We start from the raw sequence: 115,343 nt of genomic DNA on the forward strand, positions 1-115,343 counted from the left end.
GTTAATTGCCACTACAGTGATTGAAGTCGGGGTCGATGTCCCTAATGCGTCGATTATGGTGATTGAAAATGCAGAACGCTTAGGCCTTTCCCAACTGCATCAACTTCGTGGTCGCGTGGGGCGTGGTGCAACCGCCAGTTTCTGTGCCCTACTGTATAAAACCCCATTATCGCAGAATGGGCAGGAACGGCTTTCGATTTTACGCGAGAGCAATGATGGCTTTGTGATCGCAGAAAAGGATTTGGAAATTCGAGGTCCGGGAGAATTACTTGGCACCAAACAAACCGGAGATATGGGCTTTCGAGTGGCACGTTTAGAACGGGATGATCATTTGCTTACTCAAGCACATTATGTGGCAGAGCAAATCCTGAAAGATTATCCCCAGCATGCAGATGGTCTACTCAAGCGCTGGCTGCCTGAGGCCCCAAGATATGCCTATGTTTAAACGACTTGGCACATCAGCACAGCAGCTTTTTGATTATTTTACGCCTTGCAGTCTCTGCGACATCGGCATGAAACGTCAGTTTGGTGTATGCCACAGTTGCTGGCAACAACTGCCTTGGTTGAAGCAAAGCATTGAACGTAACCAGCAACAAGTCTTGGTTGCTTGCCATTATCAATATCCAATTGATCGCTTGATTCAACAATTCAAATACGAGCAGAAACTGCATCATCAAAGAATATTAGAAGGCCTGCTATTACAACTCAGACTTCCTAAAGTACATGCGATTGTACCAATGCCTATTTCGATTGATCGCCTAACAGAACGTGGTTTTAATCAGGCCCTGCTATTGGCCAAAACACTAAGCGCTCACCTAAATGTTCCTGTGTGGCAACCAGTACAACGCTTGGCTCAACACTCACAAAAAGGCTTATCGCGCTTAGAACGTATGGAAGATATTGAGCAACAATTTGTGGCAGCACCACCTAACTCAATTCGTTATCGCAAAGTCCTTATTCTCGATGATGTCCTGACCACAGGCAGTTCAATTCGTGCTTTATCTAAGGTACTGACCCAACTCGGCTGCCAACAAATCTATAGTGCCTGCATAGCAGCCGCACAAGTACAACAAACTAATTCATTTGATTTTGCTGACACCACGGAATCACAATTTCTTTCGTTAAGGGCGCAAGTAAAGTAAATTGATCATCTAAATCAATCCATTTCATTTCTGCGATTTCAGCTGCAATTTGCGGTGGCTGTTTTAATTCAACGGCATACACATAACTTACCAAAACATGATCGGGTTCATTGGCTGCAGCTGTTTCAAAACGACCAATGAATTGTTTCAGCTCACATTCACAACCAATTTCCTCCAAAATCTCACGTTGCATCGTGATTTCAGGTGCTTCATCCATTTCCAATTTGCCGCCCACTTGCATAAATGCATGCGTGTTTTGCTTGCGTACTAATAACAATTGATTGTGTTCATTCAAAATCACGGCAGCCGCGACGGTGATAATTTTCACTCATTGATCCTCAAGCCTGAATTTCAGCAGTCGACATCCATTTCGGTGTCGCTGGCTGATAATTTGAAAATGCCATAAGAATATCCTCAATTTGTTCCGCCACAATCAACTTATCGACAAAACGTTCCTGACTAAAGCCGCGCTCAACCGAGCCCTGAATCATCTGGATCAAGCCATCATAGAAGCCATCCACATTTAAAAATGCGCATGGTTTCTGATGAATCCCCAATTGGCTCCATGTCCATTGTTCAAAGATTTCTTCCAGCGTGCCCGCTCCACCCGGTAAAGCCACAAAGGCATCGGATAGCTCAGCCATTTTAGTTTTACGCTCATGCATATTCTTAACGATATACAATTCAGTTAAACCCGTATGTGCTAGTTCTCGATCGACCAAAGCATCAGGAATCACCCCGATGACTCGCCCACCCGCCTGTAATGCACTATTGGCGACCACTCCCATTAGACCAGAACGACCACCGCCGTAAACCAAGGTTTTTCCCTGTGCAGCAATTGCCTGACCAGTCGCCTCAGCCATTTGCTGATAAATGGGATCATTACCGAGAGAAGAACCACAGAAAACACATATAGAATTCATACAATTAAAACCGTTTTATATAACTGTCATGCTGATAAAGTAGGCTATGTAACAAGATTTTTGAGAAAATAACGTTTAGGCAAGTGTTTTTCGTTTCATCCTTGTCTAAAATACACCCTGCTTTTCGGTAAACGACCGAAAACATTACACCGACTGCGCGAGGAAAAAAGACATGCTTGAAGCCTTTTATGCCACAGAGCGCGGTAGTCTAGAAGATGCAACCATCAACGGAGGTTTCGACCTCCACCCCGAACTGGTCTGGATTGATCTCATCGCCCCCTCCCAAGAAGAACAACAATGGGTTCTGGATGCGTATGACCGAAACTTACCAACCCTAAAGTCGCTTGAAGATATTTCCTCATCTGCACGATTTTACCGTGATGATGATGGAATTTTGCATATCAGTACCTATTTTTTAACAAAGAATAAAAACTTTCAAGTCGATGGTGATACTGACGACTCCTTACCCATGTTAGCAATGGTACAAACGGTTGCATTTATTTTGCATAAAGATCGCCTATTTACCATGCGTGGTGAAAAATTGGTTGCCTTCCGTGCATTTCGTGCCCGCGCGCGTCGTAATGACTATGACATGGACTATAAAGATCCCACATGGATCTTGCTCGGCCTACTTGAAGCGAAACTAGATGAGCTTGCGGATATCTTGGAAGATATCCACAAGGACTTGGAACGATATTCCACAGAAGTCCTGAATAACCATCATCGCGAGAAAATTTTAGACCTTGATGACATGATTACCCGCTTAGCCCAGCAAGAAGATATGCTGGGAAAGGCACAACTCTGTTTAATTGATTTACGCCGTGTATTGACCTTTTTAGCACGCCCGCGTGCATTAGGCAGTCACATTTATGATGCCGACATTCGCGAGTTAAGTGAAGACGTTCGCTCTCTAGTCGAACATGATGCCTTCTTATTCCAAAAAGTGCGATTCTTACTGGATACCACTTCTGGATTCATTAATACTGAGCAGAACGACACGATTCGTCGATTCTCGATTTTACCCAGTATGCTTGCGCCCCCAATGCTGATCGCGAGTATTTATGGGATGAACACCGATGTGCTACCTTTTGCTCATGGCAGCCTCAGTTTTTGGATTGTGATTGGTATTCTGATGGCCTTCCTCGTCTTGCCAATGTTTTACTTCCGTTGGAAAAAATGGATCTAAACAGGAAAGGATTATTTCTATTTTTGAGTATAATCCTTTCAATTTCAACAGCTTTTGCATGCGCACCTCACTCCCCAAAAGATGTATTTATCGCACGTGTTCAATCTATACAAAAACAGTCTTCTGACACCCAAAATCAATTTGAATTTCAACATGTTCGCTTTATATTTCAGCATTTTCTCACTAGGTTATTTACACCTAAACCCACCCAGTGGCACAGTAATTTTCCAGCCAAAACAATAAAAGCAAATGATTTAGTGATTGGTCTTGCCTATCCCGCAGATTCTGCTGCTCCCAATCATTATCGGATCAGCACTATGGCATTATTAGGTTGTGAGAAAAATATCATATCGATCGATCATCCAATTGCGCCCTTTACGGTATGGGATAGACAAGTTAAAAGCTGCAGTAATACCCCATCCAGCATCAAATTATTGGATGGTTTTTTAGAATATGATCAGAATTATTATTTAGCAAAGTTACATCAAAAATATCCAAGCTGTGAGGCGCTATTTTCTGCCTTCCCCAAAAGCTAAGCATAAAAAAGAGAGCTAAAAATAGCTCTCTTTTTCCACTTTGCCAGATCAATCAAATCAATTTTAAATCATCTTGTAAATGGCAAGCTTGGATGATTTTCAACATCTTCTCAGACACATTTTTGAAGTGTAGACCTTTATTTTCAGGAGTTTGACGCAGCCATTGCACCAATACCGCCAAAGATAAAGTATTGCCTTGTTCAAGTTGGGCCAAATCAACAACCAAAGGAAAATTCTGATGTTGCTGAATATGCTTTAAACCAGCCTGATAGATCTGTTCTGCATTTTCAAAATTAATTGTCTTTGACACAATTAATTGCTGATCAATATATTGAATCACCCGTCACCTACTTATTTTTTGCTAACAGCAGCATCTGCATCTGGTTTAAATGTCGCAATCGCTTTATTGATGTCACCACCATTACGTTGAACCGTTGCCGCAAACTGATTACGGAATTGCAAACCAAGGTCAATACCAGACACATTGATATTACGTACCTTCCATTGATCGCCTTTGTCGGTTAACTGGAACGATACTGGAATTTTTTCACCATTGTGCAAGAAGTCTAAAGTAACCACAGGGTTTTTACTGTTGGTCGATTTAAACGGACGCATCGTGTAGCTTTCGTTGGTATATTTAGCGAAAGCACCACCATAGTTCTCAATAATGACCGCACGGAAGTTTTGTTCAAACTGAGCACGTTGAGCAGCATTGGTGTATTGGTTATTCGCATACGTCCCTAACACAATACGGGTAAATGCTTGTGAGTCCACATACGGGTCAAGATTCTGACGAATAATCGTTCTGACCAGAGCTGGATTATTCTGTAATTTTGCATTATCTGCTTTTAAACGAGTAATCAAGCCATCAGCTACGCGCTTAACAAAATCAGGTGGGGTCTCTGTTGGTGCCGCAAATGCTGCACTTGCAAGCATTGTTGATAATACGCTTGCTGTTAGAGTTTGTTTCAATAATGTGTTCACTTCAATCTCCTAACCTGAATTACTCAACAAAAGAGGGTTCTGCTTCAGTCGCCGCTGGCTTTGAAGCTGGACTTTCTGTCGCTGTTGAGCTCGATGTGGCTTTACCAGCACCACCAGTAATAAACTTACTGATTAAATCTTCTAAATCCATTGTACCTTGGGTATTTGAAACTACATCACCACGTTTTAAGTAGTTCACACCACCACCTGGGACAACTTTCAAATATTTCTCACCCAATAGACCATTGGTTGCAACCATAATATAAGCATCTTCATCAAGACTGGTGATGGAGGTCATGTTAGCAATAAGTTGCTGTTCCATTTCTTTTTGTTTCGCAGCATCAGCTTGTTGATAATCAGCGCTATAGCGCAATTCTTCAAGTGCATTCTTTTGCACTTCTTTCAGTTGCTCTGGGCTAAAACTGGTCAACTTACCATCTAGATCAAATTTTACAGTTGCCAAACGTGTCACTGGATCAAGTGTAATCGATTCAACACGGCCAATGGTTACGCCACTCATGGTGACTTTCGCGCGTGCTTTTAAACCGTTTACGTTATCAAACTGCGCTGTCATGCTGTAGCTATCACGTAAATTAGTACCGACTAAACCACTGACTTTCATCGCAAGAAAAAATAGAGCGATACCGAAGATAATGACAAAAATACCTACGGCCAGCTCACTAGTACGTGATTTCATTAAATCCCTCCGAACATGACCGCAGTCAACACGAAATCAAAACCTAATACACAAAGTGAAGAATATACGACCGTTCTGGTCATTGCAGTCGCGATACCTTCTGGCGTCGGATCACAAGCATAACCTTGATATACCGCTACCCATGTACAAATTAAAGCAAATACAATGCTTTTGATGATGGTGCCGTTAAAAACGTCATGCCAGAATTGTACGCTACTTTGCATACCGCCCCAGAATGAGCCTTCATCCGCACCCAAGAAATCAACACCCACCATCTTGCCACCAATAATACCAATGGTTGCAAAGATCACAGTCAGCATCGGAAGACTGACAATTCCCGCCCATAAACGTGGCGACACGATTTGTCTGAGCGGATCAACTCCGATCATTTCCATGCTGGCAAGTTGTTCACTTTGTTTCATGGAACCAATTTCAGCAGTTAATGCTGAACCGGCACGACCTGCGAAGAGCAATGCAGCAACCACGGAAGCCAATTCACGCAATAGTGTCAATGAAATCGCAGTACCTAGCATTGCCTCACTACCAAAGGTGACCAGAATGCTATACATCTGCAAACCAAGAACAGCACCAATAAACAAGCCAGAAACAGCGATAATCAGCAGGGACATCACCCCGACACGATACATTTGGTAAATAAAGCGCTGAAATCCACCTTTCGATGGCATGGAAAATAAAACTTGCAAAAGCATCAGTGCCGCAGCACCAATCCCCTTTATCCGCTCAATAACGAGTCTACCTAACCAGGCAATCGCATTCATGGACGAACCTCGTTATCTAAATATGCTTGGTGAGTAAATTGATATTCGACAGGTCCCTCAATCGAACCTGTTAAAAACTGGCGTACAAATGGCGATGCATGATTTTTTAATTGTTCAGGTGAACCTTCACCCTGAATTTTGCCTTCAGCAACCACATAAATATAATCAGCAATCGATAAGGTCTCTGCAACATCATGCGAGACGATAATCGTGGTTAAATCTAAAGCATCACGCAAAGAGCGGATTAAGCGGGTCAAAACACCCATCACGATCGGATCTTGGCCTGCAAATGGCTCATCGTACATAATCAATTCAGGGTCTAACGCAATCGCACGTGCCAAAGCAACACGACGGTTCATCCCGCCGGAAAGCTCTGATGGCATCAACTGCTCAGCTCCACGCAAGCCCACTGATTCAAGTTTTAACGCAACTAACTCTGCAATAATATGTTCGGGTAATTTGGTATGTGCGCGGATGGGAAAAGCGACATTTTCATAGGTCGACATATCGGTAAATAATGCACCACTCTGGAATAGCATTCCCATACGTGCACGTGCAGCGAATAATTCTTGACGCGACATTGTCGCAATATCTTTACCGTCGAGCAGCACTTCACCATGATCAGGAAGCAATTGGCCACCAATCAAACGTAATAAAGTCGTCTTACCCGTACCAGACGGTCCCATAATTGCAGTAATTTGACCACGTCGAATTTTAAGACTGATATCGTCATAAATGACGCGTTCTCCTCGATTAAAGCTCAAGTTTTTAACTTCAATTAAGGCTTCGGTATCGAGAGGAGATTTGTTATTCATAATGGCATTCATTCCTGCACTTTTTATGCACGCATACTATACACTGAAACATTAAACGCTTGTTTTTATTTTGATAACCGATGGTACGAAGATTATTTAATTTATGTAGTTATTCTTCGAATAAGTTTGGCTGGTGGTATGTTGAGAATTGACATTAAAAGCATCAGAGTGACTGGTATCAAAAAGTGCATAGGCAAAGAACAAGCCATTACAAAGCATCAGAATGACAAATAGACACGGCAGTCCTTCACTACACATGAAAGACCACATTTGACTCAAAAGACTTTTATTTTGCTTAACCCTATTCATTTCTTATATAAAATTTGAATTAGTACACATTTTTAAGATTTTACATGACTAACACAAAATAAAAAAGCCAGTTTTTCAACTGGCTTCTTGTTTTCATCGGTTTTTAACGATTAAAAATCGTTTTTGCGACGACGGTCACCACCGAAAGTTTCTTCACGTGTACCGCGTGCTGGGCTATCTTCACCAAACTTACGTTTTGGACGATCTTCACCGCCGAAGCTGCGTTTTGGACGATCTTCACCACCGAAGCTACGCTTTGGACGGTCATCACCACCGAAGCTACGCTTACGGTCGCCAAAACCACCTTCACGTTGAGCAGGACGATCACCAAAATCACGTTTTGGACGGTCGCCGAAGCTACCTTCACGACGTGGTTTGTAATCTACGCGGTTGCCACGGTTGTCATCATTCGAATCAAAACGCGGTTTATCATTGAAACCACCTTCACGACGTGGGCGGTCAGAGTTGAACTCGCGACGTGGACGGTCTTCACCACCAAAACTACGCTTTGGACGGTCTTCGAAACCACCTTCACGACGTGGACGATCAGAGTTGAACTCGCGACGTGGACGGTCTTCAAAACCACCTTCACGGCGTGGACGATCTGAATTAAATTCGCGACGTGGACGGTCTTCGAAACCACCTTCACGGCGTGGACGATCTGAATTGAATTCGCGACGTGGACGATCTTCACCACCAAATGATGGACGTTCGCCACGAGGCTTGTCATCGAAGCTACGACGTGGACGGTCATCACCACCTTCACGGCGTTTGAAATTGCTTTCGCCTTCAAAACGACGACCACCGCCGAAACCGCCACGACCGCCATCACGGCCGCCACGACCACGACCACCGCCATCACGGCCACGACCACCACCATCACGACCTGAACGCGCAGGAGGTGGAGATGGCTCAAGACCTTCAATTTCAGATACATTTAAACGTGCATCTAAGTAATCTTCTAACGCACGGATTTTACCACGCTCGCGGTAAGTCGCTAAAGTAACGGCTTGACCTGTACGACCCGCACGACCTGTACGACCGATACGGTGTACATAGTCTTCGTTTTTCATCGGTAAACCGAAGTTAATTACGTGTGAAATTGTTGGTACGTCTAAACCACGTGCTGCAACGTCAGTCGCAACTAAGATTTTTGCACGACCTTCACGAATGCTACGTAAACGACGGTTACGAACGGTTTGTGGCATTGCACCGTGCAACGCAACAACTGAGTGACCAGCTTCAGCTAATTCTTCAGCAAGCATATCTGTATCTTCTTGCGTGCTTGCGAATACAACAGCTTGATCTACTGATTCGTCAGATAACCAATGCGTAAGTAATTTTTTCTTGTGTTCGAAACCATCAGTCCAATGCAATGTTTGCGTTACATCAGTATTGGTACTGTGACCAGTTTCAATTGCAATACGTTGTGGATCATTCATCATGCGTTCAGCAAGACGGATAATACGATCCGCAAATGTTGCAGAGAACATTAATGTTTGTTTACGGTTTGCTGCTAATTCACCAATTGCTTCTAGATCTTCAGAGAAACCTAGATCAAGCATACGGTCTGCTTCATCAACAATTAATGATTCAACTTTATCAAGTTTAATTTGACGACGGTTTACAAGATCAAGTAAACGACCTGGAGTCGCAACAACAACTTGTGCACCTTTAAGCTGTTGAATTTGCTTACCAAAAGGCATACCACCCATAATTGCAGCAATACGAACACCTTTCATGTGACGTACAAATGCAATTGCGTCTTGGCTCACTTGTTGAGCCAATTCACGTGTAGGAGAAATAACTAAAATTGTAGGCTGAGTGACTGCTTTCATACGGTCTTTAAAAGAAACAAATGCTTCTTCACCCGCTAACGCATTTAACGTAGGTAATAAAAATGCGGCAGTTTTACCTGAACCAGTTTGGCTCGAAACTAATAAATCTTTCCCTTCTAATGCAGCGGGAATCGCTTGTTCTTGCACAGGAGTTGGTGTAGTAAAACCTAAACCTTCAAGCGCTTGTTGTAAGGTTTCGTGTAAAGAAAATTCGGCAAAAGTTTTGCTCATAGAGAGTTTCACCCTAATGGGTGCTCCATTTTAATAAATGCTAAAAAATAGACATCGGCAACAAGCGGCAAAGCGACTCAAGCTGAAAAATAGATGAAGTTCAGCGGCGATCCGAATAACGACGATGTGGACTTAACGCACGCTTGATTACTGCTTCAACCTGAAGAATCGCTAAGCGATTTGGGCGCAAGATGTGGTCCTCTCTACGGACAGCGTGCGCTAATGATGAATAGAACTGAATGTTCAGGTAATGAACTGGAATTTAAGTGCGTGGGCGGATTATAGCAGAATAATTTTAAAAGTCACCCTTTTTAATAGGTTTTTTCAATTTCATCACACTTTATATTTGTATCCAAGCCATAGTAAAAACAAAAGATTAAGAATAATTAGGTACTTGAGTAAAAATTCTTCCTATATCTAAAGATTCATCATTTAATATATTTTCAATCGTGCTTACTAAACACTCTATAGTCATTTCTTTAAGAACCAGCATATCAGCACTCCAAAAATAGGGACCGAAAGCAGACTCACCAGCTCTATTATCTTTAATCATTAAATATTGAATATTTGCTAGCGTAAAAGCACTTCCAGAAAATGTCTTACCATTAACAGTTAATAACCAAAAATCAATATTTTGCTCTTCAATATTATCTATCTGTATTTCATGATGTGTCTCTATATAAAATCGCTCGTCCTCATAAATAATCTTCATAACTGCCCCACTAAGCTGAAAATAAAAAGCCCTCAAACATTGAGGGCTTTTTTAGAATTCGGCAAATTATTTTGCAGCATCGCCCCAAGCAGGAACTACGGTTTGCATCAATGGTTTTAACATCTTGAGTGAACAAGCAATCACTTGACCATTATCCAATGAATCATTGCCACCACGAGCATCAACAATAACGCCGCCCGCTTCTTTCACAATCAACTCACCTGCAGCGATATCCCATGGTTTTAAGCCAAGCTCAAAGAAACCATCAAAACGGCCTGCAGCAACATAAGCCAAATCAAGTGCAGCTGAACCACCACGACGGATTTGCGCACCAGATTTAGTCACTGCCAATAATGAAGCAAAATGCTGTTCTGCATAAGAAACGATTTCGCCATTACGTTTTGCACGGTATGGATGACCAACAGCAAGGAAAGTGTTTTCTAAGCTTTCTTTTACATTGACACGGATACGGCGTTGGTTCATCACTGCACCACGACCGCGGCTTGCAGAGAATAATTCATCACGCACAGGATCATAAATCACGCCGTGTTGAGTAACACCTTTATGTTGTACAGCAATAGAAATACAGAAATGTGGGAAACCATTAATAAAGTTTTGTGTGCCATCTAAAGGATCAATCACCCAGCACCAATCTGCATCATGACCTTTACCTTCTTGCATACCAAACTCTTCGCCAAGGAAGCTGTGGTTTTTATAGCTTTTACGGAGGGTATCAATTGTAAGTTGTTCCAAGTAACGATCGACACGCGTTACTGGACCATCGATGCCTTTTTCTTCAACTTGCAAATCGAGTTTATGACGATTTTGATGTGCCTTTAAAAGCTCTTGACCAACTGTTTGAGCCGCACGCGCAGCCATAACCACCATAGGTTCCATTGAACACCCACTACAAATTTGAAGATTTTGACAAAGAATAATGCATAAAAGCGCGTATATTCTAGCAAATATAAGCGCTTTTAGGGGAAAAATGTTGCGAAAAATTATTTTCGCTTTTACATGAGTTTATAGATTAAAACCAAGCCTGCTCAATTGAAGTTAAAATTCCCTGACTGTCTAAACCACAATCTTGCAACATTTGCTGATGCGTTGCCTGATGTAAGAAGCTATCTGGCAAACCAATATTCAAAATTGGCTTAAGAATCTTCGCATGTGCTAAGAACTCATTCACAGCACTCCCCGCACCAGCCATCACGGCATGTTCTTCTACTGTTACAAAGAGTTGGGTCCGTGGAGCCAAATCACGAAGTATTTGCTCATCTAAAGGCTTCACAAAGCGCATATTCACCACACGCACACCCATCGAGTGTTTGTTTGCAAACTGCTGAGCGGCTTCTACCGCTGCTGCAACACGACTACCAAAAGCAAGAATACTGATCTGCTGTTCAGCATCCACATTAAATTCAGCAACGATTTCAGCTTTACCAATTTCCATCGCTGTCATCTGCTGTTGAATCTCAACACCCGTACCCACCCCACGTGGATAGCGTACTGCAGTTGGCCCTTTGTAGAGATAAGCGGTATGCAGCATTTGGCGGCATTCGTTTTCGTCTTTCGGCGCCATGATCACAATGTTAGGTACGGTACGCATATAGGCGTAATCATAAGCACCGGCATGGGTTGGGCCATCTTCACCCACTAAACCAGCACGATCAATGCCAAAGGTGACGTCCAGATTTTGTAATGCAACATCATGAATCAATTGATCATAACCACGTTGCAAGAAGGTTGAATAAATCGCAACAACGGGTTTAAGACCTTCACATGCCATACCTGCAGCTAAAGTCACTGCATGCTGTTCTGCAATGGCAACATCAAAGAAACGCTCAGGATATTGCTGCGCAAATTGAACCATGCCAGAGCCTTCACACATCGCTGGGGTAATTGCGAGTAAACGATCATCTTGCGCTGCTTCATCACATAACCATTGCCCAAATACATCTGAATATTTTGGAGGTGATTTTTTTGCAGGTGTAGTTGCTGCTGGTGCAATCTTGGTAATGGCATGATAGGTAATCGGATCGGCTTCCGCTGGTGCGAATCCTTTCCCTTTTTTCGTATAAATATGAACCAGACGTGGACCTTTACGCTTTTTAAGCGCATGGAAAACTTGCGCCAACTGATCCACATCATGACCATCAAATGGCCCAAAATAATCAAAACCAATTGCTTTAAATAAATTATCGGCTGCATCTGTCGCAGATTGGTGTAAACGAGAGTTATATGTCCACTTCGGGTGCGGTTGAACATAGGCTTCGCCTTGTTCATTTACATTGACCAGTTGGCCTGTTTCCCAAATCGCAGCCAAATGTTTTGCAAAACCACCGGTACTGCACGAAATCGACATATCATTGTCATTTAAGACGACGATCAAGTCTGCATCATGCGCAACCGCATCATTCATGGCTTCAAAAGCCATGCCCGCTGTCATTGCACCATCGCCCACAATTGCCACAACGTCGCATGGATCGTTCTGATAACGACGCGCCAAGGCCATACCTAAACCAGCAGAAATCGCAGTAGATGAATGTCCAACACCAAAGGTATCGAACTCAGATTCATCACGCGCTGGAAATGCAGCTAAACCATCTTTACTACGAATCGTGGTAATTCGATCACGACGACCTGTCAGCACTTTATGAGGATAAGCTTGATGACCCACATCCCACACTAAACGGTCATTAGGTGTGTTAAAACAATAATGCAGCGCAACAGTCAGTTCGACTACACCTAAATTTGCACCAAAGTGACCGCCACTTTGCCCTGCTGCATACAAAATATATTGACGTAACTCATCTGCAACTTGTACAAGTTGGCTTTGCTCGAGCTGACGTAATTGTTGCGGATGATCAATTCCATCTAACAATGGCGTAACAGGGCGTTGAGTTGGAATTTCGGTATACAACATAATGTGGCAAAGCCTTTTTAAGCCTGGCAAGTCCGAAGCTGGGTTTTAAATGGGGGCAATCATACAATTAAATACGATCTACCTTCAATCAGCCACACGTGCGAATGATGTAGTGCTGAACATTCTCATGCAAATTTTAAAGAATGACCCTTAGATTATCCTGAATTATGTCACTGTTTATCAACCATTATTGTGTGCTTTGTATGAAAAAGAAAAAGTTATGTGAAAAATCAGAAATTCCAGTTCACGCAATCTTCAAACATTAGGCTATACTCGAACTGTTTTTATTATCATAGTGAGCTCTCTGTGCCAATTGAATTTATTGCAACATCAAAGCTTCCCACCGCTTTTGGTGACTTCAATATTTCCGTGTTTCAAGACCCTGCAACTGGCGAAGAACATGTGGCGCTATCTAAAGGTTTAGAAACGGCTCCAGATCAGCCTGTACTCGTGCGCATCCATTCAGAATGCTTAACAGGCGATGCTTTCGCTTCACTCAAGTGTGATTGTGGACCGCAACTACAAGCCACACAAAGCTTGATCAATGAAGCTGGTCAAGGCGTGATTCTTTATCTCCGTCAAGAAGGCCGTGGTATCGGTTTAACCAATAAGATTCGTGCTTATGCCTTGCAAGATCAAGGACATGATACGGTTGATGCGAACCTGTTATTGAACTTGCCTGCTGATGCGCGTCGATATGATATGTGCAGCATTATGTTGGATCACCTTCAGATTAAAGAAGTGAAACTACTGACCAATAACCCGCTTAAATTAAAAGCCTTGACTGATCTCGGCATCAATGTGGTTGAGCGTGTTCCATTAACGGTAGGTCGCAATCCTTTCAATGAACAATATTTAAAAACCAAACGTGAGCGTATGGATCATCTCTATAAAAAAGATGACTTTTAATTCATTTTTCAAAACGTTTAAAAATAAATCAGTTAAAGGGTTTTTATTGTAAAAAATAAAAAACCCTTACTTTTTTTATGGGTTTTATGTTTTGATATAAGCAATCCCTAGATCACTTTCAGAGGATCATCATGCAGCATCCAACTTCAGTTGATATTCAACGTGTTCGCGAATTTTTACTCGATCTACAGGCACGGATTTGTGCAGGACTAGAGCAACAGGAACGTGCAGGCGGTGGTACCGCGGAATTTATCATTGATGATTGGCAACGAACCGAAGGTGGCGGTGGCCGCTCTCGTGTTTTGCAAAATGGTGAAGTGATTGAAAAAGGTGGGGTCATGTTCTCCCACATCAATATTAGTAAACTCCCCGCTTCTGCAACTGAACGGCATCCACAAATTGCTGGGGCGAAAGCACAGGCACTGGGCGTATCCTTAGTGATTCACCCGAAAAACCCAAATATTCCAACCTCTCATGCCAATGTTCGCCTATTTGTGGCTGAGCCTGAAGGTCAAGATCCAGTGTGGTGGTTTGGTGGTGGTTTCGACTTAACCCCATTTTATCCAGATGATCAAGATGTTCAAAACTGGCATCAAACTGCGTATGACTTATGTCAGCCTTTTGGCGAAAATGTCTATGCTGAACACAAACAATGGTGTGATGATTATTTCTACCTAAAGCATCGTGATGAACAACGTGGTGTCGGTGGTTTATTCTTTGATGATTTAAATCAATGGGATTTTGAAACCTGCTTTAAATATATCCAAGCTGTAGGCAACGGTTATTTAGCCGCGATCTTGCCGATTTTTGAAAAGCACCGTGAACAACCATATACTGAAGCACAGCGTGAGTTCCAACTGTATCGTCGTGGTCGTTATGTCGAATATAACTTGGTCTATGACCGCGGTACTCTGTTTGGCCTACAAACTGGTGGTCGTATTGAATCAATCTTGGTGAGTTTGCCGAATCTTGCAGGTTGGTCGTATCGCCCTGAGTGGGATGAGGACTCAGCAGAGAAACGTCTCACTGATTATTATCTAAAACCTAGAGATTGGTTAGGTTTGAATGCCTAACTATCTAAAAGCCAAAGCAACCATCTGCTTTGGCTTTTTTCTTAATCTAAATGCATCCGATACTCAATAATCCCTGGCCTTTCTGCAATCCAGTCATAGAGTTTCTGTGCCGTATGATTCGTTTCCTGTGTATGCCAGTATAAGCGATCACACTGATGTTCCCTCGCTTGTTGCTGCACATATTCGATTAATTGCTTTCCGATCAACTGCCCCCTTTGTGCTGGTGAAACAAATAAATCTTCTAAATAACAATAGTTATTTTTCGCCCAAGTTGAACGATGAATAACGTAATGTACAAAACCTAAAAGCTGATCTCCTTGTTTTGCAACTGCACAATAGACAGGCTCAGTTTGGTCAAAAAAACGTTGCCATGTGGTTTGTGTGACGGCACTAGATAGTTCCACCTTGTAAAAATTCTTATAGGCCAGCCAAAAGGGTATCCACTGTTGATAGTCATCTTGTTGCACAGGAATCACTTGGATGTCTCGATGCTGCATGAAGTTTTCCTCAAATTTTATAGTCTTGGAAATGAGAGTTCGTAGTGTAGTTTTGATTGTGGATGGTTTATAAGATACAGTTTTGATCTATTTGACAGTACCAGTTTACTCGAAATGAAAAGTTCATCTGTTGCTCATTTTCCCCATCTCGTCTTAGCACAAGGCAACATTAAAGACGCCTTATATACGGCCTTACATACGGCCATTCTAGATGGCAGGCTGCATGCTGGAGCAAAGCTTCCTTCAAGTCGTGCTTTAGCAGAAATGATGTCCATCTCTCGTAATTCCGTTTTAGCAGCATTAGAGCGCTTATTAGATGAAGGTTATCTCATCACCAAACCGAGTTCTGGAACCTATGTCAGTGCAGTCATCCCCGACCAATTGATTCATGCGCAAACCCAAACACCAATTGATCACCTTGTGACGACTCAGTATTTGGATGTTAATCCAAACCTTGTGCAACATCTTAAAACTTGGCAATTACAACAAGCATCACAAGAAAAAAGAGTGTTTCATGTAGGAGTCGGATGTGTTGATCTTTTCCCACACCGACTTTGGGGGAAACTCCTAGGCCGAGCTTGGCGGCAGTCATACCATCAATTGGGGCAAACGCATGACCCTCGTGGTTACTTGGCTCTACGACAGGCAATTTGCAACTATGTTCGTTCAACACGCGGCTTGAATTGCACAACACAACAAATTTTGATTGTGAACGGCACCCAACAAGCGATCCATTTAACCGCTTTCGCCTTATTGCAGAAGCAGGATCAGGTCTGCATGGATGAACCTGGTTATGATGCAGCTTTAGCAGTTTTTCAGAGTTTTGGGGCAAAAACACAACCTATTTTAAGTGATGATGAAGGGATGAATATTCCAGACATCATTCAAAATCATGCACAAAGTAAATTGATTTATACAACACCCTCACACCATTTTCCATTAGGCGGTACATTAAGTTTAAAGCGCCGTTTAATGCTGTTGGAGTGGGCTGCGCAACAGCAAAAATGGATTTTTGAAGATGACTATAATAGTGAGTTTCGTTACGGCTCTCGTGCTATTCAAGCCCTACAAGGATTAGATCATCAGCAACGTGTGATTTACTCAGGAACATTTTCCAAAATGATGTTCCCCGAGTTTCGCTTAGGCTTTATGGTGATACCAGAGGCATTAATCGAACTATTTAGTCTTGCAAAGAAGCAAATCGACAGCCAATGTTCTTATTTAGAACAAGTTGCTTTAAGCCTTTTTATCCAAGAAGGCCATTACGCACGGCATGTTCGCAAAATTCGTAAAGCATGTTATGAACGTCAACAGGTCTTGATTCACGCGATCCAGACCTATCTTGCAGATATTTTAACAATTCAAGTGACAGATTCAGGAATACATTTACTCTGTTGGTTAAATCCAAATTGGACGGAACAAGAATTTATTGCTTACTGCTTAAAGGTTGATTTGGCGGTTCAACCCCTTTCTCGATATTGCCAAACCGACAATTCCCAAAGCGCAGTCTTATTTGGTTATGCAGCGCATCAACCTGATGAAATTTGGCGCAATATCCAAAAGCTGGCTGAAGCCATCAAAGTATCCATGATCTGATTGCGATCAGATCAATAACTTTATACACTTCAGCTATTTTCTTCAGTTAATCGTCGCACAATGACCAAACAATTTGCTGTAATTGGAAATCCGATTGAACAATCTCGCTCACCTGAACTTCACCATGCATTCGCAGCAAAAACTGGGGTCGATCTACACTATAAAAAAATCCTTGCACCCTTAGATGGCTTTGAAAATACAACTAGAGATTTCTTTGCAAAAAAAGGCGTGGGAATGAATGTCACCGTACCCTTTAAAGAACAAGCCTTTGCTCTTTGCGACCAATTGACTGAACGTGCCAAGATCGCCAAAGCCGTTAATACGTTGTGGATGCAGGACGGCAAACTGTATGGCGATAATACCGATGGTCAGGGCTTAGTTGCAGCAATTCAGGCATTGGGCTGGGAACTAAAAGAGAGTCGTATTTTAATTTTAGGGGCTGGCGGTGCAACCCGCGGTGTCATCTACCCTTTGGTACAGGCAGGTGCAAAACAGATTGTGATCGCTAATCGTACCCTCGCCCGTGCTGAGCAACTCGTTGACGATTTAAAAGATGCTGTGCCACACGCAGAACTTAAAGCAACAGGCTTAGACCAACTCGCTGGTGAGTTTGATGTTGTGATTAATGCGACATCTGCAAGCTTAACAGGTGATGTCCTACAATTGCCTGAAAGCTTAGTGTTCCATCACGCTTATGAAATGGCTTATGGCAAACCATCTAGCTTTCTAGATCAGGCCAAACAACGCCAGATCCCGTCTACTGATGGTTTCGGTATGTTGGTCGGTCAAGCGATAGAAGCATTTTCGATCTGGAACGGAGTAAAACCAGAACTAAAAGACTTTTTATAATCTTCAAAGCACAAAATAAAAAACCTGCACTTTGCAGGTTTTTTATTGGGATAAAGAAATTATTTAACTGTCAGCATCTTCTGATACACCTCTTTGAAAATCTCATAATCAATAAATTCGTTATGCTCGATTTTTAAAGACTGAATTGATTTTTCAGACAATTTATTCTTACGGGCATCCACAAACACTTGCCCTAAGATATTTGCGGTTTGTCCAAGTAAGATTTTTTCCTCACTTGAAGCGCCATTCTCTTGTTCGAACTGGATTTGATATTGCTTGGCAAATAATTGCTGTGGCTGCTTATACTGCGCTTGTAGCTTTTTCCACGCTTGGCGATCTGTATCGCCACGCATCGCATCAAGTACAATACGATTCACTGCTTGCCCCAATTTGTCATCAAACTGATCTTCATTTTCAAGATGATGTTTCTTCTGTAAAGCTTCAATGCTTTGCAGGGCTTTCCCTTTTGGATTATAAACCTCTTCATTGGCATACCAGTATGCATATACCGTGGCAATTTCTTGCAGCTCTTGACTCGAGTAACGCTGTACAACCTGTGGTGTGCTTTCCGTTAGTTTGGCAATAAATACCGCTTTATAGGTTTGATCATAGGCATGCGTAGCATCATAGCGTTGTTCCGCAATGACTTTGAGTTGATCTTCCAAAGTCATGGTATATGGTTCTGCTGAACGTTCTTGAACCCCTGCTTGACCTAATTTCTCAGAGAAGCTATTCACTGCTTGTTCCAACATCGAGCCTTTGCTTGCTTCTGACCAACTCTTCGCGCGTTTCAATTGTGCCTGATCAATTGGGGTGGCTTTGCCATAATTTGAAATCAACATATCGGCTTTGACACTAAAACGTGACTTCAATTCAGATAAGCCATAGTTCAAATCATAATCGAGTTTAACCGCACGACCTTGGGCATCCAAGCCGACATCCATAACAAATGGATTGCGTTTTTCAACTAGTGGCAAAGCTTTTGCAATATCCGCTTGGTGCTTGATCCAAAGTGCCTTAAATGCCTGATCATCAATAAATTGATTTTGATCATATGCAGCAAACTGTTTTTCGACCGCTTGTAATTTAGTGATATAACTCAAGAAACCAGATTCTGCTTTCTGCTCACCAAAGACATCAATGTCATACATACTTTGGCAATACTGCGCATCGCCATATGTGGTTTTTGGCGTATTTTGCAGGGCTGTACATTGCTCCTCGGTTAAAACTGCCTGCTCGTCTTCAGCGACTGTGGCATCGATCGTACTATCCGCAGCAGCCTCGGCATAGGCCTTCTGCGCTGCTTGTGTTACATCTTCTGCCGCATCTACGCTCTCATCAGCATAATCTTCTTCGGCATCTTCAACGCCAAAATGTTTATTCACCAACCGGTACAGTTCTTGGCTAACCACACTGGCATCATCAGCCGAATCTTTTTTATCCAACAATGAAGCAGTTTTTCGTGATTTAGATGAACTTGCAGCATCAACTTCATTGGCAATCAGTTTCTCAAGATTCTCTTCTTTAATATTGAGAACACTTTGCATGAAGTATTTCTCATTGACTTTGCTATACAAATTGGCTTGTAAAATCAGCTCTTCAATCGAGCTTTTTAACCGAATCTTCTCGACCACACCGGCAGCTTGATCAGCAGAAGAAACCGGTAAGGCTTGAAGGTTATTTTGATCGGCTAGACGATAATAGACGGCGCCAGAAGCTTTCACATATTCAGCAAATTTCTTGTAATCGACTTGCTTGAACATGTCCTGATACTTGGAAAAATCTAAATACGCCAGATTATTTTGACTATCTTTATTGACCAAATACGGCATCAAAGCAAAGTAATTGATATAAAACTTATAGTTATTTAAATCTAATACCATCGGCACTTTAGCTTGAACCAATAAAGTTGGTTTTTCATAACGGGCGGTTAAATTAAACGAACCCATTTTCTGACGATAATGCACTGAACCATCATATTCAAACTGCATGTCATTCAGAACATTGGCCGCGATTTGGGTAAACTTATCCACCTTGGTCTGACCATAGCTTTTTTGTTCTTGTGCAAGCGCAACATACAACGCCTGTTTCTGTTTACTGTTTAAATTGACCTTTTGATCTCGTAAATATTGATCAACCTTTTGCTTGAGCGCTGCATCTAAAGGTGCATTGTCTGCTTTGGTATTTGTGTTATTTTGCTGTGGTTCAACATGAATATTAAATTTGCCACGGTAATCATAGCTTGGATATTCATACATCGCATTAATACTATTGATTGCCTTCTGTTCCAGATTGGTCGAAGCTGTATTGGTTTTAATGACATGTTGTGAACATGCAGAAAGACTTAGACCCATTAAGCATAAAGTTAAATATTTTATACGCATAGCTTTACCAAACACCTTTATATCATTATATTTTCAAGTATAAAATTGAGTACTTTTCACGTTTAAAATTAGTTTTTAGACCAATAGAAAAGTGATTTTTTTACAAATCTCCCTTTTAGGAAATTCGCTTTTCTGACATTCTTTTCCCTAGTGGTTATCAATGTATTTTTATCACCATTGTGAATAATCAAAGTATCGAAACAGATAATCCAAAATGATTCAAATACAGGATTAAGATTATGCCAGCTTATAAAGCCCCGCTCCGTGACATTCGTTTCTTAATGAACGAAATGTTAGATTATCCAGCACATTACCAAACTTTGACAAGTGGTCAAAATGCGGATGCTGAAACGGTTGATATGATTCTTGAAGGTGCAGCAGATTATTGCGAAAACGTACTTTCTCCGCTCAATCAATCAGGTGATGAAGAAGGTTGTACCTTTAACAACGGCGAAGTGACAACACCAAAAGGTTTTAAAGAAGCTTATGACCAATTCGTCATGGGTGGTTGGCAAGGTCTTTCTTATCCAGAAGAGTTTGGTGGTCAAGGCTTACCAATGTCTTTAAACCTGATCAAATCTGAAATGATGGGGACGGCAAACTGGTCATTCACCATGTATCCAGGTTTAAGTACAGGCTGTATGAACACGATCATGCAGTTTGGTACAGATGAACAAAAAAATACCTATATGCCTAAACTGGTTGAAGGGACTTGGTCAGGCACGATGTGCTTAACTGAACCGCAATGTGGTACAGACTTAGGTCAAGTTAAAACTAAAGCAGAACCTGCTGCTGATGGTACATACAAAATTTCTGGTACTAAAATCTTCATCTCTGCAGGTGAGCACGATTTAACAGATAACATTATTCACATCGTACTTGCGCGTCTTCCAGATGCACCAGCAGGTACTCGTGGTATCTCTTTATTCATCGTACCTAAATTCATTCCAACTGCGGATGGTGGTGTAGGTGAACGTAATACTGTTTCTTGTGGTTCAATCGAACACAAGATGGGGATCAAAGCTTCTGCAACTGCAGTGCTTAACTTTGACAATGCAACAGGTTATCTGATCGGTGAAATCAACAAGGGTTTACATGCAATGTTTACCTTTATGAACACTGCGCGTATCGGTACAGCAGTTCAAGGTATTGCGCATGCTGAACTTTCTTTCCAAGGTGCTTTACCTTATGCGAAAGATCGTATGTCTATGCGTGCCCTTTCTGGTAAAAAAGAACCTGAGCGTGTCGGTGATGCGATTATTCACCACGCTGACGTTCGTCGTATGTTGTTAACGCAAAAAGCAATTGCTGAAGGCGGTCGTTCAATGATCTATCATGCTGCAAAACTTGCAGACAAAATGACAGATGCATTGGTAAGTGGCGATCAAGCAGCGTATGAAGCTTATGATGACAAACTTGGTTTCTATACACCGATTCTTAAAGGCTTCTTAACTGAACTTGGCTTAGAAGCTGCAAACCACGGTATGCAAGTATACGGCGGTCATGGCTATATCCGTGAATGGGGTATGGAACAAATCGCACGTGATGCGCGTATCTCAACCTTGTACGAAGGTACCACAGGTATTCAAGCACTTGACTTGATTGGCCGTAAAGTACTTTTAAGCTCAAAAGGTAAAGTCGTTCGTGACTATACTGCTGAAATCTTGAAGTTCTGTGCTGCACATGCACGTAACAAGTACCTTCGTCGTTTTGCTTGGGACTTAACTAAGCTTTGCGCACAATGGAATACCCTAACTGTCCGTATCATGCTTGCTGCACGTAAAGACCGTGACATCGTTTCTTCAGCGTCGGTTGATTTCTTGATGTTCTCTGGCTATGTGATGATGGCTTATTTCTGGGCGCAACAAGCAGTGGTTGCTTCTGAGAAATTAGAAGCGGGTGACGGAATCGAAACACCTGAATTCTATAAAGCAAAAATCAAAGTTGCAGATTTCTACTTCGACCGTCTATTGCCACGTGCACAAGGTCATGCAGAATCTATGGTATCAACCTCTCGCACTTTGACTTCACTTGCACCTGAACACTTCAGCTTCGACTACTAATCGGAACTGCAATAAAAAAGAGCGCTAAATGCGCTCTTTTTTATTTTGAATACAGATTATTTAATCAACTTTCTTAAATACATAGGCTTGTTCTGGGAATGGATACTCTTTAAAGAACTTACGATTCCGCCCATTATCGCCATTCCAGATCTTATCCAGATCCATCACCAAGTCTTGATTCGGACTCACTTGATAATACAAATTCACATCCGCAGCATCACAGCGAATCATAATTTCATTTAGTTCTTTATGCACATGCCACTGTACTTGCTTACAGGTCTGCTCAATCTTGGCAATATTACGTGACGGATCTGAGCCAAGGCGGCTAAAACTGGTATTGGTCCAGAACACAGAACCATCATCCATTAAATTCAGAATATATTCTGCTTCTTTCTCATTATTGACACAGCCTGCAAATGCATCACTACAAGGGATACGTGCATGATAACGACCCGCATACACCAAATCGGCTTCTGAAGGTTTACTCAAATTATTTTTACGATCCGCAGAATACGGCAATGTTGCTTGGCCTGCCACTTGAGTCAGCGATAGCCCTTGCGCGTCAGATGCAAGCTGTTCTTCTTGTTCATCTGCAAGCACTTCACTCGTTTCACCACTCGGTTGCGTCTGGGGTTGTTGCTTTACTGGTTCTGGATGATGGCTATCACAAGCACTCAAACCCAAAATCAATAGAAGTCCTACACTAACATGCTGTAAGAATAACCTGAACTGCATATCCTAAATCTCTAACATCAACATCATTATCGCGTGCTTTTCATGAACTCGTCCTAAACTTCGGAAAATATAGGGATCATTTAAATGTTCGTCTATTCCCCAAAAGGGTAATAGCCAATGCGATAGGACTGAAATAGTAAATTGACAAAGCAGGATGCTTTAATTCGGTGCATTTTAGGCGATGCTGTCGGTTTTTCCATCAATGATTTACACAACTTAACTAATCTCCCATCTGTTTAAACTTTAAAAAGAGCAGTTCGCCCCTATTTCTTAATTAACAGCAGCTCAAACTAACACTATGTATTATTTTCACTGTTGTTTCATGAATTTAAGGAGAAAAACTCGATGGCCAACTCTGGTTTATATCGCTCAAACCAACAAAGCATGATCGCTGGTGTAATGGGCGGTATTGCGGAACGATTTGGTTGGAACGCAAATTTATTACGTCTGATCTTTGTTGTGATCTCACTCATGAGTGCAGCCTTCCCGGGTATTTTGGTGTATCTGATTTTATGGCTGGTCATTCCGAAACAGCAGCAAGCGCGTATTGATCACGTACAAGGCTATTCACAACCTGTAAAAACAGTGTATGAAGACCAAGGCATAAAACGTTAATTTTCGGTTACCTTTTTGGTCGCTACGGTTGAAATTACCCCTAATCCAACCGTAGCTTTTTTTTATCTAAATTCAGACCTGTCGATTCAACTGCTGTTGCAAAGCTGCAATCATATCTGCACGGCTGATCATTCCAATCAAGCACTGTTCTTCAACCACAGGAATATAGTTAAACGACTTTTCCACAAAGTAAGGCACCAAATCCTGAATCGGTTGCAAGGGGCTGACTGTCACAACTTTATGACTCATGATTTGTCGCACATAATGCTGCCACGAATTACGCGGATCTGTTGCTCCCTTGAACCACTCTACCACTTCGTATAAGGCCAATGTCCCAACCAAATGCTCTTCCGCATTGACGACTGGCAAACTCATTAAATTCACTGCTTTAAACTTATCTAAAGCCTGATGAATATCATCATGCTCATGCAGTTTAATCACATCTCGGCTCATAATATCTTGGCAAACGAATGAGTTAATCAAGCGCTCGTTGGCATGCGATTGTGCTTCTAAAATGATTTTTTCTAAATCGTACTGACTAATATCCAATAGCTCAGTGTGATGCTCTAAAGCATATTCAATATCTTTTGGTTGAATTGAGACTTTCTGGGTGGGTGTCGGGTCTTTAGATCGCTCATTTACATGTGCCGTGATCGGATAATGACGGCCAATCAAACGATTAAAAAACACTGCAAACACAAGCAATAAAATCGAATTAAGCAGAACTGGATACAAGATAAAATGAAAACCTAAGCGGTGTACAGCTTCACCTCCTAAAACAGCCGTAATCGCAACTGCGCCACTTGGTGGATGCAAGGAGTCTGTGGTCATCATCACAAAAATTGCCAATCCAACAGCAACACTAAAAGCACTGGTCAGATCAGGCAGATATTGCGTACAGGCAACACCAATGAATCCTGCCAGCGTATTCCCCACAATGACATTCCAAGGCTGCGCCAACGGACTGTTAGGGACTGCAAATAGCAGCACAGAAGATGCACCCATCGGAGCGATATACCACGCATTCATGCCACCTAGGACATACCAGCTAATCAAGGAGGAAATCGCCAAACCACATAAAGCCCCGAAACCAGAAAGTATCCTCTCTTTTATAGGCAGGACTTTATAATTCGGTTTTAGAAAATTTAGCCAGTCTGATTGGGTCAAGCTCACAATGCACCTTGCTGGATTCGCGTGGTTTTACTCGATGCAGAAGTATACGCCTACTCAAGCTTAAGGTGTATTTAAATTACAGTTTTAAATCATGATAAAAGCTGTTCAAGCTCAATTTAAATATTCTTTTAGCTGCTCCAATCGCTCTGCATATTTTTGCATCGGGCAGAACTCATACATCGGTGAGCCGATATAGGCCCCAGCATTACGGCACTCTTGATCCACAAAATTTTTCCAGAGCTGCTGCGATTTCATAATGTCGTTATATCGTTCAGGCTGCTTATATTGCTTGCTCTGAATTTTAATTTGATCCAGTAATTGTACGATCTGTTTGGTATAGCGTGTTTTAGCCCTTGTACTACAGATTTCCACCACGGCATTATTGATGTTACCCAACTTTAATTCTTGAATGGTTTCGTCAACACATTGGCTATAGGGATCAGTGGTTTTATCCTGTGCTTTAGCAAAAGCATGAGCGCTCAAACACGTCATTGCAAACACTACAACGGTGAACATTAATTTAGTCATGGATCTGCTCTTTTGTTGTTCTCATATTTTTTAATCATAATCAAAAAATCACGCCCATACTGATTTTTATTCTCCTATCTTCTACGAATATTGGTCACCATGACATCCATTTTTCAAACAACAGACATCACCTCAAATGAATTTTTCATTCAGATAACGCCAATAACGTTTCGGCAAATATTGCACATGTAATTTGATATTTTGACGGGCTTTAATATTGATACTATTAAAATAATCTTTCCAAAGCTGATCGTATAAAACTTCCTGCTCATCAAGCTGCAACTGGAAGTTTTGGCTACCGCCATTTTGAATATTGCGATCGATCTCATTTGCATCCATATAGACTTCATGAACATCGTTCAAATCATAATAAAGTCCATATTTGCGCTGTTCATCATAAATCAACCAACGCTGATCCTGATAACGGCGTCTAAAATGCGGTTGTATCAAAGGCAATACATTAAAATCGGGACGAACTAAACTTAAAAATAGCCCATCCTTGGTTTTCTTAAACCGTACAAAAGCCTCCATCCGATGCTTTTCACGTCCTACTTTTTTGGTCCATTGAGAAATGGCCAACACACTCGGATGTAAATAATCTTTTTCTATAGAATGCTGCTGTTGAAAGACATAAATACAGTAATTAAATACATGCTGGTAGGCATCAAGTGACTCAGATAGAGAAGCAAAATAAATCTGCTTCAATGCTGCTTTAGACAGTTTTTGTTGTAAAGCAGACCAAACCCGCTGTGCATGTTGCTCATGACTAGGAACCTCAATGACTTCAGAAAACAAGCCATGTTGTGCTCCATCCAATAAACTGAGCTGAACCTGAAACTCTTTAAACTGAAAGGCACGAAATACGCAGCTCAATAAGCCTGCCATTGAACCATCAAAATAATAGCTCAGTTGCTCATTCGACATTGTCAAAACCCTAAACTCAACTGAGGTGAAAGCGGCTTGATATATTTAGATGAGCCTTGGGTCAAAATCTGCTGACGAATAAAACCAGCTGAAAATTCTTTCTGAAAGCGAGCACTGTCTTCACAACGAATGAAATACTGTGCACGTGAATAGGCCACACCTAACTGCTTTAATAAATCGACATGAATTTTGCCAAAACGACGCGCCTGTACAATTTTCTTGGCTGATTTCACCCCAATGCCAGGCACACGTAAAATCATAAGGTAATCAGCTCGATTTAAATCCACAGGAAAATGCTCTGGATGCCGCAATGCCCAACTGAGTTTCGGGTCAACATCCAGATCCAAATGTGGGAATCGGTCATTCACAATTTCATTGACCTGAAAACCATAAAAACGCATCAACCAATCACTTTGATAAAGCCGATTTTCTCGTAGCAACGGTGGTGCAGAGCCAACCGCAGGCAAATAATTATTCTCGGTATTAATCGGAATATAGCCTGAGAAATAGACCCGTTTTAATTTAAATTCTTTGTAATGTCGATCTGCCATAAACAGCACATCTTGATCCGTTTCCTGATGCGCTCCCACCACCATCTGCGTAGTCTGCCCTGCGGGGACATATTTCGGCACATGCTTGATAATCTGACGTTCATCTTTAAGCTGAATCAAGCGATCTCGAACCAGCCCCAAATCTTTTTGTACTTCTTGATGCGACTTTTCAGGCGCAAAGGCTTTTAAACCGACCTCGGTTGGCATTTCCAGATTGATGCTCATTCGGTCGGCATACAGACCCGCTTCATGAATCAATTCAGGTGAAGCTCCCGGAATGGTTTTAAGATGGATATAGCCATTAAAATTTTCTTCTAAGCGTAGTTTCTTCACCACCTGCAGCATGCGCTCCATGGTGTGGTCGGCTGACTTGAAAATACCTGAGCTGAGAAACAGCCCTTCAATATAATTACGTCGATAGAAATTAATGGTCAGGTCAACCACTTCCTGTACCGTAAATGCAGCTCTTTTCACATCATTGGAACGGCGTGACACACAATAGGCGCAATCAAAAATACAGACATTACTGAACAGGATTTTCAGCAGAGAAACACAGCGTCCATCTTCGGTATAGCTATGGCAAATCCCTGCCCGACTCGCGTCGCCTAGACCTTTGTCTTTATTTTTACGGTCACTACCACTGGAGGAACAGGACACATCATATTTGGCAGCGTCCGCTAAAATTTGCAGCTTTTCACGAATGCGATCAGACATTTCAAACGACCTGAGGAGAACAGAGAATATCGTTTTAAAATTAGCATTTCAAAGTTGTGAAATTAAGAGCATGTGAGATGCAATACGTCATGAGCTGACGTGAGGATTGTTCACTTTAAATCCAGACGGTTCATTTCAACGTTATTTAATCGATCTATACATATAATTAAGAAGAGCCGCTCTATTTTTTATTTCTGATCAGAACTTGCTGGCGAAGTGCTAGAAGCCTTTGCCACTCCTCTACAAAATCCTTATACTTAACCACAATTTTTGTTTGATTCCAGTGGATGCACCATGAGTCGTGCTATATCGCATATTGATACATTTCAGGGCTTAATTCTTGCCCTACAAAACTATTGGGCGGAGCAAGGCTGCGTCGTATTACAACCATATGATATGGAAATGGGCGCAGGTACTTTCCACACTGCAACCTTCTTACGTGCATTGGGGCCAGAAACTTGGAACGCGGCTTATGTTCAACCATCACGTCGTCCGAAAGACGGTCGTTATGGTGAAAACCCGAACCGTTTACAACACTACTATCAGTTCCAAGTGGTACTTAAGCCAAACCCAGACAATATCCAGCAGCTTTATCTCGATTCGTTAAAAGCGATCGGCATTGATACCCTAACTCACGACATTCGTTTCGTAGAAGACAACTGGGAATCTCCAACCCTTGGGGCTTGGGGCTTAGGTTGGGAAGTTTGGTTAAATGGTATGGAAGTGACTCAGTTCACTTACTTCCAGCAAGTTGGTGGTATTGAATGTTACCCAGTAACAGGTGAAATCACTTACGGCTTAGAACGTCTTGCGATGTACCTTCAAGGTGTAGACTCAGTTTACGATCTGGTTTGGACCAAAGGTCAATTCGGTACCGTAACCTATGGTGATGTATTCCATCAAAACGAAGTTGAGCAATCGACCTATAACTTTGAATACGCGCCAGTCGACAAAATGTTTGAATTGTTTGACTTCTATGAAGCAGAAGCGTCTCGTTTAATCGAAGCTGAATTGCCACTTCCTGCTTACGAGCAAGTGATCAAAGCATCACATTGCTTTAACTTGTTGGATGCACGTGGTGCAATTTCGGTAACTGAACGTCAACGTTATATTTTACGTGTCCGTACTTTGGCGCGTTCAATTGCACAAAGTTATGTGGCTGCCCGCGCGAAACTTGGTTTCCCAATGGCAGAACCACATTTGCGTGATGAAGTATTGGCTCAACTTAAAGCACAAGTTGAAGCAGAAGCAGCCCAAGCTGAAAAAGCGAAGGAGAATAAATAATGACTAAGCATACAGTTTTATTCGAACTTGGCTGTGAAGAACTTCCACCAAAAAGCTTAAAAACTTTGCGTGATGCACTTAAAGCAGAAACGGAAAAAGGCCTAAAAGATGCGGGCTTAAACTTCGCTGCTATCGAAGCCTATGCTGCTCCACGTCGTTTAGCATTGAAAATTGTTGATATCGATGCTGCTCAAGCGGACACGCAAAAACGTTTTGATGGCCCTGCTGTACAAGCGGCTTATGATGCTGAAGGTAAAGCAACTAAAGCACTTGAAGGCTTTATGCGTGGTCAAGGCATCACGGTTGACCAACTTTCGACGTTCCAAGCAGGTAAAGTTGAAAAAGTTTGCTTCTTGAAAGATGTCAAAGGCCAAAGCCTTGATGCTTTACTGCCACAAATTTTACAAACTGCATTGGATAACTTGCCAATCGCAAAACGTATGCGTTCAGCAGCAAGCCGTACTGAATTCGTGCGTCCAGTAAAATGGGTGGTATTGCTGAAAGATGATCAAGTGGTTGAAGCAACCATTCAAGATCATAAAGCAGGTAATGTGACTTATGGTCATCGTTTCCATGCACCTGAAGCCGTGACTTTGACGCATGCAAATGACTACTTGGCAACTTTAGAAAAAGCGTACGTGGTTGCGAATTTCGAAAAGCGTCAAGCGACCATTCAAGCACAAGTCAAAACATTGGCAGATGAAGTCAATGCGACTGCAATTGTGCCAGCAGACTTGCTTGATGAAGTGACAAGTCTGGTTGAATGGCCTGTTGCTTTACGTGCAACTTTTGAAGAGCGTTATTTAGCTGTTCCTCAAGAAGCTTTGATTACCACCATGCAGGATAACCAGAAGTATTTCTGTTTAATCAATGCAGAAGGTAAATTACAGCCTTACTTCATTACCATTTCAAATATTGAGTCGAAAGATCCGATTCAAATTATTGAAGGGAATGAGAAAGTTGTACGTCCACGTTTGTCTGATGCGGAATTCTTCTTCTTACAAGACCAAAAGCAACCACTTGCGTCTCGTAAAGAAAAATTAGCTAACATGGTATTCCAAGCGCAATTGGGCACACTTTGGGATAAATCAGAACGTATTGCTAAATTAGCGGTGGCATTGTCTCCAATTACGGGGGCAAATGTTGCTGATGCTGAGAAAGCTGCGTTACTTGCGAAATGTGACTTAACCTCTGAACTTGTGGGTGAATTCCCAGAACTTCAAGGGATTGCAGGCACGTACTATGCGCGCCTTGAAGGTGAAAATAACGAAGTTGCCAAAGCTTTAGGTGAACAGTATTTACCTAAATTTGCTGGTGATGTATTGCCGCAAACCAAGACGGGTACAACCATTGCCCTTGCGGATCGTTTAGATACGCTAGTAGGTATTTTCGGTATTGGTCAAGCACCAACAGGTTCTAAAGATCCATTTGCATTACGTCGTTCTGCAATCGGTATCTTGCGTTTAATCATCGAAAATGAACTTGATGTGACCATCGAAGAGCTGGTGAATTTTGCCTTGCAAGGTTATGGCGACGTTGTTAAAGATCACGATAAAACCCGTGCGGATGCTGTTGCATTCCTTGAAGGTCGCTACCGTGCCAAGTATGAAGACCAAGGCGTTGCGGTTGATGTGATTCAAGCGGTTCAAGCACTTGCACCAAAATCTCCTCTTGATTTTGACAAGCGTGTGACTGCGGTCAATCATTTCCGTACCTTACCAGAAGCAGCTGCATTGGCTGCGGCAAATAAACGTGTTGCCAATATTCTTGCTAAAGAAGCGACACCGGAAGGTGCTGTGGTTGAAGCAAATCTGGTTGAAGCTGCTGAAAAAGCACTTTATGCAGAATTGTCTACCCTCACGCCTGTGGTTCAGCCTTTACTTGCTGCGCGTAACTACACAGAAGCGTTGTCTAAGCTTGCTGCGCTTCGTGCACCAATTGATGCCTTCTTTGAAGGTGTAATGGTCATGGCAGATGATGCTGAATTAAAAGCCAACCGTTTACGTTTACTCGCTCAGTTGCGTGATTTGTTCACGGCAATTGCAGATGTAAGTGTGTTGCAGGGTTAACTATTTATAATACTTGATCTTTTAAATAAACCCCGCTATAAAATAGTGGGGTTTATTTCACAAGCTATTCATGATTTCAAATAAAGATATTCAAAACTGTTTAGAAAATAATTTTACGTTCGATGTCTTGAATGGTAATCTTAAGAATGCCAAGAATAATTATTCTTGTACAGGGAGAATTACCCAAAAAAATGGGAAAATCAATTTTTACGGTATTTGTAATCAACAGACTAATTTTGAAAATATTTTCAATCAGAATAACGGGTTATCTGGAGAGTTAGTTGATGATGATGAATACTATAATCTACAAGTGAGCAATATAACTGGTTCATTTCACAGTTCTCATATATCCCCCTCGTTCGTTTACTATGGTACTTCTGGTTGCAGCATAGATGCTGAGCTATCAGCTCTAGAATATTCCGGTATATCTAAATCCTCAATAAATACTTTCAATTTCTACTATAAAAACCCAATTAATTTAGAAGTAAATCATGGATATCCATTAAAAATAAATTTAATAAACTTTATTTCTATAGAAATAAAAAATATAGATAGTAAACATGGACTTATATCCATCAACTCATCTAAAAATTTTTCCTATGAAGATGCCAAGAATATACTTAAAGGTCTAACCATCTTATTTAGCGAAAATTTATTTTCTTTTGTTGTAAGAACCTCAATAGAAAATGATAGAAAAGTTATTCAAATAAAATCTACTAGTAACAAAGAAAGCACTTTTTTCCCTGCCCCAATCCCTCTAAAGACAAAAAAAGACTTACCTAATCTAATACGTTTTCTAAATAATCAAATAATTTTAAGCCATAAAGAACAGAATTTCTTCTTCAACTTATACTCAAGTATATATAAACTTAGGGATGCATATCTTGACATCCAAGCTTTAAATGTTTGTGTCTGTATCGAAAGTATCTTAAAAAAATATTATGCAAAAAGTATTAAAGTTCCTGAGAAGCTTCTAAATAGAATTACAAAAGCTAAGGCTGAATTAAATCGTGTAAAATCTCATTTTGATGAAACAACTTTATCCGACCTAAATTACTCTCTAGATTTAAAACTCAAACCTTCGCCCAAACAAATATTAAAGTCAGTAGAATATTTAGATAGTAAATTTGAGATATCTTGGACAAAAGTTAGAAACTCAACAGCACATGGAGTAAGTCTAAGTGCAGAAAATCAAGTAAAACTACAAATTTCTCTTGATCACTTTTACACTTGTATAGAATTGTTTTATAAATTATGGCTTATACATATTGGTTATTCAGGAGATTTTTATCAATATTCAATAAAAGATTGGCCGAGAAAAAATCACAGAAATTTATTTGAAATGATCCATAAGTAAGCTTAAAAGATAACAGCAATTACATTTTTATACGTACTTATACTTTGAGTTAGATCACAGTCTGCGATATAAAATCTCGATTGCGACAATATCGCGGAAAGGACAAAAAGATGATGAATAAAGTACAACTATTATGTGTTACGACGGCACTGATTGCATCGTCTTCGCTTTGGGCAGCAGACACAACTAGCACCACAAGCAATGCTTCTAATGCTGTGCCTGAAAAAGCCATGCCCTATGGTGACAATCCAAGCCTAGGTCGTATCTTGTTATATAAAACAGGTAAAGGCATGCAGAATTTGGGCGACTCAATCCAAGGCGCATCTGATAACACCTCACAAAAGATCAGTGAAAGATGGCAAGACACCAAGAAATATACGGAAGAACAATCTGAAGTTGTTCAAGCACAAACTGAAAAAGCCAAACAATACACAGCCAAGAAATGGCAAGACACCAAAGATGCGGTGGTGGGCACCAATGAAGGCAATGTCCCGATCGAGCGTGCTGAACTGAGTCAGTCTTCAAAAAATTAAACCCAAAAACCTCTACACCGTAGAGGTTTTTTATTTCTTCAAATACATCTAGCCTGATCATCTGAAATATCATTTTCTAAAGACTGCGCTGTTATAGTGATTTGAAAAATAGGCTTTAAATTTACAGTGTACGTTCAAAACATTCATTGAACTTCACGGGATTTGCCGACACACTAAACCGCATAAATTCATCGGACTGGAATTTTGCACATGACGCAACGCACTTTCAAAATAATTCTTCTTTCCTGCATCAGTGCAATCAGTTTTACTGCTTGCTCAGCACTTTCGACACAGAACAATGGCGCACAAACATTACAGCAAGTGAAGAATATTGGTGCCACACCATCCACTGAAGGTAATATTGCAAAATTGATCAAACAAGAGCAACACTGCAACATCGAATTCATGGGATATTTTGATGGCGGTCAGGCGGTTGAACATTGGCGCTTTAACCAAAATGGTTTAATTTCAGCAAGCTCTACCACTCAACACTATCAAGATAAAACGCTTGCTCAACCAACAACCGCAACCGCCTTTGATGTGCAAGATGCCACTGTTCAAGCCAATTTTCAAAAACTACAAAGTAACTTTAGTGCGGATAAGCTAGCACAATGTCATTAAGCCTATAAAAAACTCGTTGCATCTATCTCTAGCTGCAACGAGTCATGGCTTTTTAAACTATTTTTGGATCGATCTTTAAACTATAAAATCATCTTAATTCGAACTGAGTCCGCTGGTTGCAGACAGTAAATCAATACGTGGGAACACCAAACCAGTTCGCGTATCGGTAATTGGCTTACCTGTTACTTTCAAACGATTTACGGTTTGATCGATGGTCTCTGATGGTGTCACGCCATTGGCACGTAATAATGCGATTGCCCCTGCAACATGAGGCGCAGCCTGTGAAGTTCCACCTTGAGTTTCCCCACCTGCAGTAATCATTGCACCTGGTGCCAATAAAGTCACCAATGAGCCACCATTACTAAAGCATGTGATTTTATCGGCTGCTGTGGTTGGATCAGAGCATTTCAAAGGATTGCCCCAAGACACGCCACCAATATTACTGTCATACACCGCGCCTACTCGTACTGCACCTTTCACACAGGCTGGTGAAGAAATCCCATCGGCGAAGGCATCATTACCCGAAGCCACTACAGGTACAACACCTGCTGCACGCGCATTGGCAAAAGCCGTACTATAGCTGCTATTGCTACATTCAGAGGTGTATTTCACCCCAGGTACACCCAAACTTAAATTAATCGCTTTAATGTTATAGGTTTGCGCATTATTTACGGCCCAGTTAATGCCTGCCAGAATATCACTGTCATAAGCGGTACTTGCCCATTGCCCTTGTGATCGAACTTTTCTAAACACATCTATCCCAATTATTTTGGTTTTAGATGCAACTTTGGCAACAATCCCAGAAACGTTACTGCCATGCCCGTCATCATCCAAGCTATTGTCATCAGGTGCGCTATCAAAGGCATAGACCACACGACATGTTGAAGCTGGGGTATTGACTGCGGTACAGCCAAAGTCAGCATGTTTATAATTCACCCCAGTATCAATCACCACCACACTCGAACCCTCCCCAGTAAAGCCATTTGTGACCGCTTGAGGTTGATTAATAAGAGGTAGACTTTCCATTGTGGTCGGGACATTTTTACGGTTTGGATAAACACCCTTTACCGTCGGATCATTTAACACCTGCGCTAAGGTTTCACGATTTTGAATACGATATAAGCCCAAAGGCAAACCATTAAACTCACGCAAGGTCTGAAAACCTGCTGCGTTGCTAAATTTATTTTTAAACTGACTTTTACCATCCGCAATCAGGCTACGTTTTTCTCGCCCTAAAGTAGTGCTCGTTGCACTGCTATCGTATTCAATCAGTAGATCATTTGAGTCATTGTCGACTAAGGCATCAATATTAATTTTGCCATTCGACACTTTATTTAATGCTGCGGTGCTGAGTCGTTGTTTGAGTTGGACAGCATCGAGTGCTGCGGCAGAGGCTGTAGTGGTATAAAAAGCACACAAGCTTAAAAGTAGTAAGGTTTTATTGTTCACTATTGATCTCCATCGTTCTTGGATAAAGAACGGTTCTTAATATCTGTTTTTCTTGGATAAAAGAAGCCCAGACGATTTAAAGTTTTTTAATTTCATTGGCTGGATCAGTGTCAGGATCAATCGGTTGTATCGAAGGATCGCTTTTCGTATCGTAAAATTGGGTATCTTTTTGAGTTGTCTCCAATTTTTTCAACATATGTGATGTGGTATGTTCGGTTGTGTTCACCTCCTGTTTGCTTAAAACGGTTGAAATATTCCCTGAATGATCAGGGCTGATCTGATAAATTGCGGTATCATCCGTTGAACTGGTTGGTTCGGCAGGTTCAAAGTAGAAAACCACCACACCCAGTGCAATCAATACAATTAAAAATGCTGCAATCTGTTTCATTCATATTCTCCAGCGCTTTATTTACTGGCCATTACTTGGTTTTCAATTCTTTTTCTATAAATAATGCGAATACAATTTAAGATTCACTTTATATTTCACATATATCTTTAAATAAAATACGATCTGAATCGTGGGTTTATCAAAAAATATAGCGGCATCATGGTATTTAATCTTGTGCTTCCTGGTGCAAAATTTCTACGCACTGCAAACACGATGAAAAAAATGAAATGACTAAAAAAGTGCAATCACAATTTCACATAGTTATACCAAGCAATAAAAATGCCATTTTTTTGATCTTTTTTGAATCGGTTTAAAGCTATTTATTTATTCATAATTTTCATATTCATTTTGTTAAAACATAACCAGAAGAGTAGCTATATTATTGCCATTACTTTTCTCAAAATTGATTTACTACAATAATTTATATTAATTAAAAAACTATACTTTTCACGTGCTTATCAGTATAAATAATCTCCACAATTTCTCTCCAGATTGTTTTTAAGCTGTAATCTGGTTGTAACGTTTGATGAAAATCACACATTTCTGTTTTTTTGCTCGCTATGATGCAGTTGCGTTAATGAAGTACCCCAATACGGTACATCGCTTAAGGAAATCGCAATGAAAAAAATGATCAAAACAGCTATCGTGACAACCTCTATCCTTGCTTCTGCTTCAGTTTTTGCACAGAACGTAGGCGCAAATGCCAGTGGCTCAGCTCAAGTCAATGTACAATCAGGTGGCCTACTTAAAGGTGTCACAGGTGCAGTGAAAGGCACAGCACAAGGCGTCGGTCAAGTGGCTCAAGATGTTGGTCATACTGCACATAATGTCGGTCATGCTGCTGTAAATACAGGTGTTGCAGCTACGCATCAAACAGTTAATGCAGCAACAAATGTTGGCTCTAAAGTCGCGAATAAAACAGGCGAAGTCGTAAAGAATACCAAAGACTATGCTGTAGACAAGGCAGTTGATGGTAAGGAATTGGCTGCAGATACGACTGCAAATGTAAAACAGCGTATTGCCGATAAACAGGCAACTTCAAAATCTAAATCATTGAATTTGGAAGCACAAACCAATGCCAAAGCACAATTGAATGGCAAAACAGCTGGTGTAAATGCTCAAACAGGTTTGAATGCTGATAAAAAGAACCTGCAAACAGGTGCAAATGTGGGTGTTAAAGTGTTAGGCGTAAATGCCAACGTCAATACCAATGCAAAAATTGGTGCGAATTAATATTCAGTAAGATATAAAAAAGCCCTTTGAACATTCAAAGGGCTTTTTTATTGTCATTGCAACGTTCAGCAAAGTTGCAGCTTGGTTTGCTCGTCCGCATTATTCTCAATGAATTGAGTAAAGCCAGATGCATCACAACTTAAAGTCAGTTGTTTATAACTCAGACTATAAAAATCTGCATAGTGTTTAAATACCAATGGAGATTGATCAAGTGCAAAGGGCTCCCCCTCTTTGACCAATTTATGAATTCCACGATCATTCATACTCAATAAATAATATTCATCATTCAATCTGAGCTTCACCAAACTATTGGCAGTCAGGTTTAATGGCAAGAGATAGGCGGAATTGGCCGCAATAATATCAGCGCTATAGCACTCTAATTTCAAGCTTGCCAAATTAAAGACCAGAAACTGATTCTGCAGATTCACCACATTGGCAGCTTGGGTCTCGGTATGTTGCGCAAAATGCAGATGTACGCCGAGCTTATGTAAATTCTGTTCCGTGCCTTGTTTTAGATTAAACAACTGCTGTACCAACTTTTGTTTAAGTACCGCATCAAAATAACGCTCATCTAAGGCAATGTCGTTCTGTTGCAGTATTTTTAATAAAGCTTGATGATGGTGCGGCAACAAAGCATCCAACACATGACGATAATAGAATTTGCTTTGCTTCTTAACTTCTCGAACCCGCTGATAGAAATAAGTGATTTCAAATGGTTTAACCACAAAATCATTCAGCAACTGGGAACTTGCTAAAACAGAAAGTGCTTCATGGCCTGTAAATGGCAAATGAATCACATGCATTTTAGGTAATAAAGGTTGGATCTTTAAGAAATGCTCTTTATCTTCTGCATAGTATGGATCGTAGACAATGATGTACTCACGCGATGAATCGACTTCATCTGCCTGAATTTGCATGTCTTGATGGATAGACGCATCAAAAAACTCAGCATAACGGCGATCCTGTACCACATCAGGGTCAATGGAATACTGTGGCACAAAAGCCACAATCTTTTGCATATTCAATAAATTTGAATACTTGATTGCAGCATAGCCACCCATTGAGCCGCCATAGCCGACAATGCCTTTAAATTGCTGCAAAATCGGTTGAATCTGCTGCTGCATCTGAAGCATGCTACTTTTCGGAAACCATGATTTCTGCTTCGGCATAATGCCGATCACATTGTATTGATATTTTATTAAGGATTTTTCAGCATTAATTGACATGCCTTTAGCACGACTAATCAAGTCGCCAAACGAAATCACTAAAGTGTCACTTGAACCTTTTAAAAAAATAACGCGAATGTGCTCATCTTCAAATATTATTTGCTTATCCATGCTCACACTGAAAAGTTGATCCTAGGTCTGTAGCAAAAAGTCACCAAATGATGGCTTTGCCAAACCATAATTGCGGAGTATCTTATTTTATAGAGATAAGACAGATTAAAAAGCGCAAAAAATGACACAATCCTTACATCCTGCTGCTCAAAAAGGCTTTAGTTTAGGGGCTGAACTGTACCAGCAGGTTCGCCCCAGTTACCCACAAGAAATAGCGGTTTGGCTGCAAGATCGGCTCCAAATAGATGAAAGTTCCACTGTTGTTGACCTCGGTGCAGGGACTGGCAAATTCTTACCCTACTTGATTCAGACCCAGGCAAAAGTGATCGCGGTCGAGCCTGTCACTGAAATGTTACAGCAGCTTCAACAAGCCTATCCGACAGTCGATTGTCTGCAAGCATTCAGTAGCGAACTACCATTCGCCGATGCGTCAATTGATGCCATTCTCTGTGCGCAATCGTTCCATTGGTTTGCCAATATCGAAACGCTCAGTGAAATGCATCGGGTACTTAAGCCAGCAGGCCATCTAGGGCTGATCTGGAATCAACGTAATACCGCTGTCGATTGGGTCAAAGCCTTGGCTGATGAAATTGCCCCTTTAGAAGGTGATACCCCGCGTTATCATAGTGAATTATGGAAACAGGCCTTCGAAGGACAATCCTTATTTAAACTGGATGGATTAACCACCTTTCAACAGGCGCATCAGGGCACTGTCGAACAAGTGGTGAGTAAACGCTTGCTGTCCACCAGTTTTATCGCCGCGATGCCCTCCACAGAGCAACAACAGTTAAAAGCAAAGTTTGAACAAATTGTATTTGATTTTACAGGCTTAACTGCGCAAGATCAGATTAGTTTCCCCTATACCACTTTTGCCTACCATTTTCAGAAAATACCCAACTAATTCTTGAACGAGCTCTGCTATGCCTAACCTAAAAACCACATTTGCCATCACCTGTGTACTCAGTTCAGTACTGATGCTCAGTGCTTGTAATAAGGACAAAGAGCCAACTGCAAAGCAACAACAGCAAAGCAGCGCAAGTAATGATGCAATTGGTCAACTGAATCAAACCCCGATCAAGCAATTCCCTGCCACAGCAGATGATGGGCATGATATTGCGGTATTGGATGACTATGATCATCGCTTTACCGACATGAGCGATAGCATGGAAATGGAATTGGCCAAGATGAAAGAAGCCAATAGCCTCACCCCTGAATTCGAGCAGCAACGTCAAAAAGATAATGTGAACTCAGCCTTGAAAATGCTCAAAGAACTGGAGCTCAAAACTGAGCAGGGTCGCTATATTCAAGGCTTGCTTTATGATTATTGGGAACATCAAGCCCAAGTCTTGGAACACGCCAATGCTGCTCAAACGACAGATGCGAATCAGCAAGTCAATCAGCTAAATGAATATCTACATGCACAAAGCCAGTTGCATCATTGGAGAAATGCGCAAACAGCGGAAAGCAAAATGCAAGCTGAGTAGCTGAAATAAATAAAAAGGGGCTGATGCCCCTTTTTCATTGCAAATTTATTGTTAAATATTTTGTTTCTCAATCCAGTGAATGGAACTCACACGAAATAACTCACATGCGCCATCACCCACTCCACCTGGGGTTAAAGACGATTTCCATACCAAGTCCTTATCCCGGACCTCGACCAACTCACCTTTGAGTTGAACCAAGTCACCACGTTTCACTTGCTTGATTTGTTTGGCAATCTCTGGATTGGCAGGAATAATATGCATATTGGACACCAGTTTGATCGCTTGATCGGGTGGCACAGGCAGTGTATTCATTTTCCAATTCAAATAACGGTCATATTGACGTACATCAATCGTCCGTGCGATCGCAGGATCAGTAAACAGCCCCAAACTCACCGCATAATCGATCGGAGAAAATTTGGCTTGCTCATCGTCATGATAGACTTTTGAACCGAGAATACGGAAATTACCATCAAAAGGTTTTAATACCGAAATCGATTGATATTCCACAACAGGCGCTAAGCCATTGGCAATGTTATATTCTGCCTGACCGGTTGATGCATGTGTTTGCCCAATTGCAGCCACCATGCATAAACTCATCCATAGACGTTTTTTCATGGCTCGATTATCCTCGAAAATATTAGAAAAGCCTTTCTCTTGATAGTATGCTGAGATGGTGAAAAAAAGTGCTTTTTTTGGTAACAGTCAAATTCATTTTAGTCATATTTTTGTGCTGTTAGTGAAGTATCCTCTTTATTAAAACCAACGAATGGATTTCTATGATTTACCAATTTTACCAACGTCATATCTTTCCTCATTTGCTCAATCAGGTCATGCAAACCGCTAGCTTGATGGATCGACGTCGTGAATTACTGCTCCCACTCGAAGGTGAAGTACTCGAAATTGGTTTTGGTACAGGGCTCAATATTCCGTTTTATGGCAATGTCGATTCACTCTATGCCTTAGAGCCCAATCCTGATATTTATCAATTGGCCGTTGAAAGGGTACAGCATGCACCTTTCTTTATTAAGCATGTGCAATCCAGTGCAGAGAAATTGCCTTTCGCTGATGCATCTTTAGATCATATTGTGTCGACGTGGACACTGTGTAGCATTGCTGATCTTGAACAGGCCTTAGCCGAAATACATCGGGTACTCAAACCAACAGGAACCTTTCATCTGGTTGAGCATGTCAAACATCCAAACTCGACAAAAATCCAATCTTTGCAAACGCTGCTGACTCCAATTCAAAAACGTATTGCCGATGGTTGTCATCTAAACCGAGACATTGAACGCCAGCTCTTGCAAGCCAAATTTAAATTGATCGAAAAAGAATATTTTGATGCAGAAGGTATTCCTGCTGTGGCACAAACAATGCTGTTGGCGCGTGTACAAAAATTAGAAACGCCTCATTGATCTTCGAAATCAATTCGCAAGGTTTCAAAACGAATGCGACCTTCTGTGACCGCCTGAGCAATCGCCTGCTGTCCTTTGCTCAAGCGTGCACCACCACTTTTAATATCCAATAGAATCACCTCAATATCGTCGGCTGTACCATCGCCATCGCGAAAGTCGGTATAACCATCAAAAACCACATAATCGACAGGATCACCTAAAAACTTGGCATCACTGGGTAAATAACGAAACTCTGGTAAGATCGGTGCAAACTGCTCCGCCATTTTGCCTTTCAATACCGCACGGCTGGTATTGACACTGCGCTTCTGCGCATCAAGCAAAGCCTGTTTATGTTCTAACTCTAGTTCGGTGATATATTTTTCATACTCAGCCTGAATCCGACCATTACGGGTGCTGGATAAAATAATCGTGGTGATCACGACACCAATACAACCACCAATCAGCATCGCCAACCAAACCGACATAGCAACTTTCCTTCTCTTGAATGCAGCTATTTAACTGCAACATTAAACTTTTGTCATGTGTAACACACTTGACCGAAAAAGATGCTAAGGTATAAACGAATACGAGAGCCTAGTTAATAAATCTAATTTCATGAAAACCATATTAATCGCAAATCAAAAAGGTGGCTGTGGCAAGACTATGACAGCTATTACATTGGCTGCAGCACTATCTCAAAAAGGATATAAGGTTGCGCTGGCTGACGCTGACAACCAAAAATCGTCTTTGCAATGGCTCAAGCAACGGCCTGAAACCGTCACAGGCATTCAGAGTCTGGATTGGCGACATGAAAAATCCATTGGTGAAGCGCCAAAGAATTTAGATTATTTAATTATTGATGCACCTGGTGCACTTTCAGGTGAACATGCAGAGCAATTGGTCAGCGAAGCGCATGCGATTGTAACGCCATTACAGCCATCGTTCTTTGATATTGACAGTACTCGTCGCTTCTTAAAACATTTACAAGACATTAAACGTATTCGTAAAGGTAAAGTGCAAATCCTGTTGATTGCCAATCGCGTCAAACCGAACAGTGCCAGTTCCAAAGATATTCAGGACTTCTTTAGCAAGATTGAGCAAGATCCTGTGGCATGGATTTCTGAGCGTAGTGCCTACGGTACATTGGCAATGCAAGGGCTGAGTGTGTTTGATAAAACCCAGAAAAATTTTGTCAGTATCCAAAGCCAATGGCAGCCTGTTTTAAACCAGTTGGTCGATGATCCAAGCGAGTGGTTCTAAGGCTTTGCAAAGAAACGTAATCTTTTGATATCAAATCTTAAAACAGGGAAATGAAAATTTCCCTCGCTTACATTTTCAGTTAAGATGGTTTTATTCAATTTATAGCACTTGAGAAATACTATCGTGCAACAATACGCTCCCATATTACAACGCGTTTTGCTGTTTGGACTGTTCTTTGTCCTGCTCTTTTTGGGATTCAGTATTCTCAAATACTTTATTGTCCCTGTCCTTTGGGCCGCAATTATTGCCTATATGACTTGGCCCTTATATCTATGGGTACAGCGTCGTTTCTTTGGTGAAAACCGACCTACACTGAATGCCACCCTAATGATTAGCTTGGTCATTATCGTGATTGGTGTGCCATTTATCTGTGCAATCTTTATGTTGCAACTTGAAGGTCGTAATTTATATTTTAATTTACAGCGACAATTATTTTCAGGCCATGTTCAAGTTCCTGAATTTATCAAAAATCTACCGATTATTGGCAAAGACATCAGTCGTACTGTCAATGAACTGAGTAGTGATCCGAACAGTATTACCAAGAATATTGCTGAATGGATTCAGAGCCATCTCAGCTATGGGCGTTTTGTGTTGAGCGAGATTAGCCGTAATTTGGTCAAACTCACATTTGCACTGATGACTTTGTTCTTCTTCTACCGTGATGGACAAATGATTTTGGCACAAGTGAGTCGTGCCTTGGAAATGGTGATTGGTCCACGTGTGCATCATTATTTAGATACCATTTCGGAAACGACTCGTGCTGTCGTATACGGCGTTGGTTTAACTGCAGTTGCACAAGCCCTATTAGCTGGCCTCAGCTATTTTGTTGCAGGCGTTCCAAATCCAATGCTGTTGACCATGGTCACCTTTATCTTGGCGCTGATTCCTTTTGGAACACCTGTTTCATATCTTGGGGTAGGCCTGTGGTTATTTGCTCAAGGGCAAACGATGGAAGCCATTGGTGTTGTGGTTTGGGGTGTGGTGATTGTGAGTAGCTCAGACAATGTGATTCGTCCACTGGTGATTTCAGGCGCAACCCAGATTCCATTTATCTTGATCATGTTTGGAGTATTAGGCGGTATTGCCAGCTTTGGTCTGGTCGGCCTATTCATTGGCCCAGTGATTTTAGCCATTCTGTTGGCGATCTGGCGTGAATGGCTGCATGAAAACGTCGATGAGCCTGTTGCGGCTTTGGAAGCTCCTCCCGAAACTAAATAGGTTTGTTTTGTTTAATTTTTTGTCATGAATTGATTAATGTTGCTTGCGAGATATCGCTTACTTTGTTTGAATCGTCAAATAAAGATAATTTATAAGGATATCTTCGCAATGACTTCAATGCTTCAAAAAATTTCTCTGCTCGGCTGTCTGAGTTTCAGTCTCGCAGCCTGCTCTTCGGTTTCTCTCGATAACAATGCATCTAAAATCCAAACCAAGACCAGCACAACGGATCAAAAGCAGTTGATCCAAGTCTATCAAGTCGATGCCAATGGCGTGGGTACTTCAATCGGAACGGTTGCTTTTCAACAAACACCTAAAGGTTTATTAATCACCCCTGCGCTTTGGAAACTTTCTCCTGGCGAACATGGTTTCCACATCCATGAGAACCCATCCTGTGAAGCGGCATTAAAAGATGGAAAAATGGGGGCAGCCTTGGCAGCAGGCAGTCACTTAAATCCTGAAAAGGTCGCGCATCATGGTACGCCCGAAACAGGCCACTTAGGTGATTTACCGGTATTGGTGGTGAATGACAAAGGTTTTGCAACTACTCCTGTGATTGCACCACGTTTAAAACTGGCTGATATTCAAAATCGTGCGATCATGATCCATGTCGGTGGAGACAATTATTCGGATACACCTAAGCCATTAGGCGGTGGTGGTGACCGTATTGCCTGTGGTGTGATTAAGTAATTTAAATACTGTGGGTATCTTACGAGTTATCCACAGCTGCTTTGCTTTTAGTCTTTTTTTATGTGTTCTTTAATCTCATCATAACAAAATACAACTGAGCATGAATTTTGCATCTTATCTATTATTTGAAAAATCATGCAAATATTGATGCTAAAAAATAGTGCTACTTGTTGGTTAACAATGCTTTCCTTTGGGAAATTTATTTGTATGATGAATCCAGAACATATTAAAGAATAAGAATCGTGAAAAATTTATCCCGCCTGTTCAATCGCTTTCGCTCCAACTCAATTGTTCTTTATTGCCTACAAATCCTGATCGTACTGTGCGGTACAACATTAGGCTTATATCAGCTTGGATTCGGGCAACTGATTGTTCCTGTCACCTTAGGCGCAATTGCGACCGCACTGACCGACTTTGATGATCGTCTCAGTATCCGTTTACGCAATCTGATCTATGTCTGCGTGCTGTTCTTTACGGTCAGTACTATTTTAGAGTTTCTCGCCCCCTATAAATTTTGGTTCATTGTCTATCTCAGCCTCTCCAGTGCAGCGTTGGTCCTGATGGGTGCGCTTGGGCAACGCTATGCCACCATTTCCTTTGGCACAATTTTACTGTCGATCTATACCATGTTCGGTCTAGGTGAATATCCAGCTTGGTATCAGCAACCGAGTTATTTTGTATTGGGTGCCTTGTGGTATGGACTGACTTCAATCTTATTTTTTGTTATTCGCCCAACCTTACCTTTACAAGAAAAGATCTCTACTATTTTTCAGGATATTGCTGAATTACTTCAAACCAAATCACGTTTATTCGACCCAGATAATATTGATAATGTCGAAACACTGCTATTCGAACTTTCTCAAAAAAATAGCCAAGTGGTCAGTAGCCTGAATCAAGCCAAAAACTCCTTACTGACCCGCTTAAAAGCGTCTCGGGTTAACAACACCAGTATTTATTGGCTGAACTTATATTATTTTGCCCAAGACATGCATGAACAGGTGACCTCCAGCTATCTGCATTATGAAAAAATTCATCAGAATTTTAGCCGCAGTGATTTAATTTTCCGTATTCAAAAAAATATGCAGCTTCAAGCCATGGCGTGTCATGATTTAAGCCAAGCAATCTTAGATCATCAAAGCTATCAGCCCCGTGAATCTGCCAGTAAAGCACTAGAAAATCTAGAATTGTCGATGCGTGATTGGATGCAACAACATCCCCATAATCTTGAAGTTAAAAATCTGGAATTGATCCTCAATAATTTAAAAAGTGTGCATGAGCAGTTTGCTCAACTGCAGCTCAATCAAAATATTGAACAGCTTTCACCGCAGCAACATCAAGATCATTTGAACTTACTCGATGATGATATTCAGGGTGTGCAGGATCTAATTTTAAAAATCAAACAACAACTCAGCCCACAATCGGCGCTGTTCCGTCATGCCGTGCGTTTGGCTGTGATCTTTGCGGTTGGCTATGCCATTTCATTATTGCCCTTTGCTCAAAATGGCTACTGGATTTTACTCACCAGTTTATTTGTTTGCCAAATTACTTATTTTGCCACCAAGAGCCGACTTAAACTGAGAACCATTGGCACTTTACTCGGGGTGCTATTAGGTATCCCCATTCTTTATTTTGTGCCAAGTATTGAAGGCCAATTGCTATTAACCGTCATCTGTGGGGTCTCATTCTTCTATTTAAGACAAAAGAAATATGCACTTGCCACGGTTATGGCTACTTTGATGGTGTTATTGATTTTTAATTTAAAAGGTGCAGGTTTTAGTATTATTCTGCCACGCATTATTGACACTTTTATTGGCTGTGCGATTGCATGGCTGGCGGTCAATTTCATTTGGCCCGATTGGAATTTTCGCAATATCTCCAGCAACATCAAGAAAAATAATCAAACCACCTTCGATTATTTTCATGTGGTGGTACAACAATATCATCAAGGGCGTGAACTCGATCTGGAATACCGAACCACTCGACGTGCAGCACATAATGCCCAGATCGAGCTGTCGAATATGATCTCAAGTCTAAGTACCGAACCTCAGCCTAATCAAGAACTCATTCAGCATGCCTTTCGCTATTTGGTCTATAGCCATAGCCAACTCAGCTATGTCTCGGCCTTAGGACATCAACGGGAAAAAATTGAAGATCAGGCGTTGTTAGAACTACTGGATAAAATTGAGAATGTGCTCAAGCAAAGTCTGATCGAACAAGCCGCTATTCCGCAACAGCAAGTAGAACGCTTGCTTGAAGAGATTAAGATCCTCAATCAACAGCATCAGGTCTCTGCAAAGCACCCGTTGCTGTTAAAACAAATGAGTCTGTTACTCGAGACCTTACCTGAGTTAGTCCTATTAAAAAATAAACTGCTCGCCTTAGAAATCAAGTGAGCAGTCGATGGGGATAATTAATTCAACCCGTCTTGCTGACGTGCCAGCATATGCTGTTTCAAGGCATGGCGTGGTGAACTAAACCAGAATAAAATCAAGACCAAACTGGCTAAAGCAAAGGCCCAAATATGGAAATGCGTATACAGCACACGAACCAATTCAATCACGACAAAATAACTGATCATCATCAACATCGAGACCGCGGCTGCGACTGTTCCTTTTGAGACTTCCGAAGACATCAGTGCAAAACGGTACATCACCGAGAAGCTAATCCCCTCGCCCAAACTGATTAAGGTCATACCAATCAATAAACAAGGCACCAAATAGCTTTGCCAAATGACACCGAGCAGCAAGAATGCAGTACCCAATAACATGATCGGCAAACCAAATAGAATGGTTTTACCTAGCGGGAAACGATCAATAATCTTGATCAGGATGATATTGCCTGCAATTAAGCCAAAGAACACAGGAAACTGCGCCAAGCCATATTGCACACTGCTCAATTTCAGCTCATCCACCAAAATAATCGGCGATAAAGCAATCCATAGCATCAACGGCATCCCCACCATCGGTAAGGCGATGCTTAAACCCAAGAAGCGACGGTTACTCAATACCTTTTTAAAGTCATCAAAGATATAACTAAAAGGCTGCTTCGGTTGTTTACGACTTTCTTGGGTCGCAGGCATAAATTTCTTTAAGCCAAACCAGCTGATAAAAGACACCGCAGCAATGGCGACGAAACCCCAATGCCATGACACATAATCAATCAGGAATGCCCCCAATACAGGGCCTAGTAAAGGCGCCAATAAAGAAATATTTGCCATCAGTGCCATAACTTTGATCGCATCACGCTCTTCAAAGGTTTCTTGAATGGCTGCATAACCGACCGCAGAAATGACGCTCAGCCCCATACCCTGCAAGAAACGCAACGTTAGGAATTGTTCAATATTGTGGGTCAATAAAATCAGCAAACAACACAGCGTAAAAAATGCCACACCAGCCAAGAGCACTTTTTTACGCCCGAGGCGATCCGAAAGCGGTCCCAACAGCCATGCGACACTGGCACCACCCAACAAATAAAATGACATTGACGACGGTGCCCACGTTGCACTGACTGCAAATTGTTCTGTAATCGACAACATCGCAGGTTGAATCAAGTCATTACCGATATAAACTGAAAATTCGAATAGCACTAAAGCTAAAGGAAACATGAGCGTTATACGGTTTAACGTCATGTTCTGATTATTCGTCATCATGTTTTATTCACAAAAATAACCAACTCGTGTACGTCCCATTTTTCAAAACGAAAAAGGGATCATCACCACAAGATTTTATGGCTTAGATTTAAATTAAATTTTGATTTCATGCTGTGAGAAAGCATGTGATAAATGTGAAAACACCGTATTCACTAGGTGTATATAAGAAAAACAATTTATTTACGTGAGATTGGTAAATGTTTTACCGTTTGGCTAAATTGCCACGCGCAACTGTAGCACTTTTTCAAAATGACCGCAATTTAAACAACTCATAACGAGGATTCAGCAATGTGCATAACCAAAAAGTTATCCACAGTTTTGCTGATCTTTTATTCACTGTTTGATGGTGCATCGAATTATGGGCATAACTCGAATTGGAAAGTTTCGGTATTCTCTCCTCGGGCACATTGGTAGCTTTGCTTTTTATTTACGACTTTCCAAACATCTTGATTTCGTTTTAATTGATATTCTGTCCGTACCGCAATCACCGAATCATCTAATTGTGCTTGCTCAACCGTGACCTGTGCATCGGTTGGGTTTTCAGCACTGTTAAATTGCTGATCTATTTTTAAATTGCTGTCTGCATGAAATAGATCGGGCTGATCCGATAAGATCGCATGCATCACCGTACTCTTTTGCACGGCTGCTTGTTGCTGCGATGGTGCTGTTGGTTGATTACACGCCGTGAGGAATAAAGCAGATCCCAAGATCATCGCAATTTTATACATTTTGTACCCATCCAATCCATTTAGCTCATTTATGCTACTATGCAAAACTGAATGGCCGCGCAACAAAATGTATGTGGCGTGCATAATATTTGTTGTCATCATTCAAGATGATGATCATAACAAATGATTAAAAAAACACAGTTTATAACATCAAAATCACCTTACTTTGGACATGCCGATATGTCAGATTTAGCGAAAAATTTAAGCATTATTTTAATCTTGGGCAGTACGTTGGCTGCTTGTTCCAAACATCCAGAAGGTGCAGCAAGCGATGCAGCTGTGGCAACTGAAAGTGCTGCAATGGACAGCACTGCTGTTCAAGAAAATGCCGTTCAAAATCCAGAACAACTGGTTAGCAATCAACAGAGTGCTTTGGAACAAAATCGTCAATTGGTCAAAAGCGCACAATTGCAATTTGAAGTGAAAGATGTGTTAAAAACCACATCAGCACTAGAACAGCAGTTATTGCAATACAATGGTTATATCGAAGAAAAACAGATTAATTATCAAGTCAGTGACCGATCTGAGCGTGATCGTATTGATGGCAGTGTCGATATTTATGAAAAGATCACCCCCACCGTGCAACTCACAGTCCGTATTCCCAATGCGCAGGTGACTAGCTTCTTAAATAATTTATTGCCACTCATGCTGAACTTTAATACCCAGAGTTATGAAGCCAAGCGTTATGAATTAAAGCTACTCGAAGAAAAACTGAATACCGCCAATCAAAGTAACAGCGGATCCAATGCCGTTAACAATCAGCTACAGCAACTGACCAATTTAGAAGTTAAAGACCGCTTGGCTTATAGCACCATTCGACTGGAATTCTTCCAGCAGTCACAAGTGCGTAAAAGCCATGATTTGAATATCAACCGTATTGCGACTCTGGACAGTGATCCGTTATTCAGTCGGATTTGGGAAGCGATTAAAGTGGGCTTGTACGGCTTTAGAGAAACCATCATTTGGCTCGTGATGCTGTGGCCGCTGTATGTAGCGATTGCGATTTTATGGGGCATTCGTCGTTGGTATAAGACTAAAAAATCTAAAGCTGAATAGTTTAATTATTGATTTTTGATCAATAGTATTTTGCTCATTTATGCATTTTTACTCATGAATAGATTTTCTAAAATGCTTTCCAGTTTTTAGAGATTTATTTTTGAGTAATCGCATGAGCAATATTTTAATTATTAATGGCGCCAAACAATTTGAACATTCGAATGGTGAGTTGAACGACACCCTGACCGAGTTTTCTCAAGCACATCTAAGCACCTTAGGGCATCAGGTACAAGTTACGCGTACTGACAGTGACTATGACATTCAAGCCGAAATTGCCAAATACCTATGGGCAGATGTGGTGATTTACCAAATGCCAGGTTGGTGGATGGGTGCACCATGGACCATGAAAAAATACATCGATGATATCTTCACGATTGGACATGGTTCACTTTATGCCAGTGATGGCCGTAGTCGTTCAGATGCCTCTAAAAAATATGGTTCAGGTGGTTTAATCCAAGGTAAAAAATACATGTTGTCTTTGACATGGAACGCACCGATGGAAGCCTTTACCGATCCAGATCAGTTCTTCCACGGCGTTGGTGTCGATGGTGTTTATTTACCTTTCCATAAAGCCAATCAATTCTTGGGCATGGATTCATTACCGACCTTTATCGTGAATGATGTCATCAAGGCACCAAATGTGCCAAGTTATATCGAAGCCTATAAAACCCATTTAAACCAACTTTTTGCAGCAAGCCATTAAGTGAGAAAATAATATGCTAACCATTATTGCTGAAATTTATACACATGCAGGCGCTGAACATCGCCAAGCGGTATTAGATGCATTTGAAAAAATCATTCCAACAGTACTGGCAGAAGATGGTTGTCATGGCTATGAGCCATTGATTGATCATCTTCCTGCGATTGAGATGCAGGCAACGAATGAGAATACGATTGTCATGTTAGAGAAATGGCAGAGTACCGCTCATTTAGAAGCTCATATGCAAACTTCGCATATGCAGCAACATTTTGAAGCAACCAAAGACCATGTTGCCGATGTAAAAATCCGTATTCTAAACATCGGGATTTAACAGATAACACCCTAAATCTGAGTCCGACAAAATATGAAATCATTGAATATTTAAGTCGAACTCAGCTGATGAGTAAATGCATGGTTTTACTGATAGTAATGCTGTTTTAAATGACGGCTATAATCTGTTAAATAGGATTCCAAACTGGCACGACGATCCGCCTTCGGCATCGACTTTGCTGCCAGTTGCTCTATCTTGCTTTGCAACAGTTGAAGAATCGCAGCTTGTTCCGCTTGGGGTAGCTGTGCTTTTTCTTGTTGCTGCTTTTTAATCTCCAGATAATCTTCCGCCCAATGCCGTAATGGATCGTTTGCATCCACTTGCGCAAACAGATCGGTAATCAATAATTCAGGCATCTGTTCTTGGGTCGCCAATTCAGCCGACATCAAGCCACGAATCGAATAAAACACTTTTTTATAAGTAAAGTTATCTGCGGTTTGCATCACTTTCATGCCACCATTCGCCAATGATAAATAGTGGTGATACAGCGCGCTATAGTCGATTCGCTCAAGTAATCCATCACGGAAGAGCTGCCATTCTGGAAAGGCATTAAAATAGACAATATGTGCTCTGACCCACTCTAAAACAGTAGGGTTGCTTTTTGCCAACAGCCCAAACATTTTATTCAGGTCATAAGAGACAAAGTCAAAGTCCCCATCCATAATCTCGATCAAGTCACGATGCTTTTTATAATCAAAATATTGGTCTTTACTCGGTAGATGAAAACCGCGTACATCATAGTCACTATCAGGACTGGCCATGCCCCATAAACGGCTACCACTTTCAATATAAAATAATGGGATATCTTGGCGTTGTTGAAATAGTTTTTCGATTTCGTGATGGATATTCATTGCGATGACTTCATTATTTAAAAATTTATACTTGTGAGAAACAATACTATTTTTTACCGTACTCATTCATTTGATTTTAAAAAAATTATCGTTTGATAAAATCAATCTCTATTCAATATAACAAAGAGGATCATGCATGCAACTGACTTATGCGGGACAGGTTTTCTTGGTGGTGGTTGCGATCTTATGTGTCTGGTCTTTTGTGCTGACAAAGTTTTGGCTAAAACGTTTAGCCAAGAATCGTGACAGCAGTAAGTTTGAATTTGCTTATTTATTTGTGGTGGTGTTTAGCATCAGCTCCCTATTTTTCCCTTTTACTTATTGGGTATCGCAAGCTGTATATGGCTTAGCAACCAAACCGAGCTACGATGCAACTATCGTGAGCTATACCTCTGAATGGGTCGATACCGAACGTACGGATTCCAACGGGCGTAAATATAAAACCCAAACTTTAATGCATACGGCTCAGGTGCGATTCAAAGATAATCAAAACAGAACATTGGTCTTGGACAATTCAGTCCGTTCAGGTGACGTGCCTGTAGTCGGAGATCATATTCAAGTTGTTTATGAAGCAGGAGATCATTCCGCACAAGAAAAGAGCTGGCGCACAGGTCTGCTGTTTGCCGCTACCCTATTTATGTTGTTTATTATGGGCTATATCTTGGTCATGATTATTGCCTATGCTTTGAATCGAAACATGGATCCTTACAAAGCCTTTGCTAACTTTTTAATTTTTAGAATTACCCTTCCACTCGGCACAATGGCGATGTTTGGGATGCTGTCTTATTCGGTTTTTGCTTATTTCTTTTTGGGCAATCCACAGAATATACCTGTCTGGGCCGTTGCGATTTGCAGCTTCTTTTCGCTCTGTCTTTTACCGCTGATTTATCATATTTTGACAGGTTGGAAAGCGTACAAGAAATAATTTTTTATTGCCGTTTATTCTTTGATTGTTGTTATATACGCTGTTCCTACACTTTTACCTTGAAAATCCAATACTGAATAATTTTTCATCAAAATAATTTCATCTAGGATTTGCCCAAATAGGATTTCACAGACCAAAAACTCATTCAGAATTTTCTTTTCTTCATCTTTCAAATATAAGCGTATCATATGAGTTGAATCTTCTATTTTCATAAATAAGATCATACTGATATATAAATCATTATTCTTGTTATTAAAATCAACGTAGTCAGCAGCAATGTCTTTACGATGTAAGCAAATATATCCCCGACAAACCATTTGTTTTTCTATCATTTATTCTTTCCTAATAACAAAAAAGCGCATCTTTCGATACGCTTTTAACAGAGCTTCTTTTATTTAATCAAGCATTAAAGATCAAATAATTTACCTGGGTTCATAATCCCGTTCGGATCAAACGCCAACTTCAATGCTTTCATATATTCAATTTCTTCAGGCGAACGCGAATACTCTAAATATGGCTTCTTAGTCATACCCACACCATGCTCGGCAGAGATCGAACCATCATATTTTTTCACGGTATCAAACACATATTTATTCACCACCTGACACTTGGCAAAGAATTCATCTTTAGTCAGGTTTTCAGGTTTTAAAATATTGAGGTGTAAGTTACCGTCACCAATATGACCAAACCAGCAAATTTCAAAGTCTGGATAATTGTCCGCAACAATCGCATCAATTTCCGCAATAAATGCAGGTACATGAGTAATTAACACAGAGATGTCGTTTTTGTATGGAATAAACGGCGCAATCGACTCTGAGATATCTTCACGCAAACGCCATAAGCTTTGCGCCTGTTCAAGACTTTGGCTCATCACCCCATCAACAACCCAACCTTGTTCCATACAATGCTCAAAAATCTGCATTGCCTTGTCCATGATTGGTTCATATGGTGCTTCAAATTCCAATAACACATAGAACGGACATTGCGTTTCAAATGGACGTTGTACATGACCGCGATCCAACACTTTCTGCATTGCCAATTCACCAAAGAATTCAAAAGCAGTCAGATCAATTGCATTTTGGAAAGCATGTAATACAGGCATCACGGCTTCAAAGTCAGGCGCACCCAAGACCATCACTTGTAAGTTTTGTGGCTGACGCTCAAGCTTGATTTCAGCTTCTGTCACTAAACCAAGCGTACCTTCACCGCCAATAAACAAGTGTTGCAGCGAATAGCCTGTCGCATTCTTAATCATGCCTTTGTTTAAACGCAGCACATCACCCTTACCTGTCACCACCGTCAAGCCAAGTACCCAGTTACGGGTCATACCGTACTTGATCACTTTAATGCCACCCGCATTGGTGCCGATGTTTCCGCCAATCTGGCTTGAGCCTGCTGAAGCAAAATCGACTGGATAATACATACCCTGTTCTTCGGCATAATTCTGTAATTGCTCAGTCACCACGCCTGCTTGAACACGGACCATACGATCTGCTGGGAAGAACTCAAGAATCTGGTTCATCTTGTCAAAGCTAATTACGATCTCGCCATTGGTTGCCACCGCACCCGCAGAAAGGCCAGTACGACCACCCGATGGTGTAATCGCGACATTAAATTGATTGGCAAGTTTAACAATGGCCTGAACTTGTTCAGTGCTTGAAGGGAAAACGATGACTGATGGGTTCGGATCAAAATGTTTGGTATGATCTCGTCCCCAATTTTCTAAACTGTCGGCATCGGTTTTAATTCGGTTTTCACCCACAATTGCCGTTAATTGGGTCAATAACTCAGGTGTTAAAGCGACTGAAGCATTCATCGTTTACAGGCCTAGCAAGAAGTAAAGATAGAGCATTTGAATAACAACACAATATTTTTCAATATCTTAAAATGCAGTATTCAACATATAGAAACTCGGCAGAACAGCGCAAACCTGATGTTTTCAGATTTGACTATCAGATCTCTGCATTTTACATAGAAGCAGGCACAGGATAAAGCTTAGGATAAAGATACTGTAATAACAAAATGTGTATAACCAATAAAATTCAGCTTCAACTGAAAAATTATCAATAATTCTGCTGCGCTAATTTTAAACCAAATATTTATATCTCAAAGCTCTATGCTATAGTACTGCAACTAAATTTTGGCCTTTGTAGCGGAGCCGTAATGAGCCAACATCTATCACTACCTAAAGACAAAATCCGTTTCCTTCTGTTAGAAGGTGTGCATCAAAATGCCATCGATACTTTAAATGCAGCGGGTTATACCAACATCGATTATCACAAAACTGCGCTTGAAGGCGATGCTTTAAAAGAAGCAGTTAAAGATGCTCACTTCATTGGTATTCGTTCCCGTACGCAATTAACTGAAGAAATCTTTGAAGCTGCGAACAAACTGATCGCAGTTGGTTGCTTCTGTATTGGTACCAACCAAGTCGATTTAAAAGCGGCGATGTCTCGTGGTATCCCTGTATTCAACGCACCGTATTCAAATACACGTTCGGTTGCAGAATTAGTTCTTGCTGAAACAATTCTGTTGCTTCGTCGTGTACCTGAAAAATCGAAAGATACACATGCGGGCGGTTGGAATAAAGCTGCGGTGGGTTCGTTTGAAACTCGTGGTAAGACTCTAGGTATTGTCGGTTACGGCTCGATTGGTTCACAACTTTCTGTTTTGGCAGAAAGCTTAGGTATGAAAGTCATCTATTTTGATGCTGTGACTAAATTACCATTAGGTAATGCACGTCAAGTTGGCTCTTTAGATGAACTTTTGGAAACTGCGGATGTGGTAACGCTACACGTTCCAGATGTTCCGTCAACGCGTAACTTCTTCAAAAAAGAACAATTCGCGAAAATGAAAAAAGGCTCAATCTTCTTGAACGCAGCACGCGGTACATGTGTGGTGATCGAAGATTTAGCAGATGCAATTCAATCAGGTCACATTGCTGGTGCAGCAGTTGACGTATTCCCGAAAGAACCAAAAGCTAATGGTGAAGAGTTCCTATCTCCACTTCGCGGTTTAGATAACGTGATCTTAACTCCGCACGTGGGTGGTTCGACCATGGAAGCGCAAGCAAACATCGGTTTAGAAGTGGCTGAAAAATTCGTTGCTTATTCAGACAAAGGTATGACCCTTTCTGCGGTGAACTTCCCAGAAATCGCATTACCACTTTCTGATGGTCAGCACCGTTTGCTGCACATCCACAAAAACGTTCCGGGTGTGTTATCGAAAATCAATACATTGTTCGCTGAACAAGGCATCAACATCTCTGGTCAGTCGTTAATGACTAAAGGTGATATCGGTTACTTGGTGATGGATGTTGACGCATCTGCGTCTCAAGAAGCGCTTGATACTTTGAACCACGTTGAAGGCACGATCCGCGTTCGCGTATTGTTCTAAGCAATATTTAGAATAATGTCGAAAAGCCACAGTTGATGCTGTGGCTTTTTTATGGGCGTTTGACTTATTATGTGAATATTATACCAACTGTTAAATAATAAAATGTCGACCCCAATGCTGAAAACACCACTACATGCTTTATTGCTGTTGATGATTGCCATGTTGTGTGTGCAAGGCAGTGGTTCTTTGGCCAAAATTCTGTTTCAAAGCTTTCCTGTACTGACCGTTTCCGCTATGCGCCTATTTTTTGGTGCGATCATATTGGCGGTGATTTTTAAAATCTGGACCATCAATTTTAAAGTAGTGCGCTGGAAAGCCATTCTCACTTATGGAGTGGCACTTGCAGGCATGAATGCGCTGTTCTATTTATCACTAGAACGCTTACCGCTCGGTCTTGCCGTTGCCTTTGAATTTATTGGGCCTTTAAGTGTCGCGCTGTATCATGCTCGGCAGAAATATGACTTCATCTGGGTTGGCTGTGCCATTCTAGGTTTAATGTTGCTCTTTCCTTTGCAACAGGCACAACAAGGTCTCGACATGCTTGGCGTATTCTTTGCTGTCAGTGCGGGTGCGTGTTGGGCCCTGTATATTATTGCAGGACAAAAACCGTCAGGCATCTCTGGTAATCACACCGTCTGTTTAGGCATGTCGATTGGTATGCTCTGCTTATTGCCCTTTGCACTCTTTTCAGGCGCCATCGATCGAGTCTTTGAACTGCCAAACTTATACTATTTTATTGGTCTTGCGATCTTAGCCAGTGCCTTGCCCTTTACCTTAGAAATGATTGCCTTGCGTAGTTTAACCCCGCTTAGCTTTGGTACCTTGATGAGCTTAGAACCTGCGGTTGCCGCCCTCTCAGGCTTTATATTCTTAGGTGAAATGTTACTTTGGAATCAATGGTTAGCATTGGGCACCATTATTATTGCCTCGATTGGCTGTACCTTTACCACGCAACAGGCTCGACAGCAGAAAGAGGCCAAATAAATGATCTTGCCTCAACATCAGAAAAACGCTCTCACTTCTCTTGGAGATCTTAGATGAGAAATCTCCAACTGGTCGCCGTGCTGTACATGGTGTTGTCCATGTTGTCCTATCAAATCAGCGCATCCTTTGCCAAGCAATTGATTGCCACACTTGATCCACTCACGGTGACCATTTTAAGACTGTGTTTTGCGACCATTCTGGTCTCGATCATGTTCCGTTCATGGAAAATCATTTCCAAATTGAAAGAACTGAAATGGCGAGATTTACTCTGTTATAGCGCAGCCTTAGGGTGTATGAATATTCTGTTCTACACCTCTTTGGGTAAGTTACCTCAAGGCATTGCGGTGGGCTTAGAGTTTATTGGCCCTTTGGGTTTGGCGTTACTCTCGATTAAACAGCGTAGTGATTATATTTGGGTGGCATTTGCAATTTTAGGCATTGCTTTGATGGTACCGTGGCACGATGCTCAAGCACAGCATTTCTCCTATATCGGTGCAGCCTGTGCGTTGGGTGCAGGGTTCTTTTGGGCCTTGTATATTTATTATGGGCATCGCGTGGTGCAGCAGAATATTGGCATGCATGCGCTAACGATTGCTATTGGTTTATCCGCACTGACCTTACTGCCTTTTGGCCTATGGAATAACGCGCCGGTGCTACTAGATACTCAATATTGGGGTAAAGCACTGGTGATTGCCCTAATGGCAACTGCGATTCCTTATGCTCTGGATTTAATGGCGCTCAAACGCCTGACTAAGCTCAGTTATGGGACGCTTTCCAGCCTTGCGCCTGCATTGGCAGCCTTAGCAGGTCTGGTACTGCTACATGAGCGAATTAGCTTAATTCAGTGGGTGGCTTTGGCTTGCATTATGGTGGCTTCGATTGGTGTTACCTTACGTGGAGGGAAAGCTTAGGTAGATCTAAGCATCTAGCCCGTAATGATCTGATAGCCCAAGCGGCAGATTAAAATACTCACAAGTATCAAGAATAAAATACGGATAAAGCCACTGCCGTATTTTAGAGCCAAACGTACACCCAATAACGAGCCAGCAATATTGGCAACTGCCATCATCATTCCCAAGGCAAAAAGCACATGACCTGTCGGAATAAAGAAACTGAGTGCTGCCAGATTGGTCATTAAATTGCCAATCTTTGCCAATGCCGAAGCATGTAAAAAATCGACCTGTAGAAAACGAATAAAAAAGAAAATAAAGAAACTGCCCGTACCCGGGCCAAAAATACCATCATAGAAACCGATGGCTAGACTACCAATTGCAGCCAGTACCAATAACTTTGGCGTGATCTGTTGATCGACATGGACTTGCCCAAACTGCTTTTTGGCGAAGGTATAAATCGCGATCACAATCAGCATGACCAAGACAATCGGTCTTAAGATATGCGTCGGAATCAATGATACACATGCTGCACCAATAAAGGAGCTAATAAAGGCAAACAGCGCAATCACGCCCAACAGCGACCACTGCAATTTCACCCGACGTACAAATGAAAATGCAGCAGAGCCTGTCCCAAAAATGGATGCCAGCTTATTGGTTCCAAATAAGGTGGCTGGCGCTGTCTGCGGTAAAGCACCCATCAATGCGGGAATCTGAATCAGCCCACCTCCGCCTACGGCGGCATCAATTGTTCCTGCACAAAAAGCAAAGAACACTAAGGTTAGAATCAGTTCCCATTCCATTAACGATACTCTTATAAATTTAACAAGCGTTTTGGTACTAGACGTTTTTTATCGGTGATTTCAGCCAAACCTAGGCAACGTTCACCATCAAAAACCAACACTTCAGCTGCAGCTTCATGATCAATATTGCTTTCCTGACCGTTACCAAAATACTTTCCACGGCCTTCAGGCAATTGCACACGAGGAAAATGCTCAACAGGTGCATAGACTGGCAGCAATAAGGCATCGCGTTGTTCTTGGGTAAGGCTTTCGAGATATTCAATGGTATAACTTGGATTAATCTCAAAATGGCCTGTCTGGGTACGATGCAATTTAGTTAAATGGCCGCCACAGCCCAAAGCCTCGCCAATATCTTCGCCTAATACACGGATATAAGTGCCTTTTGAACAAGTCACATCCAATGTCAAACTATCTTCAGTAAAGCCAAGCAAGCTTAAGTTATAAATGGTGACTGGACGTGCTTCACGCTCAATTTCGATCCCTTGACGTGCCAATTCATAGAGTGGACGACCATCACGTTTCAAGGCCGAATACATCGGTGGCACTTGCTGAATATCACCACGGAATTGCTCAAGTATTTGTTCAATTCGTTCTTTGCTCAATGTCGGCACTTGTCTCTGCTGGAGGATTTCGCCTTCAACATCACCTGTCGCTGTGGTTTGCCCTAATTTGACCGTGGTTTGATAACGTTTGGTTGAGTCCAGTAAGTAATGTGAAAACTTGGTCGCTTCACCCAAACAGATCGGCAATAAACCTGTCGCCAATGGATCGAGCGCACCTGTATGTCCCGCTTTTTGCGCATTAAAAAGTCGACGCACTTTTTGCAGCGCAGTATTAGAACTTAAACCTAAAGGCTTATTTAATAGGAAAACACCGCTCAAATGACGATAAGAACTTTTTTTCATAAAAGAAAAATCAAAGCATAAAGACCTATTTTAGCAAAACTCGGTCTAGGATTTAAAAAAGGATTGGCTTTTAGCCATCAACTGACATAAAAAAAATGCGCCAAAGGCGCATTTTCTTGCTTTAAAACAAAGTTAAAATTAACCTTGTTTACGAGCTGGTAACTTTTCACGAATACGTGCAGCTTTACCAGACAACTCGCGTAGGTAGTAAAGTTTAGCACGACGAACGTCACCACGACGTTTCACTTCGATTTTAGCAACGATTGGAGAGTGAGTTTGGAAAACACGCTCAACACCAACACCGCTAGAGATTTTACGAACTGTGAAAGCAGAGTTTAAACCACGGTTTTTCTTCGCGATTACAACACCTTCAAATGCTTGAAGACGCTCACGGTCACCCTCTTTTACTTTAACTTGAACGATAACTGTATCGCCCGGTGCAAAAGCAGGGATGTCTGATTTTAACTGTGCATTTTCAACAGCTTGAACTAAAGGATGTTTACCACTCATTGTGGAATCTCCAATATGTGCGGGAGAGAAGAGGTCTCTGACACCGCTGGGAATAGAGGCTAAAGCGCATATCTCCCGTTTAACTTTCCCCTTAAGACCAACGTCTTAAAGAGCCTATTTTTAACTTAAACTAGGTTTAAGTAGAACTCGAAGCAAAGCTTCTCGTTGGGTACAAAGACAAACTGATACCAGTTTAACCTTTGGAATTTTTTAACCATTTAATTTGCTGCTTAGTCAACTCTACTTTTTCTACCAATTCTGGTCGACGATCTAAAGTTCGTTGATAACGCTGCAAAAAACGCCATTTCTCAATATTGGCATGATGTCCTGATTTAAGTACCTCAGGCACATCCAACCCTTCGAAACAGTCAGGCTTGGTATATTGTGGACAATCCAGTAAACCATCCACAAAAGAATCTTGTATCGCAGATTGCTCGTCAGACATGACATTTGGCAATCGACGAATAATACTATCGAGCAATACCATCGCAGGAAGTTCACCACCCGATAAGACGTAATCCCCAATTGACCATTCTTGATCAACATAATGCTGGATTAAACGCTCATCGACCCCTTCATAACGCCCACACAATACAATCAAACCATCATAATCAACGAATTGTTGTACTGCCTGTTCATTTAAGGTTTTGCCTTGCGGTGACATATACACCACTGGCGCATGGACACAGCCTGCTTGCATTGCAAGTTGTTTAGCATGGGTAATTGCTTGTGCCAAAGGCTCAGCCATCATCACCATACCCGGACCACCACCGAACGGACGTTCATCCACTCGTTTATAGTTGCCCTCAGCAAAATCTCGTGGGTTAATGCAAGTCACTTGCACGATGTCACGCTTTGCTGCACGCCCGCTAATCCCGTGCGCTGTAATCGCTTCAAACATTTCAGGAAACAATGTGATGACTGCAAAAAACACCGCAGACTCCTCTATTTTCCTGCTGCGCTACCTTCCCCGAAAGGATTAGTAGTCTACGCCCCAATTGACGTAAATACGACCAGCTTCAAGATCAACGCGTTGTACCACATCTTTATGCCAAGGAATCATTCGCTCTTCAGCATCAATGCTATCAGGCGTCGCTTTGACAACCATGACATCATTGGCACCAGTTTCAAACAGTTCGTAGATTTGACCGAGATTGACTTCTTGTTCTTCATCATCAAGACCTAACACCGTTAGACCTTTAAGATCAGACCAGTAGTACTCGTCTACATCTGCTTTTGGAAGCTGAGATTTGGCAATCCAGATATTTGCGCCAACTAAGTTTTCTGCACCCGTGCGATCATTTACGCCTTTTAATGCAACAACCAAGCCTTTGCCATGTGGTTTCCAACGTTTTACATCAATAGTTTGCCAACCTGCCTTGGTTTCAATGTACCAAGGAAGGTAGTCAAACATATTGCTCATAGGTTCTGTATTAGAGTAAACCCAGAGCCACCCATTCAATCCATAAGCTGAACGTAACTGTCCAATCTGAATACGATCTTCTGGCACATTCTGTGTCGATGTCATGGGCTACCTACTACAATTATGCAGTAGTTGCAGCTTTTTTAGCTTGAGCAGCTAAAGAAGCAACGCGATCTGAAGGTTGAGCACCTTGAGCAACCCAGTGAGCAAAACGGTCAGCATCTAAACGAACTTTTTCAGCTTTACCTTGTGCAGTTGGGTTAAAGAAACCAATACGCTCGATGAAACGACCATCACGTGCATTGCGGCTATCAGTTACAATGATTTGATAGAATGGACGTTTTTTTGCACCACCGCGCGCTAAACGAATAACAACCATGAGAACAACCTTATAATTTTTACGGATTATCCCTGCGCCGACCATCGGCAACACTTCAAACCCCTTTCATAGAGGGCGATATTCTACGTTATATTTGCTTTGAAAGAAAGATTAAATTTTGGGTTATCCACAGCTCTGAATTTAATTTATAAAATCTGCTGAGTTACCAGTCTTCAGTCTCATTGCCACAGCTTGATGTCGTGATATTTGCAGCCGTTTTGGTCTTACACTTAAGACCTGTGCTGGTTAATAACAAGGAATAATTCCTCGGACTTTGACTCACGGCTTTTAATGACCACGCCTGAGTATTGACCGTTAAGCTTAATGTGAATTTTTGGTTAGCACTCGTTGCTGTCAAAGGTAGAAGCAAGGTGGTGTTGGTCGCGCTAGGTACGGAATAGTAAGCACCTTGATTCGTCGCAGTTCCTTTCAGCACAAAACCATCATAACTAAAATTGCGTGCCCGATGTTTTTCCAAAAGCTCAGCAACTTTGAGCATTTCTTGCTGTGCTGTAGATAAATCTGCACGGCGGATATAGGTGTCATAGCTCGGAATCGCGATCGCAGCAATAATTGCCACGATTGCAACCGTAATCATTAGTTCAATCAAAGTAAAGCCTGTGCAAGGTTTCGTTGCACAACAACGAGCGCTAGGTCGGAAATGGTAAGAAACACGAGGTCTTATCACTTCCGAAGCCACACATCGACATAACTGCATTTTATTCATTACGTTCATACCAAGTGAGTGGCACTAATTGACGACGCATGGTATTCATTGGAAGTTTACTATTCCCAATTTTATCTTTTGCATTTGGATTCAGTAACTGACGTGTCAGACCATTTTTGTCACTTAAACCAATTCCAGCACCCACCATTGAATCCACAATCCCATGCCCTGCGCCAAAGCTCATAGTGATGTCTTTGACGTCTTGTTCACAGACACCAAACGGTAAGCAGAAACGTTGAACTGTAGTTGCGCCATTGGCCTGAATTTTACAACCATTGCCTATAGTTGTATTAGGATTATAAACACTGGCATAAAGGCTCTTATTCATCACCACCATTTCGCTTAAGACCTTACTCCCCGTTTGATTGGTAAGACTCACTTCATTACCTTGTGCATCAAGCTCTTTTCCAACCACGGTATTGGCCTGTGCATACCAACCATTTGGCAGCATCGCTTTGACTTGTACTAGATTCTTCCCTTTCAAATCACTCCCAGTCAGCATTGCTTTAAGATCAGTTGGTAAAAGTTTAGGTGTGCTATTCCCCGTAGCGATGAAATTTTTGCGCACGACATCCTGATCAAAGAGATTATAAATCGTACTACTTGAAGTCTTATCACTATAAGGTAGGCTACGATTTCCTGATGCAATACTCACCACGGCAAGCGGTTGTTCATAGCCATAAACACTAAAGTTTGGTGCTTCATAGAAGCGGCTTGTACCATCTTTAAACAGCACACTATAAGCACCACAACTACCAGCTTTTGTACCAAAGTCCTTACTTAAATCAACCCGCCAGACTTGGCCACCAAGGTCACCAAAGTAAAGGTGATCTGTAAGGCCATCCCCATCGCGATCAACCGCATTGATACGGCTGACAACGCTGTATAGATCTTTCATCTTCAATCCATAGCTTGCATCATCTGGATTGCATGAAGTACTTTGACTATCTCCACCCGCATACCAAATTAAATCGCCATTATCGGCATCAAACATATACACCATACGGCCTTTGGTTGCCGTGGTAATCGTTGGAACGACTTTTTCATATTCCATATCATAACCACCACCCACCAGCATCACACGTTTTGCTGCACCTTTATACATAATGGTAGTGATCGTCGGTTTAGACCAACTTTGTCCCATGGATGCCAAGGCAGTATTAATAGTGGTTTTATAACTTCCATTCGTTTGTAGACTGATAATACGGTTATTATCTGGATCGATATGGAATTTGAGTTTTGGCTGGGTGATATCACTTAGATCCAAGGCATAATAACTACGCCCTCCCATACGTAAACCGCCATAGGCCATTTGCTTACCTTTCGCGAGAACCTTACTGTCTTTTTTAATTTCACCAACCGTTGCAATGACCTCACTACTGGTACTACCGCTACTCACTGCTTTCATGCCATAGACATATTCGCTATACATCGTCCATGCACCATCAATTCCATAGGCCATATTGGCTTTTACACCCGATGGTTTTTCCAAAAATGCTTTACTTTGTTGCGTATTTTCCAACATCTCATTCGGTACAAAGGCAAACATTTCCTCACCAGTTTTGGCATCAACCACATGTAAAAGACCTTGAGTGGTGCCAAACAACATATAGTCTTTGCGTTCTTTCACACTATTGTCTGTATTAAAAACGGCTTCCTGAGTCAATTTAATCGGAGTTGAATGTAGATTCATGCCCACTTGCCAATTAGTACGGTTTGTCTCAGTCAAATCAGCAGTTGTTGCGGCATTGCCTACGTTATAGCCCAACAAATTCATCAACAAATAGCCTTTCGTATCTGTCTGTGCTGTTGTTCCAGAACCACATTGAATATCTAGATATTTCTTATCAATCGTTTTCAGACCTCCCACTTCAGTGAATTGATACGTTGTCGTATTTTCGATTTGCTGGCAATCACGATTAATTAGTATTTTACGTTCTGTAATAATGGGTTTAGTTGGATCTGAATTATCCGTCTTATTTTTTAAATTTTTAAGTTTGGCCAGTACCCCTCCCTTATTCCAGTCTTGTACATCGTAGCTTGTTGAGCTGGTATCCCATGCGTCTTTGAGCTTATTAATCGAATTATCAGTTTCTACATAATACTTTTTAAAGTTCCCAAACCAACTGGCTTTTTCCGTTGGCTCAAACATACTTTTATAGACTTCATTACTCATCCGATACGGTGTAAGCGGATCTTCAGGTAGTGTTTGTAAACCAATTGGGTCGCCATCTGTTACCCCTAAATCATCATGAAAATCCTTGATACTTTGCGCGATATTTTGGCTATTCGCAGCGTTATACCAACCACCACCGCCGATCACGCCCCAACGTGCCATATTTTTAATATCTTCTGGATTTCTTGGTAATAAACGGTCTAACAGACTGGTAATCCCTGTGGTTAAACCACTGCCGATCAAACTATTCGGCAATAAACCATCTAAAAGTGCTCCCGTGGCGCCCAGTAAATCACGCACTGCTTTCGGTACAATACCTGTTAACAGTTGATCCTGTGCCACATTGGTACTTGAGATTTGGGTTAAGCCTTTGGTATCCGTGCTATTTTCCTGTCCTGCAATATAACTTGGCAATTGTAAAAATGAGCGATCCAAACCAATCACGGCGGTTTTAATTGGATTAGTTTTTAATGCCCGAATATCCCGAGCATAGGCACCAATACACTGCCATGTTGCAAAATCAGTATTATCATTTGAGTTTTTATTATTTCCTAAAGTCGTGGCTTTTAGCTCTGTTGAATTACATCTAAATCCCCAATTATCATTCAAACGTCCATCTTTATATTGCACACTTAAAGCCTGACTATTATCCAAGGAACGCGCCATCAAGCGCTCCATCGCAACTTTAGTCGCATCAGATTGACTACCTTGAGGTTGCAATAAAGAGTCTGTTAAAGTCGGGGCAATGGTTGGTACTCCACCTGCAATCACCATTAATCCATTGGCATCACATTGCGGCGCGGTTGATGGTGCTTGATAAAAATTACCATTACTTTTAATCAGTGGATTAATACTACTATTATTATTTTGGCTGTCACTAAAACCACTATATTTGGCATCTACATCAGCACGATATTCATAGAAAATTTCTTGCTTACCCACTTGCAAAACACCTAACAAGTTTAATAAATTCCCATCAACTTTTTTATAGCCATTGGTATTTAGCAGACCAGCATATTTCCAATCAGCACAAGTCATACCATCGGCTTTCCAAGTCTTACATTCATAATCAGTCCATAATAATGGTGCGCCAAATAACCCTAATAAAGCATTACGTTTAGCATATTGTCTTGCACCTGTCCCCTTGGTGGTATTCCCCAACAAGTAGGCGCCTGTTTCAGCATAGGTACTTGCCATTGGATTATTACCACCAAGTCCCAACATGGTCAGTACATCATTTAAGGCATTATTGGTATTTTCCAAATTCAATAATTCACTCACCGCATCAAGTGGGTTACTTAAAATTTTCCCTAGGGTGGCAACCACATCATTCAACAAACCAGTGACTAGCTTCGGTGCAATCGAGAGTAAGCTTTGCAAATTGAACTCACCTTTTGAATCCATATTTGAGCTAGCGATATAGTCAATCATATGCTGGCGATGCGTTTTCGTTTTCCCGTTATACAAATAAGTATCACTAAGTAATTTGGGTTCAAATACAATTGCACCAGCACGATCATTCACGGTTTGGTTATAAGGTGAAATAGATAACCCGACCATGGTGCTATCAGGAATTTGATCAATATCAGGCAGACCAGCCTCCCCCTTTTTACCTTTCAAGACATCGGTGAGCGCCATACGGACACGTGAATTTTTATCATAGCAGCGATAAATTCCTACCGTAGATGAATTGGTAATCGATTTAAGCAAACTAATATCAATCAGCGGATCACAAGTTTCACGGATATATTGTTCAGCAGATAACCCAGTTTTCACCCCCAATAAACCATTGAGTAAGTTATCCAGTAACTTAACCGTTGCATCCGTAGTAACTACCGTACACGACTGACGTGGGAATGGATAAGCCGTACTCGGCTGCTCTGTTTTAATCTCTGCAATGGAATCTAGTATTCCTTGGCCTTGTCCATTACCAAGTAACCCTTTCAAGATCAACTGATTCACTAAATCAGTTGCCTCTTTAGTTACATTGATCAGATCGGTTTGACCTGCGACTTTAATCCCCAAATTCAAACCATTTTTGCCTAGTACATCGGTAACCCCTTGATCGATACATAAGGGATAATCTTTCACCAAGTCCAAAAGACCTGCACCGCCCATACTGCGAGACTGATCAACCATCAACATGAGACGTTTTTTATTGCCTGCTGCTGGTTGGTAAATCTCAATATCACTGGCAGTTGCGACAGATGAAAAAATCAAAAAGCTAGATGCGATCGTACAACTCAACAATAATGCTTTGGTTCTGTGTTCTTGTGGATGCTCATGTTTAAACTGTTTTTTTATCTTATTATTATTCATGACCTTTCTCCCTTATGAACTCGAAGGTTCAAAGTCAGACAAGAAACGATATTCTGCGACTTGTATGTTATATATCGGTTTTTCTGTATTTTGTTTTAAGCAGGTCGCAACATCATTTGCGCCGTTGTTATCGATACTTTTGGTTAAACAGCCCTTTTTAATATCGTTATCTGCTGTAAACAGAGCATCGGAGGTGAGTAAGCCCTGCATGACAGATACAACATAGACACGTAAGCGAATATTATTTTCAGTTTTTGCACCCAACACCTCTGTCCCACGCGACAAATCTGCAAAAGGGACTGTAGATCCGATTTCTCTTTTAATATAAACCTGTGTAACCACTTGCTTACGACCACTCGACTGAGATGCTGTATCATTCGTGGCATTGTTAGGATCAACTTTACAAGCACCGCTATTGCTTGACATCGGCTCAAAAGTTGTACTATTCAATCGGTAAGCCGCTTTACTTAATGCAAATGGTTCTGAACCTGAAAAACAAAACACCAGTTCCGCATTTTTGTTATTTTCATTTTTAAAGAACCCAACAACACCATTGGCCGAAGCCAAATTCTGCTGCGTATTTGGATCTTGAAAATACATCAGTGCAGCATCTGCATTTTGCGCCAATAGCGTTTGTATTTGATGATTACTCACCAACTTGAGTGAACTGATACTTTGACGGATTGCCAATGTCCCCACAATCGTGATCATGAGTACGATCATCAATACAACGATCAATGTTGAACCGCGTTGAGCATATCTCATGTGCCAGCCCCCCCATTTGTGCAACTTGTGCTTTTAGTACTGTCACAGCCTTCTGAAACCCACCCCATCGCATTTCTTAAAGCAATCGTTTGATCAACGACCTGTCGTAAATAATTATCCTGAGAAGCTGGCGTGAGATTGACTTTTGTTCCAAGAATCTGAAATGGCTCTTTATTTCTTTGTTTAATGACTGACTGATTGCCGGTTTTATCATCAGAGCGAACTAAAACGCCAATTTGAATCGCATGGACATAAGGACGAACCGTCTGTGTTACTCCATCTACATTCTTTTTGGCGGCCGTCAAGGCCATATAGTTTTTAACATCCGTATAGGCCAACATGCTGTTCGCACTGTTGAGATCTCCATCCATATATCCCAAACGAATTTGGAAAAGATCCACATTCGGCAAAATCACCTGACTTGTACTCCAAGCGAGCTTCAAACGGTCTGTTGCGGTTTTGCTATCAAGTACTGCTTGCGTATATTGTGCAGCCTGACAACGTAAAGATTGACGTGCATCCGTTGAAGTCGAACCCACATAGTAGCGCTGTACCACAAAAGTTCCGCTTGCAACATCCTGTCCCGAGCAATCAATCCCACCTTGAGGTGCCTGATAGCGAATCAGCAATTGGTCATTGGTTAGTCCAGTAACATTGGCATTGCCAAAACTAGCAATCTGATTATTCGAGAAACAATCCGTACAATTCAGGTCAATTTTTTCACCCACATTATTCGAGCTGAGTAAAATACCCGCATAAGCTGTTTGGTCATTAATCGCGGGAACTGGAGAGCTTAAGTTTGCTTTGCGAATATCATCAACAATAAAGTTCAACCCCAAACTCGCATTATCTTGGATATGTGCCATCGCTTTTTGTAGCTTATAACTGGTGATCCCTGTAATAAAAAGTTGAATCGCAGCAGCGACAATCAACAAACCCAATGTCAGTGAAATCATCAGCTCGATCAGGGTAAATCCTGCCTGACCCTTACTATGTTTTAGATTTAAGAGGCCTATTTCCATTTCAATATGCCTCCAAGAATAGACAATGTGATCCAGAAACATAAGCACCATCTTTAATACATGCTGCGATGCCTTGATCACCTGCTAAATTAGTCTGATCCCACGCGACATAAATACATTGTCGATTATTTCCTGTTGGGCACTGATCGACGGCAAGGTTCATCCCATTATTTTTTGCTTCCAGTGCTGCATTCTGTAAATCTTGTAGGGCAATTTTTTCAGGTTTATCTGCTACAGTTGAAACATCAGTTTTAGGAACTTCCACCGCTTTAACCTTATATTTTCCAGCACGAGTGGCTTGTGGATTCGCTCTCATACGTTCTGCAAGATCCCGTGCGATGGTGGTTGCCAAGACCTGCTTATTCGCCTCAAAACTGGAATCAATTGCTCTTAACTGCAAAGCAGCAAAACCCAATACACTGATTGCCAATAAAACCAGAGCAACCAATACTTCCACCAGCCCGACACCTTTCTGTTTTTGAATATTCATGTGCAAGCTCCCTCTTTGATTGTGGTATCGCCAATCACCCCGACCTGAATACAGTAAGCAAGATTTTTCCGTTCTAAAATAAAATTCTTTTGTGCAGCAAGGCTGCCATTTCGTCTAAAGCTAAGATTGGTCGAGGAGCTATTAGCACTGGTCACACCATGATCTAAACGTGCAATAAAGATTCGTTGTGTTTCTGCTTTTGGAATGGCGATGGCTGTAGCACAATCGTCGTCGGATAAAGAGGCTAAACAGACTCCTGTACTTTGTCGTAACAAAACAGCTTGACTACGAGCTTCTGAAATTTTCATCACCAGTTCACGTGCTGAAGACTCAAGCTTTTGTCGGCTATACATGGTTGCAAATGAAGGAGCTGCCATTAAAACAATGATGGCTAAAACAGCGATCGTGATAATGAGCTCAACCAACGTAAATCCTGAGATAGGAAACTGTCGAGTATTACTCGATCCTATCGCAAGACGAGAAGCTAGGCTTCGAGTACGAAGATGAACAAAGCTATGCTTTGTCTGAGCGCAAGATGGAGAGCTACGCTCGAAGTTGAACGGCTGAAGTTGGACAACACTCGACCCTATCATAAGACGAGAAGCTGTAGCGCGAGACTGTAAGTCATTATGTGCTTGTTGCATACAGTCCTCCATATGCACAAATCTTTTTTTGTTTTAACGAGCATTTTGATTAATTTTTTATTAAGCATTGATTTTACAAATTATTTTTATAAAACCCTTACAGGTCTTTAATTTTAAATCAGTAAAATCAAATCGTTATATTAATAAAATGAACGTTATTTTCGTGATTGTTTTCATGTTTAATACCAATTTCCGTCTAAAATGCACTTAAATCCACCTTTAAGAGATAAAAGGTAGGTAAGGACAGATAAATGATAAATGAGTCACATTCATTAATTATTGTTGTTAAAAATATTAAATAGTTCACAAAATCAACTGCCATAAAAAAAAGCAAACACTGAGGTTTGCTTTTTTTATAATAATCAGGAAAAGAAATCAGCGACCATCCCAGTTAGTTGTTGCTGATGGAGTACATGCAGAGCCACCGTTCTTATCACTACCTTTGGTCCAGCATCGATGTCCTTGATTGTTTAAAACCACATGGCCATCTCCAGTTTGCCCATTTGCAGGCGTAGCTGTAAGCGTCCAACTTCCAGCTGTAACATTTGACAATGCTAAATTGTATAGAGTTGGTCCCGATTGCGGGCTTAAACCATTGTGATGTATGGTACTCAGTGTAATTGCCGCATTAGTTGGCGTCATAAAAGTAGAGTTTATTGCTTTATATCGCTGCAAACTAGCAGCGATCTCTAACATTTCACTTTCTACTGCTACGCGTTTCGTTTTAGAGATATATTGTTGATATGATGGATAAGCAATCGCAACTAAAATGCCAATTACAACAACCACAATCATCATTTCAGCAAGTGTAAATCCAATTTCTTTACCATGTTTCACTGTTTACTCCACAAGGATTTGCTGACGCCAATTTTGTACTGGTGAGAACTTCTGCCTCAATTAATTTATCTTTTGTCTTACAGCGAATACCTCCGCTTGTTAACAGATAATTATAATTTTGATCCTGCAAACCATTACATGTTGTACAACCTGATCCATAATTTATTGCAGAATTAGCCTCTGCTAACATTACCCATCCCTGCCCTAAAGCACTTGTGTCATTTAATGCAACACTAGGTACAATCGAGTCTCTTACATAAATCGTATAGTTCTTACGTGGCCCTGTAGTGTTGACAGGCACTGCAATTGACGTTGTTGCAAAACCTCTATAATTTAAATTCCGTGCTTTGTGCTGCTCTAACAACGTTGCTAAACGCTGTATCTCATGTTCTGCTTGAGATGCAGCACCACGTCTAGCAAATTGCTGATAGCCAGGTATGACCATAGCAGCAAATATAGCAATAATGACCAATACCACTAACAATTCAATCAAGGTAAAACCCTTATTTTTCATAAAAGCCACCTTTATTAACGCTCGTACCAGCGCTGAGAAACAAATTTTGTCTTCCCTGTATACTTTCTTGGAGTTTTGTCTGGTGTTAAGTTAAGAACCATCGAACGATCCCGATTTATTCCCCCAAAACTAATACCAACATTCCCTTTACCCAAGAAATTCTCATCAGCACCACCACCAGGGCCTGAACCTGAACCGTTATCAGCCGGTTTACAATCACCATCACCATAAGGCAAACAGAATTGTTTAGAATTACTTTCACCCCGTACCCCACCTTTACAATCTGTTGCTGTAAGATCTACTGCAGAGTCAAAAATACTGACATATAAATCACCATCAATTGCAACTGATTCATTTAAAATACGCTTTTTAGTTCCAACGGGATAATACCAACCACCATTGCTCGACTCTGTTTTTGTAGTTCCATTTGTATTTTTAACCAAATTATTTCCAGTAGTTGCTCCTGGTTTAACATTTTGAGTATATAGTTCAGTGGTTTGCAATACAGATAGATTACGGCGAGTTACATCCTTATCAAATATTGTATAAACACCATCATCATTATTTGTATCAGCAGACATTGGGAAGCTTAAATTTCCTGATGAGATGCTCACCGCAGCAAACAAACCATTAACAGAGCGATGAATCGTAAATGTTGGTGCATTATAAAAACGAGGTACTTTTGTTGCTCCTGACATATCTAATATGCGGACAGCGCGAGTTGCAAAATTTTCACCACTATCACCAGTAGCCACACCAGCTTTCGCAGATGCATTTAAATCAATACGCCAGACTTGCCCACCTAAATCACCAAAATACAAATGATCAACAAGACCATCGCTGTTACGATCAACTGTTTTAATATTACTTACCACGCTACGCTTCATATCTGCCGCATAGGTTTTTTTAGTATCTGTATTTGTTGAACCTGCATTGGCACTTGCCCACCATAACAAGCTACCATCATTCGCATCAAACATATAAACCCCAGCGCCTTGATCGATATAGCTTGATGAAGGTGTATAGTCAGCTGAGCTCTCATAAATTGAGTCATAACCACCACCAACAAACATCACTAATTTACGCTTACCTTGCCAATTTACCCATGCAATACTTGGTTTAGACCAGCTTTGTCCCATACAACCTAGGCCATTGGTGACACCACATGTGCCAGTAGGATTTATACGAAATTTAAGCTTAGGAGTTCCACTCGTTGATGTTACATCTGAAAGATCTAAAGAATAATAACTCTTACCTCCCATACGCAAACCACCATACAGCCATTGTTTACCACCATTCGCACTGGCAACACTGACAACTGGCTGATTGGTTTTTTCACCAGATTTTGTGGCATATTCTGTATAGGCGGTCCATTGCCCATCTATTCCATAATGTAGCGTTGCACTTGGGTCATCTTGTTGACCAATAAAACTCTCTGCTTGTCTATCTATCATTTCACTTGGTACAAAGCTGAAAACTTCTTTACCAGCATCACTATCTGTTGCACTTTTGCCAGCACGAACAACATGCAACACACCTTGAGTTGTACCAAACGCAATTAAATCATCACGATCATCATAGCTAATCGTATCTGTATCCTCATCGTATTTGGTTGTTCCTTTTTGTGTAATGAGGATCGGTTTAGAGTGCATCACAGCACCCATTTGACGAAGTGTCGCATTAGTATTATTTAGAAAATCGTTAAATGCTGTATTTACTTGATCCGTAATCGATGCGGCAACATCGCTACTTACATCATAACCAAATAACGCAGCAACATAACCACGCTTACTGTCCACATTAAAGTTATTATCAGGATTATTGGTTTTTAGATCTACAGTTTTGATCTGTATTAGATCACCATCCGTGATTGGTTGGGCAACATATGTTGTATTGTCGACCGCCAAACTCAGCTTCCGATCAGTAAAAATTTTTCTTTCAGTCGTTACCGGATCTGTACCTGTTGTTGTAGTTGAACCTAATAATAACCGGCTTAATGCTCCACCCACTCGAACACGTATTGTTTCTTCTTCGTCGATTCCGTTGACTTGCCTAACTTTAGTAATTTCTCGCATGATGTTTTGATCTGCCCAATAATCATTTGGGTTATCCACGCTCTGGCCCTTATCTGTACCAGAAGTGATCATGACATCTGCACCATCTTGATCTTTTAAAGTATTACTTACAACTTGATATTTCTTTAAGTTTCCAACCCAAGTAGTAACTTTTATGTCTGGACGTGGATCAAATTGTGGGAAATAGCCCCATGGTTGAATATTTTGAGTATCCAAGTTATCTACTGGAATAGTCACTGAGCCAGTGGTGACTGGTGGAATATATTTTTGCAACTTTCTCAAAAATCTTTTTACACTGTCAACAACATCTTGTGCACTTTGTCCTGGATACCATCCACCTTGTCCCACTTCCCCCCATTTTTTTGCATTTTCAACATCAGAGTTACTTGACGTAGTTCCACTAAAATCAGAACCGAAACCGACAACAGCTGTTTTAATTGAAACACCAGCAGGATTATTGGCAGGATTTAGAAGTGCCTTTGCGTAATTACCAATGCACCCCCAAGAATTGCCCGTTGAAACCAACTGATTTGTACTACAGCTAAAACTATTTGGAGACAAAGTACTCGACATGAAGTTTGTGTAATTACCAGGGTTATTATAATAATTTGGTTCACCATCCGTTAAGAAATAAATTCCTTGGGTATTACATTGTTTGCTGCGCGTTACGCGACTCGGCGCCAAATATGTATTCCCATCTTGGATAGCAGTTAATCCGTTTGAACTACTAAAACCACTACTGGTTAAATTTTTAGTTGTTTTCCCCATCATATAAGCAGCAGCTTCAGCATATGCATAAGCTGTTGGCGTATTCCCCCCTGCTGTTAGTGCATTTACGGCATCAATCATTCGATAACGATGAGTACTTGTTGCTGTTCCAGTATAAATGGTAGTTCTTGTATCTGCCCGTGTCCCAGAAGTAGTATCTGTACGTATTTGACGCGCTGTCACTGTTTGAGCAGTCTGAGTTCGTGTTTGGGTTTCACTATAGCTTTGTGTCTCTGTTCTTGTATTTGTATTAGTTCGGGTATGTGTTTCAGTTCTTGTTTGTGTTTGTGTCTTGCCATTTGTTACAGGTGTAGGATTACTATTTGAAACTGTCGAAGGATTATAGGTAGATGATGAGGCACTACCATTAGTAATTACTTCATTGAATGTAGAGTTTGTATCGGTATCTAATACTGATGTAGGATTACTAGGTGTCCATGTTGCTGATGGTGGGGTTGCATTTTGGGATCCACCAGATTGAGTGGCTATCCCAGTAATCGCTCCATTAACTAAAGTGACCGACGAATTATCATAAGTAATTTGTGACAAAGTTTTATTGGTCGCGACCCATGTCGCACAATTTATATTGTTTGTTTGCCATTCAGTACACATTTCTATTACAGAGGAAAGTACTAAAGCACCTCCATTATTAATAAAGTTACTGCAGGCTCCACCTCCAGTCCAGCTTCCTGTGGTACTTGCACCAGTATTTATAGGCGTACCATAGCCAGACCAACTTGACCAGGCATTATTCCATGCAGTTCCTGTTAAAGACCAACCAGACCAATTACTTGGAGTTGTCCAATTAGACCAAGATCCACTATCTACCCAACCAGACCAATTACCAAGCGCCCAAGTAGTGGGGAAATTCGGCCAAGTTCCATTTGTATTTTGAGTACGAGTTCTCGTGTTAATACGACTTTCAGATTGTGTAATAGTTTGTGTAGATGTTCTTGTCTGCGTCCTACCTCGGTTTCGCGTTTCAGACCGTTGTTGTGGAGTAACCGTGTCTTGCGTCGCTGTGGTAGAACAACTTACAGGTTGAGCCAAACGTTCAACTTGTCTATAGGTTTGTCTAGTCCCACCTAAAGTCACAGGAGTATTCAGAGGTAAAGCTTCTAATTTAATACGACCACTTACACTACTAAACTCAGAAAGTCCTGTTGCCAAATTATCAGGTAAGCGTGTTGTTGTTGCATCACCTTTGAGAAGCTTTAACATCCCGTCCTTTAAACGATCAATACGCTTTTGTGATGTTCCATCATAAGAACCACTATCCCCCATACTTCCTGAGACATCCAACATAAACATCAGTGTTGTTTCAGATGTTTGTGGTGCCTTGTATAATTCGACATCACTGGCCTGAGTAGATACAGCAATACTGGTTGCCATGGTCATTGCAGCTGCTTGACAAGCAACGACTAATTTTTTTAGTTTCATAATTTTCATTGCGTTATCCCCAATTAACTGCTTTTGGTGGCATAGCTCACCACCGCATAATCCATCACTTGTTGACTATAAGGCACACCAATTTTTTCAAAACAATCTGTGACTGTTTCTGAACCAGAATATTCAATCGACTTTTCATTGGTGTAATCTTTAAAACATTTATTAATTTCTGTTGTATTCGAAGACCATGAACTTCCACCCGTTGCCATACCTGGAATAATTGTTGTCACGACTACTCTTACAGGTTGAATATTATCGAGCTGTACTGTTGAAGAATCTGTACCAATTGGATAAAACTTAAATGGAACATCACTGTTGATGCTACTTTTCTTAACTGCAATCTGTGAAATCATGACATCACGACCACTACTAAAATCATTGGTGGTGTACTGACAAAAACCTGTTACACCCAATTCATCATTCTTAATTTGCGTAATTTTTTTTGTATTATCACTCGGATCAGTCACTTCTTCCCATGACACAATACTGGCATTTTTTAAATCAAAGACATTTTTTTGTGTTTTCGGACGATAACAAAAAACTAATTCTTTGGTTAGAAAATTATCAGACTTCACCATCCCCAACATTCCCAAAGAACTTAAGTTTTTTTGCAAAATACTATTATTTTTATTGTCTTGCTCTATCGCAAAAAATACCGCATCAGCTGTTTGCTGCATGAGATTTCTGGCTTGACTATTTGTCGCAATGTTCAGACCGACAATACTTTGTTTAACAGCAAACGTGCCTATAATTGTCATCAGTAATAAGATGAAGAGTACCGTTATAAGCGTTGCGCCTCGTTGGTCAAAAATACGCATTACAGACTCTCCATTAACCCATAACCATTACGTAATGCTACCGTTTGAGTAATCACCTCTCGGATATACCTTTTTGCTTTAGCATCATCTTTTAATGTGACTTTTTGATCTAAAATTTGAAATTTATCGGGAATTTCCTGATTACTAGGCACCGTCTCTACTCCACGCATCAATATACCTAGCTGTACAGACATGATTCTTGGACGAGAAGTTCCATCTTTCACCAAAGTATTACTATCTCCCATATAGTCTTTCACTGACATATATTTGAACGTATCAGTCGTATTATCTTTGACTCCCAATAAAATATGGAAATGATCTACTCGACGCATAATCACCTCACCAGTGCCGCCATAACTGCTTATGGCTGTTGGAAGCTCAGCGGTTTCCAATAAAGTTTTATAGTGACCCGCATCACAGACCAACGCTAAATCATCTCCATCTTGTCTTAAAAAATAGCGTTGGATAATAAAGATACCTTTTTCAATCTCTTCTTGAGAAACTTTACGCCCCTCACAATCCATTGAACCAGGCACAATGGCTTTATATTGAATAACTAACTGATCACTTTTGTATTCTTGAATATTACTTGCACCAGACCAACTTGCTTGACCATCGCCCTGAGTGAGTAACGCAATTTTTGTGGTATTTTCATCAGTTAGGTGAAAAGGTAAATTTGCAGATTGTGTTTTCTGATCATCAGCAGATAATGATGTATAACTTTTTAAACTTGTCAGTACAATTCCACTATATAAGTTACGATCATTAAGAATAGCTAGATTCGCATCTAAATTCGCCATCCGAACGTCTTTAGTAATATAATTTAGTCCGAAGTTGCCATTATCTTGAAGTTCAGATAGCGTTTTCTGCAAATTATAATTAATGGAACCCGAAACAAATAATTGAAATCCCGCTGCAACAATAATTAGCCCAAGAGCCAATGCGACGATCAGTTCGATCAAAGTCATACCTAATTGTTTATTCATTTTAGTAGGCCTCCAATACGATGCATTTTGTATTCGAGCCATAATTACCATTCGTCGTACAATCATTACTACCTGTACCATCTTTTGGATTAGTTTCATCCCAAGCTACATAAATACAGTAACGATTCCTTTGTATCCCAGTACCCGCACATTGATTCACACCAATCTTCATCCCTTTTTGATAAGCGTTATAAAGGGCTTGTTTTGCATCTTCAGCTGCAAATTTTTCACTATCACAAGCAGTAGCATTGGAAAAACATGCTGAATAGCTATAAGAGCTCAAATTTTCTTTACCGCTAAATGCTCTCACATACGCCTTATAAACTTCTTTCTCACCTTGCTCGTCCGTACCTTCAATTTCTTTCGTCAAACCATCTTGGTTCGCCCGAATACGCTCAGCAATATCTTTTGCTAAACTCATCGCCTGAATACGCTTAGATGCTTCGATTGAGGAATCCAATGCTTTGACTTGTAATAAAGCAAAACCTAAAATACCAATAGCCAGCAATAAAAGTGCTACAAGCACCTCAACCAACCCCATTCCTTGTTGATGATGTTCTACTTGCATTTATGAACACTCCTGGCCTTGCTTAGATCCACTTTTTGCAGTCACTTTTCCTAAAGGGGTTATTTCTACATAATTCGTTGTAACCCCATTGGAAACTACAATCTGAATAGCTGAGAGCGTTAAATCTTCTCGTTGATTATGACCATCGTCATCCGTAAAATTACGAGAAAGTTGAGCACTTCCATCTGTTAAAAATACTAATCTATCAATCCCCTCGATTGCCTCTCCATCCCATGCATTACTTTCACAGCTAAACTGTAAGTACGATATTTGCTGATCACCAGGAACGGACCAGTACAAAGTTTGTGGAGTCGAATTTCCAGCTTCACCAAGATTTACAGTTACTCTATGCCGATGTAAAACTGCATCATAACGAGCTTGGATTAATGTTTTTTCAAGGTCTTTTGTTGAATACTCAATTTTTTGTTTTGCTCTTACTTTTTGAAAATTAGGCATAGCAATGGACGCAACAATCGCCAGTACCACCATTGTCACCATCAATTCAATTAAGGTGAACCCCTGACTTTTCCCCATCGCCCCTGCACCTAATTATTAAAATTCACTACTCTATATTAAATTTTATTTTTACAGAACCAATACAAAGCAGATAAGCACCAAAAAAAAACGGATGGAGTGTCATCCATCCGTTTCCATTTCACATTTTTCTAATAAAATTAGGCCTGTATCACTTGGATACGCAACTCTTTTGGTAGACTAAAGGTAATATTTTCCTCACGTCCTTGTAGTTCTTTTGGTGGCGTAGCACCCCAATCTTGTAAACGCTGAATCACTTGTTTAATTAAAATTTCTGGAGCTGATGCACCTGCAGTGACACCAATTTTACTCTCTGCTTTAAACCAATCTTTTTCAAGTTGATCCGCATTATCGACCAAATAAGCAGACTTACCCATACGCTCAGCCAACTCACGTAAACGATTCGAATTTGATGAGTTTGGTGAACCGACCACAAGAACCACATCACATTGTTCAGCTAGATCACGCACTGCATCCTGACGGTTTTGGGTGGCATAGCAAATATCATCTTTACGCGGGCCTTGAATTTTTGGAAATTTAGTTCGAAGTGCATCAATCACTTTAGCCGTGTCATCAATTGAAAGCGTGGTTTGCGTGACAAAAGCGACTTTATCAGGATGTCTTACCATTAAAGCTTCAACATCCTGTTCATCTTCAACCAGATAAATCTCACCACCTCTAGATTTATCATATTGCCCCATCGTACCTTCCACTTCTGGGTGACCTTCATGTCCAATCAGGATGGCTTCAGTCCCTTCGCGTGCATATTTGGTCACTTCAATATGAACTTTAGTCACTAATGGGCAGGTCGCATCAAATACTTTTAAACCACGGCGATCGGCTTCTTGTTGTACTGCTTTCGATACGCCGTGTGCACTAAAAATCACAATGGAATCATCAGGAACCTGATCTAATTCATCGACGAATACAGCACCACGCTGACGTAAATCATCAACCACAAATTTGTTGTGCACCACTTCATGGCGTACATAAATAGGTGGATTAAAACATTCCAGTGCTCGATTGACGATTGCTATAGCACGGTCAACTCCAGCACAAAAGCCTCGTGGATTGGCCAACACGATTTCCATAACATCCTCTCTCATGATCTGAATTTTTACACCAAACTATTTCGTTTAATGGCACGCTACACTACAATAGCCAAGATATTTTATCATATTCAGGAAAAATATCATGTCGGGTCTCTTGTTTGTCGTTTCTGCAGCCTCAGGAACAGGCAAAACATCTTTGGTCAAAGCCCTACTCGATCGAGTCAGCAACTTACACGTTTCTGTCTCACACACTACCCGCGGTCAACGCCCTGGTGAACTTGATGGTGTTCACTACCATTTTACCAATAAAGAAAGCTTTTTAGCACAAGTTAATGAGGGCGGCTTCATCGAATATGCAGAAGTATTCGGAAATTATTATGGTACATCACAAGCCAAGGTCAAAGAACAACTACTACAAGGTCATGATGTTCTACTCGAAATTGACTGGCAAGGTGCTGAACAGGTTCGTCGACTTTTTCCTGAATCAAAACAAATCTTTATTCTCCCTCCAACACAATATGATTTAAGACAACGTCTTTCAAATCGTGGTACAGATTCTGTTGATGTCATTGAACATCGTTTAAGTTGTGCCGTTGAAGATATGCGTCATTTTGCCAGTTTTGACTATGTCATTATTAATGATGATTTCAATAAAGCGGTACATGATTTAGAAGCAATTATCGCTGCAAATCGTTTGGTTACTTTGCAACAAAGTGTGCGTCATCAACAATTAATCGAAAACTTGCTTACCCTTGATCGTGAATAACTTGAGTCTGGACTAAAAGCCTTTTATACTACTCAGTCTTTTCAAATGTAATGTTCAAACGAGACAACTTATGGCACGTGTAACCGTTGAAGATTGTTTAGACCATGTAGATAACCGCTTCGAGTTGGTCCTGGTGGCGAGTAAACGTGCACGTCAATTAGCACGTCAAGGTATGGAACCCACTGTAGAATGGGACAATGATAAGCCAACAGTGGTTGCACTGCGTGAAATTGCAATTGGTCATGTGACTAAAGAAATTTTAAAACAACGCGATCAAGACTACCAAACATCAAACCTTGATATGGTACTGTCTACAAATTCACTAAACTTAGAAGGTTTCACTTTCTAAATCGAATTTGTTATGCGTAAAGCCCATTGTGAAGACTCTGGGCTTTTTTCTTTCTTGCAAAATTCAATGCATATTGATAAAAGCAATATCCGTCATTGAAAAAAATTACGAGTTTTTATAATGAACAAATTGACAAGTTTCTCAATTTGCTTTTCATTAGAAGATAAGCGTAATGTTTGCGAACACTTGCGATCAGTGTAAGTTTTCAATGGGATCAAATCTGGTTTACGACATTCAATTCGCATTGAATAGGTGAACCATCAACGTAATATATCTTTATATCGTTGAAGTATCAGCAGACATAGCATTTCTGAATTTAGGTTATAAAAGGTGTTATATGCCAGGCGAAGAGGTCAGCCAAGCCAAGCAGCAGCTCAGAGCAATTATTGAGGCCTATCTTAATGATAGTGACGTTCAACGAGTACTTGCGGCCTGCGATTTTGCTGATTTAGCCCATAGTGGTATCACCCGTAAAAGTGGTGAGCCTTATGTGTTGCACCCGATTGCAGTAAGTTGCATTTTGGCGCATATGCGTCTTGATGCAGATACACTGATGGCGGCCTTACTACATGACGTGATTGAAGACACTGAATTTACCAAAGACGAAATTGGACAGAAATATGGCTCAGTGGTCGCAGAATTGGTCGATGGCGTCACCAAACTCAGCCATTCCAGTGATAAAGAATATAACAAAGCCGCATCCTTCCGAAAAATCTTGCAAGCAACGCTACAAGACCCTCGTGTCATTATTATTAAATTAGCTGATCGCTATCACAACATGACCACCTTAGGCGCATTGCGTCCAGATAAGCGTGCCCGTATTGCACAAGAAACGCTGGATATTTTTGTACCCATGGCTCGTCTGGTCGGTATGAATGAGATGGCGGATAACCTTGAACACCTGTGTTATCAGAATCTTGATTTAGACATGTTTAATGATGTGCAAACTGCACTGCTTGAGACCAAGCCGAAGCGTTGCGAATATCAAGCGGTTTGGGAGCAAAAACTTTCTGAACTGCTAAAAGCCTATGACCTCAAAGGCCGAATCAAAAAGAAAAACAATAATATCGAGTTACTGCGCCATTTTATTAAAAATGAAATCGACTTAAATGAACTCAGCCACAGCCATGCCTTTGAAATTATTTTACAAAGTATCGCAGACTGTGACCGTCTAGTTGATGCACTAAAAGACAATTTCCAAGTTCTACAATATAGCGATCATATTCGCCGTCCTTTACCTGGTGGCAACCAATCACTCATGATCCAGTTGAAAGGTGAAAAGACCACACTTTCATTGACCATCCAAACTGAACTGATGCGTAAAGCAGCGCGTTTTGGTGTGGTACTGGGTGAAAATGCACCGCAAGCCTGTCGCTCAGCGATTCAGGCATCCATGCAGAACTTGAATACTCTAATTGATAGCGGCTGTGCCAAAACCACCTTTAGTGATTTGCTTGATTATCTTCACCAAGAAAAAATTTGGGTCTATACCCCACATGGGCAACTACATGAATTACCACAAGGCGCAACCGTAGTTGATTTTGCCTATTCAGCTAGCCTATTTTTAGGTAACCACGCGGTTGGTGCCAAAGTCGATGGTGAAATTCGCCCTCTATCGACACCATTACACAGTGGACAAGTGGTTGAGATCATTACCGATGTTTTAGCAACTCCAAATCCAGACTGGCTCAGCTTTATTAACACGCAGAAAGCGCGTCGCGCACTGCAAAATATGCTTAGAGAGCAGGATATTGATGAACAGCGCTTAGTTGGTCAGCAAGCGCTAAACCGTGCATTAAAACTATTCCAGCGTTCAATTGATGATCTATCGCCAACTGATTGGACGAATGTACTGGAGTGGCGTCATTTAAGTAGTAAAGATACCCTGTTCGAACAGATTGCTGTGGGTGATCTACTCCCACAACTGGTCGCAAATCATTTATTTGCTCAGGATTATCATTCACAGCATCATGAAGCATCTGATCGTCTGATTTTAGGTACAGAGGGCGTTGATGTAAAATATGCGCATTGCTGCAACCCAGTCTTGGGTGATCCAATCCAAGGACACCTCTCCCGACGCGGTTTGATCGTGCATCGCTCACGATGTCGTAATTTATTACATGAACAGCACCTTCACCCAGAAAATATCATGCCATTGCATTGGCAATCCGAAGAAATTGATGATGTCCGTTTCAGTGCTTATCTATGTATTCACATGGCAATGAATGATGAGCAGATCTCTGATTTAATCTATCAATGCCGTAAAGCCAAAACGGGGGTAGAGATGGTTCATTCACAAGACCAAAAAACCTATGTCAACATCGTGGTCAGCAACCGAAATCAAATCGCCCAAATTATCCGAGATTTACGAATGAACTTTGGCTTCCCTCGTATTGAACGCCTAAATATGCCCATCGTACAGCCTGAAGTCGCAAAATTGGCAACCACCAATTAAATACAAATACAGCTGTGAAATGAATCTTTAAAGCATTTTATCGATATAAAAGTTCTAATAAGATATCCATGCAACTGCGACTACACAGTACTCAAGACTTTCGTGCCTGAATTTTTGTGTTAAAGTCGCATGGTTTAAGATAGAAAAAACAACCTAGGAGAGCTAAATGTCACGCCAAGTTATTCATACTGAACACGCCCCTGCTGCTATCGGAACATATTCTCAAGCAATTCTTGTTGGCAATACGCTCTACCTTTCAGGTCAGATTGGTTTAGATCCGTACAGTATGGAACTTGTAGAAGGCATTGAAGCTCAAATCCGTCGCGTATTTGATAACCTTAAAGCCGTTTGTACTGCGGCTGGTGGCAGTTTAGCCGATATTGCCAAACTCAATATCTTTTTAACCGACTTGTCACACTTCCAATTGGTAAACCAAATTATGGGCGAATACTTTGCGCAACCCTACCCTGCACGTGCAGCGCTTGGTGTTGCCAGTTTACCAAAAGGTGCTTTGGTGGAAATGGATGGGATTGTAATCATTCCATAAGCACTTTTTTTTAAATTTATATTTATCAAAAAGTTATAAACCATCAAAAATATCGCCGATCAGGCGGTATTTTTTTATTCAAATTCCCAATAAGAATATACGCATTGTTAGAATGAAATTCATTGACAAACGATAATAATTATCAATAATATCAATTATCGCATTTATATTTGTGGCTCACTCCCATGTATGTTTGTTTATGTCGTGGAATTACAGATCAGGATATCAAAGACGCCGTTGCAAATGGCGCTGAGAGCTATCGTGAAATCCGTGACCTACTCGATCTAGGAACATGTTGTGGTCGTTGTGCTCCAGAAGCCCGTGCTATTATCAGCGATGAACTTGCTGAAATCGCCGCACGCATTTCTATAGCCGCCTGATTTATCTTTAAAACTCTTCCTCAAATTTAACTCGTGTTTTACGACTCCACCGCTTCCTGTAGAGCTTAAAAAGTTCCTCATTTAAGCGGTTTTTTTATAAAAATCATAATCATATCAGGATGTTTTTGATTGTGATTTTCATTTGCCGTTCTATAAATTACTCGCCAGACGATTCTTTGTTGATTAAAATAAAATAAATTGCCTTAGCAACTAGGGCATCACTTGGTGTTTTTGGAGTAAGCGCAATGAAAGGCAATCGCGAAGTTATCAATCAGCTGAATCAGGTGCTGTACCATCATTTAACTGCGATCAACCAATATTTCTTACATTCTCGTATGTTTAATGACTGGGGAATTGAGCAACTCGGTTCAGCCGAATATAAAGAATCTATTCGCCAAATGAAACATGCTGATAAAGTGATTGAGCGTATTTTATTTTTAGAAGGCTTACCGAATCTACAACATCTAGGCAAGCTCTATATCGGTCAGCATACTGAAGAAGTTCTGAACTGCGATATCCGTAAGGTCAAAGAAAATATTGAAGCAATCAAACAAACTGTTGAACTTGCTGAAGCAGAACAGGATTATGTGACCCGTGATTTGGTCCAAGAAATTTTAGAGAAAGAAGAAGAATATTGGGATTGGCTCGACACCCAACTTGATCTGGTTGAGAATGTGGGTATCGAAAACTATATTCAAAGCCAAATCTAACTCTTCTCTTCAACCCAAACTATTTATTGGGTTGAATCAAAAAATAAAGCCCGGATTAGGGCTTTATTTTTATCTCGCTTGCTTATTCATCTCAACCACTTCTGACAGGCTGAGTGTTTGTCCGTACAGCTGTTGTAAAATAAAGAGCTGCTGTTCTGCTTCCTCAAACTTGTGATTATAAACCAGTACCTGTGCATACTTTTTCAGGTTATAAGGGGTTGCTTTATTTTTGACTAAAGCATCCATCCACTCCAAATCCGTATTAGACATTTGAGTTTGAGGTTTTAGATTGATCCAATCAAGTCGCTGCTGAAATTGCGTTAGCAGCAGAATTTTAGAACTTCCCAATATCTCCACTGTAGGTTGCTGCTTTTTAAAAATTAAACGACTGTTTTGCTGAAATAGCTTGTAATCACGCCAGATCAATAACAACAGTACAATACCAATCAGCCAGATAACGCGAATGACATTTTTATTTAAAGTCACTGCTTTTAGCTGAGGTGTTTGTGCTTGAACTATCCCTAATAAAAAGCCCATAGGCAGCAGGAAATACGCATAGCGTTGTGGAAACTCCAGCATGGCATGAATCAGGATTGCAGCGACCATCATGATTGCAATCACCGAAGTGCTGTCTTTGGCATTTCGGTCTAACCAGAAGAACCAGATTGCCAGATAACCAATAATCAATAATCCAAGTGGTAAACCATTCCAGACCAAGATATCCAACAAAACATTGTGCGCACTGATCACCCACTCATGTGAAGGATGTAAATTAAAAATACTAATCTGAGCAATACTGGTTTGATTCCAGCCATAACCCAGCCAAGGCTGCTCTTTCAGCGCCAATAACATTTGCGTCCAGATATCAAAACGTAAGTAGCCTGAACTCGCCCGTTCAGCTAAACTGGCTGTTTGAACCAATTCTGAGCTCGAGAACGTTTCAATGACATTTGTGAGCAGTGGCAAACCCCACGCTGCAATCACAAAAAAACTGGCACACCAAATCCAAAGCTGAATAAAGCTGAAGCGTGGTTGCTGCTTGTATTGTTTATACATCCAATAAAATAGAATAAATAAACAGACTACCCATGAAGTTCGAGACTGAGTTAAAGCAATGGTAAATAGGATCAATAGACTAGATGGCACCAACCAATACGCAGCTACAACTCTTTTTTCATAGAGATATAAAGCCCCCATTAAGCCCATAATCAGAAATGTTGCCAAGTGATTCGGTTGGCCAAAGTTTGCATAAGGACGATCACCTTTTAATTGCATCACCCCATTAATCACACCGCCAAACCCGCACCATTGCACAATTGCCATGACACTACAGACAATCGCAATACCAAATAGCAGCTTAGAGGTCTCTTGCATCAGTAGTTCACGCTGATGCGCCTGCACCGAAAGGTTATAACCAAGCACGATCATCAGCCAAAAAGCGAATACATATAATGAACTTAAAAGCGCAGAACTAAAGTCATCCACCAATCCAAAGCCACATTGTAGCAGTGGAACAGCAATAATCGGTGCGATCCAAAGTTGTGCTCTTGGAATAATCATTTTTTTATTGAGAAAAACAGCAAGTAAAATTAAGCCAGCGGCAAAGCTAGCAAGTTCCCCTGAAAAAGTCACCCAAGGATAAGTATGAAATGGGGAAAGCCAAGCAAAACTGATCAGAACGCTGGCAAGAAAAAAGCATAAAAATTGCATACTTTATACATAAGAAAAAAGCTTAGTGAATTATATCGCTAAGCCTGAATCTACAAATCAAATATAAGATAAAAACTACAATTTACTTCCAAGGTCGTAGGTCGACAATTTTAACCACTTCTCCTTTTTCTTTATTAATGAGAACCGTCATGTCAACACTGGTCGAGCTTAATGGCAACCATGCGTCTGCATTAGGATAAGCATTTATAATATTTTCTACTGCTTGCTCTTCATTAAATTGCTTTAAAATTTCAATATTTTGTGCATTTTCTCGTAATTGTACTCTACTCATATCAACAGACTGATAACGTTCTGGACGCATGGCATTTGAAATGCCTGTGGTGACTGCTTCAAAAATATTTTTATTCCGCTCTTCAATTGAGTTTCCTGCATTAATCGCAACAAACTGTGGTTTTAACCAAGAAGGTGTTTGGTATTCAGGCTTGGCCTGAGTGATATGCTCTGGGACAATTTCATTCTTTCTTACCAGCTCAAAACGATCCCCATTTTGTACAATCCATGCTGGACGGCCTTGCTCAATACTATACACCCCATAAGACAATGCTGCGACCTGAAGTAAAATAATCACCATCAAATCAATTTTAAGGGTTTTTTTGCCTTCTTTATAGACAAGTAAGCCTAGTACTGGCCCAATAATTACATCAATTGCAAGCATCATCAAAAAGATATTAGTCACCCCTACTGACTTTGCCAATGGGGCTGGATACCATAGAAAAAAGACTATCCCAACAACAATGGAAGCAATAAAAACAGAAATCGTTAAATGGCTAATAAAAAATTTGATGCGTTTTGACATTGCTATCCTAGAATAAAACAAAGTTCTTTTGAACTTAAATAATTATGTACAATCAACAGGTTTTAGACGATTTGGAATTCCTGCCGATGCGCTACATCTCCAAGAACCATTTGCTTGACGATTTAAATATATCGACTTACCTAGAAGCACAGTAGCTACACTATGCATTTGGCATTCTAAAGCAGGTTGAGAAACACCACCAGCATCTGGGGCATGAACTAGATAATGACAAAACTGAGAATCAGGTGCTGAGAAACCCATATTATCTGTAGTAAAAGCACTACTATTAGCACCATCATTCATCACAAGTTCATATTGTGTTCTGGCCCCATTAAGCTCAGCGATTGCTGAAGTAATTTGAGATCTAGCCACATAGTTCTGATACAATGGTAATGCTATAGCCGCAAGCACGCCAATAATTGCCACCACAATCATTAATTCAATTAATGTAAATCCTTTATTCATGACTGCTCCCCCAATTTTAAAATATATTGAAAGCTAGCAAAAATAATGCCAAATATTTTAACATTAAATTTCAAATAGTTATGTTTAAAATAAATTTCTATATGACATTTTAGATACCATTCCAACAAAAAAGTCATATTTTAAAAACTAATGATTAAGCATCTGATAAAAGTATTTTTCTAACAGATTGTCATCGTAATCTTTATCATAACGTGTAGCGCCGTTACCCACCCATACAATAGTCTCTCCTTTTGCTGTAACCATAGCTAAAGAAGTTACTGCAGGTAAACCACCATTGCGGAAATACATCCTTGGAGCACTATTGTCTTGTTGGTATTGCCACATCGCATAACCATTACATGACTTAAATTGAGTAATACGGCATTTTTTAAGATTGTCTTCGGCAATATCTAAGATATTCAAATGTTGCTGCTGAAGCATACTACGAATTAACAATGCGAGACTTTGAGCACTACCTGATAATCCTGCAGAAGAGGAAGTGGACTGAAAGTTAAAAGAATTATCATCGCTCTCTGTCCAAAAGTCATTATTCCTAAAGTCATAACGCACTTCATCAGGATAATAAATGCCATCCACAAACTTAATATTATATTTTGCTAAAGAGTATGTTTTTTGAACATAACCCCTGTAAGATTGCTGTGTAACACGCTCGATGACCGCACCGAGCAGACAGGTATTGCGGTTATCATAGGCATAATGATCATTAGGCTCAAAGTCTAATTTCAGTTTAAGTAAGGTCGAAAGTTGTGAAGGACACCATGGCGTTTTATTCGTGGCAAAAACCACATCTTCACTACGTAAGCGGTCAAAACCTGAACGTTGTTGTAATAAATCAGAGATTGTGATTTTTTTTATTCTTTCGTCATTAAAGTCTTTTCCATTTAATTCATCAAAAAAATTGACCATCGGATCATCTAATTCTATTTTTCCTTTATTGATTAGGTCTAAAATTGCATTATTTGTTATTAGTTTCGTCATGCTGGCATAGCGGAAACGCGTGTTTTCAGAAATTTTCTTTGAAAATAATGTTGTTTTTTCCCAACCGCTTTGACAATAAAATTGATGACCAGAAGAATCAATATAAGCAATTTGATTCGATAAATTTTTCTGATTTTTTATGATGTATTTTAAACTTTTTGGCATCCATTTAGGTGCATTCGCTGAGCAATCAATATTCCATATAGTTATTTGTGCTTGAAAAGGGTATACCAAACGCCAAAAACCAATGCGATCAACTAGAGTAAAATGGGCTGCAGCACTAACAATAAAAATTAAGAATAAAACTAAAATCATATCTCTTATTTTAATAATTCTAAACATTATCTCACCCTATTCTTAAATTTTTATCGGCATATATAGCCATTACAAAAAAACATGCCAGAATAAGAATAACTCCATAATATGCACCTCCATTAAAAAGTGAAGAAACGAATACATTTAATAGTAGAGCCATAATGAAAACCTCTTTCAAAGGCATACCTTTAAAATTAAACTCAGAAAAAGCTTTATAAAATAAAATTATACATCCCACTAGCCCAACCAAACCAAACTCAATTAAAATTTGTAAAATACTGTTATGTGCTTGTACTCTACCATAGATATTTAATTGCCGAACTGCCTCACCACCATAACCCAATATTGGATGATAACTAAAATACTCTAAAATTTTTTCGTAAATAGCCAGCCTACCAGAAGAAAAATGATCTACATTATTATCTAACTGAGAATAAGCCCTAAAAATACCTAATGATGGATGATTTGTTCCAAAGCATAGTGAAATTAAGGTTGAGCAAAAAATCATAAAAAAAATTAAAAAATTAAAATAATTATTTTTTAAAAAGTATAAATAAAACATTAAACCGATAGAGACACCTACATAAGCGGCTCTAGAGCCACTCCATAAAATAAAAGTCAAAATAAAAATTGAAATAATTATAAAAAAAAATTTAAACATATTTTTTTTATAAAAACCAATCAAAAACAAAGAACAAAAAAAACATATAGACATATAATCTGTAAAATTTCTTATATTATTTGAGAAATATAATCCACCAACCCAATCATAATCCATAGGAGACAACAATGAAAACCACATTCGCAAGATTATAAAAACATGAATCAGTGCAGAAAAAACTAAAATATTACAAACCACAATAAAATTAACAACATTTTCACGCATTAAAAATATCGTTAAAAAACCAAATAAAAATAAAGAATATATTTTAAACAAACCAACCCATGATTGATAAAAATCAAGCGGTGTAATTACCGCACTAACTGTAATAAAAAATACAAACAAATAAAAAAATAAAAGTTTTTTTGAAAAAAAATATAAAATAAAAGTTTTCTTATAAAAAAACAATACTAAAAGAAAAAGATAAAAACCCCAACATGCAACATTATAATTACTATTGAAACTATTTCCATCAACCATAAAACTAAGAAATAAAACATATAAATAGTAAAAAAAAGAAACAATATAATATTTTTTTTCTTTAAAATAATCCACAATTATTTAACCTCAAAATTAATATAAGAAACTTTTGAGTGTAAAAAAACAGATTTTTCTTCTCTCAATATTGGTGGTTCATGGTCGCCAACTACAACTACATAAGTACCTTTTAGTGCAGGTGAATTAATTAATTTTGATAGCGTATCAAAATATTGCGTTTGTAGTTTTAGATTTCTACAACTCGCTGTGTTTCCCTCAATGTGATGCTTTTTACAATTAAACAGATCAACTCTCAAATCCCGTTCATCATAAATTGCATGGGTTGATAATGTCAGCCAATATAAAAATAATTTTTTATTTGACTCAAACTCTTTACTTATACGTTGAATCATATCCCGATCACAATTACCAGGAAAAGAATAGCAATGTGAGTTAGGTAAATCTAATCCTTGATCTCTAAAATAAATTTTTCTAAAGCCAGCTCGAGGGTACCAATACTCTCGATCATACATTAAGCCTAATGCTCCATGTACTGCAACAGTTTGATAACCTAATTTTTTATATATATTCGGTAAGCAGTTTTCAAAGCCTTTCATTTGATTCTTTAAATTAAAATGTACAACTGCTTTTTGACACAACTCCCTTAGCTCACCACCAATAGTGAAACCTTCAAAATCAATTTCTCCTTGCTCAATGTGGGTTATTTTAGAACTATTCAACAATGGGGCAAGCACATCTTTTTGAATATCCGGTTCGCTAGGTACTCCCCATGATTCATTTACAACCAATAATATTTTTTTATTTTTTGAGAAATCATTAAATAATGATTTACTTGCACTCGGTACCTTCCCATTTTGGAATGCCTCACCATCAACTGTATATGTTTTTATAAAACCTCTATTTCTATAATCGAGATAGTTCAAAAATTGTGATGCTACAACACCTTTTCCTTCAGGTTTCCAAAAACTAACCTTTTGATTACTCCCAAAATATATATAATATCCATATATCATTATAAAAATATTAAAAATTACGAGAAGATAGTTTTTTAAATCAGCCCTATATAGCTTTATTATTAAATAAAACTCTATCATCAGGGAAAAAAATATAATAAGACCATACAGTTTATAGCTATTCGATGAAATAAATGAAAACTTAAGTAAATAAAAAATATCAACAAAACGGACAAAAGGAAATATTTGTGAAAAAATCCCTAAAAAATCAAAAAAATAAATGATAGAAAAAATTAATATGAATAATATTTTTTGTCGAAAAGCCAAGAAAAAAAATGCAAAAAAATAATCAATATTAATTAAAGAACGCTCAGAGCCAGACCACAATGCTAACATCAATATAGAAAAATTTGATAAAAATATAATAGCCATACAAATTATAATATTTTTTATTTCTTTTTGATTTAACATTTTTTCATCTTTTCAAATAGCAAGAAAATATAAAAAAGAAGAGGGATATTCCCTCTTCTTTTTACGTCTAATCTATCAATTAAGAACCAGAGCTTGCACAACCTGCTGGCTTAAACTTAGCTTCAACTGTAGTCGCACAACTCCAAGCACCTTCTGGTGTACGAGTCCAAGTAAGAGTTTGGTTTTTAATTTTAATTGCCGCGCTATTACCAAATGTTCCTTGAATTGCAGCCGATTCAGTAGCAGACGCGGGATAAGTAATTGTTAAACCTGTCTGACCTGTCACAGCTGCAGTAGAACCCAATAAATTGCTGTTCGTCCAACCAAGTTCACAATTCGCCGCTGTTTTACCGTCCAAAATACATGTTTCAATTACAGTTTTAAGCGAACCAGTTTCAGACATTACACGGCTAACTTGAGACTTCGCAATGTAGTTTTGATATTGCGGAATCGCAATCGCAGCCAAGATACCGATAATCGCGACAACGATCATCAATTCGATAAGAGTAAAACCCTTTTGCATTGATTTCATAACATTTCTCCAATGGATATTTTTTTATAAGCTTTTTTCAGCTATTTAGTAATTAGCATGTTTTATGCCAGTCCTTAGCTTAGCTAATTTTAACCTAAAAAAACAGGGACTTAAAAAAAATTCATGCTGGATAAAATGAGAGCAATTCGGACATTTTAAGAAAAAAAATGACAAATAACGTCATCTTTACTGCTTAATTATTCATTTTTTTTGCTAATGAATTTGATTACTTTCTACTTGTATGTAAATTGAGCGACTCAATTCACAGAAAATTTATTGATATTTTTTTTACCGCTTATCAGAAGATATTTGGAACAATCGACCGATAATAGATTTAATGTACAGAACATTCTGCACATTAATAGATTTTAAACAAAACAACAAGCTCTATTTTTGGATAGCAAGATCCCGTTTTAATTTAGAATAATCGGCTCATTCGACAATTCATTTTGATCATTGAGGTCTGTTTTCACATAATACTGGTCTAGTACTTGTCCAACCTCTGTAACACCATTATTTACTGCTTGTAAATATTGCTTTTGAGCCAGTAACTGCACAATGCTTTGACAGATCCTATTCCAAGTTTCAGCTGGTGTAGCATTTTTTAAACCGCGATCAATTACAATCTCGACTTTACGCTCACATAGATTGAGATAGAGCAGTATCCCACTATTCAGTTCAGTATCCCAAACTCCTAGCTCGGCAAACAGTTGCTGAGCGCGTAAACGGGTATTTTGATGATAGGCCTGTGAACAAGGGATATGTCCTTCAATCACCACCTGAATCTCCCCCACATGGCCCTTTTCCGCTTGCTGTACCACTTTGGCAATCTCGGCTCGATCTTGCTTACTAAAGTACCGATGTGCTGATGAGACATAGAGGAAATGCTTAAACCAACGCTTCAAACTTGGCTGTACATGCTCATCTAGTTTAGGCTGAGTAATAATCTGTGTTGTATCTGTCTTGGTTACCATGAGCCTGATGCTCCCCCCCCGCCAAAGCTACCGCCGCCGCCACTATAACCACCGCCACTGCCGCCGCCAAAACCACCTCCGCCACCACCACGACCACCTCCCGATAGAAAGGCTTGGAAAATAAGTTGCGCCAACGAGGTGATCAATAAAAAGAAAATCCCGACACCGAGCAATAAGCTCATGACCAGACCCGCACCGTTGACCAAACCAGCAACAGTTGCAGCCACTGCTGCAGTAGAAGCACTTAAGCGATTACCGACAATAAATGATCCGACTACACCCGCAATCAAGATAAACAGTGCCATAGTCAAAGTATTGTCTTTAGCCTGCTGTGCTTGAATTGCTTGTTCATGCCGATCTTTCAATTCTTGTGCAGCTTGCTGTGCAATCTCAGGGTCTAAATTGACGATACGAGTGATTTCATCTAATCCCGCAGAAATCCCTTGTGCATATTGCCCCTGCTTAAAGTAAGGGGTGATTTGATTGCGGATAATTCGACTCAGCACCACATCGGGCAATACGCCTTCCAAACCATAACCCGTCAAGATTTGAATATTACGATCATTGACCGCAATTGCCATCAACAAACCATTATCGCGCTTGGCTGAACCCAACTGCCATTTCTCTCCTGCACGCAAGGCAAAATCAAAAATGGCTTCCTGCCCAGTCGTTGGTACGATAATCACTCCGATTTGCGCTTTGCCTTGCTGATACAGGCTGAGAATTTTCTGATTGAGTTGCTGCATTTCAGCAGCACTCAATACTTTGGCCTGATCAATCACAGGTTGATTTAAAGTTGGCAAACCACGAATCGATTCGCCCTCTGCCATGTCATTGGCCACTTGGGACAATACAGGAGTTTCAGCATTTGGCGAGGCTGGTGTAGTTGTCGTTTTATTCTTTTGCTGTTCTTGGATAATTTTACCCGCAACAAGCACATCACTTTGATCTGTTGCGGTCGCGACTTCAGCCCAAACCGTATGTTGGAAAAACAGTGTCGCAAAAATAATGGTTAAAACAGGTAGGATTCTCTGCTTTAAGCTCTGCATAAACACGTTCAACATACGGTGACTCCTCACAGTTCGAAACAATTTCAGATATTAATTAAATGAAACTGTTGGCGCTTGCTGTGCAGACTGTTCCGCTTTAAAGTTTTCTTTGGTTTTCATGCCAATCACTTTAGCCGTCAACGCTTGAGGGAATTGACGTACATAGCCGTTGTAATCTTGAACCGTGGTAATATAACGGTTACGCGCAACGGCAATGCGGTTTTCAGTGCCTTCAAGCTGTGCTTGTAAGTCACGGAACTGCTCATTGGCTTTCAAGTCTGGATAGTTTTCTGAAACCGCAATTAAACGAGACAATGCACCCGTCAATTGGCTTTGTGCTTGTTGGTATTTTTCGAATAATGCAGGATCTTCCAACACTTCTTTATCGACTTTTAAGCCAGCGACATTAGAGCGTGCTTGAGTGACTTCAACCAATACTTGCTCTTCATGTTTGGCATAGCCTTTCACCACATTGACCAAATTCGGCACCAGATCGGCACGGCGTTGATATTGGTTCTGCACTTCAGACCAAGATGCATTTACGGCTTCGTCTTTGACCTGCAAAGTGTTATAGCCACAACCAGTAAATAACAAGGTACTTGCCAATACGGTTGCCAGTGCAGTTTGTTTGATGATTTTCATAAAAATTTATCCTCAAGTTTTTCTTTATATTTTTGCGATAATTCATTGTAATGGGATTTTTTGTCAGCTGTGTAACATTTATTAAAGTTGATTTATAGGTATTTAAATAAAAAAGGCATTACTCAAGCAAGCTTGAAATAATGCCGCGCTAAGCACAAACGTTTAACTTTGAATTGAAATTAACTATAGATTTTAGATGCTGTTTGTTCTTGAAAACTTGCCATCCCATATTCATCGGCCATACGCGCTTTCCAGTAATTCACCAAGCTCGTATAGTCATGTTTGGCAGGATGAAAATCCGCTTGATAATAAGATAAATATTCAGGAATCAACTGCAATAACATTTTACTCAGCAAGTACATACCAAATAGATTGCCACCAAGTTTCGGTAAGCTTTTCCACTTATCTTGCCAGATTAAACGTGTGGTGGCATAAAAAGTCAGACTGGCAAAGCCTGTGGTCACACTGCGCATAAGCAAACGGCGAATACGGTCATCACCATAGACTTCTTGATAAACATCAAATGCCACCGAACGATGCTCGATTTCTTCAATTGCATGCCAGACCCACAACTTCATCGCATCCTCATCTAGCGTGCTGAGAATTTCTGGATGTTTTAGAATATAGCCACCTAACATCGCGGTAAAATGCTCAAAGGCACAAGTCAAAGCCAGTTGTAGTTTCGGATGAATATTGCGCAACATATCATCCCGTTTCGCCAACCATGCCTGAAACCGATCGAGATTATAATCGTCACGTCGCCAAGCATCATTAAACTCAGTATGTGCTTTGGAATGCATTGCCTCTTGCCCAATAAAAGCCGCAATCTGCGCCTGTAATTGTGGATCTTGCACTTTATCGCGGACATTACGCACGCTATTGACAAAATACTGCTCTCCAATCGGAAATGTTGAAGACAGTGCCGTAAGTAAATGAGACATCACTGGAGAATTGGCAAAATAATGACGTTTGATTTTTTTTGGATTAAATTGCAAACGTCGTACAGTAATTCCCAATGCTTTGGGACGGTTTAAATAAGTTTTTTCTACCTTCACATTTGCAAGAGCCATCTCAATTGCCTGCAGCATTTCCTAGACTGAGTTCGAGTATTACGCTGGGAAAATGGCAAAGACAGGGCAAAAAAGCTTATAAAGTTTGCCAAAACTACCAAAATGATGACTGGTCTAGGCCGATGAAATCGGTGCGATACATTCTTCTGGTTTAATTTTTCTCAGGCTCAGCATGGCTGCAAGAAACAGTCCACCCATAATCACAACCACACTATGGAAAGCGAATAACTGGGCTTGCGCCATAGAATAATGCAGTGTTTCAACGGTCCATTGAATAATAAATGCTGTCAGGGTTCCCAATACTGCAATGCCAAAGGTCAGGCCAAGCTGCCTGAGCATATTTAATATTGCCGCGGCAAAGCTTGCATCTGCCTGCGATACCGAATATAGACTCAAGGTACTGGAGCTCGGGACAATCAAGCCAATACCTGCCCCCATCATGCCACTTAAGCCAATAAATAGCAGATAAGATGAACTGCTCTGGAAGCTGATCATCGCAATCAAGGCGATTCCCGAAATGAGCAACCCCATTCGAAGTAACGGTAACACACCATAGCGTTGCTGTAACCGACCAAAGCAAATGGAAACCACGGCCTGCATTAGGAATTGCGGAGCGATCAACCAGCCTGCTTGCGCTGCACTTAAATGAACCTGTTCCTGATAAAACAAAGCAAAGACAAATAAAGAGCTATAGCCTGCAAATCCCAATAAAAATGAAATCAGGTTAAAACGCAAAAAAATGCGGTTGCGAAATAAATGACGTGGCACCAGAGGGTGCAAGACTTTATTTTGATGTCGAATAAAAATCAGAGTAAAGACAACCGATATGAGAAAACTAAAACTGATCAAATAACCGATATGGGCCTGCTGTACCATGATAATGCTATAGGTCAATGTTGCGATTGCAATCACGCTATAAATCAACCCTAAATAGTCAAAACTTACTTTTCGCTGGCTTAAATCTGGTTCAATCCCTTTCCAGCCTAAAAATAAGGCCAATAATCCAACGGGTAGATTTAACCAAAAAATACTCTGCCAGCCTAGATAATGCACCATAAGGCCACCCATCAGTGGCCCAACAATCAAGGCAAAAGCACTGAAGGAACTCCAGTTGCCAATTTCTCGTGCCTTGCGATTGGCTTGGGTAAAATGATGTACGATGATTGCAAGGGTTAAAGGAATCAGCATCGCCCCCGCAATGCCTTGGATCACTCGTCCACCAATCAACAAGCTAAAATCTGGCGCAGCGGCACAAATCACCGAGCCAAAAATAAAGATCAGGACACCCGTCAACCACAGACGTTTGCGCCCTAACCATTGACTTAAAGCTCCAACCGCCAGCATTAAACTCGACATACTCAGTGCATAGCTATCAATCACCCATTGTAAATCGGCAAGATGACTATTGAACTGGGTTTGAATTGCGGTTAAAGCCAAATTTACACTGCTCAAATCTACCAAGCAAAGAAAGGTACTGGTATACAGCGCAGCAATTAACAGCCTGTCATTGAGTTTCGATGTCATTATTTTATCCACTCAGCATAACAAAAATGAGAATTATTATCATTAATAGCATGGCAATTTATTGACTGCTTGTTAAAGTTTTTTATTTTCTTTGGCCATAAACCATCGACAAAATAAAAAAAGCCCAAGCACTTGGCTTGGGCTATTAAAACTTAAATACTGAAAGAAAGCTTACACGCCAAGGTAGTCCAAAATACCTTCAGCTGCTTGGCGTCCTTCCCAGATTGCAGTCACAACCAAGTCAGAACCACGTACCATGTCCCCACCCGCAAAGATTTTTGGATTCGAGGTCTGGAACTTGAACTCTTGTTGTTCAGCTGCGACCACACGACCCGAACCATCCAAACCTACATTTGCAGTGCTAAACCAATCTGCTGGACTTGGACGGAAACCAAATGCAAGTAACACCGCATCTGCTGGCAATACTTCTTCAGAACCCGGAATTGGTTCAGGGCTACGACGACCACGACTGTCAGGTGCACCCATCTGTGTAGTTACAACCTTAACGCCAGTCACTTTGCCATTTTCACCAACAATTTCAATTGGCTGACGGTTGAACAGGAATTTCACGCCCTCTTCATAGGCATTCTTCACTTCACGTGCAGAACCTGGCATGTTGCTTTCATCACGGCGATAAGCACAAGTCACATCATGTGCGCCTTGACGCAATGAGGTACGGTTACAGTCCATCGCGGTATCACCACCACCTAGAACAATTACTTTTTTACCGTCTAGATTGATGTATTCGCTTGGATCTTTTTCCCAACCTTGGCAACGATTTACATTGGCAATCAAGAAATCCAGAGCATCATGCACACCATTGAGATCTTCACCCGGGAAACCACCTTTCATATAGGTGTAAGTTCCCATTCCCATAAATACAGCATCGTATTCAGTCAGAAGTTGTTCAATCGTTACGTCAACACCAATCTCGGTATTTAAACGGAACTCAATGCCCATTCCTGTGAAGATTTCACGACGACGTTTCATCACATCTTTTTCCATTTTAAATTCTGGAATACCAAATGTGAGCAGACCACCGATTTCAGGGCGTTTATCAAATACCACTGGTTTTACGCCACCACGCGCAAGAATATCTGCACAGCCTAAGCCTGCTGGACCTGCACCAATGATCGCAACTTTTTTATCAGTCCATTTAACCCCAGACATATCTGGACGCCAGCCTAATGCAAAAGCCGTATCGTTAATATATTTTTCAGCATTACCAATGGTCACTGCACCAAAACCATCGTTTAAGGTACAAGCACCTTCACACAAACGGTCTTGTGGACAAACACGACCACAGACTTCTGGCAAGGTATTGGTTTGGTGGCAAAGTTCAGCTGCTTGGAAAATTTGACCTTCTGCAATCAGCTTTAACCAGTTTGGAATGTAGTTATGTACAGGACATTTCCATTCACAATACGGGTTACCACAGCCTAAACAACGGTGGGTCTGATTCGCAGCCACTTCCGCAGTAAAAGGTTTATAAATTTCCACAAACTCTGCCTTGCGGACAGTAATATCTTTTTTCTCTGGATCTTGGCGTGCTACATCCAGAAATTGAAAGTCATTATTCAGGCGCTCTGCCATGTCTCTCTCCGTGGGTAGGCGCAGCGATGTCCCTCATCTCTGCACCTGCCTATGTCTATGCAGTCGTGGAATTATTGTGGATCAGCTTGTGTTGTTTTCAAAAGCGTTTGTAAATTAGCAGCTTTTGGTTTTACCAGCCAGAACTTACGACTATAGAAGTCGAACTCATTACGGATCTTGTAAGCCCAAGCACTACCCGTCTCTTGGATATGTTCATCAAGAATACGCAGTAAGTTTTCTTTGTGGTCTTCCATCGCCTCAGTAGAGATACGATTCAGATCAATAAGTTCGTGGTTATAGTAGTCGACAAAGTCATTATCAAGGTCAAGTACATAAGCAAAACCACCGGTCATACCTGCACCGAAGTTATGACCCACTTTACCCAATACTGTTACCACACCACCCGTCATATATTCACAACAGTGGTCGCCCGCACCTTCAATCACAGCAAATGCGCCTGAGTTACGTACCGCGAAACGCTCGCCCGCAGTTCCCGCAGCAAAGACTTTACCGCCAGTCGCACCATATAAGCAGGTGTTACCAATGATCGCAGTATTTTGCGTTTGGAATGGCGAACCTTTTGGTGGGAAGATCGATACTCGACCACCCGCCATACCTTTACCGACATAGTCGTTGGCATCACCTTCCAGTTTGATATGCAAACCACCTGCATTCCAAACCCCAAGCGACTGACCTGCTGTACCAACAAGGTTCATGACCACCGGGCTGTTTTCCATAGCCAAGTTACCATAACGACGTGCAATTTCACCAGAGATACGTGCACCAATCGAACGATCACAGTTACCTACGGTGAAGTTGAATGAGCCGCCAGCACCGGCTTCAATTGCTGGTAACATCTCTGCCACCATTTTCTCCGCCAACACACCTTTATCGAATGGTGCATTGCCTTGAACTTGGCAATATTGTGCCTTGCCTTCAGCAGCAGGATGCGACGTTAATAGTGCACTAAGGTCAAGATGCGCGTGCTTGTCTGTTTCACCCGGTAAAACTTCAAGTAGATCAACACGACCAATCAAATCTTTCAATGATGCAACACCAAGTGCAGCCAACCATTCACGTGTCTCTTCAGCAATAAACTTGAAGAAGTTGATCAGCATTTCTGGCTCGCCAATATAATGCTCTTGACGTAAATGGTCTTGTTGCGTTGCAACACCAGTCGCACAGTTATTTAAGTGACAAATACGCAGGTATTTACAGCCGAGTGCAATCATTGGCGTCGAACCAAAACCAAAGCTTTCAGCACCTAAAATTGCTGCTTTCACCACATCTAAACCTGTTTTCAAACCACCATCAGTTTGAACACGGACTTTACCACGCAAATCGTTCACACGAAGTGCCTGATGCGCTTCACTTAAACCAAGTTCCCATGGCGAACCTGCATGGTGAATCGATGAAAGTGGCGATGCTGCTGTACCACCGTCATAACCAGAAATGGTAATGAAGTCTGCATAGGCTTTTGCAACACCTGCAGCAATCGTTCCAACACCTGGCTCAGAGACCAATTTCACCGATACCATCGCTTGAGGATTGACTTGTTTCAAGTCAAAGATCAATTGCGACAAATCTTCAATCGAATAAATATCGTGGTGTGGCGGTGGAGAAATTAGTGTCACACCCGGTACTGAGTAACGTAAACGCGCAATTAAGCCATTCACTTTACCACCTGGTAACTGACCACCTTCACCTGGTTTTGCGCCCTGTGCAACTTTAATCTGCAACACTTCAGCAGAGGTTAAGTACGCAGGAGTGACACCAAAACGACCTGATGCAATCTGTTTGATTTTTGAGTTACGAATCGTGCCATAACGCGCAGGATCTTCACCACCCTCACCTGAGTTTGAACGACCGCCAATGGTATTCATGGCAATCGCAATGGCTTCATGCGCTTCTGGTGATAATGCACCTAAAGACATACCTGCAGAGTCAAAGCGTGGAAGAATATCTTCAATCGTTTCAACTTGATCCAATGCAATCGAATTTGTGGTTTTTAACTTAAATAAGTCACGGATCGTTGCAACAGGACGGTTATTCACCAGCTCTGCATATTCTTTAAAGTCTTGGTATTGACCTGAACGCACCGCTTTATGCAGTGAGTTAATCACGTCTGGGTTGAACGCGTGATACTCTTTACCAAATACGAATTTAAGCAAACCACCTTGATCAATCGGTTTACGATGCTGCCAAGCAGTTGTAGCCAATTTCTTCTGGTCATTTTCCAAATCAGCGAATGTTGCACCTTGGATACGGCTTGGTACGCCAAGGAAACATTTATCCACCACTTCTGAAGACAAACCGACTGCTTCAAATAATTGACCACCACGATAAGACGCAACCGTAGAGATTCCCATCTTAGAAAGAACTTTGAGTAAGCCTTTCTCAATCCCTTTACGGAAGTTGGCTTGCGCATGGATTGGGTCACCCAATAACTCGCCTTTCGCAACCAAGTCATTGATCACATCATAAGCCAAATATGGATACACCGCAGTCGCACCAAAGCCTAACAAAACTGCAAATTGGTGTGGATCACGGGCAAAACCAGTTTCAACTAAAATGTTTGCATCGGTACGCAAACCGGTTTTAATTAAATGGTGATGAACAGCGCCTGTTGCCAATGCTGCATTTGCGGGCAAGAAACCTTCACGCAAGTTCTTATCGGTGAGCACAATCAGTGTTTTACCATCACGAACGGCTTGAGCTGCTTCTTCACAGATGCGTGCAATTGCCGCTTGCAGACCTTCAGCTTCTACATAGTTCAGATCGATATCAACAACGCCATAGCCTTCACGTTCTTTTTCAACATCACGAAGCTGCTGCATTTTCGAATTTGACAATACAGGGCTTGAAATGATGATACGGTCCGCATGTTCTGGGCCTTGCTCAAACACGTTCTGTTCACGACCCAAACAGGTTTCCAACGACATTACGATTGATTCACGTAATGGATCAATCGGAGGGTTGGTCACTTGCGCAAACTGTTGACGGAAATAATCAGACACATGGCGAACTTGGCGGGACAATACTGCCATTGGCGTATCATCACCCATCGAGCCTACTGCTTCCTGACCACTTTCTGCAATTGGACGCAATAACTGGTCGCGCTCTTCAAATGTCACCATAAACATTTTTTGCGCAGCTTTTAATGCATCACCTGTTAAGCCTTGGTCAAGCAACTGCTCTTCAAGCTGTGGATTGGCTTGTAAACGGATGGCGTGATCACGCAACCATTCACGGTATGGACGCATGTTTTTAAGATGGTTGCTAACATCTTTGGTATCTAGCACTTTGCCAGTCAAAGTATCAATCACTAAAATTTGACCTGGACCCACACGACCTTTAGACACCACATCTTCAGGTTCATAGCCCCACACACCAATTTCTGATGCAAGCGTGATGTAATCATTCTTGGTGATCACCCAACGCGCTGGACGTAAGCCATTACGGTCAAGCATACAGATTGCATGACGACCGTCTTGAATCACCAGACCCGCTGGACCATCCCACGCTTCCATATGCTTCGAGTTAAATTCATAGAAAGCACGTAAGTCAGCGTCTAAAGTTTCAACGTTTTGCCATGCTGGCGGAACCAGCATACGGAGTGCACGGAACAGGTCCATACCACCACCAACCAAGATTTCAAGCATGTTATCTAAGCTTGAAGAATCCGAACCAGTACGGTTCACAATTGGATTTAACTCAGTTAAACCTGGAAGTAATGGGTTTTCAAATTTTGGCGTACGTGCCAATGCCCAGTTACGGTTGGCAGTAATGGTATTGATTTCACCATTGTGCGCCAAATAACGGAACGGCTGTGCCAACGGCCAACGTGGTAAGGTATTGGTCGAGAAACGTTGGTGGAATACCACAATATGTGAGGTTAAACGCGCATCCGCCAAATCGGTATAGAAGTCAGCAATCGCAGCTGGCATCATCAAACCTTTATAGCTGATCACCGTTGTCGCCAACGTAGTCACATAGAAAAGCGGATCATTTTGTAATTGTTGTTCTGCACGACGACGAGCTAAGAAGAGCTTACGGTTAAACTCAACCTCAGTTAAACCCATCGGGCAGTTCACGAGAATTTGTTCAAATGCAGGTAAGGATTGTAGTGCAATCTCACCCAAGGCATCATTATTTGTAGGTACAACACGCCATGCTGCAACAGTTAAACCTTCAGCAGCAATTTCTTTATTTAAAATATTTTTGGCATTTTGCGCTAAAGCAGGATCGATGTTTAGGAATACAGTTCCTGCAGCAAAAATCTCAGTCAGGTTACTGCCTAATTTCTGTGCTTCTTCACGGAAAAATTGTTTCGGCATCGCCAATAACAATCCGCAACCATCTCCTGTCTTACCATCCGCGGCAATACCACCACGGTGCGTCATGCAACTTAAACTGTGAATCGCAGTTTCGACCAGATGATGGCTTGAGTCACCCTTCATATGGGCAATCAGACCAAAACCACAGTTATCCTTAAACTCGTCAGGCTGATATAAACCTTGAGCGGGAGCTACAGTATTAGGCGATGGCATGTGCATAGCGTACCCTTCTTTCAACATGGCTCTTTCGAGCAACAAACAATCAATTCATTTTCTGCGATATTGCCGATTAACTCATACAAAGTTCAATGCTTCGCGAAAACATTTTTCATGGCGAATTTGCAATATACGTCTTTCCTTTACGAGATTGCACCCTATAAAGTGTTTTCAGTTATTACACCTTCACCTAGGTTTGTAAAGCACAAAAACTTTCCATTTCACCCAATTAATGAACTGTTTAGCACAAAACAGGGCAATGAGCAGACAAATTAGCACCACAAAAAAGCAAAAAACATGCCATATATGCATGTTTTTACTAAATCATTAAAAAAGTTAAAATAACATCAAGATATGAAGAAGAATGCACTCATTTTTGCGCACAAAAATGCACCAAAAACTTCCATGATGCTATAAAAAGAACCACAAACGCACAATTATGGTGCAATTTTAATTAAAAGGGTCACTCACTTCACGCTTAGAAGCATCTGAATTTTCTTTTATTTTTTCAGCAGTTGCAGGTGGTTTTGGTGCCGATTGGGTCTGTTTTACATTAACGACATTACCCTGCGCATCACGCTGTGTAACTGTGGTCTTCACCGCCGATGGTTCCGTGCTACGTACAGCAGTTGTACTCTGCGACGCGCCGCTTCCCATCAGTAAACTCTCATCCACCCTAGGCAATGCCGCCGGTCTTAACTGAACTGCATAAAGTTGATTGGTTGCTGACTTCATTTCGTCAGCACCTAGATCATTCACTAAAGCAGTATAACTTGAGAATTGATGAGCCGTTGGCTGAACAGATTCTGGTAGGGTTAGATTTAATTGCGCAAATTGACGGCTTGCATCTTCAGCATTTGTAAATACACCATAGCTGAGAACATATTGTTCAACCTGATCTTCACCGCTCAAACGAAAATATATAAACTTTCTGCGATCTTCACGGTTCAATAGAAAATTTTTAACAATCGCTTCATCTGAACTACGGAAAATCTCCATGGTCCATCGCTGCTGATTTTCTTTAATAAATTTAGTGCCACGAAATTCAGGTGCATGATCATTGGAAACAACGACACGTGTTGTTAAATCCAAGGGCTTAACTTCGTCCGAAAGAGCGCCTAAATGTGCTGTCGCAGCAACCTTTTCTGGCTGAATTTGGACTTGAGTTTCGGTTTGGGATGGCTGCTCTTCTTTGACCAACACCTGACTATCGGTAATACCCCAAAATATCAATGCAGCTATTAAACAAGCTACGGCAAAAACCAGCCAGCTATATTGTTGAATATTTTGCCAAATTGATCGTGATACAGCCATGCTTTTCCCAAATGATTAATTATGCAGATTGATTTGCAAGAATAGATTGTTTCATCAGCTCAACATCAAAATCTTTGGTAATCACTGCTTGCCCTAATTTATTCAATAAAACCAAGCGCAATTGACCATTTAAGACTTTTTTATCGTGCGACATATAAGCCAAGAATTCATCTAATGGAATTTTCGGACATGATATCGGTAAATGAGCACGTTGAATGATATTTTTTGTACGTTGCAGATCTTCCGCAGAGATCCAACCTAAACGCTGCGACAAATCTGCAGCCATCACCATCCCTGTTGCTACTGCCTCACCATGTAACCATGTGCCATAACCTAGATAAGATTCAATTGCATGACCGAAAGTATGCCCAAGATTGAGCAACGCACGCTCACCCTGTTCTTTTTCATCATTAGCTACAATACGTGCTTTATGTGCACATGAACGAAAAACTGCTTCAGCCAATAGATTTGCATCACGAGCAACCAAAGCATCCATGTTTTGCTCTAACCAAACAAGAAAATCAGTATCACCCAATAAGGCATATTTAATTACTTCAGCCAAACCTGCAGACAGTTCACGATCAGGCAAGGTATCCAGTTGTGCCATATCTGCTAGTACCACTTGTGGTTGCTGGAAAGCACCCAACATATTTTTACCTAAGGGATGGTTAATTCCCGTCTTACCACCGACACTGGAATCTACTTGTGATAATAACGTGGTGGGCACTTGCACAAAGTTCACACCGCGTTGGAAGCAAGCGGAGGCAAAACCCGCCATATCACCAATCACGCCACCACCTAAAGCCAATACCGTACAATCACGGTTAAAGCCCGCTTCGAGCAGAGCATCGAAAATTAAATTCAAGTGCTGGATATCTTTATATTTTTCACCATCAGGCAAAATGCATTGCGCCACTTGTTTATCCAACTGGGTTAATGCATTCACATAATGTTCGAGATATAACGGTGCAACAGTGGTATTGGACACTAACATCACTTGTCGGCCATGTAGATACGGCTCAAGTAAACTTTTAGGATCTAAATGGCTGCCAATAAAGATCGGATAACGACGATCACCTAACTCAACATGTAACGTTTGCATAAACTTAAACCAACCAGAGACTATTTAACTTGTTTAGATAAAATGACGTGTAAAATACGTTGCGCTAAATCCCGTGCTGCACCTTGATTTGTTTCAATTATATAATGTGCAACCTCGCGATATAAAGGATCGCGGATCGTCAGTAGATCACGTAATTTTTGCTCTGGATTTTCGACTTGTAATAATGGGCGATTTTTATCGCGATAGGTCCGCTGCAGCTGTAGCTCTACAGGCGTATAAAGATAAACAACGATACCGCGTTGTTTTAAAAACTCACGATTCTTCGCTTGAGTAACAACTCCACCACCAGTCGCCAGCACCAATAATGGACGGGAAGTGAGATCATTTAAAACATTGGTTTCACGCAAACGAAATCCTGCTTCCCCTTCTTTTTCAAAAATCCATGGAATGGTCGCGCCTGTTTTGCGTTCGATCTCATGATCACTATCAATAAAATCTCGGCCTAACAATTCTGCTAAATGTCGGCCAACTGTTGTTTTCCCTGCCCCCATCGGCCCTACCAAATAAACATTTGGTAGGGTTTCAAACGCTTTGCTTGGCAACGCGCCACCTATATTCATTGCAATTATTGAAAATATATTAATGATTTCTGGTCAAAGTGTCATTAACAATTCTCGGCGTCACAAAAATAAGCAGTTCACGTTTATTATCTGTTTTGCGCTCTCTACGGAATAATTTACCTAAATAAGGAATATCCCCTAAGAAAGGTACCTTTGTCTGTGAATTAATATTCTCTTGTTCGAAAATACCGCCGAGAACCACCGTTTCACCATTATCAACCAAAACATTGGTATCAATTGAATTTTTATTAATTGTCAATTGTCCTGTTGGTGTTGGGTTACTTGGTGAATCCTTAGTAATATTCAACTTCATCATGACTTTACCCTCAGGCGTAATACTTGGGGTAACATCTAGACTTAAAGTCGCATCAATAAACTCGGTTTTCGGCACCGCATTCGCGCCTCCCCCCGAAGAAGATGCGTATGGAATTTTAGTCCCCGATTCAATTTTTGCAGGTTGCTTATCTGCAGTCATGACTTTTGGTGTTGAAATCACTTCACCATAACCATCCGCTTGTACAGCAGATAACTCGAGATCCAACATAAAGTCAGATAAACTAATCAAACCGAAAGCAATACGACTTGCACCAGGCGTGACGGCACCTAAATCCACATTCAGATTATCTGGACGTTCGATCTCATATTTCCAGCCACCTGTATCACTATTCTTTTTCGGATCTCGTAAATTCCAGAGTGTTTTATCACTACCACCGACTAACAGGTCATTATTATTACTAATCCCTTGAGATAAAATCCCCCACTTCACCCCCATTTCTCGGGTAAAATCGGTACTGGCGCTGACAATCCGTGCTTCAATCATGACTTGCTTAACAGAAACATCGAGTAAATCCACCATTTTACGGATTTTATCAATATTCTGAGCCGTATCATTAATAATCAAGGTATTGGTACGGGTATCAGCAACTGCACTGCCTCGTGAACTCAATAAACTTTCCAAAGCTAAAGAGTTCGTATTTGTTGTTCCATTTCCTATCGCCCCTTTACTATCACGAGCATCCTCAATCAATTTTAAGATATCGGCAGCTTTAGAATAGCTTAATTTAATATATTCGGTTTGAATCGGTGCTAGTTTCACACTTTGCGCAATCGCTTTGGCTTCTTCTTCTTCCGCCTTAATCAGTTCAGAAACAGGTGCAATCCAGATTACATTGCCATTACGGCGTTTATCCAAATTTTTAGTTTTGAGCACAATATCGAGAGCCTGATCCCATGGCACATCCTTAAGACGCAGTGTGATATTGCCTTGTACCGTATCTGCTGCCACCATATTAATACTGGTAAAATCAGCCAATAGTTGTAACACTCGACGCACTTCAATATCTTGGAAATCTAAAGAGATTTTATTCCCGGTATACATTTGTGTCTTGGCTTTGACTGGAGAGTTATCTATAGGGCGTTTCAGACTAATAGTGAGCTTATTCTCTGCCTGATAGGCCATATATTCATAGCTGCCCGCAGATTGAATGGTAATCACGCCATTGCCTTTATCATTATAAGCATCAATGCTGGCAACAGGGGTCGCAAAATCATTGGTATTTAAACGACGGGCTAAATGTGTTGGAATTTTATTCCCTGCTGTACGCACCACAATTTTACTGCCTTGTTGTTGTACATCCACAGGGGTGTTATTCCCCAGCAAATCAATCACAACCAAGCCTTCACCTTGGTTGCCTCTTTGGAAACCAATATTGGAAACGCCTTGCTGTACCTGACGCGCAGCGGCAGTAGGTGTATTTATCGCAGCAGGTTTGGCTGAGTTAATTTTAAGAACAAAGGTATTACCTTCAACACGTGTTGTGAATGCACCCGCATCTTTTAAATTCACAATCACACGGGAACGCTGATCATCCGATGCAACCTCAATCGAACTCGCTTCAGCGGTTGATACTGGAATCGAGTTTTGCTTTAGACCCTGTTGTGACTTATCAAAGTCAAGAATCAAGCGAGCAGGTTGTTCAAGTTGATAAGCTTGCGGTTGTGGTGGAAGGCCATTAAACATCACACGAATTTCCGTGCCCTGATCACCCAAACTCATTGGTACGATATTGGTCATACTCACTTGCGCTGATGCCACTTGCATCACCGCAATCGCAATCGCACCCATAGAAAATTGACGGAATGCATGATTCATGGTCTTCGCTTCCCCAAATAAAGAATCTTTAAACTGTTTTTTCATTTTTATTCCCTTAATCTTACGGCGCTGGTCCAATTAAAACGAGTGTACGAGGTCTCTCGACATAGCCTTCTCGACCATCAGGTACAATCTCCACCAAATCGATTTGGGTTGGGCTAATTTTAATAATACGCCCTTGATTCATCCCCAAATAACTTCCGACTTGCACACGTTCAATTTGACCGTCTGGTGTCTGAATCAGAGCAATGGTATTGCTGGTTTTACCCCGCATACTGCCCTTCATATTCAACGATTCCAGCGCATAACTCTCTAAAGGCTGTGGCTGGCGATTAAAATTCGGATAAACCCGTTTCCCCGCCATAATCTTCAATTCAGCAGCCAATGAGCTTGGCATAAATGGGCTTTTAAGCTGATGAGCTGAATAGTTAAACAATGGCACAGGGGTAAAAACTGGTGCTGGCTCAATTGGCAAAGGTGGCTGATTACGAATGTCTGCCATCTTCTGATTCACCGCATCAATACGCGAATCACACCCCACCAAAGTCGCCCCAATGAATAAACCCAGTAATAATTTATAATTATTCACTACTATTTTCCTCCTTGCGCAGGTGGAGTAGTTGCTGCTTGCGCTGTACCAGCACTTGCAGCATTATTTGTTTGCTCATCCGCCCCAACATAACGATATGTTTTTGCTTTAACGGTATAGTTCACCACAGGAATATCAGATTTCTTCTGGTTATCTGTTGTTGCTTCAACCGTAAAATCATGCAAGGTCACGATACGTGGCAAAGCCGCAATGCCTGTCACAAAGGCACCAAAAGCATGGTAATCGCCTGTCGCATCAATACTGATTGGCTGTTCAATAAAGAATTCTTGCTTAACTTCACTCTCAAGACGAATATTTTTAAATTTCAACCCTGAATTCACACCGGTTAAGTTAATATCCTCAACCAAGCTTGGAATTTCAGTCTCTTTAGGCAATTGCTCTAACTGTTGGTTAAAGTTAGCTTCCATTTCTTGCAGTTGCGCTTGATATTGTTGCAGATTACGCAATTTTGAATCTTTTTCTTTAAACTCATTCAACAAGCTTTGTTCTTGAGCTTCGGCATTTGCAATTGATTCAAGCTGAGATTTAATCACCACAAAATAACCCAATGCTGCAACCGCCAAGAAAACAAAAATCCAGCAGGTAATTTTGACCGATAATGGCCAACTACCATAGTTATTCATATCCAGCGTATTAAATTGCTGGAAGAATTGATCTACCGTCATTTTCTTTTTCTTCACAGCAACGGTGTCTTGATTTAAATCATCCGATTTATCTAACTTCATTTTGTCACCCCTACTGCCCCTGATGCTGCAACGTCTGACGTTGGTGCAGCCTCAGCAGTTGTCCCGATTTCACCTAAATCTACAGTGACAACAAAGCTTCCATAATTTTCCTCAACACGAGGCACCAAAGAACTTGCTGTTTTGTCTTTATTTTTGTTTTCATCCACGGCAAGGAAGGAATTCATAAAGGCATTGCGATACCAAGGAGAAGCTTCTAGATTACGTAGAAGTTCAGCCACCGTATTTGGGCTTTCAGCTTTTCCTTCAATTGTGAATTTATCCCCAGTACGCGTAAACTTGGTTAAGTACATAGTTGGAGGAGTAACCCGTACCAACTCATCAACCAAACGTACCGTCACAGGACGTTGTCCTTGTAAACCTTGAATCAGTTTCATGCGTTCAATAATCGCATTACGTCGTTCTTGTAAACCATCCAATGCTTTTAATTGGGTATCTAAATTCTGGTTGGTACTCACAATCAGTTGATTGGCTTGTTCCTGATCATTCAATTTATGATCAAAATACATCCACCCCGAAAAAACTGATGCAACCCCTAATGCAGCAACCCCAACACAAAATGCGACAAACTGTTTCTTTCTTTGTTCTCTTAGCTCATCACGCCAAGGGAGTAAGTTAATCTTTGCCATTAATCAAAACTCCTCAATGCCAAACCACATGCAACCATCAAAGAGGAAGCATCGTTTTCAATTTTTTTAATATCAATTTGGGGAGAAAAACCCATTTGTAGGAATGGATTGGCAATGGTGACACGATAACCGAGTTTTTGTTGTAATAGCTTAGCTAGGCCTGGAATATTGGCATTCCCACCAGCCAGTAAAATATGATCAATTTCATTGAATTGAGAAGATGAAAAGAAGAATTGGAGTGAACGTGCGGCTTGTTGTACGACGGCGTCCAAGAAAGGTTCTAGGACTTCTGTGTCATAGTCATCGGGCAAGGTTCTTTCTTTTTTAGCACGACCAGCTTCTTCAAAAGAAAGGCCATAGCGACTTTGCACATCTTGGGTCAATTGGCGGCCACCAAACACTTGCTCACGTGTATAGATGATCTTGCCTTTTTGCATGACAGATAAGGTCGTCATGGTATGACCAATATCCAAAATGCCCACCGTATTTGCGCCCATTGGTAGCGTATCTGCAAACACACTGAACGCACGTTCCATAGCATAGCTTTCAACTTCTGCAATTTTTGCAGTTAAACCCGCCAGTTCAAGCACTTCTACGCGCGTGTCTACATTCTCGGTGCGCGTTGCAACCAAGAGCACATTTACCCGGTTTGGATTGGCCAAACGATCAGGTAAAACTTCAAAATCTAGGCTCACTTCATCTAATGGGAACGGAATGTATTGCTCAGCATCCATACGAATTTGAACTTCTCGTTCTTCATCCGTCATGTCAGCATCCATCTCGATGATCTTATTAATGACCATCGATGTCGGTACTGCAATCGCAACATTCATGGTGTGAGGATTTGCAAGGTTGACCACTCTCTCAAGCGCATCCCCTACCGCCTCTGGATTCAGTATGCTTTTTTCAACCACGCTGCTTTCAGGCAATGGCATCACTGCATAACTTTCAACCCAATATCTACCGTTCTTTACAGAGAGCTCCAATAATTTAACAGTTGTCGAACTAATATCGACACCCGTTAACCCCTTATTTGGTTTACGATATAACCTGAGCACAGTACTTTCCTATTTATTTTTTTATCCCCAAAAATACAACACACTAATTTGTTTTGGTCTTTAATTGCTACGGATACAATAACTCATCTAACAATCCGCATGTCTAAAGGATATACTGACCACAATTAGTTTGTCATTCGCTCTTATTAAAACTTACTTATTATGAAAAAGCTATCCAGTTCTGGTATTGTTCGCCCATTTTTTTTGATCATTATTATTATCTTAGTCTCACTTCCAATGGGATTTTATGGCATGTATCTCTATCTCGCACCTTCATTGCCAGATATGAGTTCACTTAAAAAAGCGCCTTTACTAAAACCATTGCAAGTTTACACGGCAGATAATCAGTTAATTGCAGAATATGGCGGAAAATTATCCATTCCAGTTAAGTATGAGCAGATTCCTCCAACCTTTATTCATGCTTTTTTAGCAGCGGAAGACTCATCCTTTTTTGAACATAATGGTATTAGTTTTAAAGGGCTTGGGCGAGCACTTACTGAATCTGTTACAGGGTCTGATGTCCAAACTGGGGGCTCAACCATTACCATGCAGGTGGCAAAGAACTATTATTTAAGCCCAGATCGAACACTTCGACGCAAACTAACTGAAGTGTTTTTGGCACGAAAAATCGAGCAAAACTTAACAAAACAAGAAATTCTAGCGGCCTATGTGAATAAAATTTTCTTAGGTAAAAATGCCTATGGTATTGCTGCTGCGGCACGTGTCTATTACAACAAAAATATTGGCGAGCTGACCACAGCACAAATGGCAATGATTGCAGGTCTACCTAAGGCACCTTCAAAATATAATCCAGTGGTTAATCCTGAGCGTGCACTTGAACGTCGCAACTGGATTTTAGGACGTATGTTACAACTGGGCTATATCAACCAAAATCAATACCAACAAGCTGTTGCAGAGCCCATCAACTTAAATATGATTGATCGTTCGGTCAGCAACGTATTCCCCTATGTCGGTGAAATGGTTCGTTCAGAACTGGTTGAACATTTTGGTGAACAAGCGGTTGACTCAGGTTATAAGGTGTACACGACCGTTGACAGTAACCGTCAACGTTATGCCGAACAATCCATTCAAGATGGTTTAGAGGCTTATGATCGTCGTCATGGCTGGCGTGGTCCCGAAGCACATGACAAACCACTCAAACAATTTATTGCTTATGCAAACACTTATCCTGCCCAAGTGATCAAGGTCAATAACAATTCTTTTGATGCCTTGATGCAAGATGGCTCAACTGTAACAGTCAACTGGTCAGGGATGTCATGGGTTCGCCCGTACCGCAATGCCAATAGCGTCGGTGGAGCACCTTCGAACGCCTCACAAATTGTCAAAGTCAAAGATATTATTCGTCTACGTCCAAATGAAGGCAAAACGGTTTGGTCTTTGGTTCAAGTTCCCAAAGTCCAAGGACAGCTTATTGCAATTAATCCCAATGATGGTGCAATTGAAGCCGTTGTGGGTGGATATAACTTCTATCAATCTAAATTTAACCGCGCAATACAAGGTTGGAGACAACCTGGTTCTACCATTAAGCCTTTTGTCTACGCATTGGCTTTGGAACGCGGCATGACCCCATACAGTATGGTCAATGACAGTCCAATTACCATTGGTAAGTGGTCTCCAAGAAACTCTGATGGTCGCTATTTGGGTATGATCCCTTTACGTCGTGCGCTTTATTTATCCCGTAATACCGTTTCAGTGCGTTTATTACAAAACGTGGGGATTGAACGTACCCGTCAACTATTTATGGATTTTGGTTTACAAGAAGATCAGATTCCACGTAACTATACCATTGCATTAGGTACACCACAGGTACTGCCAATTCAAATGGCAACAGGCTATGCAACTTTTGCCAATGGTGGTTATCGTATTCAACCGCACTTCATTACACGTATCGAAGATGCAGCGGGTAAAGTGATTTATGAAGCAAAGCCTGAGTACGCGTGTATTCCATGTATCAGCAATCCAAATACCAAGGCCGAACAGCAAACAGTGAAAGCTGATGAATCTAAAGACAAGGTGACAGAAGTTAGCAACCAAACTTTAGATGAAGTCTCTGCTGCTTCTGAAGCACAAATAATGTCTGCTGATGCGGCACAAACAGCAAAAGCCAATAGTGATTATCGTCAAGCACAACGTATTTTAAAATCAAGCTCGGCTTACGATATGGCCAACATCTTACGCGATGTAATCCAACATGGTACTGGTCGAGCTGCACTTAAAATTGGTCGTGATGATCTCGGTGGTAAAACAGGAACAACCAATGATGCTAAAGATGCTTGGTTCGCAGGTTTTAATGGGAACTTAGTTGCAATTGCTTGGGTCGGTTTTGACCAACCGCGCACACTGGGTCGTCGTGAATATGGTGGCGTTGCTGCACTTCCAATCTGGACCAACTTTATGGGCAAATCTTTAAAAGATACCCCATCAGCTTGGGTGCGTTTGGATAAAGAAGCGAAAGATCCAATCTCTCGTGATAAGTTACAAATCCAGCAAAGCGAAGATAAAAAAGAATATCGTGCCTCTCCACCATTGGCGCGCCCACTTTATCGCCCTGCACCACCTGCACCAGTTCGCTCAACACAAAATGATTTCTCAGACCTCCCTGGAACAACACCAGTGACTGACGAGCAGCCTATTGTCCCAGCGAAAAAGCAACCGCCTGCAATGGGTTCAAATTCACAGAATCCACCGCCAAAAGAAAAGGATGGGATTGAGCATTTGATCAATCAAATCCAGTAAATAAAAAAGAAGCCATCACATTGATGGCTTCTTTCTTTTTTGGAATAGATAAATCTGAAAGGCGGCAGTCACTGCAAATTGCTGCGCTTGCTCAAGTACTTTGCGTCGTTCAGGGTTTGCTTTATAAGCATAAGGCGTCATCGCAATTAAATTCTTTAATGCTTGCTGATCCAACTGCAGCGGTGCTTCAACAATCTGTGCCTGTTTTAACTCAAACTGAGCATCTAGCTGTTCTACAAATTTTTGTGGTTCATGCAAATTCACTTGCTCAAACAATGCCTCACGTAAATCATAAAGATGTTTAGGTGCAGGTGTTGCCACAATTAGATAGCCATCATCACGCAAAACTCTAACGATTTCATCTTGTGGAATCGGACTAAATAGACTGGTACAAATGTCAATGGAATGATCTTGCACGGGTAAGGTTGCACCTGTTCCCACCACCCATATAACCTCTGCATTTAACTTTGCTGCGCGCTGGACGGCTGTTTTGGCAATATCCACACCTATACACTGTTGGGTATGTGCTTGCATGGCACTGGTGTAATAACCCTCACCACAACCAATATCTAGAACGGCTTGAGGTTTAAGTTGCTGTAGAATTTCAACTACAGCTTGCTGCAAGGGCTGATAAAAACCTGCTTGTAAAAATTCACGACGTGCCAGCACTGACTCAGGGGTATCCCCTGGACTTTTACTATGCTTATGCTGCACCACGTGTAAATTAACATAGCCCTGTTTGGCTACATCATAGTGATGTCCTTTTTCGCAACGCCAAGAATTCTCAACCAAATTCAAGGATTGGCGACAAACAGGACACATCAACAAACTCATCTATTTTCTCCAAACATAAAAAAAGCTGGTCAATACCAGCTTCTTTCTTGAATCTTGGTTTAACGTAATTTTAAGGTCATTAAGCCTAACACGACGAGGAAAATCGTGATAATCCAGAAACGAATCACAACCTGAGTCTCTTTCCAGCCTTGCTTTTCATAATGATGATGCAAAGGTGCCATCAGGAACACACGCTTATTCCGCATCCGTAATGAGCCGATTTGCAAGAATACAGAAATCGCCTCCATCACAA

The 115,343-nt window shown here is 40.9% G+C and carries 109 protein-coding genes (2 of these 109 cut by a window edge); 37 read left to right on the forward strand and 72 right to left on the reverse strand.

The features are described from left to right. Both recG and F902_RS03805 read left to right on the forward strand, forming a co-directional pair. Positions 1-445, forward strand: partial view of an ATP-dependent DNA helicase RecG gene (recG, locus tag F902_RS03800; protein WP_005201230.1) — the end only. The gene continues 1,601 nt to the left of window position 1, outside the view; the window shows 445 of its 2,046 coding nt (coding positions 1,602-2,046); the start codon falls outside the window, past its left edge; its stop codon occupies positions 443-445. Further along, complete coding sequence (locus F902_RS03805; protein WP_017402245.1) at positions 438-1,142, forward strand: ComF family protein; 705 nt, start codon at positions 438-440, stop codon at positions 1,140-1,142. Before recG ends, F902_RS03805 begins: the two co-directional genes overlap by 8 nt. Here the strand turns inward: F902_RS03805 and F902_RS03810 are convergent. Together F902_RS03810 and F902_RS03815 are read right to left on the reverse strand one after the other, a co-directional pair. Beyond that, positions 1,075-1,470 (reverse strand): NUDIX hydrolase, encoded by a 396-nt coding sequence (locus F902_RS03810; protein ID WP_005201234.1) that lies wholly within the window; start codon positions 1,468-1,470, stop codon positions 1,075-1,077. The two genes, F902_RS03805 and F902_RS03810, sit on opposite strands and share 68 nt — an antisense overlap. 10 nt (positions 1,471-1,480) lie before the next feature. Continuing rightward, positions 1,481-2,065 (reverse strand): LOG family protein, encoded by a 585-nt coding sequence (locus F902_RS03815; protein WP_005201236.1) that lies wholly within the window; start codon positions 2,063-2,065, stop codon positions 1,481-1,483. A 172-nt stretch (positions 2,066-2,237) separates the two neighbouring features. On the opposite strand from F902_RS03815, the gene F902_RS03820 reads away from it, so the two are divergent. Beyond that, positions 2,238-3,251 (forward strand): magnesium and cobalt transport protein CorA, encoded by a 1,014-nt coding sequence (locus F902_RS03820; protein ID WP_004657647.1) that lies wholly within the window; start codon positions 2,238-2,240, stop codon positions 3,249-3,251. Beyond that, positions 3,242-3,787 (forward strand): hypothetical protein, encoded by a 546-nt coding sequence (locus F902_RS03825; protein ID WP_017402247.1) that lies wholly within the window; start codon positions 3,242-3,244, stop codon positions 3,785-3,787. Before F902_RS03820 ends, F902_RS03825 begins: the two co-directional genes overlap by 10 nt. A gap of 52 nt (positions 3,788-3,839) precedes the next feature. On the opposite strand, the gene F902_RS03830 is transcribed toward F902_RS03825, so the two are convergent. The 9 genes from F902_RS03830 to dxs all read right to left on the reverse strand — a co-directional run bounded on the left by F902_RS03830 (position 3,840) and on the right by dxs (position 13,078). Further along, positions 3,840-4,127 (reverse strand): STAS domain-containing protein, encoded by a 288-nt coding sequence (locus F902_RS03830; protein WP_004657643.1) that lies wholly within the window; start codon positions 4,125-4,127, stop codon positions 3,840-3,842. Between the two features lie 11 nt (positions 4,128-4,138). Beyond that, a complete protein-coding gene (locus tag F902_RS03835; protein ID WP_004804079.1) occupies positions 4,139-4,771 on the reverse strand; it encodes an MlaC/ttg2D family ABC transporter substrate-binding protein in 633 nt (210 codons plus the stop codon). A gap of 19 nt (positions 4,772-4,790) precedes the next feature. Continuing rightward, complete coding sequence (gene mlaD / locus F902_RS03840; protein ID WP_004804077.1) at positions 4,791-5,468, reverse strand: outer membrane lipid asymmetry maintenance protein MlaD; 678 nt, start codon at positions 5,466-5,468, stop codon at positions 4,791-4,793. Then, entirely contained in the window at positions 5,468-6,247 is a 780-nt protein-coding gene (mlaE, locus tag F902_RS03845) for a lipid asymmetry maintenance ABC transporter permease subunit MlaE (RefSeq protein ID WP_005201238.1), read from the reverse strand. Before mlaE ends, mlaD begins: the two co-directional genes overlap by 1 nt. Then, on the reverse strand, positions 6,244-7,062 hold the full coding sequence (locus F902_RS03850) for an ABC transporter ATP-binding protein (protein ID WP_004804074.1): 819 nt from the start codon (positions 7,060-7,062) through the stop codon (positions 6,244-6,246). Before F902_RS03850 ends, mlaE begins: the two co-directional genes overlap by 4 nt. Positions 7,063-7,481: 419 nt before the next feature. Continuing rightward, entirely contained in the window at positions 7,482-9,440 is a 1,959-nt protein-coding gene (locus F902_RS03855; RefSeq protein ID WP_005201239.1) for a DEAD/DEAH box helicase, read from the reverse strand. 376 nt (positions 9,441-9,816) lie between these two features. Then, on the reverse strand, positions 9,817-10,152 hold the full coding sequence (locus F902_RS03860) for a hypothetical protein (protein ID WP_005201240.1): 336 nt from the start codon (positions 10,150-10,152) through the stop codon (positions 9,817-9,819). 66 nt (positions 10,153-10,218) lie between these two features. Next, positions 10,219-11,049 carry an inositol monophosphatase family protein gene (locus tag F902_RS03865; protein ID WP_005201241.1) on the reverse strand — a complete coding sequence of 277 codons (831 nt, stop codon included), beginning with the start codon at positions 11,047-11,049 and terminating at the stop codon, positions 10,219-10,221. Positions 11,050-11,182: 133 nt separating this feature from the next. Then, entirely contained in the window at positions 11,183-13,078 is a 1,896-nt protein-coding gene (dxs, locus tag F902_RS03870) for a 1-deoxy-D-xylulose-5-phosphate synthase (protein WP_005201242.1), read from the reverse strand. Between the two features lie 306 nt (positions 13,079-13,384). Here dxs and ribA point away from each other — a divergent pair, with 306 nt between their 5' ends. After that, entirely contained in the window at positions 13,385-13,987 is a 603-nt protein-coding gene (gene ribA / locus F902_RS03875) for a GTP cyclohydrolase II (protein WP_004804065.1), read from the forward strand. Between the two features lie 131 nt (positions 13,988-14,118). Next, positions 14,119-15,060, forward strand: a complete 942-nt coding sequence (gene hemF / locus F902_RS03880; protein WP_005201243.1) for an oxygen-dependent coproporphyrinogen oxidase — start codon at positions 14,119-14,121, stop codon at positions 15,058-15,060. A gap of 41 nt (positions 15,061-15,101) precedes the next feature. Here the strand turns inward: hemF and F902_RS03885 are convergent, their stop codons facing one another. Further along, positions 15,102-15,557: a GNAT family N-acetyltransferase gene (locus F902_RS03885; RefSeq protein ID WP_005201244.1), complete on the reverse strand. Its 456-nt coding sequence runs from the start codon at positions 15,555-15,557 to the stop codon at positions 15,102-15,104. A 114-nt stretch (positions 15,558-15,671) separates the two neighbouring features. On the opposite strand from F902_RS03885, the gene pdxR reads away from it, so the two are divergent. Further along, complete coding sequence (gene pdxR / locus F902_RS03890; protein ID WP_005201245.1) at positions 15,672-17,153, forward strand: MocR-like pyridoxine biosynthesis transcription factor PdxR; 1,482 nt, start codon at positions 15,672-15,674, stop codon at positions 17,151-17,153. Between the two features lie 60 nt (positions 17,154-17,213). Beyond that, complete coding sequence (aroE, locus tag F902_RS03895; RefSeq protein ID WP_005201246.1) at positions 17,214-18,002, forward strand: shikimate dehydrogenase; 789 nt, start codon at positions 17,214-17,216, stop codon at positions 18,000-18,002. A gap of 59 nt (positions 18,003-18,061) precedes the next feature. Here aroE and F902_RS03900 read toward each other — a convergent pair whose 3' ends face one another. Then, complete coding sequence (locus F902_RS03900) at positions 18,062-20,386, reverse strand: hypothetical protein (RefSeq protein ID WP_005201248.1); 2,325 nt, start codon at positions 20,384-20,386, stop codon at positions 18,062-18,064. Positions 20,387-20,625: 239 nt separating this feature from the next. Here F902_RS03900 and F902_RS03905 point away from each other — a divergent pair, with 239 nt between their 5' ends. Further along, positions 20,626-22,449 (forward strand): acyl-CoA dehydrogenase C-terminal domain-containing protein, encoded by a 1,824-nt coding sequence (locus F902_RS03905; RefSeq protein WP_004804056.1) that lies wholly within the window; start codon positions 20,626-20,628, stop codon positions 22,447-22,449. Between the two features lie 60 nt (positions 22,450-22,509). Here F902_RS03905 and F902_RS03910 read toward each other — a convergent pair whose 3' ends face one another. Continuing rightward, the gene (locus tag F902_RS03910; protein WP_004804055.1) at positions 22,510-23,184 is read right to left on the reverse strand and encodes a hypothetical protein; all 675 of its coding nucleotides are present in this window, start codon (positions 23,182-23,184) and stop codon (positions 22,510-22,512) included. Positions 23,185-23,529: 345 nt separating this feature from the next. Here F902_RS03910 and F902_RS03915 point away from each other — a divergent pair, with 345 nt between their 5' ends. Next, complete coding sequence (locus tag F902_RS03915; protein ID WP_004804053.1) at positions 23,530-23,799, forward strand: PspC domain-containing protein; 270 nt, start codon at positions 23,530-23,532, stop codon at positions 23,797-23,799. 72 nt (positions 23,800-23,871) lie between these two features. Here F902_RS03915 and F902_RS03920 read toward each other — a convergent pair whose 3' ends face one another. The 4 genes from F902_RS03920 to F902_RS03935 form a co-directional block, all read right to left on the reverse strand. Beyond that, the gene (locus tag F902_RS03920) at positions 23,872-24,972 is read right to left on the reverse strand and encodes an HPP family protein (protein ID WP_005201250.1); all 1,101 of its coding nucleotides are present in this window, start codon (positions 24,970-24,972) and stop codon (positions 23,872-23,874) included. Positions 24,973-25,083: 111 nt separating this feature from the next. Continuing rightward, positions 25,084-25,500, reverse strand: a complete 417-nt coding sequence (locus F902_RS03925) for a lysozyme inhibitor LprI family protein (protein ID WP_005201252.1) — start codon at positions 25,498-25,500, stop codon at positions 25,084-25,086. Positions 25,501-25,632: 132 nt separating this feature from the next. Next, entirely contained in the window at positions 25,633-26,424 is a 792-nt protein-coding gene (locus tag F902_RS03930) for a TIGR03915 family putative DNA repair protein (protein WP_005201253.1), read from the reverse strand. A 2-nt stretch (positions 26,425-26,426) separates the two neighbouring features. Beyond that, positions 26,427-27,689, reverse strand: coding sequence for a putative DNA modification/repair radical SAM protein (locus tag F902_RS03935; protein WP_005201254.1), 1,263 nt, complete (start codon positions 27,687-27,689; stop codon positions 26,427-26,429). A 294-nt stretch (positions 27,690-27,983) separates the two neighbouring features. Between F902_RS03935 and glyQ the strand changes: the two genes are divergently transcribed. The 5 genes from glyQ (at position 27,984) to F902_RS03960 (ending at position 33,553) form a co-directional block, all read left to right on the forward strand. After that, a complete protein-coding gene (gene glyQ / locus F902_RS03940) occupies positions 27,984-28,973 on the forward strand; it encodes a glycine--tRNA ligase subunit alpha (protein WP_004775941.1) in 990 nt (329 codons plus the stop codon). Next, positions 28,973-31,042 carry a glycine--tRNA ligase subunit beta gene (gene glyS / locus F902_RS03945; protein WP_005201255.1) on the forward strand — a complete coding sequence of 690 codons (2,070 nt, stop codon included), beginning with the start codon at positions 28,973-28,975 and terminating at the stop codon, positions 31,040-31,042. The genes glyQ and glyS overlap by 1 nt, the downstream gene beginning before the upstream one ends. A gap of 70 nt (positions 31,043-31,112) precedes the next feature. Continuing rightward, the gene (locus tag F902_RS03950) at positions 31,113-32,399 is read left to right on the forward strand and encodes a hypothetical protein (RefSeq protein ID WP_005201256.1); all 1,287 of its coding nucleotides are present in this window, start codon (positions 31,113-31,115) and stop codon (positions 32,397-32,399) included. A gap of 110 nt (positions 32,400-32,509) precedes the next feature. After that, the gene (locus F902_RS03955) at positions 32,510-32,932 is read left to right on the forward strand and encodes a hypothetical protein (protein WP_005201257.1); all 423 of its coding nucleotides are present in this window, start codon (positions 32,510-32,512) and stop codon (positions 32,930-32,932) included. 210 nt (positions 32,933-33,142) lie between these two features. Then, positions 33,143-33,553 carry a hypothetical protein gene (locus F902_RS03960; RefSeq protein ID WP_005201258.1) on the forward strand — a complete coding sequence of 137 codons (411 nt, stop codon included), beginning with the start codon at positions 33,143-33,145 and terminating at the stop codon, positions 33,551-33,553. Between the two features lie 93 nt (positions 33,554-33,646). Here the strand turns inward: F902_RS03960 and F902_RS03965 are convergent, their stop codons facing one another. Together F902_RS03965 and F902_RS03970 are read right to left on the reverse strand one after the other, a co-directional pair. After that, entirely contained in the window at positions 33,647-35,002 is a 1,356-nt protein-coding gene (locus F902_RS03965) for a S8 family serine peptidase (RefSeq protein ID WP_005201260.1), read from the reverse strand. A 76-nt stretch (positions 35,003-35,078) separates the two neighbouring features. After that, positions 35,079-35,390: a hypothetical protein gene (locus F902_RS03970; RefSeq protein ID WP_005201261.1), complete on the reverse strand. Its 312-nt coding sequence runs from the start codon at positions 35,388-35,390 to the stop codon at positions 35,079-35,081. 618 nt (positions 35,391-36,008) lie between these two features. Here F902_RS03970 and F902_RS03975 point away from each other — a divergent pair. Beyond that, a complete protein-coding gene (locus tag F902_RS03975; protein ID WP_005201264.1) occupies positions 36,009-36,623 on the forward strand; it encodes a hypothetical protein in 615 nt (204 codons plus the stop codon). A gap of 65 nt (positions 36,624-36,688) precedes the next feature. Here F902_RS03975 and F902_RS03980 read toward each other — a convergent pair whose 3' ends face one another. Beyond that, positions 36,689-37,960: a hypothetical protein gene (locus F902_RS03980; RefSeq protein ID WP_005201266.1), complete on the reverse strand. Its 1,272-nt coding sequence runs from the start codon at positions 37,958-37,960 to the stop codon at positions 36,689-36,691. A gap of 121 nt (positions 37,961-38,081) precedes the next feature. On the opposite strand from F902_RS03980, the gene F902_RS03985 reads away from it, so the two are divergent. Both F902_RS03985 and F902_RS03990 read left to right on the forward strand, forming a co-directional pair. Further along, complete coding sequence (locus tag F902_RS03985; RefSeq protein WP_005201267.1) at positions 38,082-38,861, forward strand: class I SAM-dependent methyltransferase; 780 nt, start codon at positions 38,082-38,084, stop codon at positions 38,859-38,861. Positions 38,862-38,880: 19 nt separating this feature from the next. Beyond that, positions 38,881-39,444, forward strand: coding sequence for a hypothetical protein (locus F902_RS03990; protein ID WP_005201269.1), 564 nt, complete (start codon positions 38,881-38,883; stop codon positions 39,442-39,444). A gap of 51 nt (positions 39,445-39,495) precedes the next feature. Here F902_RS03990 and F902_RS03995 read toward each other — a convergent pair whose 3' ends face one another. Beyond that, positions 39,496-40,059, reverse strand: coding sequence for a hypothetical protein (locus F902_RS03995; protein ID WP_004657571.1), 564 nt, complete (start codon positions 40,057-40,059; stop codon positions 39,496-39,498). 161 nt (positions 40,060-40,220) lie between these two features. On the opposite strand from F902_RS03995, the gene F902_RS04000 reads away from it, so the two are divergent. Beyond that, complete coding sequence (locus F902_RS04000; RefSeq protein WP_005201271.1) at positions 40,221-40,856, forward strand: class I SAM-dependent methyltransferase; 636 nt, start codon at positions 40,221-40,223, stop codon at positions 40,854-40,856. Here the strand turns inward: F902_RS04000 and F902_RS04005 are convergent. Continuing rightward, a complete protein-coding gene (locus F902_RS04005) occupies positions 40,850-41,320 on the reverse strand; it encodes a Holliday junction resolvase-like protein (protein WP_005201277.1) in 471 nt (156 codons plus the stop codon). The two genes, F902_RS04000 and F902_RS04005, sit on opposite strands and share 7 nt — an antisense overlap. A 130-nt stretch (positions 41,321-41,450) precedes the next feature. Between F902_RS04005 and F902_RS04010 the strand changes: the two genes are divergently transcribed. The 4 genes from F902_RS04010 (at position 41,451) to yccS (ending at position 46,396) form a co-directional block, all read left to right on the forward strand. Then, positions 41,451-42,095 carry a ParA family protein gene (locus F902_RS04010; RefSeq protein WP_004657565.1) on the forward strand — a complete coding sequence of 215 codons (645 nt, stop codon included), beginning with the start codon at positions 41,451-41,453 and terminating at the stop codon, positions 42,093-42,095. 123 nt (positions 42,096-42,218) lie between these two features. Further along, positions 42,219-43,313 (forward strand): AI-2E family transporter, encoded by a 1,095-nt coding sequence (locus tag F902_RS04015; protein ID WP_005201278.1) that lies wholly within the window; start codon positions 42,219-42,221, stop codon positions 43,311-43,313. 108 nt (positions 43,314-43,421) lie between these two features. Next, entirely contained in the window at positions 43,422-44,003 is a 582-nt protein-coding gene (gene sodC / locus F902_RS04020; protein ID WP_005201279.1) for a superoxide dismutase family protein, read from the forward strand. Positions 44,004-44,245: 242 nt separating this feature from the next. Continuing rightward, positions 44,246-46,396, forward strand: a complete 2,151-nt coding sequence (yccS, locus tag F902_RS04025) for a YccS family putative transporter (protein ID WP_005201281.1) — start codon at positions 44,246-44,248, stop codon at positions 46,394-46,396. A 17-nt stretch (positions 46,397-46,413) separates the two neighbouring features. Here yccS and craA read toward each other — a convergent pair whose 3' ends face one another. After that, complete coding sequence (craA, locus tag F902_RS04030) at positions 46,414-47,649, reverse strand: chloramphenicol efflux MFS transporter CraA (RefSeq protein WP_412781767.1); 1,236 nt, start codon at positions 47,647-47,649, stop codon at positions 46,414-46,416. Between the two features lie 359 nt (positions 47,650-48,008). Beyond that, the gene (locus tag F902_RS04035; protein ID WP_005201284.1) at positions 48,009-48,380 is read right to left on the reverse strand and encodes a hypothetical protein; all 372 of its coding nucleotides are present in this window, start codon (positions 48,378-48,380) and stop codon (positions 48,009-48,011) included. A gap of 180 nt (positions 48,381-48,560) precedes the next feature. Here F902_RS04035 and F902_RS04040 point away from each other — a divergent pair, with 180 nt between their 5' ends. From F902_RS04040 to F902_RS04050, 3 genes are all read left to right on the forward strand, one after another. Next, a complete protein-coding gene (locus F902_RS04040; RefSeq protein WP_005201286.1) occupies positions 48,561-49,436 on the forward strand; it encodes a DUF4349 domain-containing protein in 876 nt (291 codons plus the stop codon). Between the two features lie 112 nt (positions 49,437-49,548). After that, positions 49,549-50,139 (forward strand): NAD(P)H-dependent oxidoreductase, encoded by a 591-nt coding sequence (locus tag F902_RS04045; protein WP_005201288.1) that lies wholly within the window; start codon positions 49,549-49,551, stop codon positions 50,137-50,139. A gap of 13 nt (positions 50,140-50,152) precedes the next feature. Then, the gene (locus F902_RS04050) at positions 50,153-50,467 is read left to right on the forward strand and encodes a putative quinol monooxygenase (RefSeq protein ID WP_005201290.1); all 315 of its coding nucleotides are present in this window, start codon (positions 50,153-50,155) and stop codon (positions 50,465-50,467) included. A gap of 86 nt (positions 50,468-50,553) precedes the next feature. Here F902_RS04050 and F902_RS04055 read toward each other — a convergent pair whose 3' ends face one another. Next, entirely contained in the window at positions 50,554-51,318 is a 765-nt protein-coding gene (locus F902_RS04055; protein ID WP_017402254.1) for a nucleotidyltransferase domain-containing protein, read from the reverse strand. Between the two features lie 136 nt (positions 51,319-51,454). Between F902_RS04055 and F902_RS04060 the strand changes: the two genes are divergently transcribed. Continuing rightward, positions 51,455-52,243, forward strand: coding sequence for a hypothetical protein (locus F902_RS04060; RefSeq protein ID WP_005201294.1), 789 nt, complete (start codon positions 51,455-51,457; stop codon positions 52,241-52,243). A gap of 14 nt (positions 52,244-52,257) precedes the next feature. On the opposite strand, the gene F902_RS04065 is transcribed toward F902_RS04060, so the two are convergent. Beyond that, positions 52,258-52,575, reverse strand: coding sequence for a hypothetical protein (locus F902_RS04065; protein ID WP_005201296.1), 318 nt, complete (start codon positions 52,573-52,575; stop codon positions 52,258-52,260). A gap of 74 nt (positions 52,576-52,649) precedes the next feature. Beyond that, the gene (locus F902_RS04070; protein WP_005201297.1) at positions 52,650-54,059 is read right to left on the reverse strand and encodes an FAD-binding oxidoreductase; all 1,410 of its coding nucleotides are present in this window, start codon (positions 54,057-54,059) and stop codon (positions 52,650-52,652) included. A gap of 347 nt (positions 54,060-54,406) precedes the next feature. Here F902_RS04070 and serA point away from each other — a divergent pair, with 347 nt between their 5' ends. The 3 genes from serA (at position 54,407) to F902_RS04085 (ending at position 57,534) form a co-directional block, all read left to right on the forward strand. Beyond that, a complete protein-coding gene (gene serA / locus F902_RS04075) occupies positions 54,407-55,639 on the forward strand; it encodes a phosphoglycerate dehydrogenase (protein WP_005201299.1) in 1,233 nt (410 codons plus the stop codon). Positions 55,640-55,741: 102 nt separating this feature from the next. Beyond that, positions 55,742-56,623, forward strand: a complete 882-nt coding sequence (locus F902_RS04080) for an EamA family transporter (protein ID WP_017402255.1) — start codon at positions 55,742-55,744, stop codon at positions 56,621-56,623. Between the two features lie 53 nt (positions 56,624-56,676). Then, complete coding sequence (locus tag F902_RS04085) at positions 56,677-57,534, forward strand: EamA family transporter (protein ID WP_005201304.1); 858 nt, start codon at positions 56,677-56,679, stop codon at positions 57,532-57,534. 14 nt (positions 57,535-57,548) lie between these two features. Here F902_RS04085 and F902_RS04090 read toward each other — a convergent pair whose 3' ends face one another. The 20 genes from F902_RS04090 to ispH form a co-directional block, all read right to left on the reverse strand. After that, a complete protein-coding gene (locus F902_RS04090; RefSeq protein WP_005201305.1) occupies positions 57,549-58,316 on the reverse strand; it encodes a sulfite exporter TauE/SafE family protein in 768 nt (255 codons plus the stop codon). Between the two features lie 11 nt (positions 58,317-58,327). Then, positions 58,328-59,221, reverse strand: a complete 894-nt coding sequence (gene truB, locus F902_RS04095) for a tRNA pseudouridine(55) synthase TruB (RefSeq protein ID WP_005201306.1) — start codon at positions 59,219-59,221, stop codon at positions 58,328-58,330. A gap of 138 nt (positions 59,222-59,359) precedes the next feature. Beyond that, a complete protein-coding gene (gene rplS, locus F902_RS04100; protein WP_004657502.1) occupies positions 59,360-59,731 on the reverse strand; it encodes a 50S ribosomal protein L19 in 372 nt (123 codons plus the stop codon). A gap of 193 nt (positions 59,732-59,924) precedes the next feature. Further along, entirely contained in the window at positions 59,925-60,665 is a 741-nt protein-coding gene (gene trmD, locus F902_RS04105; protein ID WP_005147283.1) for a tRNA (guanosine(37)-N1)-methyltransferase TrmD, read from the reverse strand. Positions 60,666-60,710: 45 nt separating this feature from the next. After that, positions 60,711-61,259, reverse strand: a complete 549-nt coding sequence (gene rimM, locus F902_RS04110; protein WP_005156501.1) for a ribosome maturation factor RimM — start codon at positions 61,257-61,259, stop codon at positions 60,711-60,713. A gap of 16 nt (positions 61,260-61,275) precedes the next feature. Continuing rightward, positions 61,276-61,533: a 30S ribosomal protein S16 gene (rpsP, locus tag F902_RS04115; RefSeq protein ID WP_004660208.1), complete on the reverse strand. Its 258-nt coding sequence runs from the start codon at positions 61,531-61,533 to the stop codon at positions 61,276-61,278. Positions 61,534-61,696: 163 nt separating this feature from the next. After that, a complete protein-coding gene (locus tag F902_RS04120) occupies positions 61,697-62,131 on the reverse strand; it encodes a type IV pilin protein (RefSeq protein WP_017402257.1) in 435 nt (144 codons plus the stop codon). 121 nt (positions 62,132-62,252) lie between these two features. Continuing rightward, the gene (locus tag F902_RS04125) at positions 62,253-66,755 is read right to left on the reverse strand and encodes a pilus assembly protein (RefSeq protein ID WP_005201309.1); all 4,503 of its coding nucleotides are present in this window, start codon (positions 66,753-66,755) and stop codon (positions 62,253-62,255) included. Positions 66,756-66,767: 12 nt separating this feature from the next. Continuing rightward, positions 66,768-67,520, reverse strand: coding sequence for a pilus assembly PilX family protein (locus F902_RS04130; RefSeq protein ID WP_005201310.1), 753 nt, complete (start codon positions 67,518-67,520; stop codon positions 66,768-66,770). Beyond that, a complete protein-coding gene (locus tag F902_RS04135; RefSeq protein ID WP_005201311.1) occupies positions 67,517-68,542 on the reverse strand; it encodes a PilW family protein in 1,026 nt (341 codons plus the stop codon). Before F902_RS04135 ends, F902_RS04130 begins: the two co-directional genes overlap by 4 nt. 1 nt (position 68,543) lies before the next feature. Beyond that, positions 68,544-69,032, reverse strand: coding sequence for a type IV pilus modification protein PilV (pilV, locus tag F902_RS04140; protein ID WP_005201312.1), 489 nt, complete (start codon positions 69,030-69,032; stop codon positions 68,544-68,546). Then, positions 69,029-69,676 (reverse strand): GspH/FimT family pseudopilin, encoded by a 648-nt coding sequence (locus F902_RS04145; RefSeq protein WP_005201313.1) that lies wholly within the window; start codon positions 69,674-69,676, stop codon positions 69,029-69,031. The genes pilV (F902_RS04140) and F902_RS04145 overlap by 4 nt, the downstream gene beginning before the upstream one ends. Positions 69,677-70,051: 375 nt before the next feature. After that, positions 70,052-70,513 (reverse strand): type IV pilin protein, encoded by a 462-nt coding sequence (locus F902_RS04150; protein ID WP_005201314.1) that lies wholly within the window; start codon positions 70,511-70,513, stop codon positions 70,052-70,054. Further along, positions 70,500-71,027: a type IV pilin protein gene (locus F902_RS04155; protein ID WP_005201315.1), complete on the reverse strand. Its 528-nt coding sequence runs from the start codon at positions 71,025-71,027 to the stop codon at positions 70,500-70,502. Before F902_RS04155 ends, F902_RS04150 begins: the two co-directional genes overlap by 14 nt. A gap of 14 nt (positions 71,028-71,041) precedes the next feature. Continuing rightward, the gene (locus F902_RS04160; RefSeq protein ID WP_005201316.1) at positions 71,042-75,319 is read right to left on the reverse strand and encodes a PilC/PilY family type IV pilus protein; all 4,278 of its coding nucleotides are present in this window, start codon (positions 75,317-75,319) and stop codon (positions 71,042-71,044) included. 14 nt (positions 75,320-75,333) lie between these two features. After that, entirely contained in the window at positions 75,334-76,137 is an 804-nt protein-coding gene (locus F902_RS04165) for a pilus assembly PilX family protein (RefSeq protein ID WP_005201317.1), read from the reverse strand. Next, positions 76,137-77,123: a PilW family protein gene (locus tag F902_RS04170; protein WP_005201318.1), complete on the reverse strand. Its 987-nt coding sequence runs from the start codon at positions 77,121-77,123 to the stop codon at positions 76,137-76,139. Before F902_RS04170 ends, F902_RS04165 begins: the two co-directional genes overlap by 1 nt. Position 77,124: 1 nt before the next feature. Continuing rightward, complete coding sequence (gene pilV / locus F902_RS04175; RefSeq protein WP_005201319.1) at positions 77,125-77,691, reverse strand: type IV pilus modification protein PilV; 567 nt, start codon at positions 77,689-77,691, stop codon at positions 77,125-77,127. After that, positions 77,692-78,225, reverse strand: coding sequence for a pilus assembly FimT family protein (locus F902_RS04180; protein WP_005201320.1), 534 nt, complete (start codon positions 78,223-78,225; stop codon positions 77,692-77,694). A 140-nt stretch (positions 78,226-78,365) separates the two neighbouring features. After that, the gene (gene ispH / locus F902_RS04185; RefSeq protein ID WP_005201321.1) at positions 78,366-79,316 is read right to left on the reverse strand and encodes a 4-hydroxy-3-methylbut-2-enyl diphosphate reductase; all 951 of its coding nucleotides are present in this window, start codon (positions 79,314-79,316) and stop codon (positions 78,366-78,368) included. 103 nt (positions 79,317-79,419) lie between these two features. On the opposite strand from ispH, the gene gmk reads away from it, so the two are divergent. From gmk to bfr, 6 genes are all read left to right on the forward strand, one after another. Next, a complete protein-coding gene (gene gmk, locus F902_RS04190) occupies positions 79,420-80,043 on the forward strand; it encodes a guanylate kinase (RefSeq protein WP_004803956.1) in 624 nt (207 codons plus the stop codon). 70 nt (positions 80,044-80,113) lie between these two features. Continuing rightward, positions 80,114-80,392, forward strand: a complete 279-nt coding sequence (gene rpoZ, locus F902_RS04195; protein ID WP_004803954.1) for a DNA-directed RNA polymerase subunit omega — start codon at positions 80,114-80,116, stop codon at positions 80,390-80,392. Positions 80,393-80,729: 337 nt separating this feature from the next. After that, positions 80,730-82,847 carry a RelA/SpoT family protein gene (locus F902_RS04200; protein ID WP_004803952.1) on the forward strand — a complete coding sequence of 706 codons (2,118 nt, stop codon included), beginning with the start codon at positions 80,730-80,732 and terminating at the stop codon, positions 82,845-82,847. A gap of 166 nt (positions 82,848-83,013) precedes the next feature. Next, positions 83,014-83,394, forward strand: a complete 381-nt coding sequence (locus F902_RS04205) for a RidA family protein (protein ID WP_004657462.1) — start codon at positions 83,014-83,016, stop codon at positions 83,392-83,394. Positions 83,395-83,579: 185 nt separating this feature from the next. Further along, positions 83,580-83,774, forward strand: a complete 195-nt coding sequence (locus F902_RS04210) for a bacterioferritin-associated ferredoxin (protein WP_004776027.1) — start codon at positions 83,580-83,582, stop codon at positions 83,772-83,774. A 245-nt stretch (positions 83,775-84,019) separates the two neighbouring features. Further along, on the forward strand, positions 84,020-84,484 hold the full coding sequence (bfr, locus tag F902_RS04215) for a heteropolymeric bacterioferritin subunit Bfr (RefSeq protein ID WP_004803950.1): 465 nt from the start codon (positions 84,020-84,022) through the stop codon (positions 84,482-84,484). Between the two features lie 69 nt (positions 84,485-84,553). Here the strand turns inward: bfr and F902_RS04220 are convergent, their stop codons facing one another. From F902_RS04220 to F902_RS04325, 22 genes are all read right to left on the reverse strand, one after another. Beyond that, positions 84,554-86,194: a PglL family O-oligosaccharyltransferase gene (locus F902_RS04220; RefSeq protein ID WP_005201322.1), complete on the reverse strand. Its 1,641-nt coding sequence runs from the start codon at positions 86,192-86,194 to the stop codon at positions 84,554-84,556. Between the two features lie 82 nt (positions 86,195-86,276). Further along, positions 86,277-87,011 carry a TfpX/TfpZ family type IV pilin accessory protein gene (gene tfpZ, locus F902_RS04225; protein WP_005201323.1) on the reverse strand — a complete coding sequence of 245 codons (735 nt, stop codon included), beginning with the start codon at positions 87,009-87,011 and terminating at the stop codon, positions 86,277-86,279. A gap of 42 nt (positions 87,012-87,053) precedes the next feature. Next, positions 87,054-87,476, reverse strand: coding sequence for a pilin (locus tag F902_RS04230; RefSeq protein WP_005201324.1), 423 nt, complete (start codon positions 87,474-87,476; stop codon positions 87,054-87,056). A gap of 147 nt (positions 87,477-87,623) precedes the next feature. Beyond that, entirely contained in the window at positions 87,624-88,817 is a 1,194-nt protein-coding gene (locus F902_RS04235) for a serine hydrolase domain-containing protein (protein ID WP_005201325.1), read from the reverse strand. 4 nt (positions 88,818-88,821) lie between these two features. Beyond that, complete coding sequence (locus tag F902_RS04240; protein WP_005201326.1) at positions 88,822-90,006, reverse strand: O-antigen ligase family protein; 1,185 nt, start codon at positions 90,004-90,006, stop codon at positions 88,822-88,824. A 2-nt stretch (positions 90,007-90,008) separates the two neighbouring features. Next, on the reverse strand, positions 90,009-91,373 hold the full coding sequence (locus tag F902_RS04245) for a sulfatase-like hydrolase/transferase (protein ID WP_005201327.1): 1,365 nt from the start codon (positions 91,371-91,373) through the stop codon (positions 90,009-90,011). A 79-nt stretch (positions 91,374-91,452) separates the two neighbouring features. Beyond that, entirely contained in the window at positions 91,453-91,896 is a 444-nt protein-coding gene (locus F902_RS04250; protein ID WP_412781768.1) for a pilin, read from the reverse strand. A 422-nt stretch (positions 91,897-92,318) separates the two neighbouring features. Continuing rightward, complete coding sequence (locus tag F902_RS04255; RefSeq protein ID WP_005201332.1) at positions 92,319-92,879, reverse strand: TPM domain-containing protein; 561 nt, start codon at positions 92,877-92,879, stop codon at positions 92,319-92,321. Beyond that, positions 92,873-93,928 carry a TPM domain-containing protein gene (locus F902_RS04260; RefSeq protein WP_412781769.1) on the reverse strand — a complete coding sequence of 352 codons (1,056 nt, stop codon included), beginning with the start codon at positions 93,926-93,928 and terminating at the stop codon, positions 92,873-92,875. Before F902_RS04260 ends, F902_RS04255 begins: the two co-directional genes overlap by 7 nt. A gap of 51 nt (positions 93,929-93,979) precedes the next feature. After that, positions 93,980-94,570, reverse strand: coding sequence for a LemA family protein (locus F902_RS04265; RefSeq protein ID WP_005201336.1), 591 nt, complete (start codon positions 94,568-94,570; stop codon positions 93,980-93,982). Positions 94,571-94,749: 179 nt separating this feature from the next. After that, positions 94,750-95,640, reverse strand: coding sequence for a metal-dependent hydrolase (locus F902_RS04270; protein WP_005201338.1), 891 nt, complete (start codon positions 95,638-95,640; stop codon positions 94,750-94,752). Between the two features lie 114 nt (positions 95,641-95,754). Further along, positions 95,755-97,164, reverse strand: a complete 1,410-nt coding sequence (locus F902_RS04275) for an MFS transporter (RefSeq protein ID WP_005201340.1) — start codon at positions 97,162-97,164, stop codon at positions 95,755-95,757. Between the two features lie 171 nt (positions 97,165-97,335). Continuing rightward, positions 97,336-98,757, reverse strand: a complete 1,422-nt coding sequence (locus tag F902_RS04280; protein WP_005185515.1) for a glutamate synthase subunit beta — start codon at positions 98,755-98,757, stop codon at positions 97,336-97,338. Between the two features lie 71 nt (positions 98,758-98,828). Then, positions 98,829-103,307 carry a glutamate synthase large subunit gene (gltB, locus tag F902_RS04285; protein WP_017402262.1) on the reverse strand — a complete coding sequence of 1,493 codons (4,479 nt, stop codon included), beginning with the start codon at positions 103,305-103,307 and terminating at the stop codon, positions 98,829-98,831. A gap of 453 nt (positions 103,308-103,760) precedes the next feature. Then, complete coding sequence (locus F902_RS04290) at positions 103,761-104,624, reverse strand: hypothetical protein (protein WP_005201345.1); 864 nt, start codon at positions 104,622-104,624, stop codon at positions 103,761-103,763. A 19-nt stretch (positions 104,625-104,643) separates the two neighbouring features. Then, positions 104,644-105,726: a 3-dehydroquinate synthase gene (gene aroB, locus F902_RS04295; protein ID WP_005201347.1), complete on the reverse strand. Its 1,083-nt coding sequence runs from the start codon at positions 105,724-105,726 to the stop codon at positions 104,644-104,646. A gap of 20 nt (positions 105,727-105,746) precedes the next feature. Further along, entirely contained in the window at positions 105,747-106,307 is a 561-nt protein-coding gene (gene aroK, locus F902_RS04300; RefSeq protein WP_005201348.1) for a shikimate kinase AroK, read from the reverse strand. A gap of 19 nt (positions 106,308-106,326) precedes the next feature. Beyond that, entirely contained in the window at positions 106,327-108,504 is a 2,178-nt protein-coding gene (locus F902_RS04305; protein WP_005201350.1) for a type IV pilus secretin PilQ, read from the reverse strand. Positions 108,505-108,520: 16 nt separating this feature from the next. Further along, positions 108,521-109,048 (reverse strand): pilus assembly protein PilP, encoded by a 528-nt coding sequence (locus F902_RS04310; protein ID WP_005201352.1) that lies wholly within the window; start codon positions 109,046-109,048, stop codon positions 108,521-108,523. A gap of 2 nt (positions 109,049-109,050) precedes the next feature. Next, positions 109,051-109,794 (reverse strand): type IV pilus inner membrane component PilO, encoded by a 744-nt coding sequence (locus tag F902_RS04315; protein WP_005201354.1) that lies wholly within the window; start codon positions 109,792-109,794, stop codon positions 109,051-109,053. Then, positions 109,791-110,441: a PilN domain-containing protein gene (locus tag F902_RS04320; protein WP_005201357.1), complete on the reverse strand. Its 651-nt coding sequence runs from the start codon at positions 110,439-110,441 to the stop codon at positions 109,791-109,793. Before F902_RS04320 ends, F902_RS04315 begins: the two co-directional genes overlap by 4 nt. Next, positions 110,441-111,499 (reverse strand): pilus assembly protein PilM, encoded by a 1,059-nt coding sequence (locus F902_RS04325; protein ID WP_004803903.1) that lies wholly within the window; start codon positions 111,497-111,499, stop codon positions 110,441-110,443. The genes F902_RS04320 and F902_RS04325 overlap by 1 nt, the downstream gene beginning before the upstream one ends. Before the next feature lie 162 nt (positions 111,500-111,661). Between F902_RS04325 and ponA the strand changes: the two genes are divergently transcribed. Then, a complete protein-coding gene (gene ponA / locus F902_RS04330) occupies positions 111,662-114,256 on the forward strand; it encodes a penicillin-binding protein PBP1a (protein WP_005201359.1) in 2,595 nt (864 codons plus the stop codon). Positions 114,257-114,271: 15 nt separating this feature from the next. On the opposite strand, the gene F902_RS04335 is transcribed toward ponA, so the two are convergent. Further along, positions 114,272-115,090, reverse strand: coding sequence for a putative RNA methyltransferase (locus F902_RS04335; RefSeq protein ID WP_005201360.1), 819 nt, complete (start codon positions 115,088-115,090; stop codon positions 114,272-114,274). Between the two features lie 59 nt (positions 115,091-115,149). Beyond that, positions 115,150-115,343, reverse strand: the end of a protein-coding gene (gene mraY, locus F902_RS04340; RefSeq protein WP_004803897.1) for a phospho-N-acetylmuramoyl-pentapeptide-transferase. 925 nt of this gene lie beyond the right edge of the window; 194 of the gene's 1,119 nt are visible here — the last part of the coding sequence; the start codon falls outside the window, past its right edge; its stop codon occupies positions 115,150-115,152.

Source organism: Acinetobacter higginsii, from assembly GCF_000369525.1.
GTDB lineage: Bacteria > Pseudomonadota > Gammaproteobacteria > Pseudomonadales > Moraxellaceae > Acinetobacter > Acinetobacter higginsii.

Coding starts and splice junctions, on each gene's coding strand:
- F902_RS04165 (WP_005201317.1), bottom strand. CDS start 76,137: ATGCGTATTTTTGACCAACGAGGCGCAACGCTTATAACGGTACTCTTC.
- F902_RS03975 (WP_005201264.1), top strand. CDS start 36,009: ATGAAAAAAATGATCAAAACAGCTATCGTGACAACCTCTATCCTTGCT.
- serA (WP_005201299.1), top strand. CDS start 54,407: ATGAGCCAACATCTATCACTACCTAAAGACAAAATCCGTTTCCTTCTG.
- F902_RS03990 (WP_005201269.1), top strand. CDS start 38,881: ATGCCTAACCTAAAAACCACATTTGCCATCACCTGTGTACTCAGTTCA.
- F902_RS04205 (WP_004657462.1), top strand. CDS start 83,014: ATGTCACGCCAAGTTATTCATACTGAACACGCCCCTGCTGCTATCGGA.
- mlaE (WP_005201238.1), bottom strand. CDS start 6,247: ATGAATGCGATTGCCTGGTTAGGTAGACTCGTTATTGAGCGGATAAAG.
- F902_RS04040 (WP_005201286.1), top strand. CDS start 48,561: ATGTCAGATTTAGCGAAAAATTTAAGCATTATTTTAATCTTGGGCAGT.
- F902_RS03900 (WP_005201248.1), bottom strand. CDS start 20,386: ATGCGTATAAAATATTTAACTTTATGCTTAATGGGTCTAAGTCTTTCT.
- F902_RS04170 (WP_005201318.1), bottom strand. CDS start 77,123: ATGAATAAACAATTAGGTATGACTTTGATCGAACTGATCGTCGCATTG.
- F902_RS04130 (WP_005201310.1), bottom strand. CDS start 67,520: ATGAGATATGCTCAACGCGGTTCAACATTGATCGTTGTATTGATGATC.
- F902_RS03995 (WP_004657571.1), bottom strand. CDS start 40,059: ATGAAAAAACGTCTATGGATGAGTTTATGCATGGTGGCTGCAATTGGG.
- F902_RS04070 (WP_005201297.1), bottom strand. CDS start 54,059: ATGAATGCTTCAGTCGCTTTAACACCTGAGTTATTGACCCAATTAACG.
- F902_RS04280 (WP_005185515.1), bottom strand. CDS start 98,757: ATGGCAGAGCGCCTGAATAATGACTTTCAATTTCTGGATGTAGCACGC.
- sodC (WP_005201279.1), top strand. CDS start 43,422: ATGACTTCAATGCTTCAAAAAATTTCTCTGCTCGGCTGTCTGAGTTTC.
- truB (WP_005201306.1), bottom strand. CDS start 59,221: ATGAAAAAAAGTTCTTATCGTCATTTGAGCGGTGTTTTCCTATTAAAT.
- ponA (WP_005201359.1), top strand. CDS start 111,662: ATGAAAAAGCTATCCAGTTCTGGTATTGTTCGCCCATTTTTTTTGATC.
- F902_RS03865 (WP_005201241.1), bottom strand. CDS start 11,049: ATGGAACCTATGGTGGTTATGGCTGCGCGTGCGGCTCAAACAGTTGGT.
- F902_RS04155 (WP_005201315.1), bottom strand. CDS start 71,027: ATGAAAAATAAGGGTTTTACCTTGATTGAATTGTTAGTGGTATTGGTC.
- F902_RS04055 (WP_017402254.1), bottom strand. CDS start 51,318: ATGAATATCCATCACGAAATCGAAAAACTATTTCAACAACGCCAAGAT.
- F902_RS04065 (WP_005201296.1), bottom strand. CDS start 52,575: ATGATAGAAAAACAAATGGTTTGTCGGGGATATATTTGCTTACATCGT.
- rplS (WP_004657502.1), bottom strand. CDS start 59,731: ATGAGTGGTAAACATCCTTTAGTTCAAGCTGTTGAAAATGCACAGTTA.
- hemF (WP_005201243.1), top strand. CDS start 14,119: ATGCAGCATCCAACTTCAGTTGATATTCAACGTGTTCGCGAATTTTTA.
- glyS (WP_005201255.1), top strand. CDS start 28,973: ATGACTAAGCATACAGTTTTATTCGAACTTGGCTGTGAAGAACTTCCA.
- F902_RS03805 (WP_017402245.1), top strand. CDS start 438: ATGTTTAAACGACTTGGCACATCAGCACAGCAGCTTTTTGATTATTTT.
- F902_RS04035 (WP_005201284.1), bottom strand. CDS start 48,380: ATGTATAAAATTGCGATGATCTTGGGATCTGCTTTATTCCTCACGGCG.
- F902_RS04005 (WP_005201277.1), bottom strand. CDS start 41,320: ATGTCGGTTTGGTTGGCGATGCTGATTGGTGGTTGTATTGGTGTCGTG.
- F902_RS04010 (WP_004657565.1), top strand. CDS start 41,451: ATGAAAACCATATTAATCGCAAATCAAAAAGGTGGCTGTGGCAAGACT.
- F902_RS04265 (WP_005201336.1), bottom strand. CDS start 94,570: ATGAAAATCATCAAACAAACTGCACTGGCAACCGTATTGGCAAGTACC.
- F902_RS04270 (WP_005201338.1), bottom strand. CDS start 95,640: ATGGCTCTTGCAAATGTGAAGGTAGAAAAAACTTATTTAAACCGTCCC.
- F902_RS03935 (WP_005201254.1), bottom strand. CDS start 27,689: ATGTCTGATCGCATTCGTGAAAAGCTGCAAATTTTAGCGGACGCTGCC.
- pdxR (WP_005201245.1), top strand. CDS start 15,672: ATGAAAAGTTCATCTGTTGCTCATTTTCCCCATCTCGTCTTAGCACAA.
- F902_RS03930 (WP_005201253.1), bottom strand. CDS start 26,424: ATGTCGAATGAGCAACTGAGCTATTATTTTGATGGTTCAATGGCAGGC.
- F902_RS04200 (WP_004803952.1), top strand. CDS start 80,730: ATGCCAGGCGAAGAGGTCAGCCAAGCCAAGCAGCAGCTCAGAGCAATT.
- F902_RS03950 (WP_005201256.1), top strand. CDS start 31,113: ATGATTTCAAATAAAGATATTCAAAACTGTTTAGAAAATAATTTTACG.
- F902_RS04120 (WP_017402257.1), bottom strand. CDS start 62,131: ATGATTACGGTTGCAATCGTGGCAATTATTGCTGCGATCGCGATTCCG.
- rpoZ (WP_004803954.1), top strand. CDS start 80,114: ATGGCACGTGTAACCGTTGAAGATTGTTTAGACCATGTAGATAACCGC.
- F902_RS04290 (WP_005201345.1), bottom strand. CDS start 104,624: ATGGCTGTATCACGATCAATTTGGCAAAATATTCAACAATATAGCTGG.
- F902_RS03910 (WP_004804055.1), bottom strand. CDS start 23,184: ATGCAGTTCAGGTTATTCTTACAGCATGTTAGTGTAGGACTTCTATTG.
- bfr (WP_004803950.1), top strand. CDS start 84,020: ATGAAAGGCAATCGCGAAGTTATCAATCAGCTGAATCAGGTGCTGTAC.
- aroB (WP_005201347.1), bottom strand. CDS start 105,726: ATGCAAACGTTACATGTTGAGTTAGGTGATCGTCGTTATCCGATCTTT.
- F902_RS03855 (WP_005201239.1), bottom strand. CDS start 9,440: ATGAGCAAAACTTTTGCCGAATTTTCTTTACACGAAACCTTACAACAA.
- F902_RS03955 (WP_005201257.1), top strand. CDS start 32,510: ATGATGAATAAAGTACAACTATTATGTGTTACGACGGCACTGATTGCA.
- rpsP (WP_004660208.1), bottom strand. CDS start 61,533: ATGGTTGTTATTCGTTTAGCGCGCGGTGGTGCAAAAAAACGTCCATTC.
- gltB (WP_017402262.1), bottom strand. CDS start 103,307: ATGCCATCGCCTAATACTGTAGCTCCCGCTCAAGGTTTATATCAGCCT.
- F902_RS03820 (WP_004657647.1), top strand. CDS start 2,238: ATGCTTGAAGCCTTTTATGCCACAGAGCGCGGTAGTCTAGAAGATGCA.
- F902_RS04000 (WP_005201271.1), top strand. CDS start 40,221: ATGATTTACCAATTTTACCAACGTCATATCTTTCCTCATTTGCTCAAT.
- F902_RS04315 (WP_005201354.1), bottom strand. CDS start 109,794: ATGAAGTTAGATAAATCGGATGATTTAAATCAAGACACCGTTGCTGTG.
- F902_RS03985 (WP_005201267.1), top strand. CDS start 38,082: ATGACACAATCCTTACATCCTGCTGCTCAAAAAGGCTTTAGTTTAGGG.
- F902_RS03970 (WP_005201261.1), bottom strand. CDS start 35,390: ATGAAACAGATTGCAGCATTTTTAATTGTATTGATTGCACTGGGTGTG.
- pilV (WP_005201319.1), bottom strand. CDS start 77,691: ATGCAAGTAGAACATCATCAACAAGGAATGGGGTTGGTTGAGGTGCTT.
- F902_RS03905 (WP_004804056.1), top strand. CDS start 20,626: ATGCCAGCTTATAAAGCCCCGCTCCGTGACATTCGTTTCTTAATGAAC.
- tfpZ (WP_005201323.1), bottom strand. CDS start 87,011: ATGTCAAAACGCATCAAATTTTTTATTAGCCATTTAACGATTTCTGTT.
- dxs (WP_005201242.1), bottom strand. CDS start 13,078: ATGTTGTATACCGAAATTCCAACTCAACGCCCTGTTACGCCATTGTTA.
- F902_RS04220 (WP_005201322.1), bottom strand. CDS start 86,194: ATGCAATTTTTATGCTTTTTTCTTGCCAGCGTTCTGATCAGTTTTGCT.
- F902_RS04230 (WP_005201324.1), bottom strand. CDS start 87,476: ATGAATAAAGGATTTACATTAATTGAATTAATGATTGTGGTGGCAATT.
- F902_RS04135 (WP_005201311.1), bottom strand. CDS start 68,542: ATGGAAATAGGCCTCTTAAATCTAAAACATAGTAAGGGTCAGGCAGGA.
- F902_RS03915 (WP_004804053.1), top strand. CDS start 23,530: ATGGCCAACTCTGGTTTATATCGCTCAAACCAACAAAGCATGATCGCT.
- F902_RS04160 (WP_005201316.1), bottom strand. CDS start 75,319: ATGAAAATTATGAAACTAAAAAAATTAGTCGTTGCTTGTCAAGCAGCT.
- F902_RS03925 (WP_005201252.1), bottom strand. CDS start 25,500: ATGACTAAATTAATGTTCACCGTTGTAGTGTTTGCAATGACGTGTTTG.
- gmk (WP_004803956.1), top strand. CDS start 79,420: ATGTCGGGTCTCTTGTTTGTCGTTTCTGCAGCCTCAGGAACAGGCAAA.
- F902_RS03850 (WP_004804074.1), bottom strand. CDS start 7,062: ATGAATAACAAATCTCCTCTCGATACCGAAGCCTTAATTGAAGTTAAA.
- aroE (WP_005201246.1), top strand. CDS start 17,214: ATGACCAAACAATTTGCTGTAATTGGAAATCCGATTGAACAATCTCGC.
- F902_RS04260 (WP_412781769.1), bottom strand. CDS start 93,928: ATGCAGAGCTTAAAGCAGAGAATCCTACCTGTTTTAACCATTATTTTT.
- ispH (WP_005201321.1), bottom strand. CDS start 79,316: ATGGAAATCGTGTTGGCCAATCCACGAGGCTTTTGTGCTGGAGTTGAC.
- F902_RS03815 (WP_005201236.1), bottom strand. CDS start 2,065: ATGAATTCTATATGTGTTTTCTGTGGTTCTTCTCTCGGTAATGATCCC.
- F902_RS03825 (WP_017402247.1), top strand. CDS start 3,242: ATGGATCTAAACAGGAAAGGATTATTTCTATTTTTGAGTATAATCCTT.
- F902_RS04080 (WP_017402255.1), top strand. CDS start 55,742: ATGTCGACCCCAATGCTGAAAACACCACTACATGCTTTATTGCTGTTG.
- F902_RS03885 (WP_005201244.1), bottom strand. CDS start 15,557: ATGCAGCATCGAGACATCCAAGTGATTCCTGTGCAACAAGATGACTAT.
- F902_RS04245 (WP_005201327.1), bottom strand. CDS start 91,373: ATGTTAAATCAAAAAGAAATAAAAAATATTATAATTTGTATGGCTATT.
- F902_RS04045 (WP_005201288.1), top strand. CDS start 49,549: ATGAGCAATATTTTAATTATTAATGGCGCCAAACAATTTGAACATTCG.
- F902_RS04250 (WP_412781768.1), bottom strand. CDS start 91,896: ATGCAAAAGGGTTTTACTCTTATCGAATTGATGATCGTTGTCGCGATT.
- F902_RS03980 (WP_005201266.1), bottom strand. CDS start 37,960: ATGGATAAGCAAATAATATTTGAAGATGAGCACATTCGCGTTATTTTT.
- mlaD (WP_004804077.1), bottom strand. CDS start 5,468: ATGAAATCACGTACTAGTGAGCTGGCCGTAGGTATTTTTGTCATTATC.
- F902_RS04305 (WP_005201350.1), bottom strand. CDS start 108,504: ATGAAAAAACAGTTTAAAGATTCTTTATTTGGGGAAGCGAAGACCATG.
- F902_RS04145 (WP_005201313.1), bottom strand. CDS start 69,676: ATGCAACAAGCACATAATGACTTACAGTCTCGCGCTACAGCTTCTCGT.
- F902_RS04335 (WP_005201360.1), bottom strand. CDS start 115,090: ATGAGTTTGTTGATGTGTCCTGTTTGTCGCCAATCCTTGAATTTGGTT.
- glyQ (WP_004775941.1), top strand. CDS start 27,984: ATGAGTCGTGCTATATCGCATATTGATACATTTCAGGGCTTAATTCTT.
- F902_RS04235 (WP_005201325.1), bottom strand. CDS start 88,817: ATGTTTAGAATTATTAAAATAAGAGATATGATTTTAGTTTTATTCTTA.
- F902_RS04275 (WP_005201340.1), bottom strand. CDS start 97,164: ATGACATCGAAACTCAATGACAGGCTGTTAATTGCTGCGCTGTATACC.
- F902_RS04085 (WP_005201304.1), top strand. CDS start 56,677: ATGAGAAATCTCCAACTGGTCGCCGTGCTGTACATGGTGTTGTCCATG.
- F902_RS04210 (WP_004776027.1), top strand. CDS start 83,580: ATGTATGTTTGTTTATGTCGTGGAATTACAGATCAGGATATCAAAGAC.
- aroK (WP_005201348.1), bottom strand. CDS start 106,307: ATGAATATAGGTGGCGCGTTGCCAAGCAAAGCGTTTGAAACCCTACCA.
- F902_RS04180 (WP_005201320.1), bottom strand. CDS start 78,225: ATGGGGAAAAGTCAGGGGTTCACCTTAATTGAATTGATGGTGACAATG.
- F902_RS04050 (WP_005201290.1), top strand. CDS start 50,153: ATGCTAACCATTATTGCTGAAATTTATACACATGCAGGCGCTGAACAT.
- F902_RS03960 (WP_005201258.1), top strand. CDS start 33,143: ATGACGCAACGCACTTTCAAAATAATTCTTCTTTCCTGCATCAGTGCA.
- F902_RS04255 (WP_005201332.1), bottom strand. CDS start 92,879: ATGGTAACCAAGACAGATACAACACAGATTATTACTCAGCCTAAACTA.
- F902_RS04090 (WP_005201305.1), bottom strand. CDS start 58,316: ATGGAATGGGAACTGATTCTAACCTTAGTGTTCTTTGCTTTTTGTGCA.
- F902_RS04060 (WP_005201294.1), top strand. CDS start 51,455: ATGCAACTGACTTATGCGGGACAGGTTTTCTTGGTGGTGGTTGCGATC.
- pilV (WP_005201312.1), bottom strand. CDS start 69,032: ATGAATATTCAAAAACAGAAAGGTGTCGGGCTGGTGGAAGTATTGGTT.
- F902_RS04320 (WP_005201357.1), bottom strand. CDS start 110,441: ATGGCAAAGATTAACTTACTCCCTTGGCGTGATGAGCTAAGAGAACAA.
- craA (WP_412781767.1), bottom strand. CDS start 47,649: ATGACGAATAATCAGAACATGACGTTAAACCGTATAACGCTCATGTTT.
- F902_RS04125 (WP_005201309.1), bottom strand. CDS start 66,755: ATGAATAATAATAAGATAAAAAAACAGTTTAAACATGAGCATCCACAA.
- F902_RS03860 (WP_005201240.1), bottom strand. CDS start 10,152: ATGAAGATTATTTATGAGGACGAGCGATTTTATATAGAGACACATCAT.
- rimM (WP_005156501.1), bottom strand. CDS start 61,259: ATGACATCGACACAGAATGTGCCAGAAGATCGTATTCAGATTGGACAG.